This window comes from Candidatus Flexifilum breve, assembly GCF_016713355.1.
This window is the reverse complement of sequence record NZ_JADJPI010000035.1, coordinates 1,038,086-1,153,428: the sequence shown is the minus strand read 5'-3', so window position 1 is coordinate 1,153,428 and position 115,343 is coordinate 1,038,086. Positions and strand designations below refer to the sequence as shown.

108 protein-coding genes (1 of these 108 cut by a window edge) are annotated in these 115,343 nt (G+C 60.3%); 68 read left to right on the top strand and 40 right to left on the bottom strand.

Annotation, left to right across the window (positions count from 1 at the left end; all coding sequences use genetic code 11):
- From IPK17_RS27970 to IPK17_RS27960, 3 genes are all read right to left on the bottom strand, one after another.
- Positions 1–235: the 5' end (the start) of an ABC transporter permease gene (locus IPK17_RS27970; RefSeq protein ID WP_343420986.1), read on the bottom strand. Its footprint begins 641 nt before the window's first position; 235 of the gene's 876 nt are visible here — the first part of the coding sequence; it begins with the start codon at positions 233–235; its stop codon lies beyond the left edge, outside the window.
- A gap of 4 nt (positions 236–239) precedes the next feature.
- A complete protein-coding gene (locus IPK17_RS27965) occupies positions 240–1,169 on the bottom strand; it encodes an ABC transporter permease (RefSeq protein ID WP_343420985.1) in 930 nt (309 codons plus the stop codon).
- Positions 1,170–1,248: 79 nt separating this feature from the next.
- Positions 1,249–2,823 (bottom strand): ABC transporter substrate-binding protein, encoded by a 1,575-nt coding sequence (locus IPK17_RS27960; protein WP_343420984.1) that lies wholly within the window; start codon positions 2,821–2,823, stop codon positions 1,249–1,251.
- 196 nt (positions 2,824–3,019) lie between these two features.
- On the opposite strand from IPK17_RS27960, the gene IPK17_RS27955 reads away from it, so the two are divergent.
- From IPK17_RS27955 to IPK17_RS27945, 3 genes are read left to right on the top strand one after another with little or no spacing between them, the layout of a single operon-like run.
- Positions 3,020–3,718 carry a creatininase family protein gene (locus tag IPK17_RS27955; protein ID WP_343420983.1) on the top strand — a complete coding sequence of 233 codons (699 nt, stop codon included), beginning with the start codon at positions 3,020–3,022 and terminating at the stop codon, positions 3,716–3,718.
- A 2-nt stretch (positions 3,719–3,720) separates the two neighbouring features.
- Positions 3,721–4,476: an SDR family NAD(P)-dependent oxidoreductase gene (locus IPK17_RS27950; RefSeq protein WP_343420982.1), complete on the top strand. Its 756-nt coding sequence runs from the start codon at positions 3,721–3,723 to the stop codon at positions 4,474–4,476.
- Between the two features lie 60 nt (positions 4,477–4,536).
- Positions 4,537–5,655: a WD40 repeat domain-containing protein gene (locus tag IPK17_RS27945; protein ID WP_343420981.1), complete on the top strand. Its 1,119-nt coding sequence runs from the start codon at positions 4,537–4,539 to the stop codon at positions 5,653–5,655.
- A 53-nt stretch (positions 5,656–5,708) separates the two neighbouring features.
- Here IPK17_RS27945 and IPK17_RS27940 read toward each other — a convergent pair whose 3' ends face one another.
- From IPK17_RS27940 to IPK17_RS27895, 10 genes are all read right to left on the bottom strand, one after another.
- The gene (locus IPK17_RS27940; RefSeq protein WP_343420980.1) at positions 5,709–6,443 is read right to left on the bottom strand and encodes an SDR family NAD(P)-dependent oxidoreductase; all 735 of its coding nucleotides are present in this window, start codon (positions 6,441–6,443) and stop codon (positions 5,709–5,711) included.
- Positions 6,443–7,603: a pyridoxal phosphate-dependent aminotransferase gene (locus tag IPK17_RS27935; protein ID WP_343420979.1), complete on the bottom strand. Its 1,161-nt coding sequence runs from the start codon at positions 7,601–7,603 to the stop codon at positions 6,443–6,445. Before IPK17_RS27935 ends, IPK17_RS27940 begins: the two co-directional genes overlap by 1 nt.
- Before the next feature lie 9 nt (positions 7,604–7,612).
- Positions 7,613–8,683: a Gfo/Idh/MocA family protein gene (locus IPK17_RS27930; protein WP_343420978.1), complete on the bottom strand. Its 1,071-nt coding sequence runs from the start codon at positions 8,681–8,683 to the stop codon at positions 7,613–7,615.
- A gap of 4 nt (positions 8,684–8,687) precedes the next feature.
- Positions 8,688–10,076: a hypothetical protein gene (locus IPK17_RS27925; protein ID WP_343420977.1), complete on the bottom strand. Its 1,389-nt coding sequence runs from the start codon at positions 10,074–10,076 to the stop codon at positions 8,688–8,690.
- 32 nt (positions 10,077–10,108) lie between these two features.
- The gene (locus tag IPK17_RS27920) at positions 10,109–11,053 is read right to left on the bottom strand and encodes an ABC transporter permease (protein WP_343420976.1); all 945 of its coding nucleotides are present in this window, start codon (positions 11,051–11,053) and stop codon (positions 10,109–10,111) included.
- A 10-nt stretch (positions 11,054–11,063) separates the two neighbouring features.
- A complete protein-coding gene (locus IPK17_RS27915) occupies positions 11,064–12,041 on the bottom strand; it encodes an ABC transporter permease (protein WP_343420975.1) in 978 nt (325 codons plus the stop codon).
- 64 nt (positions 12,042–12,105) lie between these two features.
- The gene (locus tag IPK17_RS27910) at positions 12,106–13,680 is read right to left on the bottom strand and encodes an ABC transporter substrate-binding protein (RefSeq protein ID WP_343420974.1); all 1,575 of its coding nucleotides are present in this window, start codon (positions 13,678–13,680) and stop codon (positions 12,106–12,108) included.
- A gap of 61 nt (positions 13,681–13,741) precedes the next feature.
- Positions 13,742–14,818 (bottom strand): Gfo/Idh/MocA family protein, encoded by a 1,077-nt coding sequence (locus IPK17_RS27905; RefSeq protein ID WP_343420973.1) that lies wholly within the window; start codon positions 14,816–14,818, stop codon positions 13,742–13,744.
- Positions 14,815–15,744: an NAD-dependent epimerase/dehydratase family protein gene (locus tag IPK17_RS27900; protein WP_343420972.1), complete on the bottom strand. Its 930-nt coding sequence runs from the start codon at positions 15,742–15,744 to the stop codon at positions 14,815–14,817. Before IPK17_RS27900 ends, IPK17_RS27905 begins: the two co-directional genes overlap by 4 nt.
- A complete protein-coding gene (locus tag IPK17_RS27895; protein ID WP_343420971.1) occupies positions 15,741–16,433 on the bottom strand; it encodes a GntR family transcriptional regulator in 693 nt (230 codons plus the stop codon). Before IPK17_RS27895 ends, IPK17_RS27900 begins: the two co-directional genes overlap by 4 nt.
- A gap of 167 nt (positions 16,434–16,600) precedes the next feature.
- On the opposite strand from IPK17_RS27895, the gene IPK17_RS27890 reads away from it, so the two are divergent.
- The 16 genes from IPK17_RS27890 (at position 16,601) to IPK17_RS27815 (ending at position 33,979) form a co-directional block, all read left to right on the top strand.
- Positions 16,601–17,464: a DUF4438 domain-containing protein gene (locus IPK17_RS27890; protein WP_343420970.1), complete on the top strand. Its 864-nt coding sequence runs from the start codon at positions 16,601–16,603 to the stop codon at positions 17,462–17,464.
- The gene (locus IPK17_RS27885) at positions 17,461–18,342 is read left to right on the top strand and encodes a DUF4438 family protein (protein WP_343420969.1); all 882 of its coding nucleotides are present in this window, start codon (positions 17,461–17,463) and stop codon (positions 18,340–18,342) included. Before IPK17_RS27890 ends, IPK17_RS27885 begins: the two co-directional genes overlap by 4 nt.
- Positions 18,343–18,349: 7 nt before the next feature.
- Positions 18,350–18,820: a VOC family protein gene (locus IPK17_RS27880; RefSeq protein ID WP_343420968.1), complete on the top strand. Its 471-nt coding sequence runs from the start codon at positions 18,350–18,352 to the stop codon at positions 18,818–18,820.
- Positions 18,821–18,822: 2 nt separating this feature from the next.
- Complete coding sequence (locus IPK17_RS27875; protein ID WP_343420967.1) at positions 18,823–19,893, top strand: Ldh family oxidoreductase; 1,071 nt, start codon at positions 18,823–18,825, stop codon at positions 19,891–19,893.
- Complete coding sequence (locus IPK17_RS27870; RefSeq protein ID WP_343420966.1) at positions 19,890–20,591, top strand: pyridoxal phosphate-dependent aminotransferase family protein; 702 nt, start codon at positions 19,890–19,892, stop codon at positions 20,589–20,591. The genes IPK17_RS27875 and IPK17_RS27870 overlap by 4 nt, the downstream gene beginning before the upstream one ends.
- Entirely contained in the window at positions 20,592–21,779 is a 1,188-nt protein-coding gene (locus tag IPK17_RS27865; protein ID WP_343420965.1) for a pyridoxal phosphate-dependent aminotransferase, read from the top strand.
- Positions 21,780–21,787: 8 nt separating this feature from the next.
- Positions 21,788–22,939, top strand: coding sequence for a M20 family metallopeptidase (locus IPK17_RS27860; protein ID WP_343420964.1), 1,152 nt, complete (start codon positions 21,788–21,790; stop codon positions 22,937–22,939).
- 5 nt (positions 22,940–22,944) lie between these two features.
- On the top strand, positions 22,945–24,348 hold the full coding sequence (locus IPK17_RS27855; RefSeq protein WP_343420963.1) for a dihydroorotase: 1,404 nt from the start codon (positions 22,945–22,947) through the stop codon (positions 24,346–24,348).
- A gap of 3 nt (positions 24,349–24,351) precedes the next feature.
- Positions 24,352–26,055 carry a M14 family metallopeptidase gene (locus tag IPK17_RS27850; protein ID WP_343420962.1) on the top strand — a complete coding sequence of 568 codons (1,704 nt, stop codon included), beginning with the start codon at positions 24,352–24,354 and terminating at the stop codon, positions 26,053–26,055.
- Entirely contained in the window at positions 26,052–27,194 is a 1,143-nt protein-coding gene (locus IPK17_RS27845; RefSeq protein ID WP_343420961.1) for a M24 family metallopeptidase, read from the top strand. Before IPK17_RS27850 ends, IPK17_RS27845 begins: the two co-directional genes overlap by 4 nt.
- Before the next feature lie 14 nt (positions 27,195–27,208).
- Positions 27,209–28,453, top strand: a complete 1,245-nt coding sequence (locus IPK17_RS27840; protein WP_343420960.1) for an amidohydrolase family protein — start codon at positions 27,209–27,211, stop codon at positions 28,451–28,453.
- 18 nt (positions 28,454–28,471) lie between these two features.
- Positions 28,472–29,692 carry an MFS transporter gene (locus tag IPK17_RS27835; protein ID WP_343420959.1) on the top strand — a complete coding sequence of 407 codons (1,221 nt, stop codon included), beginning with the start codon at positions 28,472–28,474 and terminating at the stop codon, positions 29,690–29,692.
- A 13-nt stretch (positions 29,693–29,705) separates the two neighbouring features.
- Positions 29,706–30,728 carry a dihydrodipicolinate synthase family protein gene (locus IPK17_RS27830; RefSeq protein WP_343420958.1) on the top strand — a complete coding sequence of 341 codons (1,023 nt, stop codon included), beginning with the start codon at positions 29,706–29,708 and terminating at the stop codon, positions 30,726–30,728.
- Positions 30,729–30,781: 53 nt separating this feature from the next.
- On the top strand, positions 30,782–31,564 hold the full coding sequence (locus IPK17_RS27825) for an SDR family oxidoreductase (RefSeq protein ID WP_343420957.1): 783 nt from the start codon (positions 30,782–30,784) through the stop codon (positions 31,562–31,564).
- Positions 31,565–31,847: 283 nt separating this feature from the next.
- On the top strand, positions 31,848–33,377 hold the full coding sequence (locus IPK17_RS27820; RefSeq protein ID WP_343420956.1) for a carboxypeptidase M32: 1,530 nt from the start codon (positions 31,848–31,850) through the stop codon (positions 33,375–33,377).
- A 389-nt stretch (positions 33,378–33,766) separates the two neighbouring features.
- Positions 33,767–33,979: a cold-shock protein gene (locus IPK17_RS27815; protein ID WP_343420955.1), complete on the top strand. Its 213-nt coding sequence runs from the start codon at positions 33,767–33,769 to the stop codon at positions 33,977–33,979.
- A gap of 63 nt (positions 33,980–34,042) precedes the next feature.
- Here IPK17_RS27815 and IPK17_RS27810 read toward each other — a convergent pair whose 3' ends face one another.
- The 7 genes from IPK17_RS27810 to IPK17_RS27780 all read right to left on the bottom strand — a co-directional run bounded on the left by IPK17_RS27810 (position 34,043) and on the right by IPK17_RS27780 (position 42,714).
- Positions 34,043–34,447: a chemotaxis protein CheW gene (locus tag IPK17_RS27810; RefSeq protein ID WP_343420954.1), complete on the bottom strand. Its 405-nt coding sequence runs from the start codon at positions 34,445–34,447 to the stop codon at positions 34,043–34,045.
- Positions 34,448–34,466: 19 nt separating this feature from the next.
- On the bottom strand, positions 34,467–34,835 hold the full coding sequence (locus IPK17_RS27805; RefSeq protein WP_343420953.1) for a response regulator: 369 nt from the start codon (positions 34,833–34,835) through the stop codon (positions 34,467–34,469).
- A 27-nt stretch (positions 34,836–34,862) separates the two neighbouring features.
- Positions 34,863–35,918, bottom strand: coding sequence for a chemotaxis-specific protein-glutamate methyltransferase CheB (gene cheB, locus IPK17_RS27800; RefSeq protein ID WP_343420952.1), 1,056 nt, complete (start codon positions 35,916–35,918; stop codon positions 34,863–34,865).
- A gap of 32 nt (positions 35,919–35,950) precedes the next feature.
- Positions 35,951–38,269: a hybrid sensor histidine kinase/response regulator gene (locus tag IPK17_RS27795; protein ID WP_343420951.1), complete on the bottom strand. Its 2,319-nt coding sequence runs from the start codon at positions 38,267–38,269 to the stop codon at positions 35,951–35,953.
- A 17-nt stretch (positions 38,270–38,286) separates the two neighbouring features.
- Positions 38,287–40,473 (bottom strand): methyl-accepting chemotaxis protein, encoded by a 2,187-nt coding sequence (locus tag IPK17_RS27790; RefSeq protein ID WP_343420950.1) that lies wholly within the window; start codon positions 40,471–40,473, stop codon positions 38,287–38,289.
- A 75-nt stretch (positions 40,474–40,548) separates the two neighbouring features.
- Positions 40,549–41,103, bottom strand: a complete 555-nt coding sequence (locus IPK17_RS27785; protein WP_343420949.1) for a chemotaxis protein CheW — start codon at positions 41,101–41,103, stop codon at positions 40,549–40,551.
- A 3-nt stretch (positions 41,104–41,106) separates the two neighbouring features.
- Positions 41,107–42,714, bottom strand: a complete 1,608-nt coding sequence (locus tag IPK17_RS27780) for a CheR family methyltransferase (RefSeq protein WP_343420948.1) — start codon at positions 42,712–42,714, stop codon at positions 41,107–41,109.
- Between the two features lie 380 nt (positions 42,715–43,094).
- On the opposite strand from IPK17_RS27780, the gene IPK17_RS27775 reads away from it, so the two are divergent.
- From IPK17_RS27775 to IPK17_RS27720, 12 genes are all read left to right on the top strand, one after another.
- Complete coding sequence (locus tag IPK17_RS27775) at positions 43,095–43,922, top strand: DUF1684 domain-containing protein (protein ID WP_343420947.1); 828 nt, start codon at positions 43,095–43,097, stop codon at positions 43,920–43,922.
- 58 nt (positions 43,923–43,980) lie between these two features.
- Positions 43,981–44,334 carry an alcohol dehydrogenase catalytic domain-containing protein gene (locus IPK17_RS27770; RefSeq protein ID WP_343420946.1) on the top strand — a complete coding sequence of 118 codons (354 nt, stop codon included), beginning with the start codon at positions 43,981–43,983 and terminating at the stop codon, positions 44,332–44,334.
- A gap of 7 nt (positions 44,335–44,341) precedes the next feature.
- On the top strand, positions 44,342–44,989 hold the full coding sequence (locus tag IPK17_RS27765; protein ID WP_343420945.1) for a zinc-binding dehydrogenase: 648 nt from the start codon (positions 44,342–44,344) through the stop codon (positions 44,987–44,989).
- A gap of 162 nt (positions 44,990–45,151) precedes the next feature.
- A complete protein-coding gene (locus tag IPK17_RS27760; RefSeq protein WP_343420944.1) occupies positions 45,152–46,621 on the top strand; it encodes a serine hydrolase domain-containing protein in 1,470 nt (489 codons plus the stop codon).
- A 209-nt stretch (positions 46,622–46,830) separates the two neighbouring features.
- The gene (locus tag IPK17_RS27755) at positions 46,831–47,514 is read left to right on the top strand and encodes a GntR family transcriptional regulator (protein ID WP_343420943.1); all 684 of its coding nucleotides are present in this window, start codon (positions 46,831–46,833) and stop codon (positions 47,512–47,514) included.
- Between the two features lie 8 nt (positions 47,515–47,522).
- Entirely contained in the window at positions 47,523–48,602 is a 1,080-nt protein-coding gene (locus tag IPK17_RS27750; protein ID WP_343420942.1) for a glycoside hydrolase family 172 protein, read from the top strand.
- A 12-nt stretch (positions 48,603–48,614) separates the two neighbouring features.
- Positions 48,615–48,890, top strand: a complete 276-nt coding sequence (locus IPK17_RS27745; RefSeq protein WP_343420941.1) for an anhydro-N-acetylmuramic acid kinase — start codon at positions 48,615–48,617, stop codon at positions 48,888–48,890.
- On the top strand, positions 48,887–49,792 hold the full coding sequence (locus IPK17_RS27740) for an anhydro-N-acetylmuramic acid kinase (RefSeq protein WP_343420940.1): 906 nt from the start codon (positions 48,887–48,889) through the stop codon (positions 49,790–49,792). The genes IPK17_RS27745 and IPK17_RS27740 overlap by 4 nt, the downstream gene beginning before the upstream one ends.
- Entirely contained in the window at positions 49,789–50,238 is a 450-nt protein-coding gene (locus IPK17_RS27735; protein WP_343420939.1) for a GNAT family N-acetyltransferase, read from the top strand. The genes IPK17_RS27740 and IPK17_RS27735 overlap by 4 nt, the downstream gene beginning before the upstream one ends.
- Before the next feature lie 91 nt (positions 50,239–50,329).
- On the top strand, positions 50,330–51,847 hold the full coding sequence (locus IPK17_RS27730) for an ABC transporter substrate-binding protein (protein ID WP_343420938.1): 1,518 nt from the start codon (positions 50,330–50,332) through the stop codon (positions 51,845–51,847).
- Between the two features lie 48 nt (positions 51,848–51,895).
- Positions 51,896–52,858: an ABC transporter permease gene (locus tag IPK17_RS27725; RefSeq protein WP_343421515.1), complete on the top strand. Its 963-nt coding sequence runs from the start codon at positions 51,896–51,898 to the stop codon at positions 52,856–52,858.
- Positions 52,842–53,705, top strand: coding sequence for an ABC transporter permease (locus tag IPK17_RS27720; protein ID WP_343420937.1), 864 nt, complete (start codon positions 52,842–52,844; stop codon positions 53,703–53,705). The genes IPK17_RS27725 and IPK17_RS27720 overlap by 17 nt, the downstream gene beginning before the upstream one ends.
- A gap of 54 nt (positions 53,706–53,759) precedes the next feature.
- On the opposite strand, the gene IPK17_RS27715 is transcribed toward IPK17_RS27720, so the two are convergent.
- The 3 genes from IPK17_RS27715 to IPK17_RS27705 form a co-directional block, all read right to left on the bottom strand.
- The gene (locus tag IPK17_RS27715; protein ID WP_343420936.1) at positions 53,760–54,620 is read right to left on the bottom strand and encodes a DUF2705 family protein; all 861 of its coding nucleotides are present in this window, start codon (positions 54,618–54,620) and stop codon (positions 53,760–53,762) included.
- Between the two features lie 20 nt (positions 54,621–54,640).
- Positions 54,641–55,543: an ABC transporter ATP-binding protein gene (locus IPK17_RS27710; protein ID WP_343420935.1), complete on the bottom strand. Its 903-nt coding sequence runs from the start codon at positions 55,541–55,543 to the stop codon at positions 54,641–54,643.
- Between the two features lie 350 nt (positions 55,544–55,893).
- Positions 55,894–56,193, bottom strand: a complete 300-nt coding sequence (locus IPK17_RS27705; RefSeq protein ID WP_343420934.1) for a hypothetical protein — start codon at positions 56,191–56,193, stop codon at positions 55,894–55,896.
- A gap of 218 nt (positions 56,194–56,411) precedes the next feature.
- On the opposite strand from IPK17_RS27705, the gene IPK17_RS27700 reads away from it, so the two are divergent.
- The 7 genes from IPK17_RS27700 (at position 56,412) to IPK17_RS27670 (ending at position 65,287) form a co-directional block, all read left to right on the top strand.
- On the top strand, positions 56,412–56,885 hold the full coding sequence (locus tag IPK17_RS27700; RefSeq protein ID WP_343420933.1) for a MarR family winged helix-turn-helix transcriptional regulator: 474 nt from the start codon (positions 56,412–56,414) through the stop codon (positions 56,883–56,885).
- Positions 56,886–56,918: 33 nt separating this feature from the next.
- Positions 56,919–59,162, top strand: coding sequence for an ABC transporter ATP-binding protein (locus IPK17_RS27695; protein WP_343420932.1), 2,244 nt, complete (start codon positions 56,919–56,921; stop codon positions 59,160–59,162).
- Positions 59,159–61,045: an ABC transporter ATP-binding protein gene (locus IPK17_RS27690; protein ID WP_343420931.1), complete on the top strand. Its 1,887-nt coding sequence runs from the start codon at positions 59,159–59,161 to the stop codon at positions 61,043–61,045. The genes IPK17_RS27695 and IPK17_RS27690 overlap by 4 nt, the downstream gene beginning before the upstream one ends.
- A gap of 234 nt (positions 61,046–61,279) precedes the next feature.
- Positions 61,280–62,581 carry an ABC transporter substrate-binding protein gene (locus tag IPK17_RS27685; RefSeq protein ID WP_343420930.1) on the top strand — a complete coding sequence of 434 codons (1,302 nt, stop codon included), beginning with the start codon at positions 61,280–61,282 and terminating at the stop codon, positions 62,579–62,581.
- 103 nt (positions 62,582–62,684) lie between these two features.
- Positions 62,685–63,587, top strand: coding sequence for a carbohydrate ABC transporter permease (locus IPK17_RS27680; RefSeq protein WP_343420929.1), 903 nt, complete (start codon positions 62,685–62,687; stop codon positions 63,585–63,587).
- A complete protein-coding gene (locus IPK17_RS27675; protein ID WP_343420928.1) occupies positions 63,584–64,465 on the top strand; it encodes a carbohydrate ABC transporter permease in 882 nt (293 codons plus the stop codon). The genes IPK17_RS27680 and IPK17_RS27675 overlap by 4 nt, the downstream gene beginning before the upstream one ends.
- Before the next feature lie 84 nt (positions 64,466–64,549).
- Entirely contained in the window at positions 64,550–65,287 is a 738-nt protein-coding gene (locus IPK17_RS27670) for a transaldolase family protein (RefSeq protein ID WP_343420927.1), read from the top strand.
- 88 nt (positions 65,288–65,375) lie between these two features.
- On the opposite strand, the gene IPK17_RS27665 is transcribed toward IPK17_RS27670, so the two are convergent.
- Positions 65,376–66,488: a hypothetical protein gene (locus IPK17_RS27665; protein ID WP_343420926.1), complete on the bottom strand. Its 1,113-nt coding sequence runs from the start codon at positions 66,486–66,488 to the stop codon at positions 65,376–65,378.
- Between the two features lie 178 nt (positions 66,489–66,666).
- Here IPK17_RS27665 and IPK17_RS27660 point away from each other — a divergent pair, with 178 nt between their 5' ends.
- Complete coding sequence (locus IPK17_RS27660; RefSeq protein WP_343420925.1) at positions 66,667–67,641, top strand: LysM peptidoglycan-binding domain-containing protein; 975 nt, start codon at positions 66,667–66,669, stop codon at positions 67,639–67,641.
- A gap of 36 nt (positions 67,642–67,677) precedes the next feature.
- Here the strand turns inward: IPK17_RS27660 and IPK17_RS27655 are convergent, their stop codons facing one another.
- On the bottom strand, positions 67,678–68,817 hold the full coding sequence (locus tag IPK17_RS27655; RefSeq protein WP_343420924.1) for a sensor histidine kinase: 1,140 nt from the start codon (positions 68,815–68,817) through the stop codon (positions 67,678–67,680).
- Positions 68,818–69,341: 524 nt separating this feature from the next.
- Here IPK17_RS27655 and IPK17_RS27650 point away from each other — a divergent pair.
- Positions 69,342–70,121 (top strand): response regulator, encoded by a 780-nt coding sequence (locus IPK17_RS27650; protein ID WP_343420923.1) that lies wholly within the window; start codon positions 69,342–69,344, stop codon positions 70,119–70,121.
- A 104-nt stretch (positions 70,122–70,225) separates the two neighbouring features.
- The gene (locus IPK17_RS27645; protein ID WP_343420922.1) at positions 70,226–72,388 is read left to right on the top strand and encodes a histidine kinase N-terminal 7TM domain-containing protein; all 2,163 of its coding nucleotides are present in this window, start codon (positions 70,226–70,228) and stop codon (positions 72,386–72,388) included.
- On the opposite strand, the gene IPK17_RS27640 is transcribed toward IPK17_RS27645, so the two are convergent.
- The 8 genes from IPK17_RS27640 to IPK17_RS27605 form a co-directional block, all read right to left on the bottom strand.
- The gene (locus tag IPK17_RS27640) at positions 72,380–74,185 is read right to left on the bottom strand and encodes a glycoside hydrolase family 2 protein (RefSeq protein WP_343420921.1); all 1,806 of its coding nucleotides are present in this window, start codon (positions 74,183–74,185) and stop codon (positions 72,380–72,382) included. The two genes, IPK17_RS27645 and IPK17_RS27640, sit on opposite strands and share 9 nt — an antisense overlap.
- 107 nt (positions 74,186–74,292) lie before the next feature.
- Positions 74,293–74,664 carry a response regulator gene (locus tag IPK17_RS27635; RefSeq protein WP_343420920.1) on the bottom strand — a complete coding sequence of 124 codons (372 nt, stop codon included), beginning with the start codon at positions 74,662–74,664 and terminating at the stop codon, positions 74,293–74,295.
- 12 nt (positions 74,665–74,676) lie between these two features.
- Positions 74,677–75,102, bottom strand: coding sequence for a response regulator (locus tag IPK17_RS27630; RefSeq protein ID WP_343420919.1), 426 nt, complete (start codon positions 75,100–75,102; stop codon positions 74,677–74,679).
- An 11-nt stretch (positions 75,103–75,113) separates the two neighbouring features.
- On the bottom strand, positions 75,114–76,961 hold the full coding sequence (locus IPK17_RS27625; protein ID WP_343420918.1) for a sensor histidine kinase: 1,848 nt from the start codon (positions 76,959–76,961) through the stop codon (positions 75,114–75,116).
- Positions 76,962–77,056: 95 nt separating this feature from the next.
- A complete protein-coding gene (locus IPK17_RS27620) occupies positions 77,057–78,136 on the bottom strand; it encodes a hybrid sensor histidine kinase/response regulator (protein WP_343420917.1) in 1,080 nt (359 codons plus the stop codon).
- Between the two features lie 45 nt (positions 78,137–78,181).
- A complete protein-coding gene (locus IPK17_RS27615) occupies positions 78,182–78,613 on the bottom strand; it encodes a response regulator (RefSeq protein ID WP_343420916.1) in 432 nt (143 codons plus the stop codon).
- 4 nt (positions 78,614–78,617) lie between these two features.
- Positions 78,618–80,054: a GAF domain-containing sensor histidine kinase gene (locus IPK17_RS27610; protein WP_343420915.1), complete on the bottom strand. Its 1,437-nt coding sequence runs from the start codon at positions 80,052–80,054 to the stop codon at positions 78,618–78,620.
- A 26-nt stretch (positions 80,055–80,080) separates the two neighbouring features.
- Positions 80,081–80,491 carry a GNAT family N-acetyltransferase gene (locus IPK17_RS27605; RefSeq protein ID WP_343420914.1) on the bottom strand — a complete coding sequence of 137 codons (411 nt, stop codon included), beginning with the start codon at positions 80,489–80,491 and terminating at the stop codon, positions 80,081–80,083.
- Between the two features lie 235 nt (positions 80,492–80,726).
- Between IPK17_RS27605 and IPK17_RS27600 the strand changes: the two genes are divergently transcribed.
- The 6 genes from IPK17_RS27600 (at position 80,727) to IPK17_RS27575 (ending at position 88,510) form a co-directional block, all read left to right on the top strand.
- Positions 80,727–83,633 carry a PAS domain S-box protein gene (locus IPK17_RS27600; RefSeq protein ID WP_343420913.1) on the top strand — a complete coding sequence of 969 codons (2,907 nt, stop codon included), beginning with the start codon at positions 80,727–80,729 and terminating at the stop codon, positions 83,631–83,633.
- Between the two features lie 3 nt (positions 83,634–83,636).
- Positions 83,637–84,050 (top strand): response regulator, encoded by a 414-nt coding sequence (locus tag IPK17_RS27595; protein WP_343420912.1) that lies wholly within the window; start codon positions 83,637–83,639, stop codon positions 84,048–84,050.
- Between the two features lie 29 nt (positions 84,051–84,079).
- Entirely contained in the window at positions 84,080–85,228 is a 1,149-nt protein-coding gene (locus tag IPK17_RS27590) for a sensor histidine kinase (RefSeq protein WP_343420911.1), read from the top strand.
- 16 nt (positions 85,229–85,244) lie between these two features.
- On the top strand, positions 85,245–86,765 hold the full coding sequence (locus IPK17_RS27585; protein ID WP_343420910.1) for a histidine kinase: 1,521 nt from the start codon (positions 85,245–85,247) through the stop codon (positions 86,763–86,765).
- Positions 86,766–86,767: 2 nt separating this feature from the next.
- Positions 86,768–87,397: a response regulator gene (locus tag IPK17_RS27580; protein ID WP_343420909.1), complete on the top strand. Its 630-nt coding sequence runs from the start codon at positions 86,768–86,770 to the stop codon at positions 87,395–87,397.
- Between the two features lie 255 nt (positions 87,398–87,652).
- Positions 87,653–88,510: a glycosyltransferase gene (locus IPK17_RS27575; RefSeq protein ID WP_343420908.1), complete on the top strand. Its 858-nt coding sequence runs from the start codon at positions 87,653–87,655 to the stop codon at positions 88,508–88,510.
- Between the two features lie 102 nt (positions 88,511–88,612).
- Here IPK17_RS27575 and IPK17_RS27570 read toward each other — a convergent pair whose 3' ends face one another.
- Positions 88,613–90,040, bottom strand: coding sequence for a sensor histidine kinase (locus IPK17_RS27570; RefSeq protein ID WP_343420907.1), 1,428 nt, complete (start codon positions 90,038–90,040; stop codon positions 88,613–88,615).
- Between the two features lie 9 nt (positions 90,041–90,049).
- A complete protein-coding gene (locus tag IPK17_RS27565; RefSeq protein ID WP_343420906.1) occupies positions 90,050–90,727 on the bottom strand; it encodes a response regulator transcription factor in 678 nt (225 codons plus the stop codon).
- Between the two features lie 173 nt (positions 90,728–90,900).
- On the opposite strand from IPK17_RS27565, the gene IPK17_RS27560 reads away from it, so the two are divergent.
- The 4 genes from IPK17_RS27560 to epsC all read left to right on the top strand — a co-directional run bounded on the left by IPK17_RS27560 (position 90,901) and on the right by epsC (position 93,981).
- Complete coding sequence (locus tag IPK17_RS27560) at positions 90,901–91,521, top strand: thioredoxin-like domain-containing protein (RefSeq protein WP_343420905.1); 621 nt, start codon at positions 90,901–90,903, stop codon at positions 91,519–91,521.
- A 4-nt stretch (positions 91,522–91,525) separates the two neighbouring features.
- Positions 91,526–92,128, top strand: a complete 603-nt coding sequence (locus tag IPK17_RS27555; protein ID WP_343420904.1) for a DUF305 domain-containing protein — start codon at positions 91,526–91,528, stop codon at positions 92,126–92,128.
- A gap of 252 nt (positions 92,129–92,380) precedes the next feature.
- Positions 92,381–93,313 (top strand): cysteine synthase A, encoded by a 933-nt coding sequence (cysK, locus tag IPK17_RS27550; RefSeq protein WP_343420903.1) that lies wholly within the window; start codon positions 92,381–92,383, stop codon positions 93,311–93,313.
- A gap of 2 nt (positions 93,314–93,315) precedes the next feature.
- Positions 93,316–93,981, top strand: coding sequence for a serine O-acetyltransferase EpsC (gene epsC, locus IPK17_RS27545; RefSeq protein ID WP_343420902.1), 666 nt, complete (start codon positions 93,316–93,318; stop codon positions 93,979–93,981).
- Here epsC and cobA read toward each other — a convergent pair.
- The 3 genes from cobA to IPK17_RS27530 are packed head-to-tail and all read right to left on the bottom strand — an operon-like array spanning position 93,978 to position 96,053.
- Entirely contained in the window at positions 93,978–94,736 is a 759-nt protein-coding gene (cobA, locus tag IPK17_RS27540; protein WP_343420901.1) for a uroporphyrinogen-III C-methyltransferase, read from the bottom strand. The two genes, epsC and cobA, sit on opposite strands and share 4 nt — an antisense overlap.
- Positions 94,733–95,233 (bottom strand): DR2241 family protein, encoded by a 501-nt coding sequence (locus tag IPK17_RS27535; protein WP_343420900.1) that lies wholly within the window; start codon positions 95,231–95,233, stop codon positions 94,733–94,735. The genes cobA and IPK17_RS27535 overlap by 4 nt, the downstream gene beginning before the upstream one ends.
- Positions 95,226–96,053 (bottom strand): CbiX/SirB N-terminal domain-containing protein, encoded by an 828-nt coding sequence (locus IPK17_RS27530; RefSeq protein ID WP_343420899.1) that lies wholly within the window; start codon positions 96,051–96,053, stop codon positions 95,226–95,228. Before IPK17_RS27530 ends, IPK17_RS27535 begins: the two co-directional genes overlap by 8 nt.
- A 272-nt stretch (positions 96,054–96,325) precedes the next feature.
- On the opposite strand from IPK17_RS27530, the gene IPK17_RS27525 reads away from it, so the two are divergent.
- From IPK17_RS27525 to ssuD, 3 genes are read left to right on the top strand one after another with little or no spacing between them, the layout of a single operon-like run.
- Positions 96,326–98,020: an NADPH-dependent assimilatory sulfite reductase hemoprotein subunit gene (locus tag IPK17_RS27525; RefSeq protein WP_343420898.1), complete on the top strand. Its 1,695-nt coding sequence runs from the start codon at positions 96,326–96,328 to the stop codon at positions 98,018–98,020.
- Between the two features lie 33 nt (positions 98,021–98,053).
- Complete coding sequence (gene ssuE / locus IPK17_RS27520) at positions 98,054–98,590, top strand: NADPH-dependent FMN reductase (RefSeq protein WP_343420897.1); 537 nt, start codon at positions 98,054–98,056, stop codon at positions 98,588–98,590.
- Between the two features lie 2 nt (positions 98,591–98,592).
- On the top strand, positions 98,593–99,708 hold the full coding sequence (gene ssuD / locus IPK17_RS27515) for an FMNH2-dependent alkanesulfonate monooxygenase (protein ID WP_343421514.1): 1,116 nt from the start codon (positions 98,593–98,595) through the stop codon (positions 99,706–99,708).
- A gap of 21 nt (positions 99,709–99,729) precedes the next feature.
- On the opposite strand, the gene IPK17_RS27510 is transcribed toward ssuD, so the two are convergent.
- Positions 99,730–100,131, bottom strand: coding sequence for an RrF2 family transcriptional regulator (locus tag IPK17_RS27510; protein ID WP_343420896.1), 402 nt, complete (start codon positions 100,129–100,131; stop codon positions 99,730–99,732).
- 148 nt (positions 100,132–100,279) lie between these two features.
- On the opposite strand from IPK17_RS27510, the gene IPK17_RS27505 reads away from it, so the two are divergent.
- From IPK17_RS27505 to IPK17_RS27435, 14 genes are all read left to right on the top strand, one after another.
- Complete coding sequence (locus IPK17_RS27505; protein ID WP_343420895.1) at positions 100,280–100,987, top strand: phosphoadenylyl-sulfate reductase; 708 nt, start codon at positions 100,280–100,282, stop codon at positions 100,985–100,987.
- On the top strand, positions 100,984–101,538 hold the full coding sequence (gene cysC, locus IPK17_RS27500; protein WP_343420894.1) for an adenylyl-sulfate kinase: 555 nt from the start codon (positions 100,984–100,986) through the stop codon (positions 101,536–101,538). The genes IPK17_RS27505 and cysC overlap by 4 nt, the downstream gene beginning before the upstream one ends.
- A gap of 4 nt (positions 101,539–101,542) precedes the next feature.
- The gene (gene sat / locus IPK17_RS27495) at positions 101,543–102,715 is read left to right on the top strand and encodes a sulfate adenylyltransferase (protein ID WP_343420893.1); all 1,173 of its coding nucleotides are present in this window, start codon (positions 101,543–101,545) and stop codon (positions 102,713–102,715) included.
- A 178-nt stretch (positions 102,716–102,893) separates the two neighbouring features.
- Entirely contained in the window at positions 102,894–103,988 is a 1,095-nt protein-coding gene (locus IPK17_RS27490; protein ID WP_343420892.1) for a sulfate ABC transporter substrate-binding protein, read from the top strand.
- Positions 103,989–104,846, top strand: a complete 858-nt coding sequence (gene cysT, locus IPK17_RS27485; RefSeq protein WP_343420891.1) for a sulfate ABC transporter permease subunit CysT — start codon at positions 103,989–103,991, stop codon at positions 104,844–104,846.
- Positions 104,839–105,648, top strand: coding sequence for a sulfate ABC transporter permease subunit (locus IPK17_RS27480; protein ID WP_343420890.1), 810 nt, complete (start codon positions 104,839–104,841; stop codon positions 105,646–105,648). Before cysT ends, IPK17_RS27480 begins: the two co-directional genes overlap by 8 nt.
- Positions 105,645–106,721 carry an ABC transporter ATP-binding protein gene (locus IPK17_RS27475; RefSeq protein ID WP_343420889.1) on the top strand — a complete coding sequence of 359 codons (1,077 nt, stop codon included), beginning with the start codon at positions 105,645–105,647 and terminating at the stop codon, positions 106,719–106,721. Before IPK17_RS27480 ends, IPK17_RS27475 begins: the two co-directional genes overlap by 4 nt.
- A 333-nt stretch (positions 106,722–107,054) precedes the next feature.
- Positions 107,055–108,002: a PfkB family carbohydrate kinase gene (locus tag IPK17_RS27470; RefSeq protein ID WP_502749164.1), complete on the top strand. Its 948-nt coding sequence runs from the start codon at positions 107,055–107,057 to the stop codon at positions 108,000–108,002.
- 112 nt (positions 108,003–108,114) lie between these two features.
- Entirely contained in the window at positions 108,115–109,095 is a 981-nt protein-coding gene (locus tag IPK17_RS27460) for an inorganic phosphate transporter (RefSeq protein WP_343420888.1), read from the top strand.
- 1 nt (position 109,096) lies between these two features.
- Positions 109,097–109,747, top strand: a complete 651-nt coding sequence (locus IPK17_RS27455) for a DUF47 domain-containing protein (RefSeq protein WP_343420887.1) — start codon at positions 109,097–109,099, stop codon at positions 109,745–109,747.
- A gap of 72 nt (positions 109,748–109,819) precedes the next feature.
- On the top strand, positions 109,820–110,935 hold the full coding sequence (locus tag IPK17_RS27450; RefSeq protein WP_343420886.1) for an ABC transporter substrate-binding protein: 1,116 nt from the start codon (positions 109,820–109,822) through the stop codon (positions 110,933–110,935).
- A gap of 82 nt (positions 110,936–111,017) precedes the next feature.
- Positions 111,018–112,052 carry an ABC transporter permease gene (locus tag IPK17_RS27445; RefSeq protein WP_343420885.1) on the top strand — a complete coding sequence of 345 codons (1,035 nt, stop codon included), beginning with the start codon at positions 111,018–111,020 and terminating at the stop codon, positions 112,050–112,052.
- On the top strand, positions 111,997–112,785 hold the full coding sequence (locus tag IPK17_RS27440) for an ABC transporter permease (RefSeq protein ID WP_343420884.1): 789 nt from the start codon (positions 111,997–111,999) through the stop codon (positions 112,783–112,785). Before IPK17_RS27445 ends, IPK17_RS27440 begins: the two co-directional genes overlap by 56 nt.
- Complete coding sequence (locus IPK17_RS27435; protein ID WP_343420883.1) at positions 112,785–113,873, top strand: ABC transporter ATP-binding protein; 1,089 nt, start codon at positions 112,785–112,787, stop codon at positions 113,871–113,873. Before IPK17_RS27440 ends, IPK17_RS27435 begins: the two co-directional genes overlap by 1 nt.
- Before the next feature lie 136 nt (positions 113,874–114,009).
- Here the strand turns inward: IPK17_RS27435 and IPK17_RS27430 are convergent, their stop codons facing one another.
- The gene (locus IPK17_RS27430; RefSeq protein WP_343420882.1) at positions 114,010–115,116 is read right to left on the bottom strand and encodes a serine hydrolase; all 1,107 of its coding nucleotides are present in this window, start codon (positions 115,114–115,116) and stop codon (positions 114,010–114,012) included.
- Positions 115,117–115,343 lie beyond the last annotated feature (227 nt).

The window sequence follows — 115,343 nt, the reverse complement described above, 5'->3', positions numbered from 1 at the left end:
TATCGCGCCCCAAGTGATCCGTGCCGAGCAGGAAACGCGCATCCGGTGGGAGCGGCGTGCCCGTGGCGGAGAGGCCGTCACGGAACTGTGTGAGCGGGTCGATGCCGGTGACCAGCGGCGCGAAGATCGCGGCGGCGATCACCACTAGCACCAGCGCGATGCCGATCCAAGCGCGGGGGAGCCGCCGCAGACGCGTCCAAAAGCCCCGTTTGGGCTGTTTTCTGATGATAGCCATAACGTTACCCTGACGAGGTTAAGCGCACACGCGGATCAACGACGACGTAGAGGAAATCGACCAGCAGATTCAGCGCGACGACCGCAATGGACGCGAACAGCACCGTGCCCATGATCATCGGCGTGTCCTGGTTGCGAATGGCCGTCCACGCCTGCAAACCGATGCCCGGCCAGCCGAACACGGCTTCGATCACGACCACGCCGCCGAGCAGCAGCGCGAGATCCAACCCCGCCAGCGTCATGACCGGGAGCAGGGCGTTGCGCAGCACATGCTTGGTCAGCACGGCGCGCGGCGCGAGACCTTTGGCGCGGGCGGTACGCACATAGTCCTCGTTGGCGACTTCGAGAATGCTGTTGCGGACGATGCGCGAATAAAACGCGATGCCGCCAAAGCCGAGCACGAGCGCGGGCAGAACCAGATGCGCGACCGTGCCGTAACCGCCGAGCGGGAAGATCGGGATGACGAACCCGAACAAGTACAGCAGCACGAGGCCGAGCGCGAACTGCGGCACCGAAATGCCGATCAACGCGATGAATGTGGCGAAATTGTCGACCCACGTACCCGGTTTGAGCGCCGCGAGGATGCCGAGCGGCACGCCGAAAACCAGTTCGATGGCTAACCCGGCCAGCGCCAACTGCAAAGTCGCGGGCAGACGATCCATGACGGCTTGCAGCACCGGGCGGTTATCGCGTGTCGAGTTGCCGAAATCGCCCTGAATGGCGCGCCCTAAGTACCGGACATACTGCACAGGCAGCGGCTGATCCAGCCCCCACAGCACGCGAATGCGCTGCACGGTCTCTTCCGGGGCGCGTGGCCCGGCGTACATGCGCGCGGCGTCACCGGGCATCAGAAACACCATCACAAAGCTGATCGTCGCGACGCCGAGGATGACGACGAAAGCCCCTAAGAGTCGGCGGATGAAGTATGCCGTCAAGGACGATCTCCTATAACAAAGGAGGGACGCAGCTTGCAGCGTCCCTCATCGTGAATCAATTGCGAAAGCGGTGACCGACCTACTTGATCGACGCGCCGTCCCACCGCAGCAGCACACCGGGGTCCGACTGGATGCTCAAGCGCGCGCTCGTGAAGTAGAAGTTGAGCTGGTGTTCGAGGAAAATGTTTGGCATCGCGCCGACAATGGCTTCTTCGAAGGCGCTGAACGCTGCCCAACGGGCATCGCCCGGCGGGATGGCGTTGGCTTCGGCGAACTGCGCTTCGAGCGCTTCGTCGCAGAACTGACCCCAGTTATATGAGCCACCGCACGCCAGCAGCGGTTCCCAGATGTTCGACGGATCCGGGTAGTCGAGGTACCAGTTGGTCATCACGACTTCCAGCGTATCCGGCTGGTTGACCAGAATGTCGAGGAACTGCGCGTTGTCGATGCTGGTGATTTGCAGGTTGATGCCGATCGCGGCCCAGTCATTGATGAGCGCTTGCACCACCGACAGATTGGTCGGGTCGGTGTTGGTCAGCAGCGTGCCGCTGAAACCATCGGGGTAGCCGGCGGCGGTCAGCAGGGCTTCAGCTGCATCGGGATCGAACGTCAGCGGGACAAGGTCGGCGTTGTTGCCCAACACGCTCGGCGGGATGGGGCCGACAGCCGGTTCGGCGCGACCGTTCAGGATTTGCACGAGGCGGGTGCGGTCAACCGAGAGCGCCATCGCCTGCCGGACTTCCGGAATGTTGTAGGGGGCGATGGTGGTGTTCAGCACGATGTAGTCGATGTTCGGGAAACCGGCGGTCGGCAGAAGCTGCGCCGAGATGACCGGATCGGTCGAGATGCGCGGGTATTCCGAATTCGGCACGAAATCAAGCGCGATATCGGCTTCCCCCGCTTCCATACGCAGGATGCCAACCGACGGTTCGACCATCAACTGCATTTCGAAGCGATCAAAGACGGGCTTGCCTTCAAGGTAGTAGTTGGGGTTGCGCACACCCGTGATGATCACGCCGGGTTCCCAACGTTCGAGGATGTACGGGCCAGCCCCGGACGGCTGCCGTCCGAATTCCGTGCCCGCGGCTTCGACCGCTTCGCTTGGGATGATGAAGCCGGGAGGCAGCGCAAAGCGCTGGATCAGCGACCAGACGGGATAGTCGAGCGTGAAGGTGATGGTACGGTCATCGACAATCTGAATGCCGCTGACTTCGGTGGCCGCGCCGTTCTGGAAGTCGGTCGTGCCCGTGATCGCCGCGAACATGTAGGCGGTCGGCGAAGCGGTTGCCGGGTTGAGCAGACGCTCAAACGACCACTTGACATCAGCGGTGGTGATATCACGCCCATTCGAAAATTTGAGGCCTTCGCGCAGAGTGAACGTATAGACCAGACCGTCGTCGCTCACGCTATAGGATTCGGCGAGGGCGGGGATCACTTCGCTGTTGTCATCTGACCAGCGGACGAGTCCCATGTTGAACAGCGCCGAGGTCGGCCACGTTTCGGTCTCGTAGGCGATATGCGGATCAGACGTACGGATGTCTGCATTGCTCAGAATGCGGAGGACGGTTTCCTCTTGAGCGTGCAAACTACTGAAGGATAATGTGAAGAGTAACGCGAGAATCAAAGTCAGAACGAGATGCTGCCGACGCACCATCTTAACCCCTCTCGAAACTACCGATACACTTGGAAGATTTCTATACGCGTAGGAAGTGTAACGAATCTAAAATTCCGCGTCAAACAAGCGAGAGATTAAAGTTCGATAATTAGAACCAATGGCCGTGGTGGGATAGCGGATGGGCGGTTTCTAGCGTATGCTTTTCCCTCAATTGTGGCGAATCTGAGGGCGAACGATGCGTATTCATGACCTGAATTGGGGACAACTCGAAGACTACCTGAAACATGATGATCGGTGTGTACTGCCGATTGGCAGCACCGAGCAGCATGCCTACTTGAGCCTGTGTGTGGACAACATTCTCGCGGAAAAAGTGGCGGTGGATGCCGCCGAACCGCTCGGCGTGCCCGTATTCCCCGTGCTGAACTACGGAATTACGCCGTATTTCCGCGCTTACCCGGGCAGCATCAGCCTGCGCGTGCAGACCTACTTGAACATTATTCGCGACGTGCTGGACGCATTCGCTGAACAGGGCTTTAAGCGCGTGCTGATCGTCAACGGGCACGGGGGTAACAGCCCCGCGCAGGGGTATGTCGCAGAATGGATGGCGGATCATCCCGGCGTAAAGGTTAAGTTTCACAACTGGTGGAATGCGCCGCAGACCTGGGCAAAAGTCATGGAGATCGACCCGGTGGCCTCGCACGCCTCATGGATGGAAAACTTCCCGTGGACGCGTCTGCCGAACGTCGCCCAGCCGACCGAGCAGAAGCTGCCTGTCAACCTCGACTATATGCGCACGCTCGCCCCGCAGGCGGCGCGCGAATACCTCGGCGATGGCAACTACGCCGGGTTGTATCAGCGACCGGACGCCGATATGCTGGCGATCTGGGAGGTGGCCGTCGCCGAGACGCGCACCTTGCTCACGTATGGATGGTGATCATGCAGATCGAATTTACAGGCAAAACGGTAGTTGTGACCGGCGCGGCACACGGCATGGGGCGCGCTATGGCGGTCGCATTCGCGGAACGCGGCGCGACGGTGTGGGGCTGCGATCTGCTGCCGGATGAGCTGGCGGAGACGCAGCGTCTCTGTCAGGCGGCGGGCGCGGTGTGCGCGGTGCGCACTGTTGACGTGCGCGATATTGCGGCGATTCAGCGCTTCACGGACGAAGTTGGCGGGGCGGATATTCTCATCAGCAATGCGGGCGGGGTGCTCGGCTATGTGGGCAAGCCGATGGATCAGGTCACACCGACGGAGTGGAATGACATCATCGCTGTGAACCTGAGCGCGGCTTTCTGGTTCGCGCAGGGCATTGTCCCGTCGATGAAGGCGCGCGGTTTCGGACGCATCATCACCATTTCGAGCGGCGCGGGGCTGAGCATCAGCCTGACGGGGATTCAAGCGTATGCGACGGCCAAAGCCGGGGTGATTCACCTGACCCGACAGTTGGCGCATGAACTGGGACAGTTTGGCATCACCGTGAACAGCATTGCGCCGGGGTTCGTACGCTCCAACCCGAACACCGAACGCCAGTGGCAGTCGTATGGCGAACAGGGGCAGAAAGCCCTGGTCGAAGGCATCGCCATGCGCCGACTGGGTACGCCCGACGATATCGCGCATGGGGCGCTGTTCCTCGCGTCGGAGTACGCCAGTTGGATCACCGGGCAAGTGCTGCCCATCGACGGCGGGAAATAGCGGTTCAGCATAGAATGATCCTCGAGAGTGGTGCAGAGTGACCTTGAGGAGAATGGAAGCATGCGACGCTGGTTAATGTTGTTCGTCTGTCTGGGATTGCTCGGGTCGGTCCGCGTGGCAGGATCGGTGCAGGTGGCTGCGGCCCAGGCGGAACGGGTGAAAGCGATCCCGGTGATCGGGGCGTATCCGCAGATTCGGCTGTCGCCGGATGGTCATACGCTCGCGATCTTCGAAATGGGCATCTTTTACGATGGCGAGATCATTCCGGAACTGGTGCCTGTCCGCTTGTTTGACCTGAACACGCTGCAAATTACAGCGACCTTGAATGAGCCGACGGATTATGCGAATGAGGTCACCTTCACCAGTGATGGCAGCCGCGTCATGACCTATCATGACAACGGCGACATGTTCATCTGGGATGCACCGACGGGAAGCCTGATCAATCGGGTGACGGCGCTGCCGCTGTTGAGCGGACGTGGGTTCTTCTATCCCGACAGCTCACACTATGTCATGGCATGTCAAGCGAATCTTTTGCTGCTGTGCGAGTGGGATACCGACAATGGTTCGATCCTGCGCTTGCTGCGCCCGCAGTATGCGACACGAAACGAGATCGCCGCGCTGTTTGAAAGTGGTCCCGCGCCCACCTACATCGCGTTTGACCTGTCCGACAGTGGCGACCGGATCGCGGCGGCCACCAGCTATGGGGTGATCGATATCTGGGATGTGGCGACGGGGGAGCAGGTGAGCCTCAATGTGCCGACCGAATTCCCATTGTTCAATATCATGAGTTTGGCCTTCATCAACAACGACGAACAAATCGTGTTCTATGACGCAGATTCTGAACTCATTCGGGTGATTGATGCGCGCAATGGCAGCGAAGTCCGTTCTTTTTCCGGTGGGCCGACTGGCTCACCGACGGTCGCGCTAGCGGCAGATGGCGATCACATTGCATGGGTCTCCGGTGAGCCGGAAGCGCCGATCATCACGGTCTCCTCACTCACAGACGCGGATGAGCCGCTCGTCATCAATCTGCCCGTGCCGGAACCACTGCGCGCGTCTCGCCGCCAGATGAGTATGTACTTTATGCCGGATGGACTTACGCTGGTCGTGGGTGGCTTTGTCAACCAGTCCGGCGACTCGAACGACAACCTGATTTTTCTGGTCGACGTGACTCGTTAATGCCAGACCGACTGTGAACGTCAGTGGGGAGCACTGGTGCGCTCCCCACTCATCTAGGCGAGAGGGTGCTGCTGAGATAACTCCCACGCGTTGAGCCGTTCGCCCGTGACATCATGCGCGTCGATGCCCGCCAGATACACGAAGGCCGGGGCGAGCAGCGCGGGATCGACCCATTTCTGCTTGAGTTCCTCGCTGTAGTTCTCGGCGGACATTGGCGTGTTGATGGGCGCGCCGGGGGTGATGGTGTTGACCGCGATATTGAACGGCTGCCCCTCCATCGCCAGGACTTTCATCAAGCCTTCCTGACCGTGTTTGGCCGGGCAGTAGGCGACCTCTTTGACGAACCCCTTGATGCCCGAACCCGACGACACAAACACGATGCTGCCGCTGTCGGCGGCGATCATCGGCTGCCATACGGCTTTGGCGAGCAGGAAGGCCGCCTGCAAGATGATGTTCACTTCGGTCTGCCACTGCGGGAACGTGACTTCCAGCATTGACCGCTCTTTGAGGAGCGCGGCGTTGTGCACGAGCACGCGCGGTTTGCCGTAGGCCGCCAGCGCTTGGTCGACTGCGGCCTGCGTGGCGTCGGCGTTGGCGAGATCGACCGGGATGGGCAGGCAGTCCGTGCCCCCCGCGCGCAGTTCGTCCGCCAGCGCGTTGAGCTTGTCGGCCTGCACGTCCATGAGCGCCAGCTTCATGCCCTGCGCAGCATAGGCGCGGGCAATCGCCAGTCCTAGTCCCTGCGCCGCGCCTGTGAGAATCGCAAAGGTGCCGTTGAGCGCGACCATCAGATCAGCCCACGCACGAACTTGGTGAAGCGTTCCAAGCCTTCGTCAAATTCCGGCGAGGCTTTGGTGAACGCGCCGCGAATGAAGCCTTCGCCCGCGCCGCCGCCAATCGTCCCCGGTTGGAAGACGAGCTTGGCTTCTTCCCGCGCCTTCTTGACGAATTCGGCGCTGGTCAGCCCGGTGGGGCGGATGTCGATGAAGATATAGTAGGCGCCCTGCGGCGGACTGTAGGGCAGCGGGATCGCGTCAAGCGTTTGCATCCACAGCTTGCGGCGGCGGTCGTATTCCGCCAGCACGTCTTTGAACCAGTCGCGCGGCTGGCTGAGCACGGCGAGACCGCCGTACTGCGTGACCACATTCGCGCAGATCATCATGGCGTGGTGGAAGGGCAGCATGCCTTCGATGAGCGCGGCCGGCCCGGCGATATAGCCGAGGCGCATCCCAGTCATGCCGAAGCTCTTCGAGAAGCTGTTGATCGTGATCGTGCGCTCGGCCATGCCGGGGAGCGTCGCGATGCTCGTATGCTGGTTCCCGTCATACACGTAGTACTCGTAGATTTCGTCCGACACGACCAATAGGTCGCGCCGCTGCGCCAGTTCGGCGATTTGCAGCAGAGTCGACTTGGGCAGAATCGTCCCGGTCGGGTTGTTCGGCGACACGACGACCAGCGCTCTGGTTTGCGGCGTGATCGCCGCTTCTAACTGCGCCACATCGATCACGAAGCCGCTCTCCGGCGTGGTATCGACCGGGATGAGCGTGCCGCCGAGGATGCGCGCGTCGCGGGTGTACTCGTCGTAATGGGGCGACGGCGTGAGCGCGTTGTCGCCGGGGTCGAGCAGGGACATGAGCGTCGCCATGAGCGCTTCCTGCGCGCCTGCCGTCACAATGATTTCGCTGTCCGGGTCGACGGTCACGCCGTTTTCGGTGGCGAGCTTGTTAGCAATCGCCGCGCGGAGTTCAGGGATGCCCGTCCACGCCGTATATTGAATCTTCTGCTGGTTGAGCGCGGTGTGCATCGCTTCAAACACGTAATCCGGCGGCACAAAGTCGGGCGTGCCACTCCCCAGATTGATCAAACCGGGGATGGGGACAGACGTCTGCTTGCCGAGCGAGCCATACAGGTTGCGCGCGCGCTGCGACAGGTATTTTTGATAATCCATCGTTAGCCTCTATGTGAGTTGAACCCAGCGCCGTTCACGCGACGACAACCGCACGGCATCCATCGCGATCTGCGTGCGCAGGCCGTCGGCGAACGTCGCGGCGGTTTGCGGCGCACGCTGGTCGCGAATAGCACCGATTAATTCCTGCATCATCGCAACGACCGACACATTCCAGATGCCCTTGCCAATGCCGGGAAGCGCGGCGTTCGGGTCGCTTTCGCTCATATCGACGAAGTCTTCACCCACGCGCGCCACCAGCAGTTTTTCGTCGGCGTCCGCCAGCTTGATCGTGCCTTCGCTGCCGAAAATCTGCACCTGGTTGCCAATACCATGCCGCGCGACGCCGCTTAAAAAGACGGAAGCGAGCGCGCCGCTCTGCATGTCGGCGGTGAAGCTCACCTGATCGTCCGCTGTTGCTGTCCACGGTTCGCCGGTGGTCTTGTCGACGCGGTTCGGGACCATGGTGGCGATCTGACCATCAATCGCGCCGATCTCGCCGAGCCAGTAGCGCAGCAGGTCGATCTGATGCGAACCGTTCGCGCCGAGCCGCCCGCCGCCCATCGCTTCCAGCGACCACCAGTCGCCCGCCGGACGCGTCGCTGGGTCGCCCCACGCCGCCGAGATGTTGACCATGTTGATATGGCGCACTTGGCCAATATACCCGTCCGCAATCAACTGGCGGATTTTGCGGCGGTTGGGGTTGAAACGCAGTTCGTGGCCAATCGCATGCACCCGACCGAGCGCTTCGGCGCGGGTGAGCATGGCTTCGGCTTCCTGCGCGTTCATGGCGGTCGGCTTTTCGCACAGCACGTGCGCGCCGCGTTCCAGCGCCGCCAGTGTCATCGGCGCATGATAGATCGTTGGCGTGGCGATGCCGACAAAGTCGACGCTGTGCGCGTTGAGCATGGTTTCCCAGTCGCCGTAGGCGTGGGGGATGCCGAACTCATCCGCGACTTTTTGCGCGTTCGCCTGATGCGCGCTGGCGATGGCGACGATTTCGACGTCGTCAATCACCTTGAGCGCGGGCAGGTAAGCGGCGCGGGCGAAACTCGCGCCGATGACGGCGGCTTTAATCGTCATGTCGCTACTCCCACAACCCACGTTCTTTGAGTACTTCACCGACGGCGCGCAAATTACGCAGTTCCGCTTCGGAATAATTGCGCGAAATCAGCACGCCGCTGCCGCCGCCATCGAACCCGGCATGCGTCGCCGCTTTGATTTCGTCCGGCGTGATGGCTTTCGATTTGCCGCCATCGCCCACGCCCGCGCCAATGCCGGGGTAGACCTTGCACTTGCCCCCGGTATCCGCGACGAGGTTCGCCGTCCACTGCTTGACGTACTCTGCCGTGAATCCGGCCATCGCCGCTTCACTGCGCGGGGCGATGAACTCGTCAAGGTTGAGGATGGTGGCCAGCGCGTTGTACGCGCCGTCCGGCGTGGCGTCGGCGAGCACGCCTTTTTGCCACGAGTCAGAGAAGTTCATGAAGCGCGCCCCCGCCGGGGTGTTGTACAGCACCGGCTTGAGGAAGTCGGCATACAGCCCGTAATCCGACTGGTCGTACTGGGCTTTGAGGTACGGGTTATAGGTGTTGATGATCTGCCAGATGCCCAGACCGACCTCGTGTTTGGGATCGTAGAACTTGATCGCGCCGGCGACTTCGTGATACATCGACTGGTGCGCGTCCAGCCACATCTTCTCCCACATGAGGACTTCGGGGTGGTGGAGCAAATGCCGCAGCAGCGTGACGAACACGCCATCGCGCGGACGGTCGCCTTTACGCACGCCTTGCAGGAACTGGTCGATCTTGCGATAGCCTTCGATGGCGCGCTGCGGGTCGATGCCCCGTGCACGGCCTTCGGCGACGAAATACTCGTCAAAGCCCGTTGAGCTGTCGGCGCGGAAGATGTCCATGAGCGGACTCTGGCGTTCGATACCCCACAGCATGCCGTCGAGCTCGTGGTTGCTGAACCAATCGTCGATCACGCTGCGCCACCATGCGCGATAGTGCGGGTTCATGAGGGACGGACGTGTTGCCGTTTTGCCCCAGTGATCGCGGTCGAGCATCTGGTGCCAGCCGGGCTGCCAGATGTGGCGCTGCGCCGAGCTGGATGTTTCGCAGTAGTAGGTGTAGCACTTGATCCCACGCGCTTTCGCCGCCGGAATCACATCGGCGAGCGTGTCGAAGCCCTTGTACAGCGGATCCGGCGCTTTGAAGTTTTTGTGATCGGTCGCGCCGTAGTAGAGCGGATTTGGCTCGAAGAACGCGCCGCCCTGTAGATTATCCGGCTCCGCCACGCCGTGATCCGGGAAGCCGTAGGTGGCGCGCCCGGCGTTGCCGTAACTCCACGACAGGGCGGAGATCATAAGCGCGTTGACGCCTGCCTCGCCCTGTAGAATATCCAAAACCTGTTCGACGCCTTCATCGATGAAGCTGATCGCGCCGATTTGAATGCCAACAAATGTTTTCGCCATAGCTATCTCAACTTTGTGTAGACCAAGAGCCATTAGCCTCGCCGCAACCGCGGGTCGAGGAAGTCGCGCAGCCAGTCGCCGAGAATGTTGAGCGACAGCACCGTGAGCATAATCGCTACGCCGGGGAAGACGGCGAGCCACCAACTGCCGCCGAGCAGTTGATCGCGGCTTTCGGCGAGGATGCCGCCCCACGTCGGGACGGTGGGCGGAACGCCGAGGCCGAGGAACGAAAGTGACGCTTCTGAAAGAATGACGCTCGCGACGTTGAACGACGCGATGACGATCAGGGGCGCGAGGATGTTCGGGAAGATCGTCGTCATCATGATGTGCCAGTCGCGCGCGCCCGCACTGCGGGCCGCTTCGACGTATTCGCGTTCGCGCTGGGCAATGGTCTGAGCGCGCGCAATACGCGCATAGGTGACCCACTGACTGACGCCGAGCACGACGATCAGGTTGAGGACGCCGGTGCCTAACACGACCAGCACCATGATCGTGAGCAGAATGAAGGGGAACGCCAGTTGAATGTCGGCGATGCGCATGATGATGTCGTCGACTCGACCGCCGTAGTACCCGCCGACGATGCCTGCCATCGTGCCGATGAAACCACCGATAATCACGGCGGTGAGCCCGACGAACAGCGACACCCGCGCACCGTAGATCACGCGCGAATAGAGGTCGCGACCAAGTGCGTCCGTCCCCAATGGGAAATCGACCACGCCTTCGGCATTTTCAGTCATGGGCGCTTGCAGACGCAGAATCAGGTTCTGGCGGTTCGGGTCTTTAGGGGCGACCTGCGGCCCGAACAGCGCGAGGAACAGCATGAAGATCAAAATGACGAGCGCGAGAATCGGCCAGCGCGCCTTGAGCAAGCTCAGGCGGGCACGGCGCAGTTCCATGGCGCGTTCGCTGCGCCGGATCTTCACGACGGGCGGGGTGTTGGGGGCAGCGTTCATGTTTTGCTCGATTTTTTGTACCATGTTCGCCCCTCTATTTCAACCGAATGCGCGGATCAAGCTGCGCGTAGATCAAATCGACGAGCAGGTTCAGCGTGATGAAGAGGAACGAAAACAGGACGACGGCAGCCTGCACGAGAGGAATATCGCGCTGGTTGATGGCGTTAAAGACGAGCCGTCCCACGCCCGGCCACGAGAAGACCGTTTCCGCGACGACCACACCGCTCAACAGGAAGCCGAACTCCAGACCGAGGATCGTGACCACCGGGATGAGCGCGTTGCGGAAGGCGTGCCGCAGGATGACGCGGCGTTCGGTCAGACCTTTGGAACGCGCGGTTTGAATGTAATCCTGCGAGAGCACTTCCAGCATCGACGAACGGACGAGGCGGGCATTGCGCGAGAGCGAAAATACGCCGACCGTGATGCCCGGCATGATCAGATGCAGGATCGCGTCCGGGATGTTGGCGACTGCCGTGCCGATGTCCCCGCTCAGCGCGGGTTGGAAAACAGGCGTATGCCCGGAGATGGGCAGCCAGCGTAAGCCTAAACCCACCGATAAGATGAGCATGATGCCTAACCAGAACCCCGGCACCGACTGCCCGAACATGGCGAGCAGCATGATGCCGCCGTCGAGCGGCGTGCCGCGCTTGGTCGCCGAAATGATGCCGATCGGGATAGCCAACAGCGTCGACAGGATCATCGCGAACAGCGTGAGTTCCAGCGTGGCGGGCAGGCGTTCCAGCACAAGGCCGAGCGCGGGTTTACGCGCACGCAGAGAATTGCCGAGGTCACCCTGAACGAGCCGACCCAGAAAGTCGAAATACTGGACGGGCAGGGGACGGTCGAAGCCCAGCAGCTGGCGAGTTTGGATGATCTCTTCCTCACTGGCTCGCTCGCTGACGTACAGATACGTGGGATCGCCCGCGAGGTGGAGGGTCAAAAACGAGAGGAGGGTGACTCCGAGCAACACCACAACCGACTGTAACAGCCGCCGTGCAATATAGGTTCCCATGCGTTTATCCAGAAAATGGTCGGGGTGAGCCTGAACTCACCCCGACTGCTACGAGTAATTCGAGTTACTTGAGCGCCGCGCCGTAGACGACGATTTGTTCGTCGCGGCGGGCCTGCCAGTCAATGCGGCTGCTCACGCCGTAGAAGTCCGGCTGGAAGTACAGCAGCAGCCACGGCGGATCATTGTAGAAGACTTCCAACATCTGGTTGACGAGTTCGCGTTCAGTTTCCTGATCGACGCCCTGCGCGCTGTCCCACAGGCTGAACCATTCTTCGTTGGCCCAGTTGGTGTAGTTCGTGCCGGCATCCGGCGCGGAGAGGTCAGCCATATCGTACAGCGCCGCCCACGTGCCGCCACCCGTGCCGAGGAAGAACAGCGGGCCGACATTCTTTTCACGGACGCGCGGCAGGTAGTCCGAGCTCCAGTCGAGGATTTCGACGGTGGTCTGGACGCCGACATCGGTCAGGTACTGGCCAATGGCCTGCACCACGTTCGCATCGTTCAGGTAACGGCCACGCGGACCCATCAGCGTGATTTCGAAGCGCACGCCGTTTTCGCCACGCGGATAACCAGCGGCGTCGAGCAGTTGTTCGGCCATCGCCGGGTCATACGGATACGCGGTCAGGTTGGGGTTGTTGTTCGGCGGGTTGACCATGCTGGACGCGCGTTCGCATTCCGTGCCGAGCAGCGTCGTGCAGATGGTGGGAACGTCCACTGCGTACTGGAGCGCCACGCGCACATCCGTGTTCTGGATCGCGTCGTAACCGGGGGCATCCGCGAAGTTTTCACCGAACTGGAAGCCGACGTACATACGGCGCGTACCGGACACGGCCTGAACCGCGGCGACGCCGGAGGCATCCACGGCCGCAGCTTGATCCGGCGGCACGTTGGCGATGATGTCGACGTTGCCCGCGATCAGTTCAGCAACGCGGGTCGACGCTTCGGGGATCACGCGCCAGTAAATCTGTTCGAAACCAGCGGAGCGCAGCGCGAAATCCGGCACCTTTTCGATCAACACATAATCGTCACGCACCCATTCGACGAAGCGATACGGGCCGGAGCCGACGGGGGCTTCCGCGGCCTGTTCGAGGGTCAGACCACTGTAGTAGTCCTTGCAGTGAATGTAGACTTCAGAGAGCAGACCGAGGCGCAGCGGTTCCGACTGGGCGCGGTCGGTGATGATGGTGACTTCAAGATCGCTTTCGGCGCGGGCATCAACATAGCCCACCGACGGGAACACGAAACCGACGGTGTTGCCAGTGAAGGCGTTGGCGGGGTCGGCGGCGCGCTGGAAGGTGTAGACGACATCTTCGGCGGTGAGGGCCTCACCGTCATGGCAGGTCAGCCCTTCATTGAGGGTGAACGTCCATTCTTTGCCGTCTTCCGAAATGCTGTACGACGTCGCCAGATACGGGGACAGCGTCCCGGTCTCGGTGATTTCGAACAGCGTGCCGAAGACATGATTGAAAATGTTCGATTCCGCGCGCGAACCGACAATCGACGGTTCCAGCGAACCAACATCGACGCTTTGGGCGATGACCAGCGTTGTCTCGTCGGGGGTCTGGGCTTGGACAGCCAGCGGCATCGCGACGAGCAACAGAACCATAAGAAGCAGACCGAAACGGCTTGTACGAGTCATTACTGGATTACTCCTGTCTAAAACACATGTTTGCGGCGTTGCAGTAGTCATGACGATCCGGCTAATTTATGCTCCGCTCCTCCCTTGATCCACTTGTGAAAACCCACCCAAATTTTGAGGCAAGACGCTGTCGATCTTGCACGCAGCGATCCTCTCTACTGGAAAGGACACAGGCGTAAACCATCGCCAGCGACATGACGTGGTCGCGGCCACTACACTGCAGTGGTTTACCATCAAGCACTGTGTCCGTGAACGCCGCGAGCAGACCTTCCGTTTCGGTGATCCACAGCTCGTGCGGGGGCAGGGGAACATTGGTGAGTTCGGTGGCGGCGTGCTGCGCGTAGTACAGGTCGCCGAATTGATCGCGCTGGCTGATCACGCCGTTGGTGCAGTCGGTGCGCCATTCAAAGCGCGGCTGCGACCATCCACTCTGCCATGTGCCCTGATAATTGATGACCATGCCGTTCGCCAGCGTGAATAACGCGGCGACGTTGGCGTCGCTCTGGTACATGCTCCACGAGGGATTCCACGTGCGCGCCTGCACCGTGACCGGGTCGCTGCCGTAGAGGTAGCGCAGCAGGTCAAAGTGATGGATCGACTGTTCCCACAGCATCGGCTGATCCATCGTCAGCGGGTATTTGTTGAGATCGGGGCGGTTGCCGTCGCGATAGCGCTCATAAGTAAAGCGCGCGAATTCCGGCGTGCCAACCGTGCCTGCGTCGAGCAGTTTGAGTGCCGCGCGGGTCACCGCGAGGTAGCGGAAGTTCAACCCAACCATGAGCGGAACGTGCGCGCTTTCGGCAATATTGACGAGTTCCGCCGCTTCTTCGAGTTCGAGCGCGAGCGGCTTTTCGATGAGCATCGGCAGTTGGCGTTCCGCCGCCGCCGTCACCTGACTTTTACGGCCAATCGGCGGGTTCGCCAGCACAATGGCGTCGATATCGGCCATGTTTTCGAGCGCGGCTTCGACCGACGGGAACGCCGGACGCGCGCCATATTGCGCGGCCATGCGTTCAATCGCCGCGGGGTTCGGGTCGGCATACGCGGCGATTTCGGTGCGCGGCGACCGCTTGAGGACTTCCGCCCAATAGCGCCCGCGGACACCGAGTCCGCCCAACAGCACCCGTAAAACGGTCATGATGAATGCTCCATCTGTGCTTTGAACCAGGCGACCGTCTGGCGCAGGCCGCTCCGAAAATCAGTCCACTGCTTAAAACCGGTATCCCGGAACAGCCGATCCGGGGTCATGTAGCCGCGAAAAGGCACCGCTGGTGTGTGCTCCGCGGTGATGGTTACCTCAGGTAAAGCCGCGCGTAACGCCGTCAGGATGTCGACCGCGGTCAGCACCTGCCCCGACGTGACGTGATAGAGCGCGTGCGGCAGGGTCGGCACGTCGAGCAACCGACTCAGCGCCCTACCTACATCAGCAGCATACGTCCAGTCGGTTGGACTGGAAGCCCGGGGTATGCTCACCCGTCCAGTCGTCAGCGCCTCATTGATAAGTCGGGCGACCAGACTGACACGTGGACGAGTCGCCCGGATGTGTTCGTGCTCGCCATAGATGTTCCCAAGGCGGATGGCGACGACATCGCGACCGTAGGTCTGCTTCAGCGCCGCAAGCAGCAGTTCGACGCTGTGTTTTTCGACGGCATACAGCAGGCCGTCGGTGGCAACGGGCGTGTCTTCGGTCAATACGCTGATCGGGCTGCCCCGAAACACCGCGCTCGAACTGATGAAGATCACACGCTTTACAGCTTGTTCGTGTGCCCAGTCGAGCAGGGTCAGCGCCGGGAGCACATTGGCGCGGAAATGATCTGCGGGTGTTTCGCCATCCGCGGGGTCAGCGGTGATCGCCGCGCCGTGAATGACGAAATCGACGGCGCTATCCGGCAGACGCGTCAGGTCGGAGGTGATGAGTTCGACGGGCTGACCCGTCCACGCCTCCACGAGTGCTGCGTCGAACGCGCGATCCACCGCGACCACACTGTAACCCTGCTGGAGCAGCGTGAATACGATGTTGCTGCACACGAATCCGTTCGCCCCGGTGACGAGCACACGCGTCATGGCTGATCCGCCTCCGGTGGGGTGTCGTCCCACATTTCGGCGAGCAGATCGCCCGAAGACGAGATGTGCTGCTGGAGCAGACGCACCGCCAGCGGTTCGTCCGCTTCGGCAATCGCCTCGATAATCGGTAGATGGTTGTAGGCGATCTGCGTGATGTCGCGGTTCTTGCGGTTGCGCAGCGCCATCACCTGCCGCACGCGCAGCGAGACCGTGTTCCACGTCGTCGCCAGCAGACTGTGCTGGCTTAATTCGATCAGCAAGTCGTGAAACTGCCGGTCGATGTCATTAACCTGTTTGAGATCGCCTGCCTGAGCGGCGGCCAGCATCGCTTCGAAACACGCGCGCAGTTCCGCAGCGTTGTCCGGGTTGTTCTGCGCGATGACGCGTTGTAAGGCGAATGTTTCCAGCGCACTGCGCAGGCTGTACAGTTCCTCGATGTCAGTGCGCGTGAGCGCCTTGACCACCGTGCCGCGATAGGGCATCACCTCGACCAGACCTTCGTGGTTGAGGAACTGCAGCGCCTCGCGCAGCGGTGCGCGGCTGATGCCCAACTGCGCGGCAATATCCATCTCCACCAGCGGTTGGCCCGGCTTGAATTCACCGCTCACGATGGCGTCGCGCAGGACATCCAGCACGCGCTCACGCAGCGGTTTATTTTCAATATGGAGAGGGTTGTTCGGTTGGGTCATTGACTTGACAACGATCTCTCGACTACCTATAATCTGTCGATTGTCGACAATTGACAGTCGACGTTTAGGATTATAGCGATGCAGCACCACGTGTCAAGCAATTCGTGGAAAACTGGGTAAACGACGGTCCAATTCCCGAAAATTACCCGCACTTTTTGGAGAAAGCCATGACCTTAAGAACCAACGAAGCACAGCTTGTGGAAATGGCCGTGATGGGGAACGTCAGTCAGCCGAGCCTGCGCTACCCGGGTTACACGCTCGACACGAACGGCGTCGGGCGAGTGCTCCCCGGGATGTCGGGGGTAGTGTATAACGCTCGCGTTGGCGATCCCGCTTTCGGCTGGTCAGGCGATCACGTGGAGCCGGGTGTGTCGATTGCCAACCCGGACTCCGGTGGTGAGTATGCCCTGCACTACCTGACCTGCATCGGCAACCGCGCTGACATAACCTCTGGCCTCGCCAAAGGCGCGGAAGGGATCGTCACCGGCGAGCATGCGCGTCTGCTGGTGGACTTCCCGGCGGAGGCGAACGACCTGCTGTGCGTGGGCGACGCCATCCAGATCACAGCCTACGGGCGCGGCCTGCAGCTCCTCGACTTTCCGCAGATCGAACTGAAGAAGTGCAGCCCGAAACTGATTCATGGTATCCCCATGGAAGTCGTCAACGGCAAGCTGCGCGTGCCCGTCACGATGGAACTGCCGCCCCGCATCATGGGGTCGGGCGCAGAATTGAACTCAGAATACGTCGATCAGGATTTGATGTCCGGCGACCGCGCGTTGATGGCGGAACTCGGCATCGACCAGATGCGCCTCGGCGATCTCGTCGTCATCCCCGACGCCGATCACCGCTGGGGGCGCGGCTACCGCAAAGGCGCGGTGACGATTGCGCTGTGCATCCACGGCGACTCGGTCATGACCGGGCATGGTCCCGGCATCCTCACGCTGATGACGAGCGCCGAACCGTGCATCGAGTGGTACATCGACCCCGCCGCCAATATTGCCAATTACTTGAACATCCGCGAGGTACTATGAGCGTCCGAACCAATGCTGACAAAATTGTGTGTGTCTCGGTCATGGGGCAGATCGCGTCGCCGTCGTTTCCCGGCCTGCCCGCGCAGCCCTATTCGCTCGACTCGCAGGGGCGACCGTACCTGATGCCGGCTTATGGTGGCATCGTGTACAACGTGTCGGTCGGCGATACGGCCTATGGCTGGCTGGCGGATAACGTCCACCCCGGCGTGAGCATCATGCTCAAAGATGATACAGGCAACCGCGGGTTGAACATCCTCGCGTGCGTGGGCAATGCCGCCATCGTCATGACGGGCGATGCCAAAGGCACGCGCGGTGTGGTCACGGGGAAATCCGGACGTTTCTCTGAACACGTCATCATTCATTTTGAGAAAGCGGCGCGCGAGAAAATGGCGATCGGCGACAAGATCGTCATTCGGTCGCAGGGCGTCGGCATGGACCTGCTCGATCACCCCAATGTCATGCTCAAAAGCTGCTCCCCCGAACTGCTCGACAGTCTCGAAGTCACGACCGGGTCGGATGGCCGCTTGAATGTGCCGTGCGTCGCCGTCGTGCCGCCGCATCTGCTCGGCGCGGGCGCTGGCTTGACCAGCGAAGGCGGATCGCTGCACATCCAGAGCACAGACAAAGAAGCCCTTAAGGAAGCGGGTCTCGAAAATCTGCGGCTCGGCGATGTCGTCGCGCTGGCGGACTACGACAGCAGTTGGAATCACGGCTATCTGCGGGGCGCGGTGGGGATCGGTGTGGTCGGGCAGGGCGACAGCCCGCGCAACGGCTATGGCCCCGGCGTCACGCTCATTATGACCAGCGCCAGCGGCGGCATAAATCCCGTCGTCAGCCCCGGCGTCAATTTGCGCGATGTGTTTTCACTGAATAATTAGGAGTGAGATGATGCCCGAAGGCAAATATATCAAGCATATGGCTTTCGCCGTGCGCGACGCCAACGCCGCGCTCAAGACGTATCAGGACTATCTCGGCGTGGGGCACGACGCGCAGGTGCACGATTACCCGAAGTCGCGCAACCGCGTGGCGATCTTCTGGGTTGGCGATGTGGAATACCAATTGTGCCAGTCACTGGACGCGGGTGGACGCTTTGACAAGTGGATCAACGAGCGCGGTTACGAAGGTTTGCACCACATCTGCTATGCCGTGCCGAATATTGATGAAGCGCTGGCTCATGCCCAGGCGCAGGGCGCGACACTGAAGGAATGCAGCGCGTGTAAGGTCAAGGGCAGCCACGTGCATCCCGAGGGGTGGGTCGCATTCCTCGATCAGGAAGCGGGCGGCATTGAACTGGAACTGATGCAGGTCTATACGCCCGAACAATTGGAAGAGTACAAAGCAGTAAAGGGTATTTAGCGATGGGGATTACACTGGTACGTGTCCCCGTCGATGCACTGGAAGACTTCACGTTTCGCGCGTTTGTGGCGATGGGCGTTTCGGAAGACGAGGCCCGCTACTGCACGCGCGGCTTGCTGCAAAGCGAACTGCGCACGCTGCCGGGACAGGGGCAGGGGGTACGCCGTCTGCCCGTTTACCGCGAACGCATCAACAACGGGTGGATCATCCCCGGCGCGCCTTTTGAGATCGTCAAAGAGTCCCCTGCGCTGGCGCTGGTCGATGGACATAACGGACTCGGCTCGGTCGTAGCGCAGAAATCGATGCTGCTGGCGATTGAAAAGGCGAAGATCAGCGGCATTGGTACGGTAGTCGTGCGCAACAGTACGCATTTTGGTTCATCCGCCGTACCCGCGCGGCTCGCCGTCGAACAGGACATGATCGGCGTGGCGATGACCAACGCCGGGCCGGAGATGGCCCCGTGGGGCGCGGCCTCCGGCGTGGTCGGCACGAATCCGTGGGGGATTGCCGCGCCGAGCGGGTCAGGTTTCCCGGTGGTGCTGGATATCGCGCTGACAACGGCGGGCAAAGGCATGATGCAGTGGTATCAGCGCGAGGGCAAGAAGATGCCGTTCGACTGGGCACTGACCCCTGACGGCGAAGAAACCGACGATCCCGCCGCCGCCATGAAGGGCGCGCTGCTCGGGATTGGGCAGTACAAAGGCTACGGTCTGGCGATGCTGACCGATGTGCTCACGGGCGTGTTGGGCGGGGGCGGCTTTGGCCTCGTCCCCTACAGCAACCCGGCGAAGCAGGATGTTTCCCATCTGATGATCGCCATCGACATCAACTGGTTTATGCCCGTTGAGGAGTTCAAGGCGCGCATGGACTCGTTCATCGGGGACATCAAAGCGGCGAAGAAGCGCCCCGGCGTCGACGAAATTCTCGTTCCCGGTGAAATCGATCACCGCCGCGAACAGGACTACCGCCAGAACGGCGCGCGGTTGGACGCGGTGATCTTCGACCAACTGGCGGAACTGGCGAAGAAGCTGAATATCGACTTCCCGTTTGCGCGTGAGGTGGTGTCGGCATGAGCGCAACTCTCGCTCGACCACTCGCGCAGCGGGTGCTCGGTTTGCCTGAACCGACAGAGAACACGGTGATACTGCCCGTCCCCGAAGGCGTGATCGACAAAGCGTATGAAGCGCTGGACGCGGGGCACACGCATTACACCGACCGCCCCGGTATTTTGCCCCTGCGCACGCAGATCGTGAATGCGCTCAACCGCCAGTACGCGCTGGAACTCAACCCGGACGCGGCGACCATCACCTGCGGCGCGACCGAAGCCCGCTTCGTCGCGCTCAAGCAGCTTGCCCCCGCTGGGACGAGCGTTGTGCACGCCGGCAGCGGTGCCGTGTTGACCGCCGCCGCGCAGCTGCTCGGCCTTGACCTGACGACCGATACCTCCGCGCCTGTCAGCCTCGTCTACCTGACCCCAGCGGATGATCCCGCGGTGGTCGCGGTGATCTGCGAACAAGCTGGTGCGAAGAATTGGTGGATCGTATGGGATGTCTCTGCCGGGCTGACCGGGAGCTTTCACCCCGCGCAGCGCGCTGAACTCGCCCCGCAGACGATCAGCGTGGGCAGTTTTTCGGGGGCGCTCCCCGGGTGGCGCGTCGGGTGGATGGCGGGGTCGAAAGCGGCGAACAAACTCCGCGCCTACAAGCAGAGCATGACCATCTGCACGACCAGTGTGTCGCAGTGGGCAGCGCTCGGTCTGGAGGAAGCCTAAATGGCCATTGCGAACCCGAACATTCCCGAAGACGTGCGCGCCGTCGCCGCCGATGGCACACAGCTCCGCTATAAACTGATGGAACTCTCCGCGCTGTACCCGGACGCGATTGCGCTCGGGCGCGGCGACCCGGACCTGGCGACACCCGCACACATTGTCGAGGCGGCGAAAGCGGCCATGCGCGACGGCAAGATGGGCGCGACGCCCATCGCGGGCTTGCCGGAGCTGCGCGAGGCCATTGCCGCCAAACTGCGCGCCGAAAACGGTCTGCCTGTTCGATTCGAGAATGTCATGGTCACGACGGGTGGGCAAGAGGGTTTGTACCTCGTCATGCAAACGCTGCTCGACCCCGGCGACGAAGTGCTGGTGCCCGACCCGCGCTATACCTCATATGATGAGGCGATTGCCAGCGCGGGCGGCAAAATGGTGTTCGTGCCGACGACACACGCAGACGCCTTCAATCTGCGCCCCGAAGCTATCGAAGCGGCGATTACCCCGAAGACCAAAGTTATCTTGATCATCACGCCGAGCAACCCGACGAGCGGGATTGTTACCGAAGACCGCCTGCGCGCCATTGCCGAGATCGCCATCCGCCATAACCTGATCGTGATCTCCGATGAGATCTACGAAAAGTTCCTGTTTGACGGGTGGCAGCACTTCAGCATCGGGTCGCTGCCCGGCATGGCTGAACGCACGATCACGCTCAACGGCTTCTCGAAGACGTATGCGATGACGGGCTTCCGCGTGGGCTATGCCGCCGCACCGCTCAACTTCATTCAGGCGATGACGCGCGTCAAAGCGGCGACCACGGGCGCAGCGGCCTCGATCAGCCAGTGGGCGGCGCTGGCGGCGCAAACGGGCACGCAGGAACCGATCCGTGAATTTCACCGGATCTACGCGGAACGGCGAGCATTGATGATGCGCGGTCTGAACGAACTCGGCCTCGACTACAGCGATCCGCGCGGCGCATTCTTCCTGTGGACGAACAGCTCGTCGACGGGCATTCACGCCACCGAATTGGCCTATCTGCTGCTTAAAGAGGGGCGCGTATTGATCTTCCCCGGTAACGCGTTTGGCGAAAACTGGGGCGGCTACCTGCGCATCAGCGTCTTGCAGTCGACGGATTTGCTGACGGAGGCGCTGGCGCGTATGCGTCCGATCATCGAACGCTACCGGGCGCAGGGATAAACACGCCCATGACGCTCATCGAACTCCTTCAGTCGCTCGTCCGCATTCCCTCGCCCAATCCGCCGGGAGACACCCGCGCGATTGCCGATTTCATCGCTCAGACGATGGCCGCCGTCGGCTGTCAGGTCGTGTCGGTCGCGCCCGACAGCAAACCGGAAGCCGTGAGCGTCATCGCGACGCTCGGCTCGGGCGATCCGGTGATCATGCTGCACGCGCACATCGACACTGTGCCGATTGCCGCCGACGAGGCGGGCCAGTGGAGCGTCGATCCCTACGCGGCGGTCATCAAAGATGGACGTGTGTATGGCAAGGGCAGCGTCGACGACAAAGCCCCGCTTGCTGCCATGATGCAGACGATCCTCAATGCCGCCGCGCGGGACAGCCTGCGCGGGACGCTCGTGCTGGTCGCCGCCGCCGAGGAAGAAGTCGGCGGACGGTTAGGTACGCGCTGGTTAGCCGATAACGGTCATCTGCCCATGTGTGATTTCATTATCGTGGGTGAGCAGACGCATAACCGGGTGGCGACCGCGCACAAAGGCGTGATGCGCGCGACGGTGCGCACGACGGGCAAGTCCGTGCATGCGACCAACCCGGATCGCGGTATCAACGCGATTACGGCGATGGCACGCGCGGTGCTGGCGCTGGAAGCCTATCACCACCAGCTCGCGGAGCGCGTGCATCCGCTGGTCGGCGTGCCCACCTGCAACATCGGCGTGATTCACGGGGGCAGCACGGCGAACGCTGTGCCAGACTCATGTGCGGTCTATCTGGATCGGCGCATGATCCCCGGCGAAGACCCCGCCGCCGTGCAGCGCGAAATGCAGGCCGTGATCGCGGCGGTCGATGTCGCGCCCGCGCAGATCAGCATCGGCGATTGGCTCACCTCCAACTGGTTCGATTCGACCGTGGATAGCCCGCTCGCGCAGACGTTTCTGGCGGTGGTGGGCGAGATTCTTGGGATCGACCCGCAGCCCATCGGCTATTTGCCGGGCAGCGACGCCAAACATCTCACCGGAGCGACGCGTGGCGAAATGATTATCTTTGGCCCTGGCAGTTATGAAGTGGCGCATGCGTTTGACGAATATGTCGACATTGCTGAACTCGAACAGACGCAGCGTATTTTGCAGACCTTTATTGACCGGACACTGTTTCATGGATAATGCCCATGAGATTTGAAACCGTCATCACCAACGGGATGGTTGTCACCGAACGCGGGATCGAAGCCGTTGACATTGCTCTCAACGACGGTCAGATCGCAGCTTTGTTCTCACACGGCACGCCGTTTGAGAGCGCTGAAATCATTGATGCGGCGGGGCAGTACGTCATCCCCGGCGCAATTGACATTCACTTTCACTGCCGCGCCCCGGCCTACCCGGAACGCGGCGATTTTGCGACCGAAACGCGGGCAGCGGCGGCGGGCGGCGTGACCACGATTTTCGAAATGCCGATCTCCAAGCCCTGCTGCGCGACCGGCGATATTTTCCGCGCGCGAAAAGCGCTGGGCGAGGCGAATGCTTACGTGAACTTCGCGCTGTACGGCGCGCCGGGTCTGCTCGACCGGGACGAGATCGCCGACATGGTCGCGGAAGGCGCGATTGCGTGGAAGATCTTCATGACAGGTGCGCCCGCGGGCCGCAATGACGAATTCGAAGGCTTGTGCCTGCCGAGCGTCGATGGGCTGTATCAGGCGATGAAGCTGGTCGCAGAGACCGGGCTGGTCTGCACGGTGCACCCCGAAGACAACGTGCTGCTGGAATGGCACACGGCGCAGCTCAAAGCCGCCAACCGCAATGACATTTTCGCGCATGGTGAATCCCGCCCGCCGCACGTCGAAGCGCTGGCGATTGCGACGCTGCTCACGCTCAATGAGAGCGTCGGCATGAATTTGCACATCGCGCACCTGAGCTCCAAAGAGGCGCTGGAAGTCTTCCGCCGCTTCAAGCGCACAGGTTCAACGGCCAGCGCGGAGACCTGCCCGCACTACTTGTTCTTCACCGAAGAGGACCTCGGGCGGGTTGGCCCGTACGCCAAGATCAACCCGCCGCTGCGTAAGCAGGCGGATGTTGAGGCGCTGTGGGGCGGGTTGCACGATGATACGCTCATGGCCGTCACCACCGATCATTCGCCATTTACAGTCGAAGAGAAGGAACGCGCGCGCACGGACATCTGGCGGACGCCGCCGGGCGCTCCGGGCGTCGAAGAACTGGTGCTCGGGATGATGGACGCCGCGCTGACCGGACGCCTGCCCCTCGAAAAGGCGGTGCGACTGATCAGCACGAACGGCGCGAAACGGTTCGGCATCTACCCGCACAAGGGGACGATTGCCGTGGGCGCAGACGCCGACATTGTCTTGTATGACCCACAGCAGACGACGACCATTTCGCCAGACATGCTCTTCAGTCAGGCGAAGGCGTGCGACAAGCTGTATGAGGGGCGCACGTTTCAGGGCAATGTGCGGCGGACGATCGTCGGCGGCAAAACCGTGTTCGTCGATGGGCAGGTGATCGGCGAACCGGGGTGGGGTAAGTTTGTGCGTCCGGTCGCCGCCAACGTAGACAAAGGATTCTAGTCGATGCGTTATGCAATGGATTTTGGGGAATACTTCCTTTACGACGACGTGACGCAGCATTTGCAGGGTTTGGCGGCGGCGTATCCCGAGTTGAGCAGCCTCGAATCACTGGGTCAAAGCTGGCAGGGGCGCGACGTGTGGGCGATGACTCTCACCAACAGCGCAACGGGCGATCATGCCAGCAAGCCCGGCTTCTACATTGACGCGCACATCCACGCCGAAGAAGTCGCGACCAGCCACACGGCGCTGTACACGATCTGGTATCTGCTGAGTAATTACGGCAGCGATGCGCAGGTGACGTGGCTGCTCGACAACCTGACGTTCTACATCCTGCCACGCATCAACCCCGACGGCGCGGAGATTAGCCTGACGACCGGGCATCACTGGTGCGGCAATGGGCGCTACCTGCCCGGCGACGAACAGACACGCGGCCTGTGTCAGCAGGACATCAACGGCGATGGGCTGATTGTGCAAATGCGTGTCCCCGACCCGGCGGGCGAATGGAAGATTTCGCCGGACGACCCGCGCCTGATGATTCTGCGCGAACCGGGCGAGGTCGGCGGGGAGTATTACCGCCTGTTACGCGAGGGCTTGATCAAAGGCGATTGGGACGGCGTCAGCATCGAGATCGAGAAGCCGCGCGATGGGAACATGAACCGCAATTTCCCGGCGGGCTGGATCTCCGGCAAGCTGCAATATGGCGCGGGCGAGTACGCGCTCGACGAACCGGAAGCGCTGGCGACGGCCAAGTTCATCCTCGACCACCCGAACATCACCGGGATGCAGTGCTACCATACGCACGGCGGTCTGCATTTGCGCCCATCGCTGGTCGCGCCGGACAACACCATCCCGCGCTTCGATCTCGCTGTGTACAAGACGATTGGCGCGATGGCGACTTCGATCACGGGCTACCCGACGATTTCAGTCTATGAAGAGTTCACGCCCGACCCGAGCGAACCGCGCACCGGGTCGATCATGCAGTGGACGTATGACGAAATGGGCATCATCACGTTTTCGACTGAGCTGTGGAATCCCGAATTGGCCGCGGGCATCGCCGACCCCGCCAAGTATCAGGTGCGCGCGCGTTCGACCGAAGACGAACTCAAGCTGCTGAAGTACAACGACGAACATCTCGGCGGCAAAGGCTTTGTCGAGTGGCAATCGTTCGATCACCCGCAGTTAGGGCAGATCGAGATCGGCGGGTGGACGCACATGTACACCTTCCGCAACCCGCCGCCGCGCTCGTTCGCCGTGACCGAGAAGGCGCGCGGCTTCCTACACGAGACGATCCACAACAACTGTCTATTCACGCTGCGGCATGCGGCGTGCGCGCCGCTGCTGCGCATCCAGAGTGTTGAAGCGCAGGCCTTGGGCGCGGATTTGTATAAAGTCACGGCCATCGTCAAGAACGAAGGCTACCTGCCCACGCACCTGACGCAGATCGCGCTCAAGAACCATTTCGCGGGCAGCGTCAGCGTGGCGTTGACCGGCGACGCCGAAGTGCTCATGGGCGAACCAACGCAGGATCTCGGCCATCTGGCGGGGCGCGACGAACGCAAAGCGCCGTGGTCGCCGTGGATGCGCCAGTGGTCACAGACGGCGAAGAAAGCCGAATGGCTGGTGCGCGCTCCAGTGGGCACGACGGTCACGATCAGCGCGGCGGCGCAGCGGGCGGGCACGCACACCCATGAGGTAACACTGCCATGAAAGGCTTGAGCGAGAGCTTTTACCGCGGCAAAGTCGCGCAGATTCAGGCGTCGCTGGAGGCTGAAGGTCTCGACGGTGTGCTGCTGCTCGACGTGTATAACGTGATCTACGCGTCCGGCTTCTTCCACACGCCGAGTGAGCGCCCGATGGGGCTGCTGATTCGCAAAAGTGCCGATCCGGTGCTGCTCGTGCCGCTGCTCGAACAGGAAAACGCCGCGTCCACGTGGATCGGCGACATCCGCACGTATTTCGAGTACCCCGGCGAAGAACATGCCGTCGAATGGATGATCCGCGAGGCAGGCTGCCAGCGTTTGGGGCTGGATCGCTTTCCGCAGGACCTGGATCGCGCGCTGCCTGCGGGCGTGACCCGTTCGCGACTAGTCGACAAACTGCGCTGGGTGAAAGACCCCGCCGAGATCGAACTGGTCGAACTGGCGGCGCGCTATGCCGATTACTGCCTTGAGCAGGTGCGCGACTATTCATCCGACATCATCCGCGGCGGCGGTACCGAACTCGACATCCTCGCCATGTGCCTGAAGAACACCCGCGCGAAGATGCAGGCCGAAGTGGGCGAAATCTTCAACCTGTACGGCGGCTCAGTCGTCGGCACGGTGCACAGCGGCGAACGCGCGGCGCTCCCGCATGGTTCGCCGATGCACCGACCACCCCAGCGCGGCGAAACGCTGATCGCGGGGATTGGCGCGATGGTCGGCGGCTATCACGCGGAGAGCGGCGCGACGTTCATCGTCGGCGAACCCGTCGGCGATCAAATGCGCTGCCTGCAGGCGGCACGTGACTGCGACGCCGCCGGGGTCGATACGCTGCGCCCGGGTAATACCTGCGCGCAGGTCAACACCGCGGCGCTCAACGTGCTCAAGGAATATGGTCTGGGGGACGCGATCCGGCATCGCATTGGTCACGGCATGGGCTTGCAAGGGCACGAAGCCCCGTGGCTCGCCCCCGGCGACGAGACGCCGCTCGTGCCGAAGATGGTCTTTTCCAACGAGCCGGGGATTTACCGCCCCGGCATCGATGGTTACCGCACGATCAACACCATGATTGTCACCGACGGCGCGGCCAGCGTGCCGAGCCGCTTTTTAGCCGAAAATCCGCCGGAAACCCGGATACTGACGCTTTAGAAAGGAACGTACTCATGCCCGAACCAGCAGCCTGGCGGTATCAGAAAATCATTCGTCCCATGTTCGATTTGCCCGTGGTGCGCCGCGTGTTCGTCAACGCGCGCGTGCTGACGATGGTGGGTGATCAGGTCATCGAATCCGGGTTTGTCGAAATTGAGAATGGCAAAATCAAGGCGGTCGGCGCGATGAGCGACCTCGGCAGCACCGACGCCCAACAAATCGACTGCACGGGAATGACGATCATGCCGGGCATGATCAACTCGCACGCGCACCTCGCGTGGGACGGCGTGCACGACCTCGCGCGCCAGTCGATGGACGATGCAGTCGAAATCAGCGCTTACAAGTCGGCGTCGAACATGCTCAAGAATCTGCGGGCAGGCGTCACGCTCGTGCGTGATCTCGGCATGAATAAGGCCAACTTCTTCGCCAAGCAGGCGATTGAACAGGGGATCTTCCCCGGCCCGCGTTTGCTGATCTGCGGCGAAGCGATCATCCAGACGGGTGGGCACACCTATTGGTGCTGCCGCGAAGCCAGCGGCGCGGACGAAATGCGCCGTGCGGTGCGCGAACAGGTGCGCGGCGGCGCGGATCTCATCAAGATCATGGCATGCCACGACACGCTGGAATTCACGGACGCCGAATTGGAAGCGGTCATCGACGAGTCGCACCGCAACGGCCTCCCGATCACGGCGCACGCCACCTATAACGACTGCATCAACCGCGTCGCGCAGTTCGGCGTGGACTGCGTGGAGCACGGCGGTTCGATGACCGACGACACGATTCAAATCCTAGTCGACAAGAAAATTCCGATTGTGACGACCTTCGCGCCGCTGGTCATGCAGGCCAATGAAGAAGTCGCGCGCAAGTTCAACATTCCGGAATGGAAGATCGAAGAGCGCAAGAAGGCGGTTGCCAATCCGTCCCGCTACACGGGTTTGGTCAATGCGGCGAAGGCGGGCGTGCCGATTGCCTTTGGCACGGACGCGGGCAGCCCGGCGGTCGGTCACGAAATCGTCGCGCCGGAACTCAAATTCATGGTGAAAATTGGCGTGGTGACGGATAATTACGCGGCACTGCGCAGCGCAACCATCGTCGCCGCCCGCATCAGCCAGCTGGACAGCAAGATCGGCACGCTGGAAGCGGGCAAAGACGCCGACCTGATCGTGATCGACGGCAATCCGTTGGCGGATCTCGATGCGCTGGAACGCGTGCAAGCGACCTACATTGCCGGCAAGCAGATGATCGGCGTCGGCAACTAAAGCACACATAGGCGATTCATGCTCAAATTGTTGGCAGAGCGGCGCGGCACGCTCTGGTTTTTGCTGTACGGTTCGATCTTCCACATCGGCTTATTTGGCATTGCCGATGTGATCCTCAACTTCTATTTCGTCAGCCTGGGCTACGACACGCAGACCATCAGTGCGTTACAGTCGTTGTCCCGGCTGGCGGGCTTCGTGACCAGCCTCCCCATCAGTCTGATCGCCAATCGCATTGGCAGCCGCCGCACGATTGCGCTGGCGAACTACGGCATCCTGATCGCCATGCTGCTGCCAATTCTCGTGCCGCAGTTGGCGATGGTCGCGTTCAGCCGCTTCTTGCTCGGCTTTGTGTACGGCGCGCAGCAGATCGCGTCGGCGCCGCTCATGATGACGCTCGTCCCCAAGGACGAACGCACGCGCTTTTTCGCGTATAACAACGTGATGACGCTGGCGGCGGCCTCGCTCGGCAACCTGATCGGCGGGCACATTCCGGCATGGATCGATCCGCTCCAACCGCAGTCGACGCACGCGTACGGCGTCACACTGCTGATTGCCACCGCGATCACGGCGCTGTGCATCATCCCTTTCAGCCTCATCCGTACGGACGCGATCCCGGCTCGGCGGGTAGCCCCGCTCTCCGGAACCGAACAGCGGCGAACGTGGGGTTATCTCGCGTTCTTGTCGCTGCCCATGCTGCTGTTCGGCTTTTCCGGTGGGCTGACCTTCCCGTTCTACAACCTGTTCTTTCGCACGCAGTTTAACCTGTCGGATGACATGGTTGGGACGGTGATCAGCATCGGCTGGATGGGCATGGCGCTGATTCCGGCGTTCAACCCGTTCTGGGAACGGCAGTTCGGGCGGGCGCGCGCGCTGGCGATCACGATGGCGGTGGCCTCGGTCGGCTTCTTCGTGCTCGGTCTGGCGGCGGCGCTGCCCTTGGCGGTGGTCGCATTCTTCATCGGGATCGGTTTTCGCAATGTCAACCAACCGCTCTACCAGCCGCTGCTCTTGGACAGCCTGCCGACGGAACTGCACAATAACGCCATCGGCGTGAGTATTTTGCTGTGGAATATCGGCTGGTTCACGTCGACCGCGCTGAGCGGCACGCTCCAAGTCACCATCGGCTATGGCGCGATCATGCAGCTCGTCGCCGTGACGGTGCTGCTGACGGGCCTCGGCGTACTGGCAATTTTCCGCAAACCGCGCATGATCCCCTCCATGCAGTCGGCACTAGACTAAAGGACATGACCCCATGACGGGAGCAATCACAGGTATTTTTAACATTCTCGCGACGCCGTTCGATGCGAGTCTGGCGGTCGATGTGGCGAGTCTACGGCGCTTGGTCGAATTCCAGCTCGATAAAGGCGTGTACGGGCTGACGATTCTCGGCGTACTCGGCGAAGCGGCCAAACTCACGGTCGAGGAGCGCCAGCTCGTCATGGAGACGGTGATGAGCACGGTCAACGGGCGTGTTCCGGTCGTCGTCGGCACGAGCCACGCCAAGATCGAAACGTGCATCGAACTGAGCCAGTCGGCGTTCGCCGCCGGGGCGAGCGGCGTGATGATCGCGCCGCCGCGCATGCCGGGCGCGAGCGACGACGACATCATCGCACTGTACAGCCGCGTTGCTGAGCAGGTCAGCGGGGCGATTGTGGTGCAGGACTTCCCCCCGGTCAACGACGTGATCATGTCTGCGCCGATGCTCGCCCGTCTGGCGGAGACCATTCCAAACGCGCGCTACCTCAAGCTGGAAGACCCACCGCTGATGGAGAAGATCGGCGCGATTCGTGCGCTGACCGACCAGTTTGAGATTTTCGGCGGACTGGGCGGCATGTTCCTGCTCGAAGAACTGCGGCGCGGCGCATCCGGCACAATGACCGGTTTCGCCTTCAGCGAAGTGCTGGTCGCGGTGTATGAGGCGTTCAAGGCTGGGCGCATGGCCGAGGCCGAAGCGATCTTCGACCGCTATCTGCCGCTCATCCGCTACGAGAACCAGCCGATCATCAACCTGACGATTCGCAAGGAAATGCTTTACCGCCGGGGCGCGATTGCGCATCCGCGCTGCGTTCGCCGTTCACGCCCGTCTCGCCGGGGACATTGGATGAGATCGGGTGGGTGTTTGCGCGCGTCGGCATCAGCGACCCGACGCAAAAGATTGTGTTGTAACGTAGGTCATCAATCAGCCTACTGGGTGTTTACCCCTCACCCCCGACCCCTCTCCCACGCAAGCGGGGAGAGGGGAGAGATTGCGAACGCTGTTTGCTCCCCTCCCTGAATTCGGGGAGGGGTTGGGGGTGGGGTCAGAGCGGGCAGGCAAGGAGTTGAATCATGGACTTGGGACTCAAGGGCAAAGTGGCGCTGGTCTCCGGCGCGAGCAAAGGGTTAGGGTACGGCGTGGCGCGGGCGCTGGCGGCCGATGGCGCGCGCGTGTCGATTTGCAGTCGCGATCAGGCGAGCGTCGATGCGGCGGTGGAGAAGCTGCGCGCGGAAACAGGCGCGGACGTGATCGGGTTTGTGGCGGACGTGGCGAAAGCCGCCGACGTGCAGGCGTGGATTGACGGTTCGGTCGCGCAGTTTGGCAAAGTCGATGCGCTGCTGGTCAACGCGGGTGGCCCTCCCGGCGGGCTGTTCAAGGACATCAGCGATGCGCAGTGGCAGGGCGCATTTGACCTGACGGTGATGAGCGCCGTCCGGATGATCCGCACCGCCATTCCGCACCTGAACGCGGGCGCGGCGATCCTCACGATCACCTCGTCGTCGGTGCAGGAGCCGATTGAGCGCCTCGTGCTGTCCACGGCGATGCGCATGGCGGTAGTCGGCATCGTCAAGACGCTGGCGGATGAACTGGCAAGCAGCGGCATCCGCGTCAACAACATCATCCCCGGGCGCATTGATACGGATCGCGTCGCGCAGCTCGATCAAGCGGCGGCGACGCGCGGGGGCATCACGTTTGAAGAAGCGCGGGCGCGCAGCCTGACCAAGATTCCGTTCGGGCGGCTGGGCAGCATTGACGAGTTCGGGAGCGCGGCGGCCTATCTGCTGTCGCCCGCGGCGTCGTACATCACCGGGGCGAGCCTCCGCGTCGACGGCGGCATGATGCGTTCAGTGTAAAGAAGCTATGAGTTTACAGTTATCAGTTCACAGTAAGTACAGGATGGTGAGTAATCGTGGAAGGTAGGGGCAAGGTACGAATGTGTTGAAAACCCTCACCAACCCTCCCCGCAGCGGGGAGAGGGGAGGAACGCGCTCCCTGAATTCGGGGAGGGGTCGGGGGTGGGGTCGGAATCTGACCTTTTCCAACACGCTTATGCCTGCTCCCACCTACCAGTGTGCCACAGCGATAGCTTTCACTGTGAACTGTGAACTGTCAACTGATCACTCCAAAGGACAAACAATGACGGCTTACCAGATTTTTCTCACCCATATTGCCGAGTTGAGCGACATCCTCAACGCGATTTCGATCCTCAAATGGGATGCGCGCACGCAGATGCCGCCCGGCGGCGCGGAGACGCGTGGCTATCAACTGGCGACGCTCACGCGCGTGGCACAGGAACACTTCGTCAGCGACCAGACCGCGCGCTTGCTCGACGCGGCGGAACGCGAACTCGCGGGCGCAGATCCCGACTCGTATCCCGTGCGCGCCGTGCAGCAGACGCGCCAGTACTTCGACATCATTCGGCGCATTCCGCTTGATCTCGTGAGCGATAAGGCTGCGCTCGAACCGGTCAGCGAAGGCGTGTGGGCGGCGGCGAAGCAGAACAACGACTTCGCCAGCTTCGCGCCGTACCTGCAGAAGCAACTCGATCTGGCGAAGCGGCAGGCAGACGCGGTCGGCTATCAGGATCACCCGTTCGATGCGCTGGTCTTCGAGTACGAGCCGAGCATGAATGCGGCCAAGCTCCGCACGTTGTTCAACGCTTTGAAGGCTGGCTTACTGCCGCTGCTCGGCAAAATCGTCGCGAATGACAAGCCGCTGGAACGCGACCTCTGGCAGCACGACTACCCGGTCGATAAGCAGAAGATTTTCGCGCTGGAAGTCGCGCAGCAGTTCGGCTATGACCTGAACCGAGGGCGCTTGGATATCGCGCCGCATCCGTTCGAAATCTCGTTCACGCGGCAGGATGTGCGCATCACCACGCGCTACAACGCGAAGTATCTGCCGATGGCACTCTACGGCACGCTGCACGAGACCGGGCACGCGCTCTATGAACAGGGCGTCGATCCGGAACTGACGCGCACTCCGCTCACCATCGACTTTCTGGGTAAGTACCCGGTCGGCGGGACGAGCTATGGTGCGCACGAATCGCAGTCGCGTCTGTGGGAAAATCAAATCGGGCGCAGTCGCGAATTCTGGGAAGTCCACTTTGAACGTCTGCGCGAAATTTTCCCCGAACAGATGGCGGGCGCGACCCCTGACCTGCTGTATCGCTCGGTCAACCGGGTGCGCCCCAGTTTGATCCGCGTGGAAGCCGACGAAGTCACCTACAACCTGCACATCATGCTGCGCGTGGAGATCGAACTCGGCCTGCTGGAAGGCAGCATTCAGGTTAAGGATCTGCCGGAAGTTTGGAACGCCAAGATGCAGGAATATCTCGGCGTGACGCCACCCAATGATTCGAAGGGCGTGCTGCAGGATATTCATTGGTCGGGCGGCGGCTTCGGCTCGTTCCCCGGCTACACGGTCGGTAACGTGATGTCGGCGCAGTTCCTCGCGGCGGCACAGCGCGACACGCCCGGCTTGGACGCGGCATTGGCGAGCGGCAATTATCAGCCGCTGCTCGGCTGGCTGACCGAGAACATTTATCGTCACGGGCGCGCGTATTCGGCGAGTGAACTGCTCGTGCGCAGCACCGGGCACGATCTGACGGTTGAGCCGTATCTCGCCTATCTCACGGCCAAATTCACGGATTTGTATAAGCTGTAAATTGGTCTCAGAGTGTCAGTTCGGTGTGAGCCCTCAAACATGAGGGCTCGCACCGCCCATGAGCGCCTACTCTATCCTAGAGGTACCAGGGAAATGGCCTGGCTTCATAGTGATGGAGAGTCAGCCACCCCTAAATCTGGGGGAAATGGGACTCGACTAATGACACGGACTATGTTATAGTTATTGAGCAATGTGGAAAAGAAAGACAGTTGAGTCTTCGCCACATCGGTGCTGTGGTTAGGCACCCATCATGCCTCAAAAGAGAAATCAGAACTGATTACTTCAAAAACCCTCTGTGTTCTCGGCAAGTACTGCGTAAGCTTCCTGCAATAACTGGGATGTATGTACAGTAGGCAATGGCAAAACCCAATTATTCAGGAGCGAATAACATGGCTAATCGTGTAACGGGTACAGTCAAGTGGTTTAACGGTGAAAAAGGCTACGGCTTCATCACCCCGGAAACCGGCGCGGATCTCTTCGTCCACTATTCGGAAATTCAGGGCAGCGGCTTCCGCTCGCTCGATGAAGGCGCCAAGGTGGAATTCGAAATCACCGATGGCAAGAAGGGCAAGCAGGCGAGCGCCGTCAAGGTCATTCGCTAACCACTTCTCTGCAAGTTACAACCGAGAACCCGCCTCCCCACTGGGAGGCGGGTTTTTGTTTGCCTAGGCGACACCCGCCAGCATGTCGACGTTGAGCACGAGATGCACGCTTTCATCGTAGCGGGTGATCCCGGCGAGCAGACGGCTGATATTGGCCGGGACTTCCAGCTCGTTAGGTAGGTCGACCACATTATCCACTTCGTCGACCAGTACGGCGATTGGCGCACCCCCATCCATGCGCAAAATGATGAGCGGGGTCGTCAGTTTGAGCGGATGTTGAGTGTGACCGAGCAGCGGCCGCAGGTCGATGACCGTTACGGTTTGCCCGCGCACGGTGATCGCGCCGAGCTGGTGCGGCTCGGCTTCTGGCAGCGGCGTGATCGCGACCAGTGACACGACTTCGATCACATGCTCGACGGGCAGCGCATACCACTCGCGGCTCAGACGAAAACGTAAGCAAGCGAACATCCTCAGCGCCTTTCGCGGGTCAGCCCGCCAGAATGTGCAGATACGTCAGAGCATCCATCAGCGACTCAATGGCATACTCATCTTTGGTGATGAAAGCGGACGCTCCATATTCGAGGCCGCGCGCTTTGTCGTCCTCATTGTCCGCCGACGTGAGCATGATGATCGGAATGTTGGCCGTTTCCGGGTCGCGCTTTAAGCGGCGGCAGACCTGAAAGCCATCCATCGTCGGCAGGTACAGGTCCAGCAGGATCACGTCCGGCATCATGCCGGTGACCAGACGCAAACCCTGTGGGCCATCTTCCGCCACCATGACGCGCATATCGCGTTGGGTGAGATGCGCCGCAATTTGCAGCGCCTGCGTATGACTATCTTCGATCAGGACAACCATAGGACTCGGTTGCTCGGACATACAAGATCAACTTTCTGCGATCGAAACGCCTTGTGCTAGGTTATTAAGCACGCGCGGAATCGACGTTAAGGGCAGCACATGCTGCGCGGCACCGTTGTTGGCGGCTTCTTTGGGCATTCCATAGACGGCGCTCGTCGCCGCGTCCTGCGCGATGGTGACGGCACCCTTGCGCCGCATGTCCAGCAGACCCGTCGCGCCGTCTGCGCCCATCCCGGTCAGCACTACGCCAATCGCCGATGAACCATAGCGTTCGGCGACGCTGGCGAGCAGCACGTCACCGGAAGGCATGTGCGGATGCTGCGGCGTCGGCGTGAAGGCGATGCGCTTTTCCGCATCGAAGACGAGATGCTTGCCCGTAGGGGCGAAGGTGACGTGACCGGGGCGCAGCTTCTGCCCGGCGACCGCCAGCTCGACATGCAGCGGGGTGATGCGGTTCAGCCAGCTCACCAGCGATTCGAGGAAATCCTTGGCGATGTGCTGGACGATGACCACGGGCAGTTTGAAGTCAGGGGCCAGCCCTTGTACGATTTCGGCGAGCGCCGCGGGGCCGCCCGTCGAGGCGACGATGGCGACGATCTCCGGTTGGCTTTCGACGGTTTGCTGGAGCGTGGTCTGCATCGGCTGACCCGCGCTGTTCTGCGGGCGGGTGATGTGATGGATGACGCGCACGCCCGCCAATGCACGCAGGTTCGACGTGATGCGCGCGGCCTGTTCCGGAAATTCCGGGTCCTGCGGGCCGACTGGCTTGGGCAGCAGCGACAGCGCGCCTTGCCGGATGGCGCGGAACGCCATTTCGGTCTCCTGACCTTCAATCGCGCCGCTCACCATGACGATGGGGGTGGGCGTTTGCGCCATGATGATCTTGGTCGCTTCCAGGCCGTCCATGAACGGCATGACGATATCCATCAGGATAACATTCGGGCGGTGGGCGCGGGTCATTTCGACCGCCTGATGTCCATTTTCAGCTTCGCCCACAATTTGCATGTCACTCTGACCCTGGACAATGTGGCGCATGAGCGCGCGTGAAGTGGGTGAGTCGTCGACAATGAGTACACGGATCACAGAGATTTTCCTTCTCTACGTTGGTTCACGGATTACAGCAGTTGATCGATGATGCCGAGCAGCTCGGTTTGATCAAAACCGCGCTTGACGATGTACGCATTCGCGCCCGCGACCATGCCTTCCTGCCGATCTTCATCGCGTTCGCGCGATGTGACGAGGATCACGGGTAGGTCCTGGTACTGCGCGTCCGCCCGGATCGCCCGGGTCAGACCCAAACCGCTGAGGTTCGGCATTTCCACGTCGCTGATGACAATCTTGATGTCTTCGTTCTCTTGCAGACGGTTTAGCGCTTCCTGCCCATCGGTCGCCGTGATAACGTCGTAGCCCGCCGCTTCCAGAATGTTACGTTCCAGCGTGCGTGTTGTGATCGAGTCGTCGACGACGAGCACTTGAATCGCGGGAAGTTCAGGCGCATTCTTCGGAGTCACAGGCTGCGGCTTGAATTCGAAGCGCGCGCTGCGGTAGGCAGTCAGGAAATCGCCCGGGTTCAACACGATCACGGGCTGACCGCTGGCCTGTAGGGCCACGCCGGAGACCATCGGCACGCGGCTGAGCGGATTCGGCAGCGGTTTGATCGCGAGTTCCATTTCGGTCAGCACATCATCAACGGAGACGGCCAGCGTGCGGTCGCCCACCGCGATGATCAGCGCGAGCCGGTTTTGCTGCCCGTTGACAATAGGCGCTTCGCTGCGGCGCAAGAGCTGTGCCAGCGAGACCAGCGGAATGGTTTTCTCGCCAAACTGGATGGCGGAGCGGCCGCCGACCGACAGCACGTTTTCGATGGGCAGCAATTTGTCGACGGCGAGCAGCGGCAGCGCGTAGACTTCGTCGCTCACGCGCACCATCAGGTTGCGGGTGATGGCGAGCGAGGTCGGCACGCTCAGGGTGATGGTGGTGCCTTCATTGGCGACCGTATTGACGCTCACCCGGCCATGCAGTGTAGTCACCGCGTCGTTGACGACGTCGAGACCGACCCCGCGCCCGGATAGTTCGCTGACGTTTTCGGCGGTGCTGACGCCCGCGGCAAAGGCCAGCCCGACCACGCTCTCGCCGCTCGGCAGTTCGCCATAGCGCGCTTGATACGCCGCCTGAATGCGTCCGCTGTCGAAGCCGCGCCCGTCGTCGGTCACGTGGATCCAGACTTCGCCGCCGCGCTGCTGCACGTACAGCCCGATGTAACCGTCTTCGTGCTTGCCGAGCGCGCGGCGCTGATCGGCGTCTTCGATGCCGTGGACGACCGCGTTGCCCAGCAGATGGATCAGCGGCGCTTTGAGCGTTTCGAGCACCTGCTTATCCAGCTCGGTATGTTCGCCGACGATCTCGAAGCGCACCTGCTTCCCGCTCTGGCGCGCCGTTTCGCGCACCGCGCGTTCGAGGTGCAAGCGCTGGGAGCTGAACGGGATCATGCGCAGGCGGCGCACCTTGTCCTGCAGATTGTCGGTGAGAATGCCGAGGTTAGCGCTGTCCCGCAGGTTCGCCTGTTCGAGTTGCTCAAACGAGTCAATCAGCGTTTGCATCAAGTCGGCGTGCGCGGTGTACATGTCGAGCAGCACGGCGTTACTCTGGCGCTTGAGCACCATCTTGATTTCTGTGGACGACTTCGCCCAACTGTCGAGCATGCGCCGGATGGCGCGAATATCGGCCTGCCGGACAGAGGCGGCGCTGCGCGTCACCAGCATTTCGCCCACTTCCGCCATGAGATCGTCAAGCTTGCGGAGCGATACCCGGATCGTCTCGCGACCGGGATCCCGCACGGGAGAGTGGACGACGCTGGGCGCAGGTTCGACTTCGGTCGTCGGGCTGACCGGAGCGGGAACGGCGACCGGCGCGACTGGCGCAGGCGGTGGTTCCAGCGGCGGCAGGCTGACCGGCATTTCGGTCGTCTGGAACGCGGGCGGCGCGTCGACTTCGGGCAGGTTGACGGGAGGCGGCGCCGGGATTGCCGGAGCATCCGGCGGCGGCTGTCCGCCGATCTGAAAGAGCAGGTTGGCGAGCTCGGTGACGGAGGGCGACTCGCCGTTCAGATGCGCCTTGAGCAAATCCAGCGCGTCATACAGCCGATCCGCGTCGGTCGGATAGAGCTGAGCCTGATGATCACGAATGTTCTGGAACACCGTCTCCATGGCATGGGCGAGCTTTTGCACCTCGCCGAGGGAGACGGCGCGCGCCGCTCCCTTGAGGCTGTGCGCGGCGCGGAAGGCCGATTGAATGGCCTCCTGCCGCTGTTCCGGGACATCCGACCGTTCGTACTGCAGCAGCGCGGCGTTGATCACGCGCAGATGGTCTTCGCTCTCATCGCGAAACGTCTGCAGAAGCTGCTGCATAAGACTGTCGTGGTTTAGCGCAGGCATGATTTTTCCCGCTTCGACTAGATATCGTAACGCTTGACCGCAGCTTCCAGACGATGCGCCATATCATTCAACTGGCGCATACTCTGCTCGGTTTGACGGGTGCTGGCGGCGGTTTGCGTGGCCGCCTGCTGAATCTGCGTCATGGCGGCGGCGAGTTGATCCATACCGTTGATCTGCTGGTTAGTGCTGGCCGCGATCTGCATGGCCGCCTGCGCCGCTTCTTCAATCGTGGTCGCGAGGTTGCGGATCGATTCGCCGGCGTTCTGCGCCATCTTCATGCCGCTTTCCGCGCCCTTGCTGCCTTCCTCAGTGACCATAACGGCGGCATTCGTCGCCTGCTGAATTTCGCTGAGGATGTGGCGCACGTGCGACGTCGCTTCGCGCGACTGTTCTGCCAGCTGCCGGACTTCCATCGCGACGACGGCGAAGCCCTTGCCTTCTTCACCAGCGCGTGCCGCTTCGATGCTGGCGTTGAGCGCAAGCAGCTTGGACTGTTCGGCGAGCGCATTCACCGTGTAGATGATTTCGCCAATTTGCTGTGTGCGTTCCGAAAGCATGAGGATGTTTTCGGCAATGTCGTGGACGCGCTGGCGCAGTGTTTCCATGCCTTGCAGCGTGTCGATGACGGCCTGTTCCCCGTTCCGCGAGACCAGCACCGAACTCTGCGACGCCGTCGCCACGGTTTGCGCGCGGGTAGCGGTCTGCTGGACGGTGGCGCGGACTTCTTCGACGGTGGCGACCGTTTGCGTCACTGAGGCATCCTGCTCAGTCGCGGCCGCGGTCTGCTGGACGGTGGCTGCCTGAATTTGCACGACGGTCGAGGAAACGCCGGAGACGGTATCGCGAATTTGCTGCGCCATGTCGCGCAGGTTCTCGACCATCGTATTGAGGTTCTTGCCCATCCGCACGAGGTCGTCGTCCATGCCACCACCATTCAGGTTCAGGCGATTTTTCAGGTTGCCCTTGGCGACGGATTCGATGAAGCTGGTGTAGCCGGCAACCGTTGATTCGAGCCGTTCTTTGCTCTCGCGTTCCGTTTCGACCATCTGGCGCAGATTGTCGGTCATTTGGTTGAAGGCGTTCGCCAGCAGCCCGATCTCGCTCCGACTGCTAATGTTCGCCTGCGCGTTGAGGTCGCCATTAGCCACGCGCGTGGCCGCCTGTGTGATGGCCGCAATGGGGCGGGCGATGGAATTGGCGATGCCGAAGCTGATGAGCAGGATGGCGATGATGACAATAACCGTCACAATGATGATGACGCCACCCAGATTGCTCACCGGAGCGAAGGCTTCGCTGGTATCAATCTCAGTGATGATGATCCACTCGGTACCCTCGATGACGTGCCAGTTCCCGATCACCTGATCGCCGCGGTAGTCGGCATATTGCCCACTGTTTTCCGATGAACCGGAAGTCGCCTGCTGGACGGCATACGTTTCGACGCGCTGCTGTTCAAAATTCGTCGTGACGAAGCGCGACGGCGTCCGCATCAGGTGGTCGTTAATCCCGATGAGATACGCTTCGCCGGTAGCGCCGAGCCCGGCGTAATCCGCCAGAATTTCGTTGACCGTATTCACGTTCACGCGCATAGCGACGACGCCAATGGTTACCCCATTGACACCCTTCACGGGGGTGACGACGATGAAGACGCGGGTCACACCGTCCACGCTGCGAACAATATCGCTCACGTTTGTCCCCACAAGCCCGGCGTCGAAATCGATATTCCCGATGTCATCCACATGCGTCCCGTCGGGGATGAGATCCTGATTGGTCGAGACGACGATTAAGCCGCTGGAATTGATCAGGAAGGCCGCATCGACCCGATTGTAGGTATTGACGGTCGCCAGCATGGCGGCGCGAGCGCCCTCGACGGCGGCATCGTAGACCGCCCGGTTTTCCGGTTGGCCCCGCAGACTGGCGATGACGTGCAGACCGATGTCGGTTACGCCCGCCTGACCGGCGATGGTGGGGTCCGCCGCCAGTGCTTCGGCGATGCGCCCGGTATCTTTAATCCACGTGTTGATCTGGTAGGCTTTGGCATTTCCCAGACTGTCGAGGGTGTTGACGATGCTGTCCTGCAGTGAATTTTGGGCGCTGATGAACGAGATTCCGCCCATGACGAGCAGCGGGACCAGTGCCAGGCCGAGGAACGCGACGACCAGTTGACCGCGGATGGATCGGAGAAACGAGAGCTTGTGTGTGTTCACGGTTTTCTTTCCTAAGTGCAGCTCGAATGACAAAGATTGAGCGTTACGTTATGCGAACTGAGTGCTTGCAGACGACTACAGCGCGATTTCGGCATTGACGATGAGCGCCGGGTCGTCCACCAGCGCCTTGATATCGATGAGCACCACGCCATCGGCGAGGATGCCCAGTGCGTTTCGAATGTGATCGAGTTCCAGCGGCAGCGGTCGAATGGTATCGACAGCGTAGCTGCTCACGGATTCGGTCTGGTTAATCAGCAGGGCGACCTGTTCCGCGCCGGCTTCCAACAGGAGCAGTTTGCCCCCGGCGGCGTAATCGCCGGCGGTGCCATTCAACAGCAGCGCCAGATCCAGCACGGTGACCAGATGCCCGCGCAGGTTGGCGATACCGCGCACGTAAGCGGGCGTGCACGGGATCGGCGTCACGGCGATGTTGTCGTGAATGGCGAGCAAACTGTCCATGTGCAGGGCGTAGCGTTCCGACCCCACCTGAATTGTGAGCAGATTCCGCTCTTCGACCGCGCTGGCCGTTTGCCCCGTTTGCGCGAGCGTGCGCGCGCGTTCCTGTAAGACATCGAGTTCCTCGGTGGTGAAATGCCCGAACAGGGCATCGTGTGTTGATAGGTTGCTCATGATTTATGCATTCCCCAACCGGTAAGCGAGCATTTCGCGTAGTGAGAGCGCAGTCATTTCTTTTTCACCCGGAATGGCGGTGCTGTCCGGCAGGCCTTCGAGCGCTTTGCTGGCGCGCCGCCAGAAGGTCGTCGCCCGATGGATCGCGCCGCGCTGCGCCCACAGTTCGCCGAGCCAGTAATGCCCGAGGGCGAAACGCGGGTCGCAGTACACGGCTTGCGCCAGCGCTTCCAACGCGCTGTCCATGTCGGACTGCGCGAGGATGAGCGCGCGGACAAAGTGGAACAGCGGGTTATAGCGCTGACTCTCTTCGACCTGTTCAAGCAGGCTGACCGCCGTGGGCCAGTCTTCGATGTCGGCGGCGCGGCGCGCTTCGAGCACCAGCTTCTCGGACTCTGTCGGTTCGGGCGGCGTCGTTTTCAGCGGGGGCAGCATACCCGTTCCGCGCGGCGTTAACGTCCCGGTAGCGGGGGGTGTCAGCATGCCCGTGCCGCGGGGCCGGAGTGTGCCCGTTGCGGGGGGCGTGAGCGGCCCGGTCTGGCGTGTTGGCAGGGTGCCCGTCCCGGGCTGCGTCAACATACCTGTGCCGCGCGGCGTGAGTGTTCCGGTGGCAGGTGGGGTCAGCATCCCGGTGCCGCGGGGCGTCAAGGTGCCGGTGGCGGGCGGCGTCAACATGCCCGTGCCGCGTGGACGCAGCGTGCCCGTCGCGGGGGGTGTCAGCATCCCGGTCGGGCGCGGCGGCAGCGGCGGCACTTCGACCGCGTCGCGTTTGGGAATCAGCGGTTTTTCGGCGCTCGGCTTCTGGTAGATGATCGTCCCGTCGTAGTGACGCATATGGAAGGCGTCATAGACGTGGAGCTGCGGCTCGGAGTGCCCGACGAACAGCCAGCCATCGTCGCGCAACGACCCGTACAACCGGTTGATCACTTCTTGCGTCTGGGCGTTATCAAAGTAGATGGTCACATTGCGACACAGGACGACATCGTGATTGATGGTGTAGGTGTCCAGACTCGGATACGAGCTTTCAATGAGATTGATCTGCTGAAAGCTGACCATCTGGCGCACCGATTGATCGAGGTGATAGAGCCCGTTTTTCTGCTGAAACCAACGACCCTGCACGTGGATCGGCGTTTCGCCGCGGAACGACCCGGCGCGGTACTGCCCGGCAGCAGCGGCCTCGAGCACGGCGTGATTGATGTCGGTCGCCAGAATGAACAGCGACCAATCGCGCCAGTCCGGCAGGAGTTCCCGCAGCAGAATGGCCAGCGAATACGGCTCTTCGCCCGTCGAACAGGCTGCACTCCACAGCCGCAGGTAACGCTGACCCTGAGCGCGGCGCTGGGCGATGAGACCGGGCAGAATCAGGTCGCGCAGGGCGTTGAATTGCGGTTGATTCCGGAAGAAGTAGGTTTCCCCGACGGTGATCTCCTGAATGATCTGCTGCCACAAGGGCGAATTGAGACTTTGCTGGCTGAGCGTATTGATCAGGTCAGACAGCGAGGTCGTCGTCAGGAGTTCGTTGATAAAGTTGTGGATCCGGTCGAGGCGGCTGTCTTTGAGCTGCGTTCCCGTCCGGCGTTCAATCATTGCAAGCAGCGGATTGAGTGCCATTATCAGTCACTGTCGGGTAATGAATTAAAATACCTCGAAAGCTATTCTGTTTCTCTAGCTTTTCTTAATTATATGAGGGGATCGCTACTTGATTCCGTAAGGTTACGACAATCGCCAATTTAATAGTTAAGGGTGACGTATGACATGCTTGCTCTCCTGTCAAACGCGACTGAAAAGGCGCGTTTGACAGGAGGCAGGGTAGAGGGCGCGCCAACCACTTGTCATAAGTGTTAATTGAATGGAAGTCGAATAATTCGATATTATCGAGAGCTGCAGCTAGAGTTGGGACGGTAATCAACACTTGCGCTTCGCCAAATCGCTTATACACTGTTACGGGTTTGGCCTACCCGCACTGACTTGTTGAATTTGAGGACGCGATCATGACAACGACCATGGACGATCACACCGCTTACACGACCGCGATTGAAGCTTGGCGCGCAGAACAAGAGGCGCGGCTGCGCTCGGAAATCGGGTGGCTGACGGTCGTTGGCCTGTGTTGGCTGGACGAGGGCGTGAACACTATCGGGAGTGATCCCAGTGGGGCGGTCGTTTTGCCCGAACGCTTGCCCGCCCAGCTCGGCGTGATCACGCTGACCGAGGGTGCCGCGACGCTGCACATCACCGCGGACGCCGACGTGCTTATCGATGGCGTTCCCTCCCGTGAGGCGGTGCTGTATTACGAGGGTGAACACATCACGCTGGTGCAAATCGACGGCGTAACCTTCTTCGTGATCAAGCGCGGTGAACGCTTGGCGCTGCGCGTGCGCGATGTCGAGAGCGCGGCGCGGCGCACTTTCGGCGGGCGGCAGTGGTTCCCGGTCGATCCCGCCTATCGGGTCGTCGGTACGTTCCACGCGCATCCTGATGGACGTCAGATCGAAGTTGAGACGGTCATTGGCACGACGGTGATCTATCGCAATCCGGGCGTGGTCACGTTTGAACTGCACGGTACTTCGCAGCAGCTCGAAGTGTTTGATGAAGGTGATGATCTGCTGTGGCTGGTGCTGCGCGATGGCACGAGCGGCAGCACGACCTACGGGGCCGCGCGCTTCCTGTATGCGCCGTTGCAGGCCGACAACATCGTCGACCTCGACTTCAACAAAGCCGTGTCACCGCCGTGCGCCTTCACACCCTATGCGACGTGCCCGCTCGCTCCGAAAGAGAATCACCTGCCCATTCCCATTTACGCAGGCGAAAAGCTGCCCTAAAGCACATCCAGAGTGGTAAACTCTGTACCATATGCGGCTTGGCGATGGAGAATTCACGATGAAAGCGGCCCAGATCATACGCCCCGGCGCAGCAGCGGTGGCGCTTGTCGACGAACCGACAATCGGCGCGGATGACGTCCTCATCAGGGTACGAGCGGCGGGCATCTGCGGCACTGATTTGCACATCTTCAAAGGGGAATACGAGGCGACATATCCGCTGATTCCCGGACATGAGTTCAGTGGTGAAGTCGTGGCGGTTGGCGCCCATGTGCGCAACTTCCAGGTGGGCGACCGCGTCACAGCGGACCCAAACATCCCCTGCAATAAATGTGATTACTGCCAGCGCAATGAGCCGAACCAGTGCCGCGATCTGCGGGCGGTCGGCGTGACGCGCAGCGGCGGCTTTCGCTGAATACGTCGTGGTGCCAGAAGGCAACACCTTCCACATCGGCGACATGAGCTATTCCGCTGCCGCGCTGATCGAACCGCTGGCGTGCGTGGTGTGGGGACTCAAGCAGGTGGAGGTGCAGCCCGGTGACAGTGCCCTCGTGATTGGCGCGGGCCCGATGGGTGTACTGGTCGCGCAAAGTCTCAGAAGCGCGGGGGCGGCCCGCGTCGTCGTGAGCGATGTCGTGCCGTGGCGCTTGGAAATGGCTGAGCGGTTGGGCGCGTCGGCAACGGTGGTGGCGGACGCGGGGCAGGCGGCAAAGCTCAAAGCCATCGCGCCGGATGGCTTCGAGATTGTGGTCGATGCGACGGGCATACCGGCGGTGCTGGAAAGCACGTTCGCCTACGTGAAACCGCGCGGCAAAGTGTGGGTGTTCGGCGTGACTCCGGTTGGCACGTATGTCAAGTTCCCCGCCTATGAAGTTTTCCGCCGCGATCTCAAGATCATTGGCAGCTTTGCCGTCAACCGGACGTTCCCGCAGGCCATCACGTTGATCAAGAGCGGCGCGGTGCAGGTCGAACCGCTGATCTCGCATCAGCTTCCGCTCGACGATTTTGCTCGTGGTCTGGAACTCGCCGAAAAAGATCCCAAACGTGTGAAAGTGCACTTTAATCTTTGACCTTGACCCAAAATTGACCGGATGCTCCAGCGAGCATCCGGTTTTCTGTGCAGACCAATCCGGTCTCATCCCCGTTGCGCGACTACGTGGTACAGTTGGCTCGATTTTGCCGCATCACCCCCGCAGAGGCGGGGCGCTGGCCCAACCCGGAGAACCAAGCTTATGTCCCGTTTCCCCTACAGTACCCCCGAAGCCCAAGGCGTTTCCTCCACGGCTATTCACAACTTCGTCGCCGCGCTGGAGCGCGATGTCGAGGCGGTGCACAGTTTTATGCTGCTGCGCCATGGACATATCATCGCCGAAGGGTGGTGGGAACCGTTTCGCCGGGACGACCCGCACGCCTTATTTTCGTTGAGTAAAAGTTTCACGTCGAGTGCGATTGGGCTGCTGATCACCGAAGGCCGCCTGTCACTTGACGACCCAGTCCTGAAGTTTTTCCCCGATGAAACCCCCGCTCGGGTCAGCGAGCATTTACGAGCCATGCGGGTACGTCATTTGCTTTCGATGGCGACAGGACACGAGACCGAACCGTCCTTGCGGACGCGCGCGCAGACGTTGAAGAGCTGGGTGCGGGCGTTTCTGACGCACCCCGTAAAGTACGAGCCGGGCACGCACTTCCTCTATAATTCGATGGCGACTTATGTGCTGTCGGCCATTGTCACGCAGGTGACGGGCGAACGGATGGTGGATTATCTGCGTCCGCGTCTGTTCGAACCGCTTGGCATTCAAAGCCCGTTCTGGGAAGTTTCGCCGCAGTTGATCAATACCGGCGGATGGGGACTCCACATCACGACGGAGGATATCGCTGCTTTCGGGCAACTGTACCTGCAAAAAGGTCTGTGGTGCGGGCAGCAGCTTATGCCTGAGAGCTGGGTCGAAACCGCGATCCGTTGGCAGGTGAGCAATGGCGATGACCCCAATAACGATTGGGCACAGGGCTATGGCTATCAATTCTGGCGCTGTCGACACAATCTGTATCGCGGCGACGGAGCATTTGGACAGTACTGCATTGTCATGCCCGAACAGGACGCCGTGCTGGTCATGACCTCCGGTCTGGGCGATATGGGGAAGCCGATGGCGCTGGCATGGGAACATTTGCTCCCGGCCTTTCAGTCAGCGCCGCTGCTGGACGATAGCGCCGCGCAGAGCGCGCTCACGCGCAAGCTGGCGAGCTTACAGCTCACTACGCCGCAGGGTGCGGTCAGCGTTGGCTTATCGGGCTCGATCAGCGGGCGCACCTATCAAATGGCGGCGAACCCTGATCGCCTCAAATCGCTGTGTTTTGAGTTTGGCGCGGACGAAACCGTGATCACATTTGGCAAAGGGAAAACGCCGCAGCGGCTCACCTTTGGGCATGGACGCTGGGTACGTGGATCGGCGATTCTCCACCCGCGTGATGCGGCCTTCGTTGGATTGGTGATCATGCGCCCGGGTGCGTGGCCGCTTGCCGCCAGCGGCGCGTGGACCGATGAATCCACCTTTACCGCGAAACTGTGGTGGGTTGAGACGCCGTTCGCGTGGACGATGACGTGCCGTTTCTCAGATGATCAGGTGACGATTGAGCAGCGCGGGAATGTCGGATTCAGTCCGGTCGAAGGCCCGACGCTGCATGGGGTATTGAGCCAAAAGTAGCGTTTCGAAAATCCTCATGGAGGGGCAGACGCATTGGTCTGCCCTTTGGGGTACAGCCTGTACTTCCGGTCGTAGACGTCATCGATTACCGACTCAAGGGCTGTCTGCTCACGGTGACGCGTGCCCGTGGTGGGTGGATGGTACTATATAAATTCTACTTTATAATTAGTCTTAAAAGTGTAAAGTGGATTTAATGCAAGGTTGTTACCATGAGCAAAATGCTCAAACCCATTGAAGATGGCATCAAAACTGTGTCCGGCATTGCTCAAGAACGCATCCGCGAAGCGATTCTCCGCGGAACTTTGCCCCCCGGCACCCGCATTGACCAGACGCAGTTAGCGACCGAACTCAACACCAGCCTCATCCCCGTGCGCGAAGCCCTGAAAGCGCTGGCCAGCGAGGGCTTGGTGCAGATCATTCCGCGGCGCGGGGCGTTTGTGGCGAAATCTTCCCTGACCGATCTCGAAAACTTATATGAAGCGCGCTGTCTCGTGGAAGGTCAGGTGGCGGCGCAGGCGGTGCCGCGTTTGACGGATGAGCAATTGAGCGAGCTTAAGTCGGTGCTGGATGCGATGCGCGCCGCCATGGAAGCTGACCGCTACGAGGATTTTTTGCGATCGAACCGCACCTTTCACTTCACGATCTACAGCACAGCGGGGAACACCTACCTCACTGAAGTGCTTTCGGCGTGGTGGGATCTGGCGGAACGCTACCGCTATCGTTATCTTTCTAGCAAAGATCGGCACCCCATCATCAACGCCGAGCATCAAGACATCCTCGATGCGTGCTGCTCACGCGATGGGGAGCGGGCGCGCACCGTGATTGAAGAACACATCCGGCGGTCGCTGAACGTGCTGCGCAGTTTAGTAGAACAAGAAACGCGAAAAGATTAGGAGACTTTATGTACAACGGTTTGAATATGTCGTTGGGGTCGCTCTCACGTCTGTCCAACGCGCAGACGCGCTCGATCAGCCCGGAGAACTTCACGGGGGCCGCGGGGCAAGGCGGCATGGCAACGAGCGGGACCGGGGCGCGTTCGGCGCGCGAACTCGGGCAGGGCTGGAAGCTGTCGCCGAGCATTCACATCCCTGCCAAGACCGAGCACACCATCGCGGAGATCAGCGGCAGCGGGGCGATTCAACACATTTGGCTGACCATTCATCCGGATTGGTGGCGGCGCGTGATTATCCGCATGTACTGGGATGGCGAAGCGACGCCCTCGGTGGAAGTCCCGCTCGGCGATTTCTTCTGCAATGGCTGGGGCGTGCGCAGCAATGTGACCTCACTGGCGGTCGCGGTGAATCCGGCGGGCGGGTTTAACTGCTACTGGGAGATGCCGTTCCGGCAGGGCGCGCGCATCACGGTCGAGAACCTGACGGATGAGCAGAGCAACGCGCTCTATTATCAGGTGACGTATACGCTGACCGACGTGCCGGAGGATGCCGCGTACTTCCATGCGCAGTATCGCCGGAACAATCCACTGCCGTATATGCAGGTGCACACGCTGTTGGATGACGTGGTCGGGCAGGGGCAGTATGTCGGCACCTATCTGGCATGGGGCGTCAACAACAACGGGTGGTGGGGCGAAGGCGAGATCAAGTTCTACATGGATGATGATGCCGAGTATCCGACGATCTGCGGCACAGGTACGGAAGACTACTTCGGCGGCGCGTGGAACTTTGAGCATCCCGCGGGCGAATATGGCGTGTTCAGCTCGCCGTATTCTGGCCTCTCACAGGTGATCAAGCCGGATGGCCTGTACCGCTCGCAGATGCGCTTTGGTATGTACCGCTGGCACATCATGGACCCGATCCGCTTTCAGACGGCGCTGCGCGTGACCATTCAGGCGCTCGGCTGGCGCCCGGAGGGTCGCTATCTGCCGCTGCAAGACGATATTGCGTCGACAGTTTTTTGGTATCAAACAGAACCCCATGCCCCATTCCCCGCGCTGCCGGATCGCAATGGGCTGGAAACGAACTAGGACGAAACTGAAATGCGGATTGTTGGACTCATGTCAGGCACATCGGCGGACGCGATTGACGCCGCCCTGTGCGAAATCAGCGGCGCACCGCCGCAGTTACAGGCGCAGATTCTCCATGCGGTCACCTTTCCCTATCCGGATGGCTTTCAGCGCCGCATCGTTGATGCCGGGCAGGGTGGGCGCGTCGATGAGCTGTGCGCGCTCAACTTTGAATTAGGTGAACTGTTCTCGGCCGCCGCGCTGCGCGTGATCCAAGAGGGGGGTTCACACCCGCCGACATCGATGTGATCGGTTCGCACGGGCAAACCTTCTGGCACGCGGTTGATGCGGTGGGACACGTTTCCGCGACGCTGCAGCTTGGCGAGCCTGCCGTGATTGCCGAACGCACTGGTGTGACGACCATCAGCAACTTTCGCACGCGGGATGTCGCGGTCGGCGGGCAGGGCGCGCCGCTCACCGGTTATGCCGACTGGCTCCTGCTCCGTCACCCGACCAAGTGGCGGGCGGTGCAGAATATTGGCGGCATTGGCAATGTGACGTTTCTGCCGCCGCTGTCCGATCACACCAGCTTGCCGACGGCCTTTGACACGGGTCCCGGCAATGCGCTGATCGATTCGGCGATGATGATGCTCACTGACGGCGCGCAGGCGTATGATCGTGATGGTCAGTTGGCGCGCGGCGGTAAGCTTGACGAAGAGTGGCTGCAAAACCTGCTCGGTCACCCCTACTACGTGGTCAAGCCGCCGAAGACGACCGGACGCGAGTTATTCAGCGCGAAGATGGCGCGCGATCTGGTCGATGAGGGGCACACCCGCGGGTTAGATAACGCCAGCATCATCGCCACACTGACGGCGCTGACGGCGCAGTCGATCGCCGATGCCTACGAGCACTTCGCTCCGGCACAGTTGGACGAAGTCATTCTGAGCGGCGGTGGACGCAGCAACCCGGTGATCATGGAACTGCTCGAAGCGCTGATCCCGGCGAAAGTGCTGGCGAGCGATCAGATCGGTGTGGATGGCGACAACAAAGAGGCGCTGGTCTTCGCGCTCCTGGCGCATGAAACGTGGCACGCGCGGGCGGGCAACCTCCCGTCGCTGACTGGGGCCAGCCGCGCGGTCATCCTCGGCGATATCACGCCGGGGCAAAACTATGTCGAGCTGATCAGGCGCACGTTTGGCGGTGCGGGATGAACATCCGCCCTTTGAATGCCGAAGATGTCACTGTCGTCGCCGCCTGGGTGGTGACGATTCCGCTGTGGCAGCGCTACGGTGCGTCGGCGGATGTCTTGGCGCAGCGGTTGCTCATGGCGTTGGACACTGACCTGATTCTCACGGCGGACACGGACGATCAAGCGGTGGGGTTGGCGTGGTGCGTGCCCACAGGCGGCTTCGGTCGCAGCGCCTACCTGAGAATGCTCGGCGTGCGTCCCGATCAAGCGGGCAGCGGGGTAGGCGCGGCGCTGCTCAGCGCGCTGGAAGCAACCGTCGCCAGCCACGATTTGTTCCTGCTCACATCCGATTTCAACGTGGATGCACAGCGCTTTTATCAGCGGCAGGGCTACGAGCAGATCGGCGCGATCCCCGGTTATGTTCTGCCCGATGTCACCGAACTCATCTATCGGAAACGCTTGCGGTGAGTGGACTAGTCCAGTTTAGTCCAATTGGTGTTGCGAACGTGAATTTTGCGCTAAAGTAAAGGTGCGTACAGCTTCTCAGGAGAAAATATCGATGTTTAAGAAGATGACTTTGCTGTTCACACTCGTTTTGCTCGTCTTGAGCTTTGGGCTGCCCGTTGCCGCGCAGGACAATGTGCTGGTGATGGCGCGCGCCGCCGATACCACTGGGTTGGATCCGCACACGCAGACTGCGTTCGCTTCATTCCGCCTGCTGGAACTGATCTATGAACCGCTCGTCAACCTCGCGCCCGATCTGAGCGTTATTCCCGCTCTGGCGGAAAGCTGGGCGTTCAACGACGACGCGACGCAGCTCACGCTCAACCTGCGTCAGGGCGTCACCTTCCATGACGGCTCGGCGTTCACGGCGGAAGACGTTGTGGCAACCTTCACCCGCATCCTCGACGAAGCGACCGGCGCCGCAGCGCGCGCGAACTACCTGAGCATCGCGTCGATTGATACGCCGGATGATTATACGGTCGTGTTCAACCTGTCACAGCCAGACGTGCCGCTGCTCGCGGCGCTGGCGACGACCAATGCCGCGATTGCCAACAAGGAAGACATTGAATCGGGCGCGATTGCGACCGTCGCCAATGGCACCGGGCCGTTCAAGCTGGATAATTGGACGCCGGAAGAAACGACAACGCTGAGCGCCAATGCCGAGTGGTGGGGCGAAGGCCCGAACATCGACGGCATTGAAATCCGCATCATCCCTGACGAAACGTCGATCCTCGCGGCACTGCGCGCGGGCACGATTGATTTCGCGCTGCTGAATGACCCGCTCGTGGCGACTCTGCTCACCGACGATGCGACCGTCACGCTCAACCGCGTCCCCGCGGTGGCCTACCATGTGCTCCAGCTCCGCTCGACCGCGCCCGATTCGCCGCTGGTGGAACTCGGCGTGCGGCAGGCGATCTCCTGCGCGATTGATCGGCAGGAAGTGCTGGATACGGCGTCGCTCGGCGAAGGCTCGGTGACTGGTCCGCTCACGATGGCCGCGTTCGCGCTCGACCCGAACGAACTGTTCTGCTACGAGAAGAATCTCGATCAGGCGCGCCAATTGATGGCGGATGCCGGGTACGCCGATGGCTTCACGATGACGGTGATCGCTGCCAATGCCGAACCGCCGACGGCGCTCTCGGAAGCGCAGAGCATTCAGGCGCAGTTGGCCGAAATCGGCATCACGGTCGAAATCGAATCGCTCGAACTGAGCGTGTACGTCGACCGTTGGCTCGCGGGTGACTTCGAAGCTGCGATTGCGCTCAATGGTGGCCGCCCTGACCCGTACACGATGTATGCGCGTTACTGGCAGACCTCCGGCAACCTGAACAATACTGCCGGGTACATCGACAGCACGCTCGACGAACTGATGGCGGCGGGCCGCGCGGAAACTGATCCGGCGGCGCGTTATGAGATTTTCGCCCAGTTCCAGCGTCACCTCGCCGAAATGGCACCGTGGGTGTGGCTGTACACGGGCTATGAATACACGGCGCAGCAGTCGTACGTGGAAGGCTTCGTGCCGTACCCGACCGACTCGCTGATTTCGCTGGCGCAGGTTTCGCTGAACCGTTAAGACTTGGGTGGGGCGCGGTGCTGAACCGCGCTCCATTTCATTCTGATGATCCGCTACCTCACTCAACGCGCCATCGCCTTCTTACCCACGCTGTTTGGCGTCTCGGTCTTGATCTTTCTGGCGATTCGCCTCGTCCCCGGCGATACGATCACCGCCATGCTCGGCACCGAAGCGGGCATGCTGACCGATGTGCAGCGCGCCTCGCTGGAAGCTTATTTCGGGCTGGATAAGCCGCCGTTTGAACAGTACGTCGTCTGGTTGGGCAATGCGCTGCAAGGCAACCTCGGTCTATCCGTGCGCCACGGCGCGCCCGTCCTCGACGTGATCCTGTCGCGCTTCCCGGTGACGCTGCAGCTCGCGCTCATGGCGCTGACGATTGCGCTCATCATCGGCATTCCGCTCGGCGTGCTCTCCGCCGTCAAGCACAACTCGTTTGTCGACCTGATCGGTCGGTTGGTCGCCTTGATCGGCTTAGCAACCCCCGCTTTCCTGCTCGGCACGCTGATCATCTACGTGCTGTCCGTCGTGTTCCGCTATTTGCCCAATTCCGGCGACTACGTGCGCTTCAACGAAGATCCGCTGCTCAACGTGCAGCAGATGATCTTCCCGGCGTTCACGCTCGGTTTTCCGTTCGCTGCTTCGGTGATGCGTACCACGCGCTCCGCCATGCTCGAAGTGCTCGGTCAGGATTACATCCGCACAGCGCGCAGTAAAGGTTTGCGTGAAGGAAACGTCGTGACCCAGCATGCGCTGCGTAACGCGCTCATCCCGGTGATCACGCTGGTCGGCGTCGAGCTTGGTTATCTGCTCGGCGGCACGGTCATCATCGAGGAGATTTTCGCGCTGCCGGGGATCGGTCGCCTCGTCTACAATGCCATTTCTCAGCGCGATTACGCCCTCGTGCAGGGGATCGCGCTGTTTGTCGCCTTCAACTTTATTTTGATTAACCTGCTTGTCGATGTGATTTACACCATGATTGACCCGCGAGTGTCCTATGCCAAATCCGCCTGAAATTACGACTCCCACGCTGTTCCAGCGGCTGCTGCGCAATCGCAGCGGGGCGGTCGGGCTGGTGTTGGTCACGCTCTATCTGGTTGTCGGTTTGCTCGGTTGGATGGGCGTGACGCCGTATCCTGACCTGGAGCAGCATGCTCGCGACCGTCTCAAACCGCCGAGCGCGACCTATGTCATGGGCACAGATTTGTTCGGGCGCGACATCGCCAGCCGCATCATGGGCGGCGCGGCGAATTCACTGCGCGTGGCGCTGCTCTCGGTCACGCTGGCGACGACGTTGGGCACGCTGCTCGGGACGCTCTCCGGCTATTTCGGCGGCACGTTCGATATTATTGTCATGCGTATCATGGATGTGTTCTTCGCGCTGCCCGCGCTGCTGCTGGCGCTCGTCGTGGTCAGCGTGTTGGGGCCGGGGATGAACAACACCGTGCTCGCGATTGGTACGGTCTACACGCCGATCTTTGCGCGGGTGGCGCGCGGCCCGGTGCTGGCCGTCAAGCAGATGGAGTTTGTGCAGGCGGCCCGCTGTGTCGGTGCGGGTAACGGACGCATTCTGTATCGCCATGTGCTGCCGAATACGCTTGCGCCGCTGATCGTGCAGGTGAGCCTTGCGCTCTCGTGGTCACTGCTGACGGAAGCCGGCTTGAGCTTCCTCGGCTTGGGGACGCAACCGCCGCTGCCCTCGTGGGGTGTCATGTTGAGTGAGAGCCGCGGTATCGCGGAGATGGCGCCGTGGCTGATGCTGTTCCCGGCGCTGGCGATCATGCTTGGCGTGCTCGGCTTCAATCTGCTCGGCGACGGTCTGCGCGACGTGCTCGATCCCCGTCTGCGCGGCCTGCGCTGAACACGACCCCGAGGAGAGGCAGAGCATGCTCCACCTCTCCCCTGTTTCTCTCCATTACCCCGCCAAATCCTGTTTCTGAAACCGCACAATCGCGATGCCGAGAAAGACCAGCGTGTAGAGCGCGATGCCGATCACGGCGACCGGCGCGTCAACGCCGACGAATGCGGGCGGTGGCGCATCCGATCCAATCTGCATGGACGCGGTCTGCCCGGTCGCGGTGAGCAGTGCGGTCGCCAACTGCCCCGGCATAAGCAGGCTGATCTGAGCGAGCACGCCGCCGAACAGGGTTAGGAGCGCGGGAGCGATGCCTTCGACGAGGAAGATATACGCGGCGGCGATGCTCAGACTGGCCGCGAGCGACCGCGAGAGTACGGCGATCATGAAGGTCAAGGCCATGTAGGGCAGCAGCGAGTAAGCGGTGATGAGCGTGCTCAGCAGCAAATCGGCGACGTTGATACGGCTTAGGTCGATCTGACCTTCGGCGGCGAGTGTGACCAGCGCCGACATGATCACGCCGATGCCGAGCGCCGTGAAAGCCAACAAGAGGGCGGCACCGAGCAGCGTCAGAAACTTGCTGAGGAGGATCAGCGGACGCGGGATGCCAGCGCGCACCGGCAGCGTGTAGCTTTGCCACGCATATTCCTGCGCAACCGCCATGCTCACGAGTACGATCATCAACAGTCCGCCCAACATCTGATTGGACGACAGGGCGAGGGAGACCTTCACCCCATTGGGGAGCGTGAGCAGGCTGGCGATGAGGGCGCGTTCGGCTTTGGGGATCTCTTCGAGATACTGCAGGAAGAAAATCAGGCCGAACAGCAGTACGGTGATACCCGCCACCACAGCCAGCTCAAGCCAGAAAGTCTTGCGCCGGTACAGCTTAACACTTTCGATGTGGAACATGGAACGCAGCATGATGCATCTCGCTTTCTGGTCTAGACCGCTTCGTGGGTGACTTGCAGAAACACCTGCTCAAGGTCGTTCTGTAGGGTGGTGATTTCCGACGGGATGATGCCGTCGTGAATGAGGTGCGCCGCAATGGTGGCCGCCGGTAGCCCGGATATGTCAAGGTATGCGCCGTTGCGATCCAGCCGCGTGACCCCCGGCAAGAAGCGCAGGGATGCGACTGCCAGCTCCTGATTCGGCACTTGCAGGCGCACAATCGACGATCCGGCGAGCAGCGTTTGCACCCGGTCTTGCGCCAGCACCTGACCGCGATTGAGGATGGCGAGGCGGTCGGCCACCTGTTCGATTTCGTGCAGCAGATGACTGCTCAGGAATACCGTCGTCCCCCGATAAGCAAGCGTACGAATCAGGTTGCGGACTTCGCGCATGCCTTCCGGATCCATGCCGTTGGTCGGTTCGTCGAGGATCAGGAGTTCCGGAGAATGCAGCAGGGCCATCGCCAGACCTAAGCGCTGTTTCATGCCGGTCGAAAACTGTCCGGCTTGGCGATGAGCGGCGGCCTGCAGACCGACCTGTTCCAGCAGTCGGTTGATGTGCGCCCGGTCGACAGTTCCATGCAAGCGCCCGGTCATCACCAGATGATCGTAGGCGCTGAGGTACGGAATAAGCGTGGCCTGAGCACCGAAAACCGAACCGACACGCTGGAGCGGGGCGGTGTTGGCGGGTGTCACGGCCTCACCGAACAGGCGAATTTCACCTGCCGTCGGGTGAATCAAGCCGAGAATCATGCCGATGGTGGTCGTTTTGCCCGCGCCATTCGGCCCGAGAAAGCCGAAGACTTCGCCGCGTTCCACACGGAGCGAAACGTCGGCGACGGCGAGTACATCGCCGAACGCTTTGCGGAGGTGCTGAGTTTCGAGTACTGCACTCATGGTGTCCTCACTCACTGGATGATGGTCATGCGCCGCATGAGCAAGAAAGTTGACTTATCATCACTGACGAATACGTTAGAGCATATTACGCGTGAGGCATGATTTCGACGGGCAGAATAACGATTTCTAGGCCGGGCGATTGCCATAGACCGATGCGGCATTTGCCCTATATGGAAGGCGCTGGGTGGGTGGGACAGAGGTTGCTCTCTGGAGGAAAGCCGGGGTGGTCTGGGGCTGACGGACTCAGCCCCGGTTACGGACGTTCGATCATGTCGGGCACTAACCGCTGATTAACCGAGCGGCAGTTGGAGCCGGGGAAGCTGACTAGCGGCGTGTGACCGCTGACGCGGCTAGAGTTCGTCAATTGCGGAGGTGCCCCATGGCCGGCGCACAACGGCGGTTACGGGCAGGCGCTGCTGCGCGGCGCGCTGAAGCTGGTTGATGCCGTCGAGAGCTTCTCGGTTGTAGGGATCGATGTAGTGCGCGCGCTCGAAGCAGTACAACTGCTCATCGCGCGTTTTCATCCGGGATGCCCAGTAGAGCCAGTCAAAGATCCGGTTCGAGTCTTCGCGCAGCGCTTCGGCGAAGTCTGCGCTGGGCTGGGTGACGCGATTGACCGGGAACATGGGGCGAACTGTCTGCTTAGCCATAATTTGTTTCCTCTCCGACATCACTTCCATTACCTTGTTATTTGATTTATAGCAGTAAGGGCAGTGCGCACTCATCCTCCTAAGGTGGAATTTACCCGCACCGGGGGGTGAATTGCTGTCTGGGGTTTTCTAAGCTTACGTCACCCCTTGACACTCTCCAGTTCATCAACTAGGATGATAGTCAATGATGTTGATAATCAGTAGGATTGATGAATGAGATGACGCAGACCTGGACACCAGAACAAACGGCGCAAGCCATGCTCGATGTGTTCCCGAATCTGGGACGACTCATGCACCTGCGGATGCGCGAAACCGGCGAAGAAGAAGCGACTTTTATGCAAATGGGGGTGCTGGCGCGGATTCAGGAATGCCGCATGACTACCAGCGACCTTGCCAAAATGCGCAAGGTCAGCTTGCAGTCGGCCAGCGTGCTCGTTCAGGCACTGGTGGATCGCGGGTGGTTGACGCGCACGCCCGACCCGAATGATCGCCGCCAACAGCTCCTCGAGGTCACGCCGGAAGGCGCGGAGCGCGCGCGCGCGGTCCATGATCAGATGATCGGCTTGATCGCCGCCGTCGTGCAAGACCTGACCCCGGAAGAACTCCAAGCAGCGAGCGTGTTTTTGCCCGCGCTGCATCGTGTGATAACTACGCAGCTGCACCCCAATGATGTGACGGAACCGCTGCCCTAGCATTTTTGCCTCGAGAAAGAGACTATCGCTCCCATGTTTCGACTAACGAAATACATCAGGCCGTATCTCCTGATGGTGCTGCTGGCCATTGCCTTGCTGTTCGTGCAAGGGATTGCCGATCTATCGCTGCCTGACTACATCGGTCAGATCGTGAATACCGGTATTCAGGCGGGCGGTATCGAGAATGCCGTGCCGAACGCGCTGCGCGCGAGCACGATGGATAAACTCGCGCTGTTCATGAACAGCGACGAACTCGCCGATGTCGTGGCGCATTATACGCTGATCGACAGTACGTCGCCGGATTATCAAACCTACCTCAGCCAATATCCGGCGCTCGCGAATGAGCCCGTGTATGTGCTCAATGCGAACATCGAAGCGGCGGAAATCGATCGCCTGAATCCGATCATCGGCAAGCCGCTGGTGGCCGTGTCGGGCATTCAACGCATGATGGACGATCCGGCGAGTATGGAAGGGATGTCGACGGGCGCGTTTGATCTGTCTGCGCTGCCTGAAGGCACGGATCTGTTCGCGCTGCTGGAAGGCATGACGCCGCTCATTCGTACGCCGCTGCTCAACTCGATGCTGGAGCGGTTCTCGGCGATGAGCGACAGCATGATCGTGCAGGCGGCGGCTTCGGGCATCAAGGCGGAATACGCGGCGCTCGGCATGGACACCGGCGCGCTCCAGAATCAGTACATTCTCCGCGTGGGCGGCCTGATGCTGGCGATTTCGCTGCTCTCCGGCGCGTGTACCATCGCGGTTGGCTTCCTCGCTGCGAAGACAGCGGCGGGTATGGCCCGTAACCTGCGCCGCGACATTTTCCAGAAGGTCGAAAGCTTCTCGAACAATGAGTTCGACAAGTTCTCGGTCTCCTCGCTGATCACCCGCTCCACCAATGACGTGACCCAATTGCAGATGTTGATGGTCATGATCATCCGCATGGTGTTCTACGCGCCGATCCTCGGCATTGGCGGCATCCTCAAGGCTGTGCAGACCGATGCAGAAATGTGGTGGATTATCGCGGTCGGTTTGGGCGCGCTGATCACGCTGATCATCGTTGTATTCACGGTCGCGATTCCCAAATTCCGCCTCATCCAGACGTTGGTCGACCGCTTAAACCTCGTCACGCGTGAGAACCTGTCCGGTATGCTGGTCGTGCGCGCCTTCAACACGCAGAAGTTTGAAGAAAAGCGCTTCGATCAGGCGAATCAGGATCTGACGGACAATAACCTGTTCGTCGCGCGTGTGATGTCGGCGATGATGCCGCTCATGATGCTCATCATGAACGGGCTCACGCTGCTGATTGTGTGGGTTGGGGCGCATCAGGTGGCGGCGGCGCAGATGCAGGTTGGCGACATGATCGCCTTCATGCAGTACGCGCTGCAGGTCGTGTTCGCCTTCATCATGCTGTCGATCATGTTCATTATTCTGCCGCGTGCGTCGGTGTCGGCGGATCGTATTGCCGAAGTGATTCACACGGATCTGGTCATCCACGATCCGAAGAACCCGAAGCGCTTCCCCGAACCGTTCAGCGGCACAGTGGAATTCCGCGATGTGTCCTTCCGCTACCCCGGCGCTGAAGAGGATGTGCTGCACAACATCAGCTTTACAGCGCAGCCGGGCGAGATGACCGCCTTCATCGGCTCGACCGGGTCGGGTAAGTCAACGCTGGTCAACCTGCTGCCGCGCTTCTACGACGTGACGCAGGGCGCAATCCTGATCGATGGCGTCGATATTCGCGAGGTCATGCAGCACGACTTGCGCGAACAGATCGGTTTTGTGCCGCAGAAGGCGAATCTGTTCACCGGCACGATTGAATCGAACCTGCGCTATGCCGATGAATACGCCGAAGTGGACGTATTGAACGACGCAATTGATACCGCGCAAGCGCGCGAGTTCGTCAGCACCAAGCCGGAAGGTCTGGGCACGGAGATCGCGCAGGGCGGCAGCAACGTGTCGGGCGGTCAGCGCCAGCGCTTGTCGATTGCGCGGGCATTGGTCAAGCGCGCGCCGATCTATGTGTTTGACGACAGCTTCTCGGCGCTCGACTTCAAGACGGATGCCGCGCTCCGCCGCGCGCTGAAAGAGAAGACGGGCGACAGTACACTGCTGATCGTCACGCAGCGCGTCTCGACGGTCAAGAACGCTGAACAAATCATCGTGCTCGACGAAGGCAAAATTGTCGGCAAGGGCACACATCGCGAACTGATGGAAACCTGTGAAGTGTATCGTGAAATTGCCCTGTCGCAGTTGGGCATGGAGGAACTTGCATCATGATGGGTGGACCCTTAGCTGGAGGCAGACCGGGGCAAGCACGTCCCGGCGGTCAGGGGCACGGCCCCATGGCCATGATGAAGGGCGAATCCGCCCGTGATTTCCGCGGGACGATGAAGAAGCTGATCGCCTACATCGGCGAGTACAAGCTGTCGATTGTGTTGGTGCTGCTGTTCGCTATCGCTTCGACCATCTTTATGATCGTCGGTCCGAAGATCCTCGGGCAGGCGACGACCAAGCTGTTCGAAGGCGTGATGGGGCAGATATCCGGCACGGGCACGGGCATCGACTTCGAGTACATTGGCAATATCATCGTGCTCCTGATCGTCCTCTACCTGATTTCGACGCTGTTCGCCTACATTCAAGGCTATGTGATGGCGGGCATTTCGATGAAGGTGACTTACCGCCTGCGCACGGACATTTCCGAGAAGATCAACCGCCTGCCGCTCAAATACTACGACACGACGAATCAAGGCGAAGTGCTCTCGCGCGTCACCAACGACGTCGACACCATCAGTCAGACGCTGAACCAGAGCCTCGGACAGATCGTCACCTCGGTCACGAGCATGATCGGCGTGCTGATCATGATGCTCTCGATCAGCTGGGGCATGACGCTCGTCGCGTTGGTGATGATCCCGCTGTCGTTTGGCATCATCGCGCTCGTCGTCGGCAAGTCGCAGACGTTCTTCAAGGAACAGCAGGACTACCTCGGCAACGTCAACGGCCATATCGAAGAAATGTACGGCAGCCATTCGGTCGTCAAGGCGTTCAACGGCGAAAAGCAGAGTATCCAGAAGTTTGACGAGTACAACACACGGCTGTACGGCTCGGCGTGGAAATCGCAGTTCCTGACGAGTCTGTTGTTCCCCATCATGGGCTTTGTCGGCAACCTCGGTTATGTCGGCGTGGCGATCGTGGGCGGGTACCTCGCGGTCAATGGTTCGGTCACGGTCGGCGATGTGCAGGCGTTCATCCAGTATGTGCGCTCGTTCACGCAGCCCATCGGGCAGATCGCCAACATCTCGAACATCATGCAGCAGACCGCCGCCGCCGCCGAACGTGTCTTCGAATTCCTCGAAGTGCCGGAAGAAATCGTTGAGACCGACACCGAAACGCCATTCAAAGAAGAAGTGGTCGCCGGGAATGTGGAATTCCGGAATGTCCACTTCGGCTACAACCCGGACAAGATCGTCATCAACGACTTCTCGGCGCTGGTCAAGCCCGGTCAGAAGATCGCTATCGTGGGGCCGACCGGCGCGGGCAAGACGACGATGGTCAAGCTGCTCATGCGCTTCTACGATGTCAACAGCGGCGAAATCCTCATCGACGGGCACGAAATCCGCGAATTCACGCGGCATGATCTGCGCAAGATGTTCGGGATGGTGCTGCAGGACGCGTGGCTCTACAGCGGCACAATCATGGAGAACATCCGCTATGGTCGCTTAGATGCGACCGACGAAGAAGTCTACGCGGCTGCCCGCGCCGCGCACGCCGATCACTTTGTGCGCACGCTGCCCGATGGCTACAACACGGTGCTGAACGAAGAGGCGTCGAATGTGTCGCAGGGGCAGAAGCAGCTTCTCACCATCGCGCGCGCCATCCTCGCCGACCCGCCGATGCTCATCCTTGATGAAGCGACCAGCTCGGTCGATACGCGCACGGAAATCCTGATCCAGAAGGCGATGGATAACCTGATGCATAACCGCACCAGCTTCATCATTGCGCACCGCCTGTCGACCATCCGCAACGCCGATCTGATCCTGGTGATGCGCGACGGCGACATCGTGGAGCAGGGCAACCACGAAGAACTGCTGGCGGCGGGTGGGTTCTACGCGGAACTCTACAACAGCCAGTTCGACCATGTGAATGCGGTCGATGCGGCGTAAGCAATCTGAGTAATTCTCCCATTCAAAAAGCAGCCGCAGCGGCTGCTTTTTGGATTCTAAATGAGTCCACTGGCTTGATATTGAAAGATAAATTTCGTAAACTGAAGCGTAAGGTCAAGTGCCCATTCCGCTAGGGCGCTGTGCGTGTATTGATTGAGAGGTGCAGCGAACATACTCGTTCGGCAATCTGACTGACGTTTAACAGTGGTATCGACTATTTGAAGGAGAACCTACATGCCTAAGCGATTGTCACTTCTTGCCATTCTGTTTGTATTTACACTGCTCGCTGTCGTTCCGATGGTGAGCGCACAGGAAGATGTGCAGTTTGTGTCCTTCATGACGACTTTTGGCGGCTCTGAGCTGGAAGGTCTGCGGCATTCCCTTGACGAATTCACGGCGCAAACGGGCATTCAGGTGATTATTGAAAGTAATCGCCAGCTCGTGCCGATTCTCCGTACCCGCCTCGCCGGCGGCAGCCCACCCGATGTCGCCTTGATCCCGCAGCCCGGCACGCTGGCCGAATTCGCCCGCGCGGGGTACCTCGTCCCGCTGGTGAATGCTGATGGCAGCGCCGGTTTAGTGGATGCGTCGGTCGTCAGCGATAACTACTCGGCGGGGATCGCCCAGCTGGGTGTCGTTGATGGCGTGACCTATGGCATTCTGGCGAAGGCCAATTCCAAGAGCACGATTTGGTACAGCCCGGCTTCGTTTGCCGAACTCGGCGTCGAACCGCCGACGACGTGGGATGAACTGATCGCCATTCAGCAGGCCTACCTCGATGCGGGCCAGACACCCTGGAGCATCGGCGGGGCGGACAGCTGGACTCTGACGGATTGGTTCGAGAACATTTACGTGCGCCAGAACGGCCCGGAAAAATACCTCCAGCTTTTCCAGACCCACGAAATTCCGTGGACTGACCCCAGTGTCGTCGCGGCGCTCGAAGCCTTCCAGCAAATCGTTGACCCCGCCGATACCAAGCTGGCAGGCGGCGTGGAAGGTACGCTCTCGACCGATTTCATCACCGCGGCGAACATGGTGTTCCGTCCCGATAACGAAGCCGAAATGTATTATGAAGGCGGCTTCATCGGCGGTATCCTCGCCTCGAATTTCCCCGAACTGACGCCGGTAGACGATTTCAATGCGTTCCTGTTCCCCGCGTTCAGTGAAGACCAGGGCGCTCCGGTCGTCGGTGGGGGTGACCTTCTCGCGGCGTTCAGCGACCGTCCGGAAGTCGCGCAGTTGATCGAATGGATGGCGGGCGCGGAAGGGAACACGCTGTGGGCCACGGCTCCGGCGGGGGCCGTCGTGTCGCCAAACATGAATGTGGATCTGGCCGTGTACAGCCCGCTCGCTGCGATTGATGCGGGTCAGGTGGCGGGCGCGTCGGCGTTCGTCTTCGACGGCTCGGATCTCATGCCCTCGGCCGCATCGGATGCTTTTGGCACGGCGCTGCAAGACTTCATCGCCAGCCCCAGTGACATGGAGAGCATTCTGCAAGATCTGGAAGATACCGCAGCGGCCAGCTACGGTTCGTAAGACCTGGTTGGCGCTCGGTTCGTTGAGCATAACGGCAGGTGGGGCAGCAGTGTCCCACCTGCCTATTTCTTTCTGCTGCTGCTTTCCTAAAAGGGCGACTTCTATGAGCAGAAATAACCTTCTGGGCTGGGCGTTTGTGTTCCCCGCTGTCATCCTCATCACCGCCTTTTTGATTTACCCCACCATTCGCACCATCCAATTGAGCTTTGACACCGGGTTGGGGTTCACGACCTCGGAATATGTCGGGCTGGAAAACTACTCGAACTTATTTACGCGCGATCGATTCTTCTTCGACATCGATCAATTTCCGCCGCGCGGCGCGGTCTTTAATACGATCATCTGGCTTGGACTGTTCACGGCGGGAACAGTCGGCATTGGTCTGGTGGTGGCGGTGCTGGCAAACGCAGTGCGCTATGAGGTGTTGATCAAAACCATCATCTTTATCCCGATGGCGATCTCGTTCACAGCCGCCGGGATCATCTGGCGCTTTGTCTACAGCCCGGATGAAAAAACGGGCATCTTGAACGCGATTCTGGTGGGCTTAATCCCATCGACCGATCCGATTCCGTGGTTAGGGCGCATCGACATCGTCAATGTCGCGCTAATCATCGCGGGTATCTGGATTTGGACAGGCTTTTGCATGGTGATCCTGTCGGCGGCGCTCAAGGGACTGCCGCAGGAAGTGATGGAAGCGGCGCGCGTCGACGGTGCGAATTCGTGGCAGACCTTCTGGCGTATTACCATCCCGATGCTGCTGCCGACGATCTCCGTGATTACGACCACCATGATCATCAATGTGCTGAAGGCCTTCGATATTGTCTACATCATGACGGCGGGTGGACCGCGTGGCGCGAGCCGCATCATTGGCTTTACGATGTATTGGGAGACGTTTCAGAACGGCAAACCGGGGTATGGGGCGGCCGTCGCGGTGATCATGCTGCTGCTGATGCTGCCGTTCGTCATCATCAACATTCGCCGTTACCGAAGTGGGGAGCAGGGCACATGACCGCCATCACAACGAGCAAATCTATCCCGCAGGTCAACAAGCCTAGACTGCGCCTGTCTTCCCGGTGGCTGATTCACGTCACGTTGTTCATTCTGGCCATCATCTGGTTGACCCCGTCGGTCGGCCTGCTGATCACCTCGTTTCGTCCGCGTGAAGCGATTGCTTCCTCCGGGTGGTGGACGGCGTTTTCGCCCGCGCGCTTTACTTTTGAGAATTACGCGCTCGTCCTGAACGCGCAGGGTATGGGCGACAGTTTCCTCAACAGCTTCAAGATTACCCTGCCGAGTACGTTTCTCCCGCTGTTTTTCGCCTCCATTGCGGCGTATGCGTTGGCGTGGGTGCGCTTTCGTGGACGGAATGTGCTGCAGCTGCTCATTCTCGCGCTCCTGGTCGTCCCCATTCAGACGACGCTTGTCCCGGTGCTGCAATTCTTCAATCAGTTCCGGCTGACCGGAACGTACATCGGCATCTGGATCGCGCATACCGCTTATGGCATGCCGTTCTCGATCTTCCTGCTGACCAATTTCTTCTCGTCACTGCCGCGTGAACTGCTGGAATCCGCGAAGATCGACGGCGCAAACGAGTGGGTGATCTTCGCGCGCATCGTGATTCCGCTGTCGGTGCCCGCGCTGGCGTCGCTGGCGATTTTCCAATTCACGTGGGTGTGGAATGATCTGCTGATCGCCTTAATCTTTATGAGCGACCCGGCGACGCAGCCGGTCACCGTCCGCATCCAAGCGCTGCTCGGCACATATGCGACCGAATGGCACATCATGAGCGCTGCCGCGTTCATTTCGATGTCCGTGCCGCTGCTGGTCTTCTTCGCGCTCCAACGCTATTTTGTCACCGGGTTGACGGCCGGGGCCGTTAAATCGTAGAGAAGTTACAAGTGTGATGTCGCGTTTGGACATCTAGCACTAGCGCTCGGTGGGCTTTGCAAAGGGATAATAGACTGCCGGTGCGTGACCGGCCAAGTGAGCGTGAACCGCGGCTTTGTGCCGCTGATGTCAGAAAGGCTGTTGTATCCCATGCAGTTGTGGATCGAAGGCTCGATTGAGCAGGTCATTGCGGTCGCCAATTCAGGTGTGGCTAGCGCCATTGCCACCAACCCCACCATCATCGACCGCTGGACGAGCGGCGGTCAGAGCCTGGAAGCAGTGGTTACGCAGGTCTGCGCGAACGTGACTATTCCGGTTTATGTGCAGCTTCACGGCCCGACCGTCGACGAATACCTGCGCGAGATGGATCATCTGCACGCCATCTCCAATCTGATTCACCCCAAGCTCGTGGCGTCGCATGCCGGGCTCGCCGCCGCCAAACAGATCGCCGATTCTGGTTTGAAGCCCCTGATCACCACCGTCGCAACGCTCAATCAGGCGTATCTCGCAGCCTGCGCGGGGGCCAGCTATGCCGCGCCCTATGTTGGACGCTTGCACAAGGCGGGCGTGGACACGGTCAAGCTGATTGGCGATATGGTGACGATGTACCGGCACAGCGGCGCGGCCACGCAGGTTGCGGCGGCGAGCATCTCTTCACCGCAAGACGCGGAACACATGCTGCTGGCGGGCGCTTCGATTCCTGTGATGCAGTACGACGTGTACCAGCACATGCTCGACTCCGAACTCACCGCCGTGTGGATCGAGCACTTTGAGGTCAACTGGACGCACATCCCCTATGAAATCAAAAGCGCCGTCTCCTAAGTGAATTTCAGAGGTTGAATGAAGAGGACAAGGCATGCCTTGTCCTCTTAGATCAAGTTCAACCCACATCCTGATCGTGAGCGGGCGGTTAGCGCCCGGCGCTGTTGTTCGTTGACGCGCCGGGACTTTGGCGGCTGGTTTCGTCGGCGCGCTGCGTCAGACGGGTCAAATCGCCGAGGATCATCTTGTCGGTCACGGTTTGCGCCTGCAGTGCCATTTCGTACCATTCCTGCCGTTCCCACAGCAGAATCGCCTCGACTTGTTTGGCGAGGTTGCGCACCTGCGTTTCCCGATACGCCGCGTCTTTCATCGCGACATTGTCTTCCAGCGCCAGCCACTTCAGTTTTTGATCGGCGAGCTTCTGTTCGGCGATCTGGAACAGGCTGTAGGTTTTGCCGAACATACTCACATTCGATAACGAGGTAAGGGCTACGGATACCGCGTTGGTGACTGCGACCACAACAACAAGTTGATAATTCAGAAAACCGCCGAGCGTACTGGCAACGGCTCCAAACAACAATGCAGTCTGCGCCCAACGCACAAACTCCTTCATCCTTTTGAAGTCACCCTGAATATTCTTTTCATACCATCGTCGCTGGTTCTCGAGTCGCCATGCAATGTAATTATCAATCTCAAGTGGTTCCAGTCCATCATCTTCAGGTGTTGAGGAGTTCGCACTCTTGATGTAATCCATAATTGTGTTTGCATCGTTCGGCTCGCTAATGCTCGGTGGAATAACTTCATCCCATTTTACAGACTCCCTCAGATTACTTAAGTTTTCGACTAGCAGATCGTCCATTTCTTCCATTGGACGACCTTCGGCATAAACATCAGCGCGCATTCGGTAAAGATAAATGTGCATACGCATCATTTCGGCGATATAGCGGTATTTGATCCATGATGTTGTTCCGGTGAAGCGCACAATGTCGTTCATCAAATAGGACGCACCTACCGGTAGGACAACGCTGATCAAGCCCAATCCAATTGCCAGTGGCAAATATTGACCAACCAATGCAATTAGGATTGATGCAACTGTCGAGATCAACGTTAGTCCGATGACTAAGCGCCGCCGCCGGACAAAATTGCTTTTCAGAATGGTTGCAGTCTGATCGTAGACTATCATCCGCGCCCACGCCTGTAAAAGCACGTTGCGATTTAGAGTTGATGGTCTCGAAGGTTGTTGAGTGGAGACAGCCATCATTGTCCTCTCTGGGGCAGAGCCAGTTGGAAGTGAATGTTTGTAAGTAACTCCATTATTATCCCGGTTCTAATTTGGTCAACACTTCCCCCTACTTGTTGGGTGGCGTGCAGCGCTTTCGCAAAATCTCTCCCTGTGCTAAGGTGATAGGAAGTAATACCGTCTGTTATAGAGGGGTGGCATGAAAACACGAATTGTTCTCCTCGTGACCGTTGTCTGCGCAGCACTTCTGTTCAGCACGCAGTCGACGTTCGCACAATCGACGTGTGGCGCGACGGTCACCGTGAGCTCCGGTGACACGTTAGTGCGCATTGCGCAGCGCTGCGGCACGACGGTCGCTGCGCTGCTGGCGGCGAATCCGCAGATCGCCGATCCCAATCGGCTGCTGGTGGGTCAGGTGCTGACCGTACCCGGTTCGTCCAACCCGGCGACCCCGAGCGTCGTCACGATCTACCCGCTCGGCGGCGCACCCGGCACGCAGGTGACCGTGATCGCCAACGGCTTGCCCATCAACGCGACTGTGAATGTCGGCGTGGGGCTGCGCAATGCCGGGTTCGCCACGCTCCAGCAGTTGGCGACCGACGCTTATGGCGGCCTGCAGAGCGTCGTGACGATTCCGTCGACGGCGGCGGGCGGTCAGGTGTACGTGGTGACAGTGACTACGCCGACCGGGCAGAGCGTCACAGCGCAGGGGTTCTTTGTGGTCGGCGGCGCGCAAGTTCCGACGCCTGCACCGAGCGGGACGCTGTTCGACCGCGCGAATATCTATCTGATCGCGCTCGAAGATGCGGGCAGCTCCGGGCAAGCCGTCGGCTGCAACGACAGCGCGATCCCGGTTGTGCGCACATTCACGCCAACCGTCGCTCCGTTGACCGCCGCGCTGCAAATTCTGCTTTCGCTCGGCAGCAACCCCTACTATGGTGAGTCCGGGCTGTACAACGCGTTGTACCAATCCAGCTTGCAGTTGGACAGTGTGAACATCGTCAACCGGGAGGCGATCATTCAGTTGTCAGGACAGTTGGTGTCCGGTGGGGTGTGCGATGTGCCGCGTTTGCAGGCGCAGCTCCAGTGGACGGCCCTGCAGTTCACGACAGTCGAGCGCGTGCGCGTCTTTGTGAATGGGCAGCCGCTGGAGCAGTTACTGTCGGCGCAGTGACCGCGGCTGACGAGTGTGGCCGCGGTCCGATATCGGTTACAGGGCGGGCAAAAAGAAACTGAAGATGCTGCCTTCGCCGACCACGCTCGTCACATCGACCGAACCGCCGAGCTTTTCGGCGATGCGCTTGGCAATGGAGAGGCCGAGGCCGTGACCTTCGACGCGGAAATCGCCGAGGCGGTTGAACTTGTCGAACAGCAGGTGCAGCTTGTCATCGGGGATGCCAGCGCCATTGTCGCGCACCCAGAAGCGCACCATATGGTTGTCGGCGGGCGCGGCGCCGAGTTCAATACGCGGCGGTGTGCCGCCATATTTGATGGCGTTGCTGATGTAGTTCGTCCAGATTTCCGCAACCCACGGCGCAAAGCCGATGGCGGTCGGCCACTGGGTGGGCACGATGATCTCGGCGTTGTACTGCTTGGCCATGTTCGCCAGTCGTTCCTGCACCTGCATGACGATCTCGGCGGTCTTCAGCGGTTCGCGTTCAATCTGTTCCTGCTTGCGCACGCTGGCGAACAGCAGCAGCGCATCGACGATGTTGATCGCGCGCCACGCGACCGCCGAAATGTGCTGCAAATGGGGCAGCAGTTCATCACCGGGGGTTTCGACGCAAATCTCTTTGAGGAATTCGGTATAGCTGAAGACCGTCGACATCGGATCTTTGAGGTCATGCGCGACGGTGTGCGCGAAGCTGTCGAGATCCGCGATTAACTGCTCACGTTCCGCTTCGAGCTGTTTGCGCAGGCTGATATTGCGCACGAAGTTCTGAATCGTCTGCTGCTGGCCAACCTTCACCACGCGGCTGCTCACTTCCACCGCGATGCGGTCGCCGTTTTTGTGGCGATAGAAGCATTCGTAGATCGTCGTCTGGCTGACGGTGGATTCCCAGGCGAAGGGCTGGGTGTCGTCGATCGGGTCGATGACTTCGAGCGCCTCCATCGACAGGCCGATAAGCTCGTCCGGCGCGTACCCGAAGCGGCGCGCGGCATGAGCGTTGGCCGCGATGATCGTATACGTGTTGACATCGATGATAAAGATGGAGTCGCCGGCGCTCTCAAAAAGATTGGCGTAGCTGCTCTTGGCTTGTTCAGTTTCGGCCTTCAGCCGGTCAATTTCACGTTGTGCCGCTGCGAGAGCGTCTACGAGCTTGTCATGGTCGCTTGGTTGAGCCATCATCAAGTGTCCTGCTTGGGAATCATTGTTCGCGGGTGTCCAACTGCATGTCAAGCCAACACTACATTATTCTTGAGTACACACAACTACGCAAGTCCTAACCGAGACCAACCGCGGACTGGCACCGCGTCCTTGCTTAAGGCAGCGCGCTTAGGCGGTCACAACCGCCGTCAAGCGGGTCAGTCGAGATCGACCTATACCGAGTGTGTGAGCGCACAGACGCGCGTGCTGGCTGGATTGCACCACAAGGCACTAGACCGCCCGGCTGCGCCCGTGCCGCACAATCAAATCTCATTGTACGCTGTCCTAGCGTATTTCAATGGTGTAGATTTTGCGCTCCACTGGATCAGAGTTGTCGTTCGCGGCCTACCTTGACGTACTCAGAACGCCAGACTGGCCAAGTGGTTAGGTAAGGAGGCCAAGAATCCGGGTAGTTAAAAACCGTCCGTCCGGTTGGTGCATTCGAATGCGTGATCGGTTACATTTAAGGTATCCTGCTGACATTGCCGCTTGAAGGACGTCGTTACATGAAGCTCAAGGTACTCTACATCGAAGATAACCCGATCAATATGCTGCTCGTGCGCAAAATGCTGCGGTTCACCGATCATGAACTGATCGAAGCCGAAGATGGCGCGACCGGGTATGCGAAAGCGGTGCAAGCAGTGCCGGATATTGTCATCATGGATATCGGTCTGCCGGATGTGAACGGCATCGAGATCGCCCGGCAGATGAAGGAGACGCCGACCCTCAAGCACATTCCGATCATTGCGCTGACCGCGGATGTGTCGGATGAGACGTATCGCGCGTGTCTCGACGTGGGGTGCGCGCAGGTGCTGCACAAGCCGGTGAGCCGCTTCATGCTGCTGGATACGATTCGCGGCTATGCGGAAAAACTGGGTACGCCCGGACAGAAAGACCAGCGGGCGGCGCCAGCGCAGGAGAAGATCAAGGTTTTGATCGCGGAAGATAACCCGGACTTGCGGGCGATCTTCGCGTGCACCTTCGACCGGCGGCACTTCGCCCTCGAAGCAGCCGCGGACGGCGTCGAAGCGGTTGAACATCTGAATAATGAGGTTCCCGACATTCTGATTCTGGATATCAATATGCCGCGAATGTCCGGCTATGATGTGCTCACCTTTGTGCGCCATAACCAACGCACGCGCAATATGAAGGTGATCGTCGTGACCGGCAATAACACGGTGCTGCAAGCGCCGGAAGCGGAATATGCCGATCTGATCCTCATCAAGCCGGTGAATATCAGCGAACTGATCACCTTTGCCCAACGGTTGATCGCGGTGCCTGCTTAGGTCAAGGTGGTAATAATTAACAAAAGGTAAAATTAGGGATAAGTGCTATCGCTTCGACAATAGAGGTATAGTTAAGCCGCACCCTGTAACTGCCGGATTTAAGCATGACCCTTGCTGATACCCTGTCGTTTCTCACGTTGAGCGCCTCCACGATCATTCTGGTGGCGCTTGTGCTTTATGGTTGGCACCGCCGCGGCGAAATCGCGGCCCCTCCGTTCACGGCGGAAATCGCCTGTACCGCGTTCTGGGGTTTGTGCCTCCTCATGCAGATGAGCAGCCCAGACGAAACGTGGGCGTTTTTCTGGGCGCGCCTTCGGTTTCTCGGCAATACGCCGCTGGCAGTCTTCTATTTCCTGCGCGTGCTTGAATCGACCGGCTATTCCATCTGGAACCGACCGCGCCGCTACTGGTTCCTCTTCATCATTCCGGTCATTACCAACCTGATCGTATGGAGCGACCGCAGCTTCGATTGGTTTTTTGTGTCGTGGTCGGTTGTGCGCCAAGGGCTGTTTTACATCGAAGTGGCCGCGTATCAGGGGTGGGCGGTCGTCCCGTTACTCTATTCTTATGTATTGCTCGGCATCGGTTTTGTCCTGATCATCCGGGAAATTCGGCGGACGCAGGGCGGCTTTCAGCGGCAGGCACTCCTGCTGTTTCTGGCGGCGTTAGTGCCGGTGACCGTGCATGTGCTGTTCTACCTCCTCGACCTCGATTTCAGTTTTATCCGGCAGACGCCGACGCTGCTTGCGGCTTCCGCGCTCGTCAACACGTGGGCGCTGCTCGGCGGCAGCCTGCTCCATGTGATTCCGGCAGCGCACAGCACCATTCTGGACACCTTGAACGTCGGCGTTGTCGTGATCGACAAGCAGGATCGGGTGATCAGCGTCAACACGACAGCGCGCCCATTTGCCGCACTCAAGTCGGTCAAAGGCAAGCCGATTGATCAGGTATTTCCGGCGTTTGTATCCACGATTGACCGGTATCGCACACGCTATGATGAAGTGAGCGATGAATTTATGCAGCAAGTGGACAATGAACGGCGTTACTGGGCGATCCAGATTCGCCCTGTCTTCCGCTCTCCCGGACGCTTGGCCGGGCGCGTGGTCATGGTGCAGGAGATCACCGGTCGCAAACGGACTGAGGAGCAGCTCCGGCTGTTGGAACGGGCGGCGAACAGCAGCCCGGCGGGGATGGTCATCGTCACCAATGGGGGTGTGTATCCGGCGATCTATGTTAACGATACGTTTCTCGACATCACCGGTTATGCGCGTGAGGACTTCATTGGCCATGGGCTGCAGTTCCTCCAGCGCACAGATCACGATCAACCCGGCCTTGATGAGCTGCGCCGGGCGCTGCGCGAAGAACGTCCCGCCAAGCTGCTGGTCCGGGCGTACCGCAAGGACGGCAGTCTGTTCTGGAATGAGATCTGGATTGCCCCGGTTGTCAATGCGGCGGGTAAGGTCGAGCACTTCATCACCACACAGATGGATGTGTCCGAGCGGGTGGCGGCTGAAGCACAGGAAGCCAAGTTGATCGAACGGATTGCGATGGCGAACCGCGAACTCAAGGATTTCGCCTACGTTATTTCCCACGACCTGCGCGCGCCGCTGCGCGGGGTCAACTCGATTGCGCACTGGCTGGTCGACGAGTATGCCGATAAGCTGGACGCCGAGGGCAAGGAGCTCATCGATCTGCTGCTGGGGCGTGTACAGCGGATGGAGCAGATGATCAACGGGGTGTTGGAATATGCGCGCATCGGTCATGACCAGACCATGCGCGATGAAGTGGACGTGCGCGCGCTGATCGACCAGATTGTGCAGGATATTGTCCCGGCTGACCGCATTCAGACGGTGATTGAAACGCCCCTGCCGACGCTCTACATGGATGCAGTGCGCCTACGGCAGGTCTTCCAGAATCTGATCGACAATGCGGTGAAGTATATGGATAAGCCGCAGGGGGAAATCCGGATCGGGGCGCAGCGGCAGGGGGCGGAATGGCGCTTCTGGGTGCGCGACAATGGCGTCGGCATACCGCCAAACCAGACAGAGCGGATTTTCCAGATGTTCCAGACCTTGAGCTCGCCAGACCAGACCGAGAGCACCGGGATGGGGCTGCCGTTGGTCAAACGCATCGTGGAGCTGAACAACGGGCGCGTGTGGGTGACGGCTCCGCCCGAAGGCGGCAGTAGTTTCGAGTTCACGCTGCCTGCGGCGCTGGCAGACCCTGGGCGTCTGCCAGTGCCGCGCGGCACCGGTTCGCTAGTTTGACGCCGTCAGTGTTTGGTAAAAGGTGCTGTTGAGCGCGTAGAGCTGATCCACATCCATTTTGATCACGGCGCGATCATAGGTCAGCATGCCGTTGACTTCCGTCTCGACATCGGTCGTCTGCGTGTAGATCGCTGCTGCCAGCCCCTGATCCGTATACAGCGCGTACAACTGCTCGATCAGGTCGGTGTAGGCCACGGTGAGGTCGGCGACGGTCTCGTATTGGCGGTAGCCCCAACTGTTCTGAGCGAGGTACGTATGCCCGCTGAGCGGCAGACCTAAACCGCCGAATTCCCCCAAGATGCGCGCGCGCTCCGAGTCAAATCCGGGCACGTCTGGCCCCGGATACGAGTGAATGTCATAGACATCCCCCGCGCCGACATCGTTCCACCCGCTGGCACTGTTGACCAAGCGCGTCGGATCGTAAGCTTGCAGCCACTCGGCGAGGCGCACGGTATCGTACTGCCCCCAACCCTCGTTGAAGATCACCCACATCACGATCGATGGATGGTTGGCGTGTGTATCGACCATCCGCTGCAGTTCCAGTTCGAATTGCTCAGCGGAGGCGTCCGAGCGGTCGATTTCGCCCTGACCGGGGTCGACGAATGCATCACCGCTCGGCATGTCCTGCCACACCAGTACACCCAAGCGATCCGCCCAGTAATACCAGCGCTCCGGTTCAACCTTGACGTGCTTGCGGATGGTATTAAAGCCGAGCTGCCGCGTCACTTCGATATCATGGCGCAGCGCTTCATCGGTCGGCGCGGTGTACAGGCCATCCGGCCAGAAGCCTTGATCGAGCAGCCCAAACTGGAACAGCGGCGCGTTGTTGAGCCACAGGCGCAGCACCCCCTCGGCATCCGGCGCGACCGCGATTTTGCGCAGGCCGAAGTAACTGCCCACCTGATCGACGACTGCGCCTGCGTGCACAAGGCGCACGTCGAGATCGTACAGGTACGGCGAGTCGGGCGACCATAACTGTGGATCGGGGATGACGACTTCGATTGTGGCATCCGCGGCACCACTGGCTGTGCTGACCAGCTCATCACTCGCCCGCGCATCGACTTCAAGCGTATAGCCGCTCACGTCGGTCGCACCGCTGAGGTCCGCGCTCAGGCGCAGCACGCCCGCGTCGATGTCAGTTTCCATATGCAAGGCGTCGATGGCGACGGACGGCACGGGTTCGAGCCATACCGTTTGCCAGATGCCAGAAGAGGGGGTGTACCAGATGCCATCCGGACGGAAGACCTGTTTGCCGCGGGGCTGCGTGCCTTCGGTGGGGTCAAATACGTCGTGCAGGATGTGCTGTTCGCCGCTCGGACGCAGCGCGTCGGTGATGTCGAAGGTAAAGGCGTCGTAGCCGCCAATGTGACTGCCGATCTCTATGCCGTTCACCCAGGCGGTCACGCGCCAGTCCACCGCGCCGAAGTGAAGCAGCACCCGCTCTCCCGTCCACGATTCCGGGACGGTGAAGGTGCGCTGATACCAGATGTGCTTGAAGTCGGCGCGGCGCTGCACGCCGGAGAGATACGACTCAATCGGGAAAGGGACGAGGATTTGCCCCTCGAACTCTGTCGGCGCGGGGTCGTTCATGCGGGTGAGCGCGTAGTCCCACCAGCCGTTCAGGTTGAACCAGTCCGCGCGCACCAGTTGCGGACGCGGATACTCTGGCAGCACATTCTCCGGGTCGACATCGGCGGCCCATGGGGTGAGGAGTTGTTGATGTTGGGCGGTGACCGGGGCCAACTGTAAGACGAGGGTACATAAAGCAAGGGTAACCAGCAAACGTAACACGTGCATGACCTTAGTCTTTTTGTAAGGGTGAAGATCATGATTATAGCGCTCGGGGTAGAGCAGGGGGCGATCAACCTCTCGATGATTGACGAGAGGTTGATCGAGGCCAGACTTCAGAGCAGGGAGGTTACTTCGCGGCCAAACGAGGTCGCGTCAATCGGTTTGGAGAAGTACGCGCGGAAACCGGCGGCAATCGCCTGTTCGCGCAGTTTGGATGTGTGGTACGCGGTCACGGCGACGCACGGCAGTTCGGATGTCTCTGGGTGGCTGATGATATCGTTGAGCAGCGCGAAGCCATCTTTGCCCGGCAGCGCCAGGTCGATGATGGCGAGGCCGTACTCGATGTGTTTCTGGAAAAGGTAAAATTCAGCCGTCTCAGCGTCACCTGCCACATCAATTGGGATGTTCATGTATGACAGAATGTGCGCGACGACCGCTTGTCCATCGGGATCGTCTTCGACAACGAGCAGGCGTTGATAAGCCATAAGGGTTCACTCCTAAAGATGCAAGGCGGCTTTGAAGGTTGGGATAGTGGCCAGCATGGTGACCAACTGCTGGATGAACGTGTCGGCAGACAACGGCTTGGTGATATAGTCGGTGAAACCGGCGGCGAGCACGCGCTCCCGGTCACCGACCATGGCATGCGCCGTCAGCGCGATGATCGGAAGGTCGGCGGTGAGCGGGCTGGAACGTAAATTATGCAGGAATTCCCAGCCATCCATCACCGGCATCGACAGATCCGAAATGATGAAATTCGGACGCTGCTGTTTGATCATGTCGAGCGCTTCTCGGCCATCGGATGCGCTGACCACTTCCGCGCCGTAGAAATCGAGGATGAAGCGCGCGACTTCGAGGCTATCCTGCTCATCATCGACGACGAGGATGGTCCAGCCAGCGAACAAATCCAGCGGAATTGCATTCATGACTGCCTACCTTAATTCGCGCTCGGCGTGATATTGAGCGGGAGCAGTACTGTGAATTTGCTGCCTTTGCCGACTTCACTTTCGAGCTGGACTTGCCCGCCCATCATGCGGGTGAGCTTCTGCACAATCGCCAGACCTAAGCCCGTGCCGCCAAACTCGCGTTTGGACGTGCTGTCCACCTGCCGGAATTCGTCGAAGATGAATTCACGGGCATGGGGCGGAATGCCGATGCCGGTGTCGCTGACTTCGATGGCCCACTGAGTCCCGTCTTTGCGCACATTCATTGCGACGGAACCGCTTGCCGTGAACTTGATGGCATTGCCCACGAGATTGATCGCGATCTTCGAGATCGCTTCCTCGTCGCCGTACACGGTCGGCGGCAGTTCCGGGTCGACCGAGGTGGTGAAGGCGAGGCGCTTGGTATCGGCGAGCGCGCTCATCTGCTTCTGGATGCGTTCGGTGAAGACCGCCGGGGTGATCGGCTCGCTGACCAGTTCCATACGCCCGGATTCGATGCGGGAGAGATCGAGGAAGTCGTTGATGAGCGAGAGCAGACGTTTGCTGTTGGCGCTGATACGTTCCACCATCTTGCGCGCCTGCGGGCCTAAGTCCACGCCCATGTTGCCGAGCATAATGCTGGTGAAACCTTCAATGGCGTTGAGCGGCGTGCGCAGCTCGTGCGACATGGTCGAGAGGAATTCGGATTTGAGGCGGTTGTTTTCCTGCGCCAGACGCTGCGCGCGCAGCGCTTCCGCATTCGCGCGCTTGAGGTCTTCGGTCTGTTCACGGATGCGTACCACCATCGCGTTGAATGCTTCCGTGACGATGCCGAGTTCGTTGTAGCGCTGAATCGGGACGCTGGTATTGAAGTCGCCCTTCGCGACATTTTCCGCACCGTTCTGCAGGCGGTTGAGCGGATCGAACAGCAGGCGTTTAAAAGCCCGTTCGTTCAGGAAGCCGGCGACCAGCGAGAAGCCGACGATCAGCGCGATGACGAAGATCTGCATTTGGGTGCGGGCTTCGTTGGCAAGGCTTGTGCTGACTTCGGTGATGACTGTCCAACCCGTGCCGGGAATGCCCTTACTCGACCCGATGACGGATTCACCTTCGAAATTGGTGTAATTGATGTCGCTCAGAACGCGATCGGGGGCGGTCAGTATGCGTTCCCATTCTTCACGTCCGGCAAGGCTGGAACGCGCCTCGACCCACTCAATTTCCACATGGGCGAGCACATGGCCATCACTGTCGACCACGTAGGAGTCGGTGCTGTCGCCAAGATGGATTTCTTCGAGAGCTTCGTTGAACACCGTCATGTTGATCACGGCAGCGACCACGCCGCCATCGGCGCGGCGGGTAGAAACGGTGAGGTAGGCTTCGCCATCGGTACTGAATTCGACATCGCTGACATAGTCGGAGTCGGCAGCGCCGGTAAACCAGAGTTGGTCGGTAATGGCTGATTGCCCACTTAAGATGGGATCAGTCACGGCGCTGTTCAGCAGAATATCGCCGTTGGCCGCGGTTACGACGATTTCACGAAAACTGGGATTAGCCACAAGAATCGACTCGACTAGCCCCTGCAAATCGGCGATATCCTCTTCCGCTTGCGAAAGATCAAGATTTCCGGCGATTTGGAGGGTTCCGAGCGCGTTTTCAATCTGAGATTCGACATCGTGCGTCGCGTGGGTGGCGGCTGCGTCGAGCCGGGCCGTCCACAGACCACGGACAGTCTGTGCGAGAATCAGGTTGCCAAAGATGGCGAACAAGACCAGAAACAGTACCTGGAGGGCGAGCTGTAAGAGGATAACACTTTGACGAATGCTGCGCGCCCGTGGGCGAGTGGATTGGACTGCGGTTGTCATTGAGTCTGTTGTCCTACGAGGCTAAAAGTTGTAGTGCGTCACAAGCATAAAGGAATTATAGACCGGTAATCTATTGGGCAAGCATTGTGGTTCTGTTACTGCTGACCGCGGGGCACACGCAGCAGAATCGTCACCGTGGTTTCGCCATTCTCGGACGCCAATTTGAGTTCGCCGCCAGCTAAATCACACAGACCTCTGGCGATCACCAGTCCCAGCCCCGTCCCTTGCTGCTCATAGGTCTGACGGTTGAACTGCATGAAACCGCCGATCTGCTGGATTTGCTCCGGGGTGAATTCTGGCCCGAAGTTTTGCACTGTGATGGAATAGGAATTCGGGCGTTCGCAACCGCTGATAGTGACTGGCGTGCCTGGACGTGAGAACTTGAAGGCGTTCTCGACGATTTCCTCGATAATTTTGTCGAAATAATCCTGTTGAATGAACATGTTAAACATAGGCAGCGAACTGACCAGATCGTCTTCCCGGTGCATCCGTTCGGCGACTGCGCGCGCCCGGTTGGCGCCAAGGAGTCCGATATCAGACATGATCCGGTCAGAATTGCGTCCGACCTGCATCTGCGTGGTGAGATACCACAAGTACTTTTCTGCCATGAAGCGCAGGCGCATGGCATTTGCCTGAATCGACTCGATCATTTCGCGTTGGACCGGGTCAATATGCTGCGCATCGTCGAGCACGAGGTACGTATAGCCCTCGATAATCATGATCGCCGTGCGCAATTCGTGAGGCAGCGCGGTGGTAATGTTCAAGCGGAGTTCGTCGATAGCTTTGTTCAGCAGCGACTGACGGCGCGCGCGTTTGTCGAGGCGCACTTTGATGACGCGCAGCAGTTCGGGGACGGAAAATGGTTTGGTGAGGAAGTCGTCGGCGCCCTGTGCCATGCCCAGGCGAATCGTTTTGGCATCGGCCTGTCCGGACAGGAAGATGATCGGCACATCGGCCAGCTTATCGACCTGCTGCAAACGCTTCAACACGCCAAAGCCATCCAGCCCGGGCATCGCCACGTCGCAGATGATCAGATCGGGCGGGGCGGCGAGCGCTAATTCCACCCCCGCTTCACCATTCGCTGCGGCCAGCGTCTCATAGCCTGCCAGCGAGAGGATCTCGACCAGTGTCTCCCGAACAGTGGATTCGTCTTCGATGACGAGGAGTTTCGGCATAGTACGGTGTTGACCTTTAGTGTGCGGGGCTGGTCTGGCTGTGCCTTAGGCCGACTGGCCACTCTTCGCCGCGGAAGCTTCGAGCACGGCACGGATTTGCGGTATCAACGAGAAGACTTCATACGGCTTGGCGATGTAGCCGTCAAAGCCAGCGCTCAGAATTTGCTGTTTATCGCCCGTCATGGCGTAGGCGGTCAGAGCGATAATCGGAATCGACTGGGTCTCCGGCTTGCCGCGCACCAGCCGGTACATTTCCCAACCATCCATGGTGGGCATGCGAATGTCGAGCAAAATGACGGTCGGGCGAATGCGTTCCAGTACGGCAAGACCTTCCGCGCCATTACGCGCAGTATGCACCTTAGCGCCGGAAAACGACAACACCGTTTCGGCAATGGACAAATTGTCGGGCGTATCGTCGACGACGAGGACGACCCAGTCACAGGGTTCCGGACTTTTACTGTTCAATACGGGATTCATGCTCTCACCCCTTCGATGTGCTCAGTGCTGAGGGAACCGCGACCGTGAGCGGCAAGGTGACGATGAAGGTGCTGCCGCGCCCGACTTCACTCTCAACGCGAATCGTTCCGCCCATCAGTCGGATCAGCTTCTGGCTGATCGCTAACCCTAAGCCCGTGCCGCCGCGCTGCACGCCTTCGTCTGCCTGCCGGAATTCGTCGAAGATGATCTGCTGCAGGGTGGGGGAGATGCCGACGCCCGTGTCCTGAACGAGAATGCGCCATTCAGTCTGCTCATGCAAGCCGGCTTTGACGTGCACGCTGCCCCGATCGGTAAACTTGATGGCGTTGCCCACCAGATTAATCACGATCTGCTTGATGCGCGTCTCGTCGCCGACCAGCTTCTCGGGCACTTCCGCGTCGACGGTGATGGCAAAGTCCAGATGCTTGTTGTCGGCCAGAATGCGATTCTGGCGTTCGACTTCTTGCAGCGCTTTACGGACATCATACGGCTTCTCTGCCAGTTCCATGCGCCCGGCTTCGATCTTCGAGATATCCAGCACCTGATTGATCAGATAGAGCAGGTGATGCGCGTTGACGATGATGCGCTCCTGAAAGGCGCGCTGCTCTGGCGTAACGTCGCCGGTCAGCCCGCCGCTCAGCAACTGCGCGTAGCCGATGATCGCGTTGAGCGGCGTGCGCAGCTCGTGCGACATGGTCGCGAGGAATTGGCTCTTGAGTTGGTTCGCAGCGTCCGCTTGAATGCGGGCGACTTCCAGATCACGGTTCGTCTGGATCAGCGTGTCGTTCTGCGCCTGAATTTGCTGCTGCGCGCCTTTCAGCTCTTCGAAGGAGAGCCGCAGCGCCTGTTCGACCATCCGGCGTTCGCGGATTTCCTGCTGCGCGACCTCGTAGAGGTTAGCGTTGTCGAGCACGACGGCGACCAACTGTGCGAACTGCATCCCGCGGCGCACATCCATCTCTTTGAAAGGGTGATTTTCCACGGTGCGCGCCATCGCCAGTACGCCGAGGCAGTTTTCGCCGAGCATAATGGGGAAGTCCGCCACGGCGCGGAGCTGCGCGTCGTCGTAGAGCACGCGCTTACCCGACCAGTTGAAGTAGTCGTCGATTAAGACGGGCTGGTGGCTGTCAAAGGCGCGCCATGTGACGAGCGCCTCACCGCGCTTGACGCGGTCGCCCGCGAGGTTGGGCTGGTTGCTCGTGAACGCTTTGACGACCAGTTCATCGGCTTCGCGCAGCATGATTTCGCCAAACGGCGCGTCCAGGATGGTCGCGGCGTGCTCGACGATGCGGTTCAGCAAATCGCTTTGATCATGCCGATTGAGCAGATCGATGATGATGCTGTAGAGCGCGCTGCTGTACGCGTCTGCCAGTGACGACGAGTCGATGTTGTACTGGTAGAGATTGGTCTGATGCTGTGCGGAGGGCGCGGCTGAAGCCAATTCACCCGCGGGCAGCAGGTCTTTTTTCAGGGAATAGCGGGTTTGACCGGGAGGAAAGCCATCCAGCGCCCGTAAATGACGTAACCAAGTTTTTGATAAAAGGGGAGCGCCTGAAAGCTGAACGTCTCCAGTGTGATGTGCGTGCAGCCGCGCTCCCGCGCGACCTTTTCCGCTTCAATCATAAGCTGGCGACCGTAACCCTGTCCGCGCAGCTCTTCATGCACCCACAGCGTTTCGATCAGCATCCAGCCCCAGATGCTTTCGCCCAGCACGCCGCCCACGACCTGACCTTGGGCGTCACGCGCCAGAACACTCAGCCGAACGATTTCGCGACTGCCGGTCTTGGCACGGTTATGACGATAGAGGCCTTGACGAACGACGTCTTCCCATTCGGCAGCAGGGGCAGCTTCGGAGTTAATTCGGATGGATTGACTCATGTTGTAGTGCGAGTCCGACTATTATTCTGCAGTTTTTTGACTCTACGGGGGATTACAAATTTGTACACCCGCCGTAAGGCGAGTTTTTACCTAGCAGGTGGGATGTCTCATTGGACTAGTCATGTGACTAGTCTAAATGAGGTACTTCAGACTAACCATTTGGCAGACGAAAACCAGCATAGAGACACGCTATAATTTAATGGATCGCACAACTGCTTCTTGATGAAAGCACTGTATGGACGTCATCGCAACCGCTTACATCACCGTCATTTTTCTGGGCTTTGCTATTGTCCTCATGCTGGGTGTTTATTCCCTGCGTTTCGAAAAATTCCCCGGTGGCCGCTACTTTCTGATCTACATTGCCTTAGGCTTTGTTGCCATTCTTTCGTTTGGGTTTCTCTCGATCAGCCACACCCCAGAGCAGACGTTCCTATGGGCGCGGCTGCGCTTTATCGGGTTTGCCTACAGTCCTGCCGCATTTCTGCTGTTCGTCTGGGATTATACAGGCAAACAGTTCCCGTACCAGCGGCTGCTGGCGCGGGTGATCTTTATTGTGCCGACGCTAACGCAGATCGTGCTGTGGAGCGACGCGGTCACGCCCCTGTTTTTTACCGAGTGGTCGACGCGCACTTACAGCTTTTTGACCGTGGAATATTCGCGCTTTGGCCTGTGGTTTCAGGTGCATTCACTCCATACGTGGATGGTGCTGATCGTCGCTTACTACTTCGTCATTGCCAGCTTGACCTCCTCCAAAAAATCGCAGCGCCCGGGCGTACTGTGGATGCTGGCGGGCAATCTCGTCGTGACAATTGTGGCGTCGATTCCAGCGACAACGGGCAATGTTTCGCCGCTCAATCTCACCCCCATAAGCATCACGTTGGGTCTCATGGTGAGTGGGTGGGGCCTCTTTCGCCACCGTCTGTTTGATCTGCTCACGGCGGCGTATCACACCGTGTTTGAAAGCTTGCAGGACGCGGTGATCGTGCTCAACAGCAGTCGCGAGATTGTGCAGTGGAACGCGGCGGCGCAGAACCTGCTGGCGTCAAGCGGTGCAACCCTGATGTACCGATCGATTGACCGGGTGCTGGCGGATGCTGGGCTGAATCAGCCGCTGCCGACGAGCGTTGAAGCAGGTTATGAGGTGACCGTACACGACAAAATCTACGATGTGCGGCTGTCGCTGCTGCAGATGTCAAATGGGTACATGGGCGGACAGATCCTCCAATTTCGAGATGTAACCGATTATCGATCTGCCGAACGGGCGCATCGCGAATCGGATAAGCTGTATCGGCTGCTGGCGGATAACAGCAGCGATATGATTGCTCTCAATAGGTTGGATGGTCGCTTTTTATACGTCAGTCCGTCTGGCCTGGCGCTGACGGGATACACGGAGGCCGAACTGCTGAGCATGCCGGCTGAACGTGTTACCGACCTCATCCATCCGGAAGATCGCGCTATGAGCTCCGGCAACTTTCTCAATCTACTCACCGGCGAAGGGCCAGTGAGCTGGGAGAGCCGCTATCTACGCAAAGATGCGACCTACTATTGGGCCGAAGTCAGTGCCAAGATCATCGTCGATGCGGACGGGCAGCCCACGCACCTGATGAGCGTCTTCCACAACATTGATGCGCGCAAACAGGTGGAAGCCGCTCTGCGCGACAGCAACCAGCGCTACGATACGCTGGTCACCAACCTCCCCGCCATGGTCTATCAACTGCATAGATCACCGCAGGGCGAATACCGCTTCAACTATGTTAGCCCCAATGCTGCCCGGTTTGTCGGCGTGGACGCGGAGGCGATCATTGCTGACCCGCAAACGCTCTTTGGTCAGATGGAACCCGCTGCATACGCTGGTTTGCTCGCAGCCCAGGAGGTTTCCGCCCGTGACCTGACGCAGTTTGTCTGGGAATGGGGCTTTGGCTCGGCGGGACAGGTGCGCTGGCATCATATCGAGTCGATGCCGACCCGGTGGGAGGATGGGACGGTCATCTGGAATGGGGTGGAACTGGATATCACTGCGCAGAAGCAGGCCGAATTCGCGCTGGAGCGCACGCGCAAAATGCTGGAGCAGATCACCCATATGCTCCCCGATATCATCCACGTGTTTGACGTGGTGGATGTGAAATTCATCTACTCCAATCGTACCATCCATGATCTGCTTGGCTACGATGAAGCAGAGGTATCCCCGCAGCGGCAGGGTCGCAGCTACTATGCGCCGCTGATGCACCCGGACGATTATGCGACGCTGCCGGAATGGCGTGAACGCTATGCGCAACTGGCCGATGGGGCGATCATCGAGTCGGAAGCGCGCTGGATGCACAAGGAGCGCGGTGTAATCTGGCTTAACACCCGTGAGATGGTCTACGAGCGCACACCGGATGGGCAGGTCAGACAAATTCTCGGCACCATGCGCGATGTGACGGAACGCAAGCAGGCGGAAGAACAGCGCCAGCAGTTACTCGCCCGGTTGGAAGCAGCGAATCAGGAACTCAAGGACTTCGCCTACGTTATCTCGCACGACCTGCGCGCCCCGCTGCGCGGCGTGAGTTCCATTGCGCATTGGCTGGTGACAGAATACGGCGAACGTTTCGACGGCGAAAGCCAAGAACTGCTCAACTTACTCGCCGGGCGGGTGCGGCGTATGGAGCAGATGATCAATGGGGTGCTCGAATACTCACGGATTGGGCGCGAAACCAGCATCACGAGTCGGGTCGATGTGCATCAGATTGTTACGCAGGTGATTCAGGACATTGTCCCGGTCGAACGGATTCATGTGCGCGTGGAGACGCCGCTGCCGACCGTCCGCGGTGATGCGACGCGCATCCGGCAGGTGTTTCAGAATTTGATCGATAATGGGGTCAAGTTCATGGACAAGCCGAAAGGTGAAATTTGCATTCGCTGCCAGCGAGATGCGACAATGTGGCGCTTCGACATTCAGGATAACGGCCCGGGCATCGCGCCGGAACATTTTGAGCGGGTGTTTCAACTGTTCCAGACCCTGAACCCTAAAGACAAATTCGAAAGTACCGGAGTCGGTCTCGCGTTGACGAAGCGCATCATTGAGATGTACAACGGCAAGATCTGGCTCGAATCACAGGAACATCATGGCACAACATTCCACTTTACACTGCCGATCGCGTGACCAATGAAACCGAACGAACTCATACTTGTTCTGGAAGATGACCGCGTGGATGCGCTCGCGCTGATCCATGCATTCCGTGATGCCGGCGTGACGAATCCGATGCAGATTTGCTCCAGCGCGAAAGAAGCGCTGGACCAGCTTCTAAAAGAGGATGTGCCCCTGCCGGGGCTCATTCTGTTGGATCTCAACCTACCCGGCATGTCCGGGCTCGATTTCTTACACCATATCAAAAGCCAGACCCGCTGGCGGCGGATCCCGGTAATTGTGCTGACGACCTCCAATGAAGAACGAGATCGGCATCAAGCGTTCGATCTGTCAGCGGCGGGGTATCTCGTCAAGCCCATGAATTACGATGCCTTCGTCGACATTATGAAGGTGGTCGCGTCCTACTGGTTGCACAATGAATCGCCGAACTAGTTATAAAAGCCAAGAAAGCGTCGAACAAAATGCCGATCACGCTCCTCTATGTTGAAGATGACCGTATCGATCAACTGGCCTTTCTCAGTTTGGTGACCCGAGAGCAGTTAGGCTATACCTATCGACTGGCCAGTTCAGTGAGCGAGGCCAAACAACTGCTGCAGGACGAACAATTTGATGTGATTATTGCCGACTTTCAGTTAGGTGATGGCACGGCGCTCGACATCTTGGCTTTCCAGAACAATGTGCCGCTGATCGTCGCCACCGGAGCGGGTAACGAAACGGTGGCGGTGCAGGCGATGAAGGCCGGTGCTTACGACTATCTGTCGAAGGACAGCGAGCAGCATTACCTTGACCTCCTGCCCATCGTCGTCGATAACGTGGTGGCGCGGCGGATGGCAGAACGCGAGTCGGTCGAACTGATGCGGGAGCGCATTCGCCGCGAGACGCTGCAAACGTTCATCCGCGATGCGTCCCACGACCTGCGCACCCCGCTGACGACGCTCAAGACATCGCTGTACCTGCTTTCGCGTTATGTGCAGCAGCTTCTGCCCATGCTGGCATCGCCGGACACGAACCCAACGGAGATTTACGCGACGGTGATTCGCGTGGATGATCGCGCCAAACTGCTCGTCGAGCAGGAAGCGCGGCTGGAATTCATCATCACCGATATGCTGGAAATGGTGCGGGTCGACAATCTGGAAGCGATTGACCTGCAGCCCAGCGAATTCAACTACTTGATCGCCAGTATCATTCAGTCCCAGCAGCCCCGTGCCGAACAGAATCAACGCTCGGTGACTTTCACGCCGTACCCGCAAGGCGTGTGGGTGCGCGCTGACCCGAATGAAATGGCCGCTATCGTCTATCAGCTCGTCAAAAACGCGCTCGACTACACGCCGAAGAACGGTACCGTGGTGGTGTGCGTATCCGTAAGAGACGAAGAGGCCGTGTTGTCCATTAAGGATACGGGGGTTGGCATCGCACCTGAAGAGTTGAGCCGCATTTTTAATCGGTTTTACCGGGTCGATTCATCGCGGGCGGCGGCTCAGGCCGGGAGTGGACTCGGTCTGGCGATTGTCAAACAGCTCGTCGAACTGCATCACGGACGCATTGAAGTCGAAAGCACGGTTGGAGAAGGCAGCACCTTCCGGGTGTTGCTGCCTCTCTGGCGCGTGTAGAAATGGTAGCTACAACGTGACGCCGATCCGGTTACTGCTCATCGAAGATGACGTTATCGATCAGAAAGCCTTCGTTCGCGCCCTCAAGGATACTCGGTGGGACAGTGAATGCACGGCTGTTTTTTCCCTCACGGAGGCTCGTAAAGCGCTCAAAACGCGCGCCTATGACCTCATCATCTCTGACTATCGCTTAGGTGATGGAGTGGCGCTCGACCTGCTCACTGTGGTCGACGGCATCCCCATGATCATTGTGACCGGCGTGGGCGACGAAGAGATCGCCGTGCGCGCGCTCAAAGCTGGCGTTTCCGACTATCTGGTAAAAGATCATGAGCACCGTTACCTCAAGGTGCTGCCCGTCACTGTTGAAACGGTGCTGCGCCGCCAGAAGCTGGAAACCGACGAGCGCGAACAGCGGAGTCTCGCCTCGGCGCTGCGCGACACCGCCCTAGCGCTCACCAGTACCCTTGAACTGACCGAAGTCCTCCAGCGCATACTCTTGAACGTGCGTAAGGTCGTCCCCCATGATCGGGCAAATATCATGCTGATCGAAGGGGAGCGCGTGCGCATCGTGCAATCGTCAGAGGGTTATCCGCTGCATCTGGAAACGGTGTGCTGCTCGCTGGACGCGGCTGAGCACTTTCAGCAGATGTTTGCCACCCAGAAACCGTACCTTGTCGGCGACGTGGCAGAAGCCGCCGTCGACATCTATTTTCCGGGAATTGATAATCCGGCCTCGTACCTCGCCGCACCGCTGATCGCCAGTGATGAGGTGATCGGGTTCATCAACCTCGACAGCCAAACGAAGAATCACTTTGTGCCATTCTATGCCGAGCGCTTGCAGGCGTTCGCGGCGCAAGCGACGGTTGCGCTCGAAAATGCGCGGCTGTATCACCAGTCGGCGGAACTCGCGGCGTTACAGGAACGCCAGCAGATTGCCCGTGATCTGCATGACTCCGTCACGCAGACGCTGTTTTCGGCTTCGGTGATGACCGAGTCGGTGATCACACTCTACGAGCAAGACCCCGCGCAGGTGGGGCAGGAACTCACCGATCTGCATGCGCTGGTCCGCGGCGCGCTGGCTGAAATGCGTACGCTGCTGTTTGAATTGCGCCCGGACGTGTTGGCGAACGCGAATATTCACGACTTATTGCAGCAGTTGATCGATACATTTCGGGGACGGACGCGCATCGACATCGTTTTTGCCGCACCACCCCGTGACGCTTCCCTCATGTTGACGGCAGCGGTGAAGATTGCGCTGTACCGCATCACGCAGGAAGCGCTGAACAATGTGGTCAAACATGCGCGGGCGAAAGTGGTGCAGGTTGAATTTTTGACGGGGCGCGAAGAAGTGCTGCTGCGCGTCGTGGATGATGGCCGGGGCTTCGATACCTCGAAGTCATTTCCCGGTCGTTTTGGTCTGAAGATGATGCAGGAACGAGCGCAAACAGCCGGCGTCCAGTGCTGTGTTTCCAGCACGCCCGGCCAAGGCACCGAAGTGCTCGTGTGCTGGCAGACAGATGATGTAGGTAACGGATGACGATGTCGACAATCCGGATCGTCGTCGTGGACGATCATGAAATGGTACGGCGGGGTTTGGCGACGTTTCTGCGGACATCGCCCGATTTTGTCCTCGTGGGGGAGGCAGCGAACGGGCAGGAAGCCATTGAGCGCTGTCGGGAACTGCTCCCGAATGTGGTGCTGATGGATCTGATGATGCCGGAGATGGACGGTTTCACCGCGATTGCGCTTCTGCGCGAACAACTGCCGGATGTCCGGGTGATCGCCTTGTCGAGCTCCAACGATGCGCTGACGGTGGCGACGGCGGCGCGGGCGGGCGCCGTCGGCTATCTCTCGAAAAGCATCTCCAACGACGAACTCGCGACCGCAATTCGGGCGGCGGCGGAGGGGAAGCCCGCGTTTTCGGCGCATGCCATACAAGCCTTAATCGAAGTGGCCATGCTGCCGCCTGAACCGCGCTACAACCTGACGGAGCGCGAACTCAGCGTGGTGCGTTTGCTGGTAGAGGGCAAGAACAATATCGAGATTGCTCGGCTCCTCAACATCAGCCGCTCAACGGTCAAATATCATGTCAGCGCCATCATCGCCAAACTGGGCGTGAGTAATCGCGCCGAAGCGGTGGCGGTCGCGCTCAAGCACAAGCTGATTTAGCTGCTCCCTAAAAAGGCGTGCGCCAACCCATCCAAGCGGCGAGTTGGCGTGCTGTGTGCTATGACATGAACAGATAGTTGTAAAACGTTGAGAATAATTGATATATCTCCAATTCCTTAATTAAATAACTGTAACCTCCACGCTACACTGAAGACAGTCTAGATTGAAGCGCTCTGAACCAACCTACCAACCGCAACCGGACAGTTTGGCTGACGCTCCAAGCCGCGCTGCTCAAGACTATGAATGGAGGCAATTTTGACGAACAAGACTTTCGTTGACTCGGTGAAAACTATTGCCGTTATTCCGGCCTGTAATGAAGAACGCACGATTGGCAGTGTGGTTATCAAAGCCTGCTCGCAGGTAGAGACGGTGATCGTGCTCGATTTGGGTTCGGTTGATGCGACCAGCGCGATTGCGGCGGCGGCGGGCGCAGTGGTGGTCGAAGCGGCTGCGCAAGATGGTGGAACAGCGCCGCTCGCCGTTGCGCTGCTGAAGGCGCGTGAATATGATCCCGACGCGGTTATCACGCTCGAAGGGGAATGGAAATATCTGCTGGATGACGTCAGCGCTTTAGTTTCGCGGGTGCTGCACGATGAGGCGGATCTGGTGGTCGGGCAGCATGTCTTCGCGCGCGGTCGCATCGCATATCAGCATGGGCGGAGCGTGTGCCGCGTGTACTCCCCGCAGGCGCTGGATGTGTTCAGCCTGATCCCGGTGGCGTTTGAACGCAGCGCCGAGATCAAGCGGTTGGCGACTGACTACGGATTGAACGTTGTCGATGAGCCCGTCGAAATCCATCGGTTGAACGCTGCGGGACAGGGGCTGCTGGCCGCGTTCTGGTCAATGCTGACCCTGTTGATCGGTTACGTCAAACAAGACCGCCTGCTGCTGACTTTCTCTATGCTCGGCGCTATTGCGCTCTGTGTCGGCCTGCCTCTGGGACTCGTGATGGTCGTCGGTGAACTCCTCTTCGGCGAGTTCATGGCGCATCTGGCACTGCTGGTGTTCCTCGTGCTGGGGTTCGGGATTGTCTCGACGTTCATCGGGTTCTTCCTGCATGGCATGCACGTTGTCGCTGAGCGCGCGTTGTGGCCGATGAGCATCCGTTCGTAGCTCCGCACAAAAGTAACGATAAATCGGGGGACGCCCGCCATCTTCGAAGATGGCGGGCGTTTGTTTTGTCAGCGCTAGATGTCTGGTTCGGTTGCGGCGGCGCTAGAGCGCGGATTCCAGATGCGTGAGGAGCGGCGCGTCTTCGTGCGCCTTGATCAGCGGCAGACTAACGGTGAAGGTGGAACCGAGGCCTTCCGTGCTCGTCACGCTGATCGTACCCCCCTGCTTCTTCACGAGCACTTCCGCAATCGAGAGACCCAGGCCATAACCCGCGCCGTTGCGCGCAAGGTCGCTGCGGTAGAAGCGCTGGAAGATGTGCGGCAGATCACGTGGTGCGATGCCGATGCCGGTGTCCGTCACCTGAATGCGGGCATGGGTCGCATCACACGATACACGTAGATGAATATCCCCATCTGGCGGCGTGAACTTGCAGGCATTGTCCAGCAATATGATCAGCACCTGTTTGAGCATGTCCCGGTCACCGAGCACGGTCACCGACTCCGGCATGGTGATGCGGAAGTCGCACTCGCGATTCCAGCCGTTCAACTGCCGCTCGACTTCGCGGATGAGCGGGGGGACGGTCACAGGTGCGGGGTCGGCATGCGGCGTACTGTCGGTACGCGCCAACGTGAGCAGGTCATGGACTAAGCGGATCATCCGCTGGTTCTCGTCGACGATGTCATTCAGAACTTCCTGCCGATCGGCGGCGCTGATCGGCGGATCGCGCTGGAGCAGGGCGAGGTTGCCGCGCATGGTCGTGAGCGGCGTGCGCAGTTCATGCGAGGCATCGGCGACGAAATGCCGCTGCGTTTGCAGCGCGTCGGTCACCTGTTGATAAGCTTCCTGCAGCGCGGCGAGCATCGCGTTGAAGGTCGTCGCCAACTTGCCGATCTCGTCCGGCGGCCCGCGATACTCGACGCGCCGCTCAAAATTGCGCTCGGCGCGGATGAGCCCGGCGGTGCGCGTCAGTTGATCGACAGGGCGCAGCGCTGCCCCGGAGAGCACCCACCCACTGCCCACCGCCAGCGCGAACATCGCCAGACTGCCGACGATCAGCGTGGTCTCGAGCACGATCAACCCCTGTTCTTGGTCCGCTGTGGAGCGCGCCACCTGCAGGATGCCGGTCACGCGCCCCCGGTCGACCATGGGTTGGCTGTAGATCATCATGGGTAAGTCTTCGACGTAGGTTGTCTCATAGACGGGTTGTCCGGCTTGAACCAATTCCAGACTCGGCGTGCTGAGCGGAAGAATGTTGCCCTGAAGGTTGCTCGTCTGGTCGATCATATGGCCGGAACGGTCGCAGGCCTGCCAGTAGGTCTCGCCACTGCTTAAGGTATCCGTCGGCCACTGGACATAATTCGGCGCGTTGGCCGCATTGTCGATCAGACGGCTCATCTCATTGGCGAGCGTGTCTTGCAGCATGTCGCGCGTCGAATGCTTGACCACGACCAGCACGACCACGCTGAATACGGTCAGCGTGGCAGCGAGGATCAGACTGTAGAGCAGGGTGAGGCGCAGGCGAATGGACATGGTTATTCGCTATTCATTGAGGCGCAGCATATAGCCGACGCCGCGGACAGTCTGAATCAGGCGCGGTTCACCGCCCGCTTCCAGTTTAGCGCGCAGGTGACCCACGGTGACTTCGAGCACGTTGGCATCACCGCCAAAGTCGTAGCTCCACACATCTTCGAGCAGTTTTTCGCGGCTGATTACGCGGCGCGGTTGGCGCAAAAAGCAGGTGAGCAGGTCGTATTCTTTGGGGCTGAGCGGAATCAGCCGACCGCCGCGGCGCACATCGCGCGTGAGCGGGTCGATGCTGAGATCGTCAAACACGAGCGGCGTCTCGCCCTCATTTGGAACGGAGCGGCGGAGCAGCGCGCGGATGCGGGCTAAGAGCTCGCCCGGTTCAAACGGCTTGACCAGATAATCGTCGGCGCCGCTGTCCAGCCCCATGATTTTGTCTTCGAGCGTGTCGCGCGCGGTCAGCATGATGATCGGGATGCCGTCGGCTTTGCGCACACGTTTGGCGACTTCCAGACCATCCACGCGCGGCATCAGCCAGTCGAGCACGATCACATCCGGGCGGTGCGCCTGCGCCAGTGTAAGCGCCTGCTGCCCATCAAAGGCGGTGAGTACATCATAGCCCTCGTAGACGAGCGTGCGGCGCAGCATATCGATCATTTTCTGGTTGTCATCGACGATTAACACAGTCGGCATGGTTCAGACCTGCATTCATGGACAGAGTATGTCCTGCATTGTAAACCATGCACCGACTGAAAGATCGCTGAAACTACCGCGCAATCAGCGAACTTTCAGGAAACGTCAAGTCCAGCCTCACCTCGGCTTTTGACACTTGCCCTAGTTCACAACAGCACTAAAAGGATACAAGTATGTCGTCTCAACGCAGCGTGAAGCGCGGTGCGCCTAAGCCGCCCGCGCCGGCGCCAAGTTTCTGGGCGCAGTGGTTGACGCTGGATCGGATCATCATCGGTGGGACGGTGCTGGTCACCGTACTCATTATCGGCATTGTGGCTATCAGTTCCGGCAGCAACTATGCAGTCCGCAATACCGATATCGACGGCGTGGAAGTGTTCCCACGCCCGCAGCCCTCGCATGTGAACGATCCGGTCGACTACGAGCAGACGCCCCCGGTCGGCGGGCCGCATTACAGCGTGTGGCAGCAGTGCGGGGTGTATACCGAACCCCTGTTCGACGAATATGCCGTGCATTCGCTCGAACACGGCGCGGTCTGGATCACCTACCAGCCGGATCTGGCCGCGGATCAGGTGGCGACCCTGCGCGACATCACCCGGCGCAGCACGCACCGCCTGCTCAGCCCATATCCCGGCATCGACAGCCCGATCATTTTGTCGGCGTGGGGCTACCAACTGCGGCTCGACAATGCCGACGATGTGCGCCTGATGCAGTTCATCCTCAAGTATGAACAGGGCGAACAGACCCCGGAATTGGGCGCGGTGTGCAGCGGCGGCGTCACCCTGACGAAGAGCTAAGCACATGACCGTGATCGAACAACCGCAGGCACGCTCCACGCCTGCTGGACGCTTGCGTGAGATCGCGCTGTTCGTGTGCTTGCTAGCGGCCTTGCTCGCGCTGATCATTCTGCGTCCAACGGCTGAGCCGCCAGCGAATGCTGCCGAACTCGGGTTTGCGCGGGACATGATTGTGCATCACGCGCAGGCCGTGGACATGGCGATGCTGCTCTATGACCGCACGGATAACCCCGATCTCAAGACGATTGCGCTGGATATGGCGCTGACGCAGCAGGCGCAGCTCGGGCAGATGCAGGGCTGGCTCAGCGTGTGGGGCGAGCCGATTGCCAGCGCTGATCTGCCGATGGCGTGGATGGACATGGCGGTGAGCAGCGGCCTGATGCCCGGTATGGCGACCGATGACGAACTCGCCAGCTTGCGGGCAGCGGACGGATCGGAGGCCGATGCGCTGTTCATCCCGTTGATGATTGCGCATCATCAGGGTGGGGTACACATGGCGCAGGGGCTGCTGGCGCGTTCGGATACCCCGATTGTGCGGCGCTTGGCGCAGTCGATCATCGACGCGCAGCAGCGGGAAATCGCGCTGCTGGAGAGTCTCAGGCCGTGAGGTTCGACACAGATCGGCAATGACAGCGGACTATGGCGTATGGCGTGAACTCGTGCGATAATGCGACCACACTGCAATCAGGAAATGTCGCCCTATGTTGTCGGTTGTTTGTTGTCTGTGTCTGTGCGCTGCCCAACCACCACCCCTTGAGGTGTGAGGTCGCTCTGACATTTCCGTAACCCGGTGAACCCAGCGAGCCACTCTCAAGAGTGGCTCGCTTTTTTTATTCATGCTGAGGAGAGAGAACTGATCATGAAGATTGCCGATAACATCACGCAACTGATTGGAAACACGCCGCTCGTCCGCCTGCACCGCGTCACCGATGGCGCGGGAGCGCAGGTGGTCGCCAAGCTCGAATACTTCAACCCGGCGCACAGCGTCAAGGACCGCATCGGCGTGTCGATGATCGAAGCGGCGGAGCAAGCCGGACTGATCAAGCCGGAGACCGTGATCGTCGAGCCGACCAGCGGCAACACCGGGATCGCGCTGGCGATGGTGTGCGCGCAGCGCGGCTACCGCCTGATCCTGATCATGCCGGAGACGATGAGCAAGGAACGCCGCGCGCTGCTCAAGGCGTATGGCGCGGAACTCATCCTCACGCCCGGGCCGGGCGGTATGGGCGCGGCGATTGCCAAAGCGCAGGAACTGGCCGCTGCTGACCCGAACGTGTGGATTCCGCAGCAGTTCGAGAACCCGGCGAACCCCGCCGTGCATCGCCGCACGACCGCCGAAGAAATCTGGCGCGACACCGATGGGCAGATCGACTTCCTCGTGAGCGGGATCGGCACGGGCGGCACGATCACGGGTGTCGGCGAGGTGCTCAAGGAGCGCAAGCCGGACGTCAAGCTGATCGCCGTCGAACCCGCTGCGTCACCTGTGCTCTCCGGCGGGCAAAAAGGGCCGCACCCCATTCAGGGGATTGGCGCAGGCTTTGTGCCCAAGGTGCTCAACACGCAGATCTATGATGAGGTGATCCCTGTCCCTGCCGATGACGCGTTCACGACCGCCCGCCGCATGGCGACCGACGAAGGTCTGCTCGTCGGTATTTCGTCGGGCGCGGCGACGTGGGCCGCGCTGCAAGTGGCCAAGCGTCCCGAAAACGCGGGCAAACTGATCGTCGTGATCATCCCGTCCTTCGGCGAACGCTACCTCTCGACCGCTCTGTACAGTCATTTGATGGAGTAATCATGTTTGCGACCATGCGCGAAGATATTCAGTCGGTGCTGACGCGCGATCCTGCAGCGTATGCACCGCTGCAAGTGATCCTGTTTTATCCGGGGCTGCACGCCATCTGGCTGCACCGGATCGCTCACCGGATGTGGAACGCGCGGCTGCACTTTCTCGCGCATGGTCTGGCCGTGTTCGCGCGCTGGCTGACGGGCATTGAGATTCACCCCGCCGCGAAAATCGGACGGCGGCTGTTCATCGATCACGGCATGGGGGTAGTCATTGGCGAGACGGCGGAGATCGGCGACGATGTCACGCTGTACCACGGGGTGACGCTCGGCGGGGTGAGCTTGTCGCATGGCAAGCGCCACCCCACGCTCGAAGATCACGTGACGGTCGGCGCGGGCGCGAAGGTGCTCGGCGCGATCACCATTGGCAAGCACAGCCGCATCGGCGCGAACTCGGTCGTCGTCAAAGATGTTGAGGCGGAGAAGGTCGTCGTTGGCATTCCGGGCAAAGTGGTGACGCGGGAACGCCGCGCTGATCCGGTCGACTTGCAGCATGATCAACTGCCGGATGTGCTGGCAACGCGTCTGGATCTCGTGCTGGCGCGGCTCGAACGGATCGAGGCGCATCTGCGCGAAGATCAGGACGCGTGGCAGGATGAGCTCGACTTCGCGATCTAGGGCGTCTGCCAGTCGAGCCCCTGCGCGCGCAGGTTGACGACATCGCCGATGACGAACAGCGTGGGGGAGCCGACCTGGGCCACCTGCGCTAAACCGACAATCGTATCCACCGTGCCGACGATCACGCGCTGATCCGGCGTGGTGCCAGATTCAATGCAGGCGGCAGGTTTCGCGCCATCGATGCCCGCTTTGAGCAGTTCCGCGATGATCTGCGGCAGGTAGGTTACGCCCATGAGCAGCACGAGTGTCCCGGCGCGCGCGGCGGCAGCAATCGCTGGATAGTCGACCGCGCTTTCCGGCTTGTTTGGGTTCTCGTGCCCGGTGAACACGGTGAAGGCACTCGCCAGCGCGCGGTCGGTCACGGGGATGCCCGCGTAGGCCGGGGCGGCGATGGCGCTCGACACGCCAGGCACGACTTCAAACGGAACGCCCGCCGCATGGCAAAACAGCGCTTCTTCGCCGCCACGCCCGAACACGAAAGGATCACCGCCTTTGAGGCGCACGACCAGCTTGCCCGCCCGCGCTTTTTCCACCAGCAGCGCGTTGATCTGCGGCTGCGGGATGCGGTGATCGTGCTGCGCTTTGCCCGCGTCGATGATCTCGGCGTCGGCGCGGCATTCTCTCAGCAGTTCGTGCGGGATGAGGCGGTCGTGCACGACCACATCGGCGCGCCGCAGTAGGTCCATCCCTTTCACGGTGATCAATCCCGGATCGCCCGGCCCCGCGCCCACCAGATAGACTTTGCCTACGTTCATGATGTTTCCTCCAACGCGGCGCTCAACCAGTGATTGCACGGTTCAGGGCACGGTAGCTCGTATATCTCCGGCTGGTCAAACCAAAGTGGTTCGAGAATGCACCGACCGCACACCCGCTCGACCAGCTTCGACTGAGCTGCTCGCGGCAGCGTCTCCAAGCTGCGATACATGCCGAGCTGCCGCCGTGCCGTCTCCGCCAGCGGATGTGCGCGGAACTGTCCCATCGGTTCGGATGCGAACAACCCGATCACGCCGGGGTAGACGGTTTCAATCACCGCATGGATCTGTGCCGGATCAGTGATGGGCACGCGCCAGCCGCGCGGCAGATCGTCGGATGTTGCCAGCGAGCGGAACGGGTTTTCGCGCACCCGCTGACGCAGGGCCGTGGGCGTCTCGATGATCTCGTGCGCGTCATCGTCACCCCAGGCGCGCACGTCGTCCAAGCTCAGCCGCAGCCCACCGAAACGGCTCGCCTGTGGACGGTTCTGCTCAGTCAAGAGCTTCTCGGATCTCGACTGACGGAAAGCCTTGCCACGCGTCGAGGGTTGGTTTCGGCTCAAACAGCGGCGCGCCTGCCTCCCGAGCGAGCGCGAGGATCACGTTGAGCAGGTCGTCATCCACGCCGACCGGAGCGGTGTAGATGACTTGCCGTCCCTGCACCGTCCCCTGATTCATCCCCGGTTCCAGCCCCAGTTCGCGCGGCACATCAATGGTGGTATGCGACCCGGCGGCGAGGAAATACGGCACGGCGATGAGGTTGGGCGCTCGGCTGAGCGTATAGATTTCGGCGATTTCTGGTTCGTCGTCCAGATAAATGGCGTGGACTTCGGCGGCGACTCCGGCGGCGCGGATCCGTTCGGCGTGCGCTTCGGTCGCTTTGCGGCTGTCTGGATTGCGGCGGGTGCTGTGCCCAATGATAGCGACCGCCGTCTGCTCCGGAAGGAGATCGTAGTCGCGCAGTGCTGCGTCAACGCGGGCACGGACCACCTGCGCGAGGTAGGGATGTTCGTGCAGCGACGGCGTGTAGCGGATGCGGCGCCCGTCACACTCGGTGATCGCTCCGGTTAGTCCCATTTCGGCAGGGATGACCGACTGCGTGAAGAAGCCTTTCGCCGTGAACACCGGAATCACGGTGATATCGTGAGCAGAGATCGAGTAGAGCACGTTGGCGTACGACGGTTGCTCTTTCCAGAACGCCGCCGTGACTTCATCGGCCACGCCCAGCGCGCGCAGGCGATCCACATGCCGCCAGACCAAGCCCGCCGTCTGCGGGCTGATGTGTGAACCGTGTCCCGCGAGAATCAGTGCTGTTGTCATCTTACCCGACTATCCCAATCTAGTTGATTCAGTTGGTTGACAAGTTCGCCATTCTACTATATTCTTCCAGCGTTACTCGTTTACGACAAAAAACAGGTTACTCCGTGGCGCATTTCGCGTTCTGTCCCGCATGTACGATGTGTTGTCTGTGTGCAAGACCACATACTGCATGCTGCCTGGACGCTCGTTTGTAAGACGCTGATCGGATTTTACGAAGATCGCAAAAGCCCCGGCACATGTGCCAGGGCTTTTTTGTTGTCAGAAGCAGGATTATGGCGAAACAAAGCGTAGAGCAAATCAAGGCGGAAAGCCGCGGATTACGCGGCACCATTGGCGACGAACTCGCCAACAGCGACCGCTTTTTCAGCGGCGCGGCGGACAAGCTGCTGAAGTTTCACGGCATTTATCAGCAGGAAGATCGCGACGCGCGCAAATTGGATCGGACGGCGGATCATCACTCGATGATGATCCGCACGCGCTTGCCCGGCGGGCAGTTGACGACGGCGCAGTACATCGCGCACGACGACATCGCCGACAAGTACGCGAATGGTACGCTGCGCATCACCACCCGGCAGACGTTCCAGTTTCACGGGGTACTCAAAGGTGAACTGCGCGAGACGATCCGCGAAATCAACCATGCGTTCGTGACCACGCTCGGCGCGTGCGGCGACATCGTGCGCAATGTGGTCGCGTGCCCCGCGCCCACGGCTGACCCGCAGCGTCGCGCGGTGCAGGACTTCGCGCTCACACTGACCGAAGCGTTTTTCCCCAAGACGAATGCCTATCACCAAATCTGGGTGGACGACGAAGAGATCGTCGACGACCACGAGATCGACGATCCGCTCTACAAGAAGACGTATTTGCCGCGCAAGTTCAAGATCGCCATCGCCTATGCGGGCGACAACTGCGTCGACGTGTACACCAACGATGTCGGCCTCGTGGCGCTGTTTGACGACGACCAGCAGTTGATCGGCTTCAACCTGCTGGCAGGCGGAGGCATGGGCATGACCCACAACAACGATGCGACCTATGCCCGGCTCGCCGACGAAATCGCGTTTTTGACGCCGGATCAGGTGGTGGAAGCGGTGACGGCGGTCGTCACCATTCACCGTGACTTTGGTGACCGTGAGAATCGCAAGCATGCGCGCCTCAAGTATATTCTGGCGGATCGCGGCGTGCAGTGGTTCCGGGATGAACTGGAACGGCGTGTCGGGTTCGCGTTGACTCCGGTCAAGCCGCAGCCTGCGTTTGCGGTCCACGATCATCTTGGGTGGAACGAACAGGGTGATGGCCGCTGGTATCTCGGTTTGCATGTGGAAAATGGGCGGATTGCGGATCGCGGTGCTTACCGTCTGCGCTCCGGTTTGCGCGCGGTGATCGAACGCTTCGGCTTGTCCGTGCGCTTGACGCCGCAGCAGAATCTCCTGCTCACAGAAATTCAGGCGGAGGATCGCGCGGCGGTGGACGCGCTGCTCGACGAGTACGGAATCCGCCGGGTGGAAGCGATCTCGAACGCGCGCCGCAACGCGTTGGCCTGCGTCGCGCTGCCGACCTGCGGCCTTGCAATCACCGAAGCGGAACGTGTGTTCCCCCGCGTCATCGACCAACTGGAGACGACGTTGGACGAACTTGGCATCCCGGACGCGGACATCACCGCGCGCATGACGGGCTGCCCGAACGGGTGCGCGCGTCCCTATGTCGCCGAGATCGCGTTCGTTGGGCGGTCGCTTGACAAGTACACGATTTTCCTCGGCGGCAGTCCGGTCGGCACGCGCTTGGCGCGGCCGTTCCTCGACTTGGTGCCGCTCGACCAACTGATCGCCGCGCTGTATCCCGTGCTGGCAGCGTACCGCGATGGACGGGACGCGGGCGAGGCTTTCGGCGACTTCGTGATGCGCACCGGGCTCGAAGAACTGCGCGCGCTCATCGCCGACGAGTGGCGCACGCTCGGCGCGTACGGCGACTGATACGAGAACGAGTAGAGAGATCGGACGCAGACCATGCCCTCCATTGTGACCATTGGCGGCAGCCCCTCCGCCACATCGAAATCCGCGGCGCTTCTGGGACTCGTCCGCGCGCGCCTCGAAACGTTCGGCATTACGACCGCTGGCGTCAACGTGCGTGATCTGCCCGCCGAAGACCTGCTGTTTGCGCGGTCATCCGCGCTGACGATTGCTTCGGCGGTGGAACTGGTAGCCTCGGCTCGGGGCGTGGTGGTCGCCACACCAATCTACAAAGCGGCCTACAGCGGCATCCTCAAGGTATTTCTGGACCTGCTGCCGCAGGATGCGCTGGCCGGGAAGGTTGTGCTGCCCATCGCGACGGGCGGATCGCTGGCGCACATGCTGGCCATCGATTACGCGCTGCGCCCGGTGCTGAGCGCGCTCGGCTCGACGCACATTCTTGGCGGCGTGTACTTGCAGGACAGTCAGTTCATCAACGCGCCGGGAGCCGAAGTCCAGCTCGAGGGAGCCGCCGATGACCGCCTCAACTCGACAATCAAGCAGCTCGCCGGGCTGCTTACCAGCAGAGGTTAATGATGGAAATTTTGTGGTTTATTCCCGGTCACGGTGATACGCGCTATTTGGGGACCCAGATTAGCCGCCGCAACACGAGCGCGAGCTATCTGGAGACGGTGGCGCGGGCGGTGGATACACTTGGCTTTACCGGGGCGCTGCTGCCGACGGGCGCGGGTTGCGAAGACTCGTGGATGCTGGCGGCGTCGCTCATCCCGCTGACGCAGCGCATGAAGTTCCTGATCGCGGTGCGACCGGGCAGCCTGTCGGTGACGCTGGCGGCGCGCATGGCGGCCACGTTTGACCGCTTGTCCGGCGGTCGGTTGCTGCTCAACATCATCACGGGCGGCGACCCGGTCGAACTGGCAGGCGATGGCACATTCCTGAGCCATGATGAGCGCTACCGCGTCACCGACGAATTCCTGACGATCTGGCGGCAGTTATTCAGCGGCCAGCCCGTCGATTTCGCGGGCGATCACCTGCGCATCGAAGGTGGCAAGCTGCTGCTGCCCCCGGTGCAGCGTCCGTATCCGCCGCTGTATTTCGGCGGTTCGTCCCCGGTTGCGCTGGAAGTATCGGCCAAACACGTTGATGTGTACCTGTCGCTGGCCGAACCGCCCGCCATGATGAAAGAGAAATTTGACCGCGTGCGCGAACACGCCGCGCGTTTTGGTCGCACCGTGCGCTTTGGTGTGCGCGCGCACATCTTCGTGCGCGAACGTGCTGAGGACGCGTGGAAAGCCGCCGAAAACGTGCTGCGCTACGCTGACGACACGGCGATTGCCGCTAGTCAGGCACACCTCGCGCGCTTCGACTCGGTGGGGCAGGCGCGCATGGCCTCCCTGCACAACGGCAGCCGCGAGGCGCTCGAAGTCAGCCCGAACCTGTGGGCGGGCATCGGCCTGATCAACAAAGGTGTGGGGACGGCGCTGGTCGGCGATCCCGATACGCTGGCGGAGCGCTTGCAGGAATACGTCGACATTGGTGCGGACAGTTTTATCCTGTCGAGCTACCCGCACCTTGAAGAGACGTATCAGGTGGCGGAACTGCTGTTCCCGCGCCTGCCCGCGTGGCGTGACAAACTGCGCCAGCGTGATGACGTGTTCAGTCCCGATCGTCTGCCGACGACGTGGCAGTAGCCGGAGCCGCCGATCGTGATCTCAGCAAATGTCCGCGAGCGTCGTGCCTTCGATGATACTGAGCACGCAGTCCCGAATCTCGGTGAACAGCTTGACCAGCGCCGGTTCCTTCTCGATGGGCGTGGAGCGGTAGAAATATTTGCTGACCGATTCGGTCGGCGCAATCGGGCCGTCCAGCAGGCGGATCACATCGGCGAGCGTGATGTCTTTCGGCGCTTTATTCACGCGGTAGCCGCCGTTGTGCCCCTTCAGGCTGGACAAGTACTGCCCGCGCTTGAGCGTCAGCAGGATTTGTTCGAGAAATTTGGGGGGAATGCCTTGCTGCGTTGCAATCTCCTCCACCCGCGTATAAGTATCGGCGGGCTGCCGTGCTAAGTAGACCAAGGCGAGCAACGCGTACTCGCTGCGTGATGTCAGTTTCATAGATTCCCAAACGAACGGAGAAGACAAAATACTTTGCAGCATATTTTACACCAATTCAACGCCATAAACTTATGATGACTTACACAATAGGCTAAGTCATAAAAGAGTAGTAAGATAACGGACGCTTAAGTTCTGAAAGCGACAGCAATTGACTCAACTACGAGATGACCTGACTGAACTGAATTTGCAGTTGGAACAGGCCGCGCCGCAGGACATTCTGCGCTGGGCGGCGGACACCTACGGCGACGGGCTGGCGCTCGTCACCAGCTTTCAGCCGACCGGGCTGGTCATGCTGCATATGCTGCTCGATATCGCGCCGGAGATCTCAGTTTTGACGCTGGATACGGGACTGTTGTTCCCGGAGACCTACGCCCTGGTCGAGCAGTGGGAACGCCAGTTCAACCTCACGGTGACGCGCGTCCGCGCAGCGCAAACGGTCGCGCAGCAGGCGGAAACCTATGGTGACGCGTTATGGCAGCGTAACCCCGACCAATGCTGTCATCTGCGCAAGACGGTGCCGCTCGGCGACACGCTGCGCGGGTACGCGGCGTGGATTACGGGCATCCGGCGCGATCAAGCGGAAACGCGGCGGGGTTCAGCGGTCGTCTCGTGGGATAGCAAGTATGACAATGTGAAACTCGCGCCGCTCGCGACGTGGACGGAGGAGATGGTGTGGACCTACATCCGCGCTTATGACCTTCCGTATAATCCGCTCCATGACCAAAACTATCTGAGCATCGGCTGCCAGCCGTGCACGCGCGCCGTTCGCCCCGGCGAAGACGCGCGGGCCGGGCGGTGGAGTGGGCAGGCAAAAATCGAATGTGGCATTCACTTACCTCTGGAGAAGAAGGCATGACGCAAGGCTTTACACTGTGGCTCACCGGACTGTCCGGGGCGGGCAAGACGACGATCGCCGTCGAACTGGAACGCGAACTGCAAGCGCGCGGGGTGCTGGTCGAACGGCTGGATGGGGATACGGTGCGGCAGGGGCTGACACGCGACCTCGGCTTCAGCAAGGCAGATCGCGATAAGAACATTGAGCGCGTGACGTTCGTCGCCAAGCTGCTCTCGCGCAATGGCGTGGGCGTGATCGCCTCATTCATTTCGCCATACCGTGAAGCGCGTGACAACGCCCGTCGCGAGACGACCAACTTCATCGAGGTGCATGTCGCCACGCCGATTGAAACGTGCGCGGCCCGCGATGTCAAAGGACTGTACGCCAAGGCGTTCGCGGGCGAACTGAAGGATTTCACGGGCGTGGACGATCCATATGAAGCGCCGCTCAACCCGGAAATCACGCTGCACACCGAAAACGAGACGCTGCAAGAGAGCGTGGGGACGGTGTTGGACTATCTCGAAGCGCACAACTTGATCCCGGTGGCCGAAGCCGCCGTGAGTGGAGACTAATTCGATGGCTTTCCCGCTGATCCAGCCGCACGGCGGCACCTTAATCAACCGTTTGCTGACGGGCGTCGCCCGCGACAGCGCCCGTGACTGCGCGCCGACGCTCGTGCAGGTGCCGCTGACGGATACCAACCTTGCCGACCTCGAAATGATCGCGACCGGGGCGCTCAGCCCGCTGACCGGGTTCATGGGCGAGGCCGATTACAAATCGGTGGTGCACAACCTGCGCCTCGCCAATGGCTTGCCGTGGACGATCCCGGTCACACTGGCGGTGAGCGCCGACCTCGCCGCGCAAATCAAGATTGGCGATCAGGTCGCGTTGGTGGAAAATGGTAATGCGCTCGCGCTGCTGAACGTGGCTGAGAAGTACCGCTACGACCGCGAAGCCGAAGCGCAGCACGTGTACCGCACGACGGAGACGGCGCATCCCGGCGTCGCCCGCCTGTACAAGCAGGGCGAAGTGCTGCTCGCTGGCGACATCGACGTGATTGATTTGCCCGCCCGCGCGTCGACCGAATTTGCCGATCTGCGCTATACGCCGACCGAATCGCGGCGGATTTTCGCCGAACGGGGCTGGCGGCGTATCGTCGGCTTCCAGACACGCAACCCCATTCACCGCGCGCATGAGTACATCCAGAAGAGCGCCCTCGAAATCGTCGATGGGCTGCTGCTCCACCCGTTGGTGGGCGAGACCAAAGCCGACGACATCCCCGCCGATATTCGCATTGAGAGTTACAAAGCGATTCTCGATGTATACTATCCGCAAACGCGCGTCCTGCTCGGCGTGTTCCCTGCCGCGATGCGGTATGCCGGGCCCCGTGAAGCCATTTTCCATGCCATTGCGCGTAAGAACTATGGCTGCTCACACTTTATTGTGGGGCGGGATCATGCCGGGGTGGGCAAGTACTACGGCACCTACGACGCGCACTACATCTTCGACGAATTCACCCCTGAAGAAATTGGCATTACCCCGCTGTTTTTTGAGCATACCTTCTACTGCAAGCAGTGTGGCGGCGTCGTCAGCCTGAAGACGTGCCCGCATGACAGCAGCCACCATGTCACCTTGAGCGGCACGCAGGTGCGCGAGATTCTGGCGCGCGGCGACCTGCTCCCCACCGAGTTCACCCGTCCCGAAGTCAGCCGCGTGCTCATGCGCGCTGTTAGAGAGAGGATTAGCTAAGGTGATCCGTCCGGTACAGCTCCAATCACGAATGATCGTCCAGCATCAAGTCAAATGTTGTCGGCGCGACTGTTGTTGTCGCTGATCAACGCCGCTTGATGTTGGGAAGCCGGGTTAGTGCCCGACTTCAAAATCGATCGCTCGTTCTTGAACTGTATCTCTAAGGAGGGTAAACCCCATGGCTCGTGCTCGTTTGCTGGTGTTCACGTTGGTCGTTCTGACCGTTCTCGCGGTGGTCCCGGTGTTCGCGCAGGACACCCCCGCTCCCGTCACCATTACGCTCGCTGGCTACGCCGTCCCGCGTGAAGCCTACGGTGACATCATCCCATTGTTCCAGCGTTACTGGCAAGAGCAGACTGGCCAGCAGGTGATTGTGCTCGAATCGTATCAGGGGTCGGGCGCCCAATCCCGCGCCATCGCCGGCGGCTTTGAAGCCGATGTCGCCGCGCTCTCGATTGAGCCGGACATCACCCGCCTCGTCGACGCCGGACTGGTTTCGGAAGACTGGAAAACGGATAACCCGTATCAAGGCTTTGCGACGCAGTCGCTGGTAGTGTTGGCGGTGCGTCCAGATAACCCGCTGGGCATTACCGATTGGGCAGATCTGGCGAATGACGGCGTGCAGGTGATCACGCCTGACCCGGCGACCAGCGGCGGCGCGCAGTGGAACATCCTCGGCGCGGCGGGCGCAGCGGCGCGCGGGTTTGTGCCCGGCTATGAAGGCGAAGAAGGGTCGGCGAATTTCCTGCGCGCGCTGGCGGGCAACATCGCCGTGCTGGATCGCGATGGCCGCGAGAGCTTCCTGACGTTTGAACGCGGGATCGGCGATGTAGCGATCACCTATGAGAACGAAGTTTACGCGGGGCAGGCCGCAGGCGGCGAATATGGGCTGATCTACCCCGCCTCAACCATCCTGATCGAAAACCCGGTCGCCGTCATTGACAGCTACGTCGACAAACATGGCACGCGCGAAGTCGCGGAAGCCTTCGTGCAGTTCCTGTGGTCCGTCGAAGCGCAGGCGGCATTCGCGGATCATGGCTTCCGCCCGGTCAACCCGACGGTGCGCGCTGCCTACGGTCTCGACGACGGCGGCGTGGAAGTCACGCCTGACCCGAACGCACCCGTCATCGAAGCGAACCCCAGCATCACGTTCCCGGCGGTGCAAGACCTGTTCACCATTGCCGAATTTGGCGGGTGGGCAGAAGCGCGTCCCGCGTACTTCGGCGATACCGGCATCTTCACCCAGATCATCGGCGAAGTTCAGGGAGGCTAAATGGCCCAGATTCCGCTCTCGTACCCCACAACGAACGAGGCGGTGACGCGCACTCAGGCTCCGAATCTCGGAGCCTGGGGGCTGCGGCTCACGGCCTTGATCTATCTCGGCGCTTTCATTCTCGTCCCGGTGCTGGTGATCCACATTCAGGGGCTGCGCTTCGGGCTGGCTGAGTTCTGGGCCAGCATCACCCGTCCGGAAGCCATGAGCGCCGTGGGTCTCTCCCTCTATACCTCGGTCGTCATGGCGGCGATCAACACGGTCGTCGGCACGCTGACGGCCTATGTGCTGGTGCGCTATCGCTTTCCGGGCAAGCGTGTGTTTAACACGCTGATCGATCTGCCGTTCGCCATTCCCACGCTGGTCATCGGCGTGATGCTGGTGCTGCTGTACGGGCCGCAAACGCCCGTCGGGCGCTTCTTCGACCGGCAGCTCGACGTACAAATTCTATTCGAGACGCCGGGCATCATCCTGGCGCTGCTGCTGGTGGGCTACCCGTTCGTGATTCGCACGGTGCAGCCTGTCTTGTTACAAGTGGATCCCAGTCAGATGGAAGCGGCGCACACGATTGGCGCGTCGGCGTGGACAACTTTCCGCCGCGTGATCTTCCCGGCGATCCGCCCCGCCGTGGTGACGGGCGCGCTGCTGAGTTTCGCGCGGTCGCTGGGGGAATTTGGTTCGGTGATTGTCGTGGCGGGCAACATTCCGCTGCGTTCGCAGACTGGAACGGTCTACGTCTATACCCAGGTCGAAGCCGGGAATCTGCAAGCGGCCAGCGGCGTGTCGATGGTGCTGCTGCTGATCGCGTTCGGTGTGACGCTCGGGATCGACTTGCTCCAATGGAGGCGACATGCGTGAGACTGAAGTGCGTTCACCCATAGCTCTCCTCTTGATTCTCATCGTCGTGTTGTATGCGGCGGCGCTGTTCGTCGCACCCTTGTTCGCGATGGTTCAGGGCGCACTGGCGCGGGGCATCGAACCACTGCTGGAAACGTTTCGCGATCCCAGCGTGATCCATGCGTTTCAGGTCACACTGATCCTGTCGCTGGCCGCGGTCGCGATTAACGCGCTGCTCGGTTTGACGACGGCGTGGGTGCTGGTGCGGCACCGTTTTCGTGGGCGCAAGCTGTTTGATACGCTCGTGGATATTCCGTTTGTCTTCTCACCCGTGATTGCAGGTTACGCGCTGATTGTGTTGTTTGGTCGGGAAGGGTGGCTTGCGCCGCCGATTTTCCCGGTCGTGTTTGCGCTGCCGGGGATTTTGCTGGCGAAAGTGTTTGTGTCGCTGCCGTTCGTCACGCGCGAAGTGCAGCCCGTACTGGAAGCGCTCGCGCCGGAGCCCGAACAGGCCGCTTATACCATCGGCGCGAGCCGCTGGACGACCTTCCGCCGCGTGATTTTGCCGGAACTGTGGACGGCGCTGCTCTACGGCGTGGTGCTGACGTTTGCGCGGGCGATTGGCGAGTTCGGCGCTGTCTCGGTTGTGAGCGGCAATATCGAAGGCTACACAGAGACGGCGACGAGCTTTGTTTTTCGCGCGCTGAATGATCGCAACAATGTTGGGGCGTATGGGGTATCGGCGCTGTTGTGTGTGTTCTCACTAGTGATTTTGATCGTCATGAGTTTGCTGCGCAGTCGGATTGTTCGTAGGGAGGCATGATGTCGATTCAACTGGAGAACGTCAACAAGGCGTATGGTGCGCATCAGGTGGTGCGTGAGGTTTCGCTGCACATTGAAACGGGTGAATTGTTCGTCCTGCTGGGCGCGAGTGGCAGTGGCAAGAGCACGCTCCTGCGCCTGATTTCCGGCTTGCTCCTGCCCGACAGCGGGCGCATCTACCTCAATGACCGCGATGTGACGACGCTCGCTCCGCAGGCGCGCGGCACAGGTTTTGTGTTTCAGAATTACTCGCTGTTCCGCCACATGACGGTGGCGGAGAACATCGAATTTGGCTTGAGCATCCGGCAGGTCAGCCGCAAGGAACGCGATCAGCGCACCGCCGAACTGCTCGACCTGATCGGGCTGCCGGGTTACGGCAATCGTCTGCCGTCGCAGCTCTCGGGTGGTCAGCAGCAGCGTGTTGCCTTGGCGCGGGCGCTGGCCTATCAGCCGAACGTGCTCCTCCTCGATGAACCGTTCGGCGCGCTTGATGTGAAAATCCGCGTGCAGCTCCGCGAGAGTCTGCGCGAAATTCAGCGGCGCTTGGGCGTGACCACCATTCTCGTCACACATGACCAGGAAGAAGCGTTCGACATCGCCGACCGCATCGGCGTGATCGAGAATGGTGAACTGCTGGAAGTCGGCACGCCGAGCGATTTGTACCAGCGGCCGCAGCGCCACTTCACGGCGACCTTCCTCGGTACGGCGAATCTGCTGCAAGCGCATCGCAACGGCAAGTATGTGCATCTCGGCGATGTGCATCTGCCTGCGCCGCCCAACACCGAGCACTTGAGCGGTCAGCCCGTGCATTTGCTGGCGCGCCCGGAAGAGATCACGCTGTATCCGTCGCGCAGCGCCGCTAACGGGCAGGTGATCGGCAGCGGGAAAGTTGAATCGATCAACTTTGCTGGGGCGATGACGCGCGCCGTGGTGCGCTTGCACGAGCCAGCGCAAACGGCGGTGCAAGTGTTGGTGTCTCCGGCAGAAGCCCGCACGCTTGGCTTGACTGTCGGGCAGGAGTTGTGGGTTGGCTTGGGCGCGTATCACGTTCTGGCGAAAGAAGAAGCCATCTAGGCCATCAGGCTAGAGAATTAGGCTACGGGCGGCATATCCAAGTTCCACTTTTGTAGAGACGCGGTTTATCACACCCGCTGTCTCCGACCCCACCCCCAGCCCCTCCCCGAATTCGGGGAGGGGAGCCAACAGCTCGCGCCCAACCGAATTCATTTTCGTAGGGACGCGATTTATCGCGTCCACTGGCGTTAGGTATGGCGTTAGGGACGGTTTCTGAACACTCTCAGGCTGCGTCCCTACCTGCTCCAACTCCATACTCCGCTCTAACACTTCTATGAGAACGCCCCCTGCCGTAGAATAGACTACGTTTCGCCCGCAGCGTGGAGTACCCCCATGATTCAGTACATCAGCTTTGGCATCGTCATCGACGATATTGTGCTGCCGGATGGTTCGGCGTACATGGGCATACTTGGTGGGGGCGGGCCACAAACGGTGTGGGGCATGGCCGCGGCGCTCGGTGGGGGTGAGCAGGTCGGACTCGTGGCGGAGGTCGGCACGGACTTCGATGTTGTTTCACTTGCGCCGCTCCACGCCGCGCGTATCAACCTTGACGGTGTGCGCTCGACGGCAGCGCAAACGCCACGCGCATGGCAGCACATCGATGCGGAGGGTGGACGTACTCATCAATGGCAAGCGCCGCCCCTTAAGTCAATCACGTTTGGTACGAGTATCGCGGAGCTCCTACCCGCGAGTTATGCCGGCGTGCGCGGTTTTCACTGGGGGCTGCATCCCGAGAACCCGCCGCTTGGTGAGGCGCAGCAGCTGATTCACAGTGGGGCACAGGTGTCGCTGGAGACCTTCAAGCCGCCGGAACGACCGCTGACGGCGGACGCACTCCGCGACTTGATCGGCGCGTGCACGGTGTTTTCGCCGAATTGGTCGGAGGCGGCGGGCATCATCGGCAGCACCGATTACGCGAGGGTGATCAACACCTTCCGCGAGGCGGGTTGTCAGGTGTTGGCGCTGCGCCGTGGGTCGGCGGGGGCCGAAGTGTGGGATTTCCGTTCCGACGAGGGCGGTGCGCGTACCGGCTGTGCCGACCACGGTGGTCGACACCGTTGGGGCGGGGAATGCCTTTTGTGGCGCGCTGCTGGCGACGCTCGATCAGGGTGTGGAAGCGGCGGCGTGTCAGGCGGTTGCCGCGGCCGCCTACATGGTCGAGCAGTTTGGGTTACCCGCTCATCTGCCAGAAGCTTCAGACTATGCCCAGAGGATTGCGTTTGCGCAGCGCGGCTTAACAAAATTGGACCTGCAACGAGGATGACCAACCCAGTATATTAAGTAAAGTCTCCCTAGATGAGCATTTGACTATATGTTGGGTTCATCTTTACTTGACAGGCGTTTAACACTCACTTAAACTTAATTTAAAGTTTGAGTTGAAAGCCTGACGCCTGTGATCTATTTCATTCCCATCCTGCTCCTCACCGTCATTTTCGGGTATCTGAACAGTCTTAACGGTGCGGCCAGCATCGTCGCGACGCTGATTTCGTCGCGCGCGCTGTCGCCGCGGCGGGCGATTCTCCTCGCCGCGCTGTTCATGTGCTCCGGGCCGTTTCTACTTGGGGTGGCGGTCGCCGGGGCGGTGGGCACGGATATGGTCGCATCACAGGCGCAGACGGCGAGTGTGTTGGTCGCGGCGCTGGCGGGCGCGATCGCGTGGGTCGTGGTCGCCGTGTGGCTGAAAATCCCGTCGAGCACGACGCAGGCCTTTGTCGGCGCGCTGGTCGGCGCGGTGTGGATCGGCTTCGGGCAAGATGCGGTGCTCGTCCCCGGCTTGACCAAAACCTTGATTGCGCTGTTCCTGTCCCCGGTGCTCGGGATTATTGGCGGGTACTGGCTGGTCAAAGCGTGTTATGTCGCCAGCGCCAGCGCCAGCCCGCACATGAATGTGTGGTTCAAGCGCGGACAGGTGCCGCTGTGTGCCCTGTTGGCACTCGCTTACGGCGCGAATGACGGCCAGAAAATCGTCGGCATCCTCGTATTCGGGTTGGTGGCGACGGGCTTGATCAAGAGTTTCGTCGTGCCCGAGTGGGTGGTCGCGCTCAGCGCCATGACCATGCTGCTCGGCACGCTGCTCGGCAGTTGGCGCCTGATTCACACCCTCGGCGACAAGTTCTACCGCATTCGCCCAGTGCATGGCTTTGGCGCGCAGGTCGCGTCTGGCACGATTCTGCTCAGCGCATCGCTGTTGGGCGGCCCGGTCAGTTCCTCGCAGGTGATCACCTCGGCCATTGTAGGCGCAGGCAGCGCGGAACGCGTGCAGCAAGTGCGCTGGCAGGTCGTGCGGCGGATTTTGTCCGGATGGCTGCTCACCCTGCCGATCTCGGCGCTGGCGGGTGCGAGCATTTACCTGCTCCTCAGCCGGATCGCCTAATATGAATGTCTTTGCACGGATCAAGAACCGGGCGCAGACCGCAACGCGGCGCAAACCGGATAAGTTCATCACGCGGCTGGCGCTGCAAACGCAGATCGTCGTCTGTGGAGCACAGGCGCTCCTCGACTATATGAATGCGCCCACCAAGCCCAATGCCAATCGCGTGCGCCAATTGGAACACGAGGCGGATGATGTGCGCCGCCAGTTGATCAGCGAGCTGAATCACACCTTTGTCACGCCGATTGATCGCGAAGATCTGTTCGGTTTGTCGCGGGCAATTGACGATATCCTCGATTTTGCCTATTCGACCACCAACGAACTCGACATCCTGAACGTGCGCCCGAATACATATTTGCGGGCGATGGCGCGGCTGCTGCTGTTGAGCGCGCAGGAGATCCAGATCTCGATGGAGCATCTGGAGCGCGAACCGGCGATTGCCGATCTCCACGCGATGCGCGCCAAAGCGATTGAGAATCGCATGGAGAAGTTGTACGCGCGGGCGCTCGCTGCCTTGTTCAAAGACCCGCGGGATCTCAACGATGTCGTAATGATGTTCAAACTGCGCGAAATTTACCGGCACATGTATCATGCTATTGGCAGCGCTGAACAAGCCGCCAACTTAATCAGTGACATTCGCATTAAATTCTATTGATAAGCCGCGCTTAATACCTTGCGCTGACTTAGGTAAGCAGTACAATTAATCTGCATTTAAAGGAGATTTAATATGTTGCGTTCGTTCCTCTTTGTGTTCCTGCTTCTCGTTCTATGTGTGGCTCCGGCTTTCGCGCAGGACAGTACCCTGACCGTCCTGTGCACGCCCCAAGAAGACTGGTGCGTTGCGATGACCCAGGCTTTCCAGGCGGAAACGGGTATTGAGACGTCGTATGTGCGTCTGTCCTCCGGTGAAGCGCTCGCCCGCATTCAGGCGACTGCCGACAATCCGGAATTCTCGGTGTGGTGGGGCGGCCCGGCGGATGCGTTCATCGCCGCCAACGAACAGGGCTTGTTTGAAGCCTATGAATCCCCGAATGCCGCAGTCGTCGATCCGCAGTATAAGGGTGCGGATGGCTCATGGACGGGTGTGTATGTCGGCGCGCTCGGCTTCTGCTCGAACACTGAACTGCTCGATGAACTGGGCGTTGAAGTCCCGACCTCGTGGCAGGATCTGCTGAACCCCGCGCTGGAAGGCAATGTGGCGATGGCCCACCCGGCGACCTCCGGCACGGCATTCACCGCTTTCTGGACGAATGTCACGCTGGCCGCCGACGCGCTCGAATGGCCGGACGGCAGGACCGCGGCGGATGGCACAGCGGTTGAAGGCACGGGCGAAGGCTACAACGAAGATGGCAGCCCGACGCAGGCCGCGATTGACAACGCGTTTGAATATTTCACCGCGCTCAACCAGAACATTTTGCAGTACACCCGCTCGGGTTCGGCCCCCGGTCGTATGGCCGGCGGTGGCGAAGTCGCCGTGGCGATCATCTTCTCGCATGACTGCGTCAAGCTGCAGCAGGAAGGGTTCGCGGATATTCTGGTGAACTCGTTCCCTGAAGAAGGCACGGGCTACGAAATCGGCGGCATGGCGATTCTCGCTGGCGCGCCGGAACCGGACGCTGCGCGGATGTGGTACGACTGGGCGCTGACCCCCGAAGCGCAGGCCATCGCGCTGACGGTCAACTCGCTCCAGATTCCGACCAACCCGGAAACGCCGCGTTCCGAACTGACCGTGGATCTCGCTTCGGTCAACGTGGTCGAATACAACTTCCAGGCGGCGGGTGAAAACCGCACCGCGCTGGTCGAACGCTTCGACGCTGAAGTCGCGCCGACGCCGCAGGAATAGCGCTCCTCAACGTTCCACTCGTCAACCAATCCCGCTCAGCACCCGCTGAGCGGGATGCTTATTCGAAGGATGGGAGCCTAAGTTGTATAGACGAAGCCGCATTCGCAATGAATTTGTGCGACTGCTCCAAGATCCGCTCCTCACGATTGGCCTAATTCTCGTCAGTATCTTCGTGTTCATCGCCATTGTGCTGCCCATCATCGCGATGGTTGGCGCGGGGTTTTCCGCCGAAGGGCTGCCGTTCTTTCAGCGCTATGTTGGCGAGCCGGTGTACCAGGCGATCATCGGCAACACGATTGTGCTCGGCTTGACGGTCGCCACGCTCGGCACGCTGATCGGCTTTCTGTTCGCCTATGTGCAGGTGAAGGTGAAAGCGCCGTTCAAGCGCTTCATGCACTTCATCGCGCTCGTGCCGATCATTTCCCCCCCGTTCGCCCTCGCCAGCGCCGTGATTCTGCTGTTCGGGCGCAATGGCCTGATCACCAAGGGCGTGTTTGATACGCGCTGTCTATGGGGGTCGGGGCGTAACTGCAACGACATTTACGGGCTGGACGGTTTGACGCTGGTGCTGGCGCTGTCGTTGTTCACCGTCGCCTATTTGAACTTCAAGGGCATGCTGCAAGCGCTTGACCCGGCGCTCGACGAAGCGGCGACTAACCTCGGCGCGAGCAAGTGGCACACCTTCCGCACGGTGACCATCCCTATGCTGCTGCCCGGTTTCGCCAGTTCGTTCCTGCTGCTGTTCGTCGAAGCGATTGCCGATCTCGGCAACCCGCTGGTGCTGGGCGGCAACTTCGAAGTGCTGGCGACGCGCATCTATGTGTCGATTGTCGGTTTGTATGACACGACCGCTGCTGCTGTGCTGTCGATTGTGCTGCTCGTCCCGTCGCTGACGGTGTTCATCATCCAGCGTTACTGGATTAACCGGGCGAGCGTCGTCTCGGTGACGGGCAAGCCGACCGGACAGCCGCAGTTGATCACGCATCCGGTGATGCGCTGGGTGCTGTGGGGTGCGGTCATGGTGATCTGCGTGCTGGTGGTCGCCATCTACGCGACGATCTTTGTCGGGCGCGTTCACCCGTGTGCTCGGCGTCAACAACGAGTTCACGCTCGATAATTTCAATTTTGTCATCAACGGCTATGGCGCGGAAGCCATGGGCGATACGACGTGGCTGTCGGCACTGGCGACTCCGGTCGCGGGCATCCTCGGCATCTTCATCGCCTTCCTGATCGTGCGCAAAGCCTTTGCGGGACGGACGCTGCTGGACTTTGCGACGATGCTCGGCATCGCCGTGCCCGGCACGATTCTCGGTATCGGCTATCTGGTCGTGTTCAACAATCCGATTGAGCTGACCCTCGTCAGCAGCCCGGATAACCCGGTCGTGCTGACGCTGCTCCCCAAGCTGACCGGCGGGCGCGCGGTGTTTGGTGGCGCCTTAGCGATCATCCTCGTGTATATTGCGCGCAGCACCCCGGCGGCGCTCCGCGCGGGGGTGTCGCTGCTGTCACAGATCGACCCGACGATTGAGGAAGCCTCGACCAGCCTCGGCGCGAACAGCGCGCAGACGTTCCGGCGCATCACGCTGCCGCTGATCCGTCCGGCGTTCCTGTCCGGCCTGATCTATGCGTTCGCGCGCTCGATGACGACGATCTCGGCGATTGTCTTTTTGACCACGCCGCAAACGAAAATTATGACGGCGCAAATCTTGAATGAAGTTGAAAATGGACGTTTTGGGAATGCTTTCGCCTATTGTGTGATCTTGATCGGCATCGTGCTGGTCACCATCGGCATTCTCTACTTTGTGGTTGGCGCGCGGACAGGCGCTGAGCGGTTAGGAGGAGGCAGGTAATGCGCGAACAACCGCAAACGAGCATGGTGCTCGAAGAACTGACGAAGAAGTTCACCGCTCGTGAGGGTTCGGGCGAAGTCATTGCCGTGGACAGCGTGTCGCTCACTATTCAGAAAGGCGAGTTCGTCACGCTGCTCGGCCCGTCAGGCTGCGGCAAGACGACCACCCTGCGCCTGATCGCCGGGTTCGAGATGCCCTCTTCCGGTCGCCTGCTGCTGGAAGGGCAGGACATCACCAATCAGGCGCCGAACAAACGGGACATGGCGCTGGTGTTCCAGAGCTACGCGCTGTTCCCGCACATGAGCGTGTTCGACAATGTGGCCTATGGTCTGCATTTGCGTAAATTGTCGCGCGACGACATTCAGAAGCGCGTCAATGCGACGCTGGAGATGATCGGTTTGGGGCAGTTGGGCAAGCGGCGTCCGAATCAGCTCTCGGGTGGGCAGCAGCAGCGTGTCGCGCTGGCGCGCGCGTTAGTCATGGAACCGCGCGTGCTGCTGTTCGATGAGCCGCTCTCCAACCTTGACGCCAAGATGCGCGTGCAGATGCGCAGCGAAATTCATCGCTTGCAGCGGCGGCTCAACATCACCACGATTTACGTGACGCACGACCAGATTGAGGCGATGTCGATGTCGGATCGCATCGTCGTGATGAACGCGGGGCGCATCGAGCAGATCGGCACGCCAGAGGATATCTACCGTTGCCCGCAGACGCATTTTGTCGCGGATTTCATCGGGCGCGCGAACTTTGTGCAGGCTACCGTCGCGGACAAGGGGAGCGCGTCGACGACCTTGACGCTGCTCGGGCTCACACTCACCCTGCCCTCAACGGTACCGGTGCCCGTCGGCAGTCAGGTGGAAGTGCTGCTGCGCCCGGAAGCCATCAAGCTGCGGGCGGATGCCGCGCTGCCACAGGCGACGGTCGAGCAGACGATGTATCTCGGCTCGGAGATTGAATATGTGGTGTTGGCCAAGGGTATCCGCCTGACAGTCGCAGAGAATGACCCGCGCGTGAGCCAGATTTTCGCGGAAGGCGAGACGGTCGGCATCGATTTTGTCGCCGAAGCGATCCACATTATCCCGGCATAGCTGACGGAACTTAATTCACGTAAGTGTGTAAGAACTGAACCCCCCCCTCCCGAATCAGGGAGGGGAGACCACGGGCTCCCCGCTGCCAAAGACCGTTACACAGCCTGTTAGGCGCGTACCAGACCCCCTCGACGGTTTACCTTGGTAGCACTGACCACAACCCCTGACAGTCATTGAAATTCAGCCAATGCGCGAAATTGCCGATGGCATCCTCGCGGACGAGGTCGTTGTACTGGCTGCGGGGAATATCGCGGAAGAAGATCACTGAGAGCACTGGACTGCGATCATAAGGGTGGCCGTAGGCGACGAGCGTCAGCGTCCCACCGGAATAGAAGCCGAGCTTTGAGCCAAACTCGAGATACCATTCGCGGATGAAGTCGCTCTCGCTCCAGAACAGCGCCAGCCGCGTCAGCGCCTTCACATTTTCGGTGAGGGCGGTATTGCTATCCTCGTAGATCGCGCGCAGCACCTGCAGAAAATCGCTCGGCGACCCGTTCGCGGTATGCCGGGCGAGAATCGCGGTCTGCACGTCCCATGTGGGGAACTGTGTGCCGCGACCGGAACGGTACTCGATTTCCGCTGCTCGCCATTCCTCGTCGTTCACGTATAGGTCGAGATAGCCTTCACCGATGGTGCGGTTGAGAGTGTCAACTTCGCTGAGCGTCGCTTTCCCGGTGACATGATTGTTCATGAGCAGCGGGATCATCGTCAGCGAGTTCGGGTAGTCGGTGTTGGTGATGCCGATGGCGCGATAGATCGCATCCCAATCGACTGGGTCGAGCAGGTTGAGAATGTAGTCGGAGGCCGCATTGGAGCTGTATTGGACCATACCGAGCGCCAGCTCCCATAACGAGATCTGCTGGATGTTGTCCGGGTACTGCGCCATGAAGCGATCATGCGCGCCGCGGTCGGTGCGCGGTAGGTTGTAGCGATCCAGCTCATCCACGTTCACCAATTCGCTGAACGTCAGCTCGCCCGAGTCCAGCCGCTGCGCATAGGCGATGAAGATCAGCAGTTTGGTGACTGAGGCTAACGGAAAGGCGTCGTTCGCGTTATACAGCACGGTATTCGCCGGGTTATCCAGCGGCATACACGCGATGCCGACATCGCCGGGTTGGTCGACGATCTGCTCCCAGATCAGACCCAGATCGTCCGTGCCAATCGGGCCGATTTGCGCGTGCGCGGCGCTCGGCGCGATCATCAGGAGCGCATAGGTGAAAAAGAGGATGAGGCGGGTTGTCATAGGAGTCCTGTCCGCTGTGCTATTTGTGTGCACACTGTTCCAAGTGTAATTGCGCACGGCGAATGATGGTTAAATACAGCTTAAATATGCGTGAATTCGCTGGCTTCTGTCGTCTATACTACATCAATCCGGCGTTCACCGTGCTGCGTGCTACACGTGTTGATTCGGCGGCAGTTCGGTGGTATCTTCTGCGCTGCGCGCCGCGTGCGGTGGCCGGAGCAGCGCGC

Bases quoted from the DNA above. Each gene is read 5' to 3' on its own strand.
- IPK17_RS27960 (WP_343420984.1), bottom strand. From the start codon at position 2,823: ATGGTGCGTCGGCAGCATCTCGTTCTGACTTTGATTCTCGCGTTACTC.
- IPK17_RS27955 (WP_343420983.1), top strand. From the start codon at position 3,020: ATGCGTATTCATGACCTGAATTGGGGACAACTCGAAGACTACCTGAAA.
- IPK17_RS27950 (WP_343420982.1), top strand. From the start codon at position 3,721: ATGCAGATCGAATTTACAGGCAAAACGGTAGTTGTGACCGGCGCGGCA.
- IPK17_RS27945 (WP_343420981.1), top strand. From the start codon at position 4,537: ATGCGACGCTGGTTAATGTTGTTCGTCTGTCTGGGATTGCTCGGGTCG.
- IPK17_RS27940 (WP_343420980.1), bottom strand. From the start codon at position 6,443: ATGGTCGCGCTCAACGGCACCTTTGCGATTCTCACAGGCGCGGCGCAG.
- IPK17_RS27935 (WP_343420979.1), bottom strand. From the start codon at position 7,603: ATGGATTATCAAAAATACCTGTCGCAGCGCGCGCGCAACCTGTATGGC.
- IPK17_RS27930 (WP_343420978.1), bottom strand. From the start codon at position 8,683: ATGACGATTAAAGCCGCCGTCATCGGCGCGAGTTTCGCCCGCGCCGCT.
- IPK17_RS27925 (WP_343420977.1), bottom strand. From the start codon at position 10,076: ATGGCGAAAACATTTGTTGGCATTCAAATCGGCGCGATCAGCTTCATC.
- IPK17_RS27920 (WP_343420976.1), bottom strand. From the start codon at position 11,053: ATGGTACAAAAAATCGAGCAAAACATGAACGCTGCCCCCAACACCCCG.
- IPK17_RS27915 (WP_343420975.1), bottom strand. From the start codon at position 12,041: ATGGGAACCTATATTGCACGGCGGCTGTTACAGTCGGTTGTGGTGTTG.
- IPK17_RS27910 (WP_343420974.1), bottom strand. From the start codon at position 13,680: ATGACTCGTACAAGCCGTTTCGGTCTGCTTCTTATGGTTCTGTTGCTC.
- IPK17_RS27905 (WP_343420973.1), bottom strand. From the start codon at position 14,818: ATGACCGTTTTACGGGTGCTGTTGGGCGGACTCGGTGTCCGCGGGCGC.
- IPK17_RS27900 (WP_343420972.1), bottom strand. From the start codon at position 15,744: ATGACGCGTGTGCTCGTCACCGGGGCGAACGGATTCGTGTGCAGCAAC.
- IPK17_RS27895 (WP_343420971.1), bottom strand. From the start codon at position 16,433: ATGACCCAACCGAACAACCCTCTCCATATTGAAAATAAACCGCTGCGT.
- IPK17_RS27890 (WP_343420970.1), top strand. From the start codon at position 16,601: ATGACCTTAAGAACCAACGAAGCACAGCTTGTGGAAATGGCCGTGATG.
- IPK17_RS27885 (WP_343420969.1), top strand. From the start codon at position 17,461: ATGAGCGTCCGAACCAATGCTGACAAAATTGTGTGTGTCTCGGTCATG.
- IPK17_RS27880 (WP_343420968.1), top strand. From the start codon at position 18,350: ATGATGCCCGAAGGCAAATATATCAAGCATATGGCTTTCGCCGTGCGC.
- IPK17_RS27875 (WP_343420967.1), top strand. From the start codon at position 18,823: ATGGGGATTACACTGGTACGTGTCCCCGTCGATGCACTGGAAGACTTC.
- IPK17_RS27870 (WP_343420966.1), top strand. From the start codon at position 19,890: ATGAGCGCAACTCTCGCTCGACCACTCGCGCAGCGGGTGCTCGGTTTG.
- IPK17_RS27865 (WP_343420965.1), top strand. From the start codon at position 20,592: ATGGCCATTGCGAACCCGAACATTCCCGAAGACGTGCGCGCCGTCGCC.
- IPK17_RS27860 (WP_343420964.1), top strand. From the start codon at position 21,788: ATGACGCTCATCGAACTCCTTCAGTCGCTCGTCCGCATTCCCTCGCCC.
- IPK17_RS27855 (WP_343420963.1), top strand. From the start codon at position 22,945: ATGAGATTTGAAACCGTCATCACCAACGGGATGGTTGTCACCGAACGC.
- IPK17_RS27850 (WP_343420962.1), top strand. From the start codon at position 24,352: ATGCGTTATGCAATGGATTTTGGGGAATACTTCCTTTACGACGACGTG.
- IPK17_RS27845 (WP_343420961.1), top strand. From the start codon at position 26,052: ATGAAAGGCTTGAGCGAGAGCTTTTACCGCGGCAAAGTCGCGCAGATT.
- IPK17_RS27840 (WP_343420960.1), top strand. From the start codon at position 27,209: ATGCCCGAACCAGCAGCCTGGCGGTATCAGAAAATCATTCGTCCCATG.
- IPK17_RS27835 (WP_343420959.1), top strand. From the start codon at position 28,472: ATGCTCAAATTGTTGGCAGAGCGGCGCGGCACGCTCTGGTTTTTGCTG.
- IPK17_RS27830 (WP_343420958.1), top strand. From the start codon at position 29,706: ATGACGGGAGCAATCACAGGTATTTTTAACATTCTCGCGACGCCGTTC.
- IPK17_RS27825 (WP_343420957.1), top strand. From the start codon at position 30,782: ATGGACTTGGGACTCAAGGGCAAAGTGGCGCTGGTCTCCGGCGCGAGC.
- IPK17_RS27820 (WP_343420956.1), top strand. From the start codon at position 31,848: ATGACGGCTTACCAGATTTTTCTCACCCATATTGCCGAGTTGAGCGAC.
- IPK17_RS27815 (WP_343420955.1), top strand. From the start codon at position 33,767: ATGGCTAATCGTGTAACGGGTACAGTCAAGTGGTTTAACGGTGAAAAA.
- IPK17_RS27810 (WP_343420954.1), bottom strand. From the start codon at position 34,447: ATGTTCGCTTGCTTACGTTTTCGTCTGAGCCGCGAGTGGTATGCGCTG.
- IPK17_RS27805 (WP_343420953.1), bottom strand. From the start codon at position 34,835: ATGGTTGTCCTGATCGAAGATAGTCATACGCAGGCGCTGCAAATTGCG.
- IPK17_RS27795 (WP_343420951.1), bottom strand. From the start codon at position 38,269: ATGCCTGCGCTAAACCACGACAGTCTTATGCAGCAGCTTCTGCAGACG.
- IPK17_RS27785 (WP_343420949.1), bottom strand. From the start codon at position 41,103: ATGAGCAACCTATCAACACACGATGCCCTGTTCGGGCATTTCACCACC.
- IPK17_RS27780 (WP_343420948.1), bottom strand. From the start codon at position 42,714: ATGGCACTCAATCCGCTGCTTGCAATGATTGAACGCCGGACGGGAACG.
- IPK17_RS27775 (WP_343420947.1), top strand. From the start codon at position 43,095: ATGACAACGACCATGGACGATCACACCGCTTACACGACCGCGATTGAA.
- IPK17_RS27770 (WP_343420946.1), top strand. From the start codon at position 43,981: ATGAAAGCGGCCCAGATCATACGCCCCGGCGCAGCAGCGGTGGCGCTT.
- IPK17_RS27760 (WP_343420944.1), top strand. From the start codon at position 45,152: ATGTCCCGTTTCCCCTACAGTACCCCCGAAGCCCAAGGCGTTTCCTCC.
- IPK17_RS27755 (WP_343420943.1), top strand. From the start codon at position 46,831: ATGAGCAAAATGCTCAAACCCATTGAAGATGGCATCAAAACTGTGTCC.
- IPK17_RS27750 (WP_343420942.1), top strand. From the start codon at position 47,523: ATGTACAACGGTTTGAATATGTCGTTGGGGTCGCTCTCACGTCTGTCC.
- IPK17_RS27745 (WP_343420941.1), top strand. From the start codon at position 48,615: ATGCGGATTGTTGGACTCATGTCAGGCACATCGGCGGACGCGATTGAC.
- IPK17_RS27735 (WP_343420939.1), top strand. From the start codon at position 49,789: ATGAACATCCGCCCTTTGAATGCCGAAGATGTCACTGTCGTCGCCGCC.
- IPK17_RS27730 (WP_343420938.1), top strand. From the start codon at position 50,330: ATGTTTAAGAAGATGACTTTGCTGTTCACACTCGTTTTGCTCGTCTTG.
- IPK17_RS27720 (WP_343420937.1), top strand. From the start codon at position 52,842: ATGCCAAATCCGCCTGAAATTACGACTCCCACGCTGTTCCAGCGGCTG.
- IPK17_RS27715 (WP_343420936.1), bottom strand. From the start codon at position 54,620: ATGCTGCGTTCCATGTTCCACATCGAAAGTGTTAAGCTGTACCGGCGC.
- IPK17_RS27710 (WP_343420935.1), bottom strand. From the start codon at position 55,543: ATGAGTGCAGTACTCGAAACTCAGCACCTCCGCAAAGCGTTCGGCGAT.
- IPK17_RS27705 (WP_343420934.1), bottom strand. From the start codon at position 56,193: ATGGCTAAGCAGACAGTTCGCCCCATGTTCCCGGTCAATCGCGTCACC.
- IPK17_RS27700 (WP_343420933.1), top strand. From the start codon at position 56,412: ATGACGCAGACCTGGACACCAGAACAAACGGCGCAAGCCATGCTCGAT.
- IPK17_RS27695 (WP_343420932.1), top strand. From the start codon at position 56,919: ATGTTTCGACTAACGAAATACATCAGGCCGTATCTCCTGATGGTGCTG.
- IPK17_RS27690 (WP_343420931.1), top strand. From the start codon at position 59,159: ATGATGGGTGGACCCTTAGCTGGAGGCAGACCGGGGCAAGCACGTCCC.
- IPK17_RS27685 (WP_343420930.1), top strand. From the start codon at position 61,280: ATGCCTAAGCGATTGTCACTTCTTGCCATTCTGTTTGTATTTACACTG.
- IPK17_RS27680 (WP_343420929.1), top strand. From the start codon at position 62,685: ATGAGCAGAAATAACCTTCTGGGCTGGGCGTTTGTGTTCCCCGCTGTC.
- IPK17_RS27675 (WP_343420928.1), top strand. From the start codon at position 63,584: ATGACCGCCATCACAACGAGCAAATCTATCCCGCAGGTCAACAAGCCT.
- IPK17_RS27665 (WP_343420926.1), bottom strand. From the start codon at position 66,488: ATGATGGCTGTCTCCACTCAACAACCTTCGAGACCATCAACTCTAAAT.
- IPK17_RS27660 (WP_343420925.1), top strand. From the start codon at position 66,667: ATGAAAACACGAATTGTTCTCCTCGTGACCGTTGTCTGCGCAGCACTT.
- IPK17_RS27655 (WP_343420924.1), bottom strand. From the start codon at position 68,817: ATGATGGCTCAACCAAGCGACCATGACAAGCTCGTAGACGCTCTCGCA.
- IPK17_RS27650 (WP_343420923.1), top strand. From the start codon at position 69,342: ATGAAGCTCAAGGTACTCTACATCGAAGATAACCCGATCAATATGCTG.
- IPK17_RS27645 (WP_343420922.1), top strand. From the start codon at position 70,226: ATGACCCTTGCTGATACCCTGTCGTTTCTCACGTTGAGCGCCTCCACG.
- IPK17_RS27640 (WP_343420921.1), bottom strand. From the start codon at position 74,185: ATGCACGTGTTACGTTTGCTGGTTACCCTTGCTTTATGTACCCTCGTC.
- IPK17_RS27635 (WP_343420920.1), bottom strand. From the start codon at position 74,664: ATGGCTTATCAACGCCTGCTCGTTGTCGAAGACGATCCCGATGGACAA.
- IPK17_RS27630 (WP_343420919.1), bottom strand. From the start codon at position 75,102: ATGAATGCAATTCCGCTGGATTTGTTCGCTGGCTGGACCATCCTCGTC.
- IPK17_RS27625 (WP_343420918.1), bottom strand. From the start codon at position 76,961: ATGACAACCGCAGTCCAATCCACTCGCCCACGGGCGCGCAGCATTCGT.
- IPK17_RS27620 (WP_343420917.1), bottom strand. From the start codon at position 78,136: ATGCCGAAACTCCTCGTCATCGAAGACGAATCCACTGTTCGGGAGACA.
- IPK17_RS27615 (WP_343420916.1), bottom strand. From the start codon at position 78,613: ATGAATCCCGTATTGAACAGTAAAAGTCCGGAACCCTGTGACTGGGTC.
- IPK17_RS27605 (WP_343420914.1), bottom strand. From the start codon at position 80,491: ATGAGTCAATCCATCCGAATTAACTCCGAAGCTGCCCCTGCTGCCGAA.
- IPK17_RS27600 (WP_343420913.1), top strand. From the start codon at position 80,727: ATGGACGTCATCGCAACCGCTTACATCACCGTCATTTTTCTGGGCTTT.
- IPK17_RS27595 (WP_343420912.1), top strand. From the start codon at position 83,637: ATGAAACCGAACGAACTCATACTTGTTCTGGAAGATGACCGCGTGGAT.
- IPK17_RS27590 (WP_343420911.1), top strand. From the start codon at position 84,080: ATGCCGATCACGCTCCTCTATGTTGAAGATGACCGTATCGATCAACTG.
- IPK17_RS27580 (WP_343420909.1), top strand. From the start codon at position 86,768: ATGTCGACAATCCGGATCGTCGTCGTGGACGATCATGAAATGGTACGG.
- IPK17_RS27570 (WP_343420907.1), bottom strand. From the start codon at position 90,040: ATGTCCATTCGCCTGCGCCTCACCCTGCTCTACAGTCTGATCCTCGCT.
- IPK17_RS27565 (WP_343420906.1), bottom strand. From the start codon at position 90,727: ATGCCGACTGTGTTAATCGTCGATGACAACCAGAAAATGATCGATATG.
- IPK17_RS27560 (WP_343420905.1), top strand. From the start codon at position 90,901: ATGTCGTCTCAACGCAGCGTGAAGCGCGGTGCGCCTAAGCCGCCCGCG.
- IPK17_RS27555 (WP_343420904.1), top strand. From the start codon at position 91,526: ATGACCGTGATCGAACAACCGCAGGCACGCTCCACGCCTGCTGGACGC.
- cysK (WP_343420903.1), top strand. From the start codon at position 92,381: ATGAAGATTGCCGATAACATCACGCAACTGATTGGAAACACGCCGCTC.
- epsC (WP_343420902.1), top strand. From the start codon at position 93,316: ATGTTTGCGACCATGCGCGAAGATATTCAGTCGGTGCTGACGCGCGAT.
- cobA (WP_343420901.1), bottom strand. From the start codon at position 94,736: ATGAACGTAGGCAAAGTCTATCTGGTGGGCGCGGGGCCGGGCGATCCG.
- IPK17_RS27530 (WP_343420899.1), bottom strand. From the start codon at position 96,053: ATGACAACAGCACTGATTCTCGCGGGACACGGTTCACACATCAGCCCG.
- IPK17_RS27525 (WP_343420898.1), top strand. From the start codon at position 96,326: ATGGCGAAACAAAGCGTAGAGCAAATCAAGGCGGAAAGCCGCGGATTA.
- ssuE (WP_343420897.1), top strand. From the start codon at position 98,054: ATGCCCTCCATTGTGACCATTGGCGGCAGCCCCTCCGCCACATCGAAA.
- ssuD (WP_343421514.1), top strand. From the start codon at position 98,593: ATGGAAATTTTGTGGTTTATTCCCGGTCACGGTGATACGCGCTATTTG.
- IPK17_RS27510 (WP_343420896.1), bottom strand. From the start codon at position 100,131: ATGAAACTGACATCACGCAGCGAGTACGCGTTGCTCGCCTTGGTCTAC.
- cysC (WP_343420894.1), top strand. From the start codon at position 100,984: ATGACGCAAGGCTTTACACTGTGGCTCACCGGACTGTCCGGGGCGGGC.
- sat (WP_343420893.1), top strand. From the start codon at position 101,543: ATGGCTTTCCCGCTGATCCAGCCGCACGGCGGCACCTTAATCAACCGT.
- IPK17_RS27490 (WP_343420892.1), top strand. From the start codon at position 102,894: ATGGCTCGTGCTCGTTTGCTGGTGTTCACGTTGGTCGTTCTGACCGTT.
- cysT (WP_343420891.1), top strand. From the start codon at position 103,989: ATGGCCCAGATTCCGCTCTCGTACCCCACAACGAACGAGGCGGTGACG.
- IPK17_RS27480 (WP_343420890.1), top strand. From the start codon at position 104,839: ATGCGTGAGACTGAAGTGCGTTCACCCATAGCTCTCCTCTTGATTCTC.
- IPK17_RS27475 (WP_343420889.1), top strand. From the start codon at position 105,645: ATGATGTCGATTCAACTGGAGAACGTCAACAAGGCGTATGGTGCGCAT.
- IPK17_RS27470 (WP_502749164.1), top strand. From the start codon at position 107,055: ATGATTCAGTACATCAGCTTTGGCATCGTCATCGACGATATTGTGCTG.
- IPK17_RS27455 (WP_343420887.1), top strand. From the start codon at position 109,097: ATGAATGTCTTTGCACGGATCAAGAACCGGGCGCAGACCGCAACGCGG.
- IPK17_RS27450 (WP_343420886.1), top strand. From the start codon at position 109,820: ATGTTGCGTTCGTTCCTCTTTGTGTTCCTGCTTCTCGTTCTATGTGTG.
- IPK17_RS27435 (WP_343420883.1), top strand. From the start codon at position 112,785: ATGCGCGAACAACCGCAAACGAGCATGGTGCTCGAAGAACTGACGAAG.
- IPK17_RS27430 (WP_343420882.1), bottom strand. From the start codon at position 115,116: ATGACAACCCGCCTCATCCTCTTTTTCACCTATGCGCTCCTGATGATC.